The organism is Romboutsia hominis (assembly GCF_900002575.1).
GTDB lineage: Bacteria > Bacillota > Clostridia > Peptostreptococcales > Peptostreptococcaceae > Romboutsia_C > Romboutsia_C hominis.
Map to the genome: position 1 here is coordinate 2,479,873 of NZ_LN650648.1, position 115,343 is coordinate 2,595,215.

At 29.3% G+C, this 115,343-nt stretch carries 109 protein-coding genes, 1 tRNA gene, 3 riboswitches and 2 other annotated features (2 of these 115 only partly in view); of the genes, 15 read left to right on the plus strand and 95 right to left on the minus strand.

Annotation, left to right across the window (positions count from 1 at the left end; translation table 11 throughout):
• The 11 genes from scfB to FRIFI_RS12095 all read right to left on the minus strand — a co-directional run.
• Positions 1–352, minus strand: partial view of a thioether cross-link-forming SCIFF peptide maturase gene (scfB, locus tag FRIFI_RS12045; protein WP_166505987.1) — the 5' portion only. Its footprint begins 1,022 nt before the window's first position; only the first 352 of its 1,374 coding nucleotides appear in the window; the start codon lies at positions 350–352; its stop codon lies beyond the left edge, outside the window.
• Between the two features lie 244 nt (positions 353–596).
• Complete coding sequence (gene scfA / locus FRIFI_RS12050; RefSeq protein WP_092923767.1) at positions 597–740, minus strand: six-cysteine ranthipeptide SCIFF; 144 nt, start codon at positions 738–740, stop codon at positions 597–599.
• Between the two features lie 64 nt (positions 741–804).
• Positions 805–1,167: a TIGR04086 family membrane protein gene (locus FRIFI_RS12055; protein ID WP_092923764.1), complete on the minus strand. Its 363-nt coding sequence runs from the start codon at positions 1,165–1,167 to the stop codon at positions 805–807.
• 66 nt (positions 1,168–1,233) lie between these two features.
• Positions 1,234–1,512, minus strand: a complete 279-nt coding sequence (gene yajC, locus FRIFI_RS12060; RefSeq protein ID WP_092923761.1) for a preprotein translocase subunit YajC — start codon at positions 1,510–1,512, stop codon at positions 1,234–1,236.
• 183 nt (positions 1,513–1,695) lie between these two features.
• Positions 1,696–2,817 (minus strand): tRNA guanosine(34) transglycosylase Tgt, encoded by a 1,122-nt coding sequence (gene tgt / locus FRIFI_RS12065; protein ID WP_092923758.1) that lies wholly within the window; start codon positions 2,815–2,817, stop codon positions 1,696–1,698.
• Between the two features lie 28 nt (positions 2,818–2,845).
• A complete protein-coding gene (locus tag FRIFI_RS12070) occupies positions 2,846–3,343 on the minus strand; it encodes a phosphate-starvation-inducible PsiE family protein (RefSeq protein ID WP_092923755.1) in 498 nt (165 codons plus the stop codon).
• Between the two features lie 10 nt (positions 3,344–3,353).
• A complete protein-coding gene (gene queA / locus FRIFI_RS12075) occupies positions 3,354–4,379 on the minus strand; it encodes a tRNA preQ1(34) S-adenosylmethionine ribosyltransferase-isomerase QueA (protein ID WP_166505988.1) in 1,026 nt (341 codons plus the stop codon).
• A gap of 192 nt (positions 4,380–4,571) precedes the next feature.
• Positions 4,572–5,588: a Holliday junction branch migration DNA helicase RuvB gene (gene ruvB, locus FRIFI_RS12080; RefSeq protein ID WP_092923749.1), complete on the minus strand. Its 1,017-nt coding sequence runs from the start codon at positions 5,586–5,588 to the stop codon at positions 4,572–4,574.
• 160 nt (positions 5,589–5,748) lie between these two features.
• Positions 5,749–6,351, minus strand: a complete 603-nt coding sequence (gene ruvA / locus FRIFI_RS12085) for a Holliday junction branch migration protein RuvA (protein ID WP_092923746.1) — start codon at positions 6,349–6,351, stop codon at positions 5,749–5,751.
• The gene (gene ruvC, locus FRIFI_RS12090) at positions 6,344–6,853 is read right to left on the minus strand and encodes a crossover junction endodeoxyribonuclease RuvC (RefSeq protein WP_092923743.1); all 510 of its coding nucleotides are present in this window, start codon (positions 6,851–6,853) and stop codon (positions 6,344–6,346) included. The genes ruvA and ruvC overlap by 8 nt, the downstream gene beginning before the upstream one ends.
• Positions 6,854–6,977: 124 nt before the next feature.
• On the minus strand, positions 6,978–7,577 hold the full coding sequence (locus FRIFI_RS12095; protein WP_092923740.1) for a hypothetical protein: 600 nt from the start codon (positions 7,575–7,577) through the stop codon (positions 6,978–6,980).
• A 161-nt stretch (positions 7,578–7,738) separates the two neighbouring features.
• Between FRIFI_RS12095 and FRIFI_RS12100 the strand changes: the two genes are divergently transcribed.
• Together FRIFI_RS12100 and FRIFI_RS12105 are read left to right on the plus strand one after the other, a co-directional pair.
• Positions 7,739–8,059, plus strand: coding sequence for a hypothetical protein (locus FRIFI_RS12100; RefSeq protein WP_092923737.1), 321 nt, complete (start codon positions 7,739–7,741; stop codon positions 8,057–8,059).
• Between the two features lie 92 nt (positions 8,060–8,151).
• Positions 8,152–8,466, plus strand: a complete 315-nt coding sequence (locus FRIFI_RS12105) for a DUF1540 domain-containing protein (RefSeq protein ID WP_092923734.1) — start codon at positions 8,152–8,154, stop codon at positions 8,464–8,466.
• Positions 8,467–8,519: 53 nt separating this feature from the next.
• Here FRIFI_RS12105 and FRIFI_RS12110 read toward each other — a convergent pair whose 3' ends face one another.
• The 3 genes from FRIFI_RS12110 to FRIFI_RS12120 form a co-directional block, all read right to left on the minus strand.
• Entirely contained in the window at positions 8,520–9,242 is a 723-nt protein-coding gene (locus tag FRIFI_RS12110) for a YebC/PmpR family DNA-binding transcriptional regulator (protein ID WP_092923731.1), read from the minus strand.
• Between the two features lie 131 nt (positions 9,243–9,373).
• Positions 9,374–10,129, minus strand: coding sequence for an NAD(+) synthase (gene nadE, locus FRIFI_RS12115; protein ID WP_166505989.1), 756 nt, complete (start codon positions 10,127–10,129; stop codon positions 9,374–9,376).
• Positions 10,130–10,268: 139 nt separating this feature from the next.
• Entirely contained in the window at positions 10,269–10,457 is a 189-nt protein-coding gene (locus FRIFI_RS12120) for a ferredoxin (RefSeq protein ID WP_166505990.1), read from the minus strand.
• A 198-nt stretch (positions 10,458–10,655) separates the two neighbouring features.
• On the opposite strand from FRIFI_RS12120, the gene FRIFI_RS12125 reads away from it, so the two are divergent.
• Both FRIFI_RS12125 and FRIFI_RS12130 read left to right on the plus strand, forming a co-directional pair.
• Positions 10,656–11,024: a sulfite exporter TauE/SafE family protein gene (locus FRIFI_RS12125; protein WP_092923722.1), complete on the plus strand. Its 369-nt coding sequence runs from the start codon at positions 10,656–10,658 to the stop codon at positions 11,022–11,024.
• A 1-nt stretch (position 11,025) separates the two neighbouring features.
• The gene (locus tag FRIFI_RS12130) at positions 11,026–11,418 is read left to right on the plus strand and encodes a sulfite exporter TauE/SafE family protein (RefSeq protein ID WP_166505991.1); all 393 of its coding nucleotides are present in this window, start codon (positions 11,026–11,028) and stop codon (positions 11,416–11,418) included.
• Between the two features lie 29 nt (positions 11,419–11,447).
• Here FRIFI_RS12130 and FRIFI_RS12135 read toward each other — a convergent pair whose 3' ends face one another.
• The 5 genes from FRIFI_RS12135 to hflX form a co-directional block, all read right to left on the minus strand.
• Positions 11,448–12,362 carry a DUF2935 domain-containing protein gene (locus tag FRIFI_RS12135; protein ID WP_092923716.1) on the minus strand — a complete coding sequence of 305 codons (915 nt, stop codon included), beginning with the start codon at positions 12,360–12,362 and terminating at the stop codon, positions 11,448–11,450.
• Between the two features lie 426 nt (positions 12,363–12,788).
• Positions 12,789–13,433: a YigZ family protein gene (locus FRIFI_RS12140; RefSeq protein ID WP_166505992.1), complete on the minus strand. Its 645-nt coding sequence runs from the start codon at positions 13,431–13,433 to the stop codon at positions 12,789–12,791.
• Positions 13,434–13,574: 141 nt separating this feature from the next.
• Positions 13,575–14,012 carry an NUDIX domain-containing protein gene (locus FRIFI_RS12145; protein WP_092923710.1) on the minus strand — a complete coding sequence of 146 codons (438 nt, stop codon included), beginning with the start codon at positions 14,010–14,012 and terminating at the stop codon, positions 13,575–13,577.
• Between the two features lie 173 nt (positions 14,013–14,185).
• The gene (locus FRIFI_RS12150; RefSeq protein WP_166505993.1) at positions 14,186–14,851 is read right to left on the minus strand and encodes a HEAT repeat domain-containing protein; all 666 of its coding nucleotides are present in this window, start codon (positions 14,849–14,851) and stop codon (positions 14,186–14,188) included.
• 8 nt (positions 14,852–14,859) lie between these two features.
• Entirely contained in the window at positions 14,860–16,155 is a 1,296-nt protein-coding gene (hflX, locus tag FRIFI_RS12155) for a GTPase HflX (RefSeq protein WP_092923704.1), read from the minus strand.
• A 113-nt stretch (positions 16,156–16,268) separates the two neighbouring features.
• Here hflX and FRIFI_RS12160 point away from each other — a divergent pair, with 113 nt between their 5' ends.
• Entirely contained in the window at positions 16,269–16,532 is a 264-nt protein-coding gene (locus FRIFI_RS12160) for a cysteine-rich small domain-containing protein (RefSeq protein ID WP_092923702.1), read from the plus strand.
• 23 nt (positions 16,533–16,555) lie between these two features.
• On the opposite strand, the gene FRIFI_RS12165 is transcribed toward FRIFI_RS12160, so the two are convergent.
• The 4 genes from FRIFI_RS12165 to FRIFI_RS12180 all read right to left on the minus strand — a co-directional run bounded on the left by FRIFI_RS12165 (position 16,556) and on the right by FRIFI_RS12180 (position 20,503).
• The gene (locus FRIFI_RS12165) at positions 16,556–17,191 is read right to left on the minus strand and encodes a TIGR01906 family membrane protein (RefSeq protein WP_166505994.1); all 636 of its coding nucleotides are present in this window, start codon (positions 17,189–17,191) and stop codon (positions 16,556–16,558) included.
• Positions 17,192–17,241: 50 nt separating this feature from the next.
• A complete protein-coding gene (locus FRIFI_RS12170) occupies positions 17,242–18,792 on the minus strand; it encodes an ABC-F family ATP-binding cassette domain-containing protein (RefSeq protein ID WP_166505995.1) in 1,551 nt (516 codons plus the stop codon).
• A 149-nt stretch (positions 18,793–18,941) separates the two neighbouring features.
• Positions 18,942–19,652, minus strand: a complete 711-nt coding sequence (locus FRIFI_RS12175; RefSeq protein ID WP_166505996.1) for a zinc dependent phospholipase C family protein — start codon at positions 19,650–19,652, stop codon at positions 18,942–18,944.
• Between the two features lie 14 nt (positions 19,653–19,666).
• The gene (locus FRIFI_RS12180; protein WP_092923690.1) at positions 19,667–20,503 is read right to left on the minus strand and encodes an N-acetylmuramoyl-L-alanine amidase; all 837 of its coding nucleotides are present in this window, start codon (positions 20,501–20,503) and stop codon (positions 19,667–19,669) included.
• Positions 20,504–20,706: 203 nt separating this feature from the next.
• Here FRIFI_RS12180 and FRIFI_RS12185 point away from each other — a divergent pair, with 203 nt between their 5' ends.
• Together FRIFI_RS12185 and FRIFI_RS12190 are read left to right on the plus strand one after the other, a co-directional pair.
• Positions 20,707–21,033 carry a hypothetical protein gene (locus FRIFI_RS12185; RefSeq protein WP_092923687.1) on the plus strand — a complete coding sequence of 109 codons (327 nt, stop codon included), beginning with the start codon at positions 20,707–20,709 and terminating at the stop codon, positions 21,031–21,033.
• 314 nt (positions 21,034–21,347) lie between these two features.
• Complete coding sequence (locus FRIFI_RS12190; RefSeq protein WP_166505997.1) at positions 21,348–22,331, plus strand: SpoIVB peptidase S55 domain-containing protein; 984 nt, start codon at positions 21,348–21,350, stop codon at positions 22,329–22,331.
• 40 nt (positions 22,332–22,371) lie between these two features.
• Here FRIFI_RS12190 and yunB read toward each other — a convergent pair whose 3' ends face one another.
• Positions 22,372–23,046 (minus strand): sporulation protein YunB, encoded by a 675-nt coding sequence (yunB, locus tag FRIFI_RS12195; RefSeq protein WP_207733579.1) that lies wholly within the window; start codon positions 23,044–23,046, stop codon positions 22,372–22,374.
• A 238-nt stretch (positions 23,047–23,284) separates the two neighbouring features.
• Here yunB and FRIFI_RS12200 point away from each other — a divergent pair, with 238 nt between their 5' ends.
• Positions 23,285–26,065 carry a transglycosylase domain-containing protein gene (locus tag FRIFI_RS12200; protein WP_166505998.1) on the plus strand — a complete coding sequence of 927 codons (2,781 nt, stop codon included), beginning with the start codon at positions 23,285–23,287 and terminating at the stop codon, positions 26,063–26,065.
• 115 nt (positions 26,066–26,180) lie between these two features.
• Here FRIFI_RS12200 and spoVAE read toward each other — a convergent pair whose 3' ends face one another.
• The 10 genes from spoVAE to FRIFI_RS12250 all read right to left on the minus strand — a co-directional run bounded on the left by spoVAE (position 26,181) and on the right by FRIFI_RS12250 (position 33,774).
• Positions 26,181–26,543 carry a stage V sporulation protein AE gene (gene spoVAE / locus FRIFI_RS12205; RefSeq protein ID WP_166505999.1) on the minus strand — a complete coding sequence of 121 codons (363 nt, stop codon included), beginning with the start codon at positions 26,541–26,543 and terminating at the stop codon, positions 26,181–26,183.
• A gap of 6 nt (positions 26,544–26,549) precedes the next feature.
• A complete protein-coding gene (spoVAD, locus tag FRIFI_RS12210; RefSeq protein WP_092923672.1) occupies positions 26,550–27,566 on the minus strand; it encodes a stage V sporulation protein AD in 1,017 nt (338 codons plus the stop codon).
• Between the two features lie 12 nt (positions 27,567–27,578).
• Positions 27,579–28,019, minus strand: a complete 441-nt coding sequence (gene spoVAC / locus FRIFI_RS12215; protein ID WP_092923668.1) for a stage V sporulation protein AC — start codon at positions 28,017–28,019, stop codon at positions 27,579–27,581.
• 3 nt (positions 28,020–28,022) lie between these two features.
• Positions 28,023–28,439 carry a stage V sporulation protein AB gene (locus tag FRIFI_RS12220; protein WP_092923665.1) on the minus strand — a complete coding sequence of 139 codons (417 nt, stop codon included), beginning with the start codon at positions 28,437–28,439 and terminating at the stop codon, positions 28,023–28,025.
• 8 nt (positions 28,440–28,447) lie between these two features.
• Positions 28,448–29,035: a stage V sporulation protein AA gene (locus tag FRIFI_RS12225; RefSeq protein ID WP_092923662.1), complete on the minus strand. Its 588-nt coding sequence runs from the start codon at positions 29,033–29,035 to the stop codon at positions 28,448–28,450.
• A 176-nt stretch (positions 29,036–29,211) separates the two neighbouring features.
• Positions 29,212–29,976, minus strand: coding sequence for an RNA polymerase sporulation sigma factor SigF (sigF, locus tag FRIFI_RS12230; protein WP_092923659.1), 765 nt, complete (start codon positions 29,974–29,976; stop codon positions 29,212–29,214).
• A gap of 25 nt (positions 29,977–30,001) precedes the next feature.
• On the minus strand, positions 30,002–30,430 hold the full coding sequence (spoIIAB, locus tag FRIFI_RS12235) for an anti-sigma F factor (RefSeq protein ID WP_092923656.1): 429 nt from the start codon (positions 30,428–30,430) through the stop codon (positions 30,002–30,004).
• A 13-nt stretch (positions 30,431–30,443) separates the two neighbouring features.
• Positions 30,444–30,776: an anti-sigma F factor antagonist gene (spoIIAA, locus tag FRIFI_RS12240; RefSeq protein WP_092923653.1), complete on the minus strand. Its 333-nt coding sequence runs from the start codon at positions 30,774–30,776 to the stop codon at positions 30,444–30,446.
• A 288-nt stretch (positions 30,777–31,064) separates the two neighbouring features.
• Positions 31,065–32,684 (minus strand): DEAD/DEAH box helicase, encoded by a 1,620-nt coding sequence (locus FRIFI_RS12245; protein WP_166506000.1) that lies wholly within the window; start codon positions 32,682–32,684, stop codon positions 31,065–31,067.
• Between the two features lie 130 nt (positions 32,685–32,814).
• Positions 32,815–33,774 carry a calcium/sodium antiporter gene (locus FRIFI_RS12250; RefSeq protein ID WP_092923647.1) on the minus strand — a complete coding sequence of 320 codons (960 nt, stop codon included), beginning with the start codon at positions 33,772–33,774 and terminating at the stop codon, positions 32,815–32,817.
• Positions 33,775–34,116: 342 nt separating this feature from the next.
• Between FRIFI_RS12250 and pflB the strand changes: the two genes are divergently transcribed.
• Together pflB and pflA are read left to right on the plus strand one after the other, a co-directional pair.
• Entirely contained in the window at positions 34,117–36,348 is a 2,232-nt protein-coding gene (gene pflB / locus FRIFI_RS12255; protein WP_092923644.1) for a formate C-acetyltransferase, read from the plus strand.
• Between the two features lie 326 nt (positions 36,349–36,674).
• Positions 36,675–37,409 carry a pyruvate formate-lyase-activating protein gene (gene pflA / locus FRIFI_RS12260; RefSeq protein WP_166506001.1) on the plus strand — a complete coding sequence of 245 codons (735 nt, stop codon included), beginning with the start codon at positions 36,675–36,677 and terminating at the stop codon, positions 37,407–37,409.
• An 80-nt stretch (positions 37,410–37,489) separates the two neighbouring features.
• Here pflA and thiI read toward each other — a convergent pair whose 3' ends face one another.
• The 3 genes from thiI to FRIFI_RS12275 form a co-directional block, all read right to left on the minus strand.
• Entirely contained in the window at positions 37,490–38,662 is a 1,173-nt protein-coding gene (gene thiI / locus FRIFI_RS12265; RefSeq protein ID WP_092923638.1) for a tRNA uracil 4-sulfurtransferase ThiI, read from the minus strand.
• A 52-nt stretch (positions 38,663–38,714) separates the two neighbouring features.
• Complete coding sequence (locus tag FRIFI_RS12270) at positions 38,715–39,866, minus strand: cysteine desulfurase family protein (protein ID WP_092923635.1); 1,152 nt, start codon at positions 39,864–39,866, stop codon at positions 38,715–38,717.
• A gap of 516 nt (positions 39,867–40,382) precedes the next feature.
• The gene (locus FRIFI_RS12275; RefSeq protein ID WP_092923632.1) at positions 40,383–40,664 is read right to left on the minus strand and encodes a hypothetical protein; all 282 of its coding nucleotides are present in this window, start codon (positions 40,662–40,664) and stop codon (positions 40,383–40,385) included.
• Positions 40,665–40,838: 174 nt separating this feature from the next.
• Here FRIFI_RS12275 and FRIFI_RS12280 point away from each other — a divergent pair, with 174 nt between their 5' ends.
• Positions 40,839–41,834 (plus strand): asparaginase, encoded by a 996-nt coding sequence (locus tag FRIFI_RS12280; protein ID WP_092923629.1) that lies wholly within the window; start codon positions 40,839–40,841, stop codon positions 41,832–41,834.
• On the opposite strand, the gene FRIFI_RS12285 is transcribed toward FRIFI_RS12280, so the two are convergent.
• Positions 41,761–42,306, minus strand: a complete 546-nt coding sequence (locus FRIFI_RS12285; RefSeq protein ID WP_166506002.1) for a hypothetical protein — start codon at positions 42,304–42,306, stop codon at positions 41,761–41,763. The genes FRIFI_RS12280 and FRIFI_RS12285 overlap by 74 nt on opposite strands.
• Before the next feature lie 99 nt (positions 42,307–42,405).
• Positions 42,406–44,448, minus strand: a complete 2,043-nt coding sequence (locus FRIFI_RS12290; protein WP_176579620.1) for an ATP-dependent helicase — start codon at positions 44,446–44,448, stop codon at positions 42,406–42,408.
• 113 nt (positions 44,449–44,561) lie between these two features.
• Here FRIFI_RS12290 and FRIFI_RS12295 point away from each other — a divergent pair, with 113 nt between their 5' ends.
• Complete coding sequence (locus FRIFI_RS12295; RefSeq protein ID WP_166506003.1) at positions 44,562–45,476, plus strand: ribonuclease H-like domain-containing protein; 915 nt, start codon at positions 44,562–44,564, stop codon at positions 45,474–45,476.
• Positions 45,477–45,551: 75 nt separating this feature from the next.
• On the opposite strand, the gene FRIFI_RS12300 is transcribed toward FRIFI_RS12295, so the two are convergent.
• The 24 genes from FRIFI_RS12300 to FRIFI_RS12415 form a co-directional block, all read right to left on the minus strand.
• On the minus strand, positions 45,552–47,117 hold the full coding sequence (locus FRIFI_RS12300; protein ID WP_092923618.1) for a ClC family H(+)/Cl(-) exchange transporter: 1,566 nt from the start codon (positions 47,115–47,117) through the stop codon (positions 45,552–45,554).
• Between the two features lie 78 nt (positions 47,118–47,195).
• Positions 47,196–47,286 (minus strand) — tRNA-Ser (locus FRIFI_RS12305).
• Positions 47,287–47,550: 264 nt separating this feature from the next.
• Positions 47,551–47,856 carry a DUF8180 domain-containing protein gene (locus FRIFI_RS12310; protein WP_092923615.1) on the minus strand — a complete coding sequence of 102 codons (306 nt, stop codon included), beginning with the start codon at positions 47,854–47,856 and terminating at the stop codon, positions 47,551–47,553.
• 12 nt (positions 47,857–47,868) lie between these two features.
• Positions 47,869–48,288 carry a DUF3842 family protein gene (locus tag FRIFI_RS12315; RefSeq protein WP_092923612.1) on the minus strand — a complete coding sequence of 140 codons (420 nt, stop codon included), beginning with the start codon at positions 48,286–48,288 and terminating at the stop codon, positions 47,869–47,871.
• Between the two features lie 33 nt (positions 48,289–48,321).
• Positions 48,322–48,507: a CooT family nickel-binding protein gene (locus FRIFI_RS12320; protein ID WP_092923609.1), complete on the minus strand. Its 186-nt coding sequence runs from the start codon at positions 48,505–48,507 to the stop codon at positions 48,322–48,324.
• Positions 48,508–48,729: 222 nt separating this feature from the next.
• A complete protein-coding gene (gene acsV, locus FRIFI_RS12325; RefSeq protein WP_166506004.1) occupies positions 48,730–50,670 on the minus strand; it encodes a corrinoid activation/regeneration protein AcsV in 1,941 nt (646 codons plus the stop codon).
• Between the two features lie 225 nt (positions 50,671–50,895).
• Positions 50,896–51,270: a glycine cleavage system protein GcvH gene (gene gcvH, locus FRIFI_RS12330; protein ID WP_092923603.1), complete on the minus strand. Its 375-nt coding sequence runs from the start codon at positions 51,268–51,270 to the stop codon at positions 50,896–50,898.
• Positions 51,271–51,294: 24 nt separating this feature from the next.
• Positions 51,295–53,421, minus strand: a complete 2,127-nt coding sequence (gene acsB, locus FRIFI_RS12335) for an acetyl-CoA decarbonylase/synthase complex subunit alpha/beta (protein ID WP_166506005.1) — start codon at positions 53,419–53,421, stop codon at positions 51,295–51,297.
• 41 nt (positions 53,422–53,462) lie between these two features.
• The gene (gene acsE / locus FRIFI_RS12340; protein ID WP_166506006.1) at positions 53,463–54,275 is read right to left on the minus strand and encodes a carbon monoxide dehydrogenase/acetyl-CoA synthase methytransferase subunit; all 813 of its coding nucleotides are present in this window, start codon (positions 54,273–54,275) and stop codon (positions 53,463–53,465) included.
• Between the two features lie 126 nt (positions 54,276–54,401).
• Positions 54,402–55,778, minus strand: coding sequence for an acetyl-CoA decarbonylase/synthase complex subunit gamma (acsC, locus tag FRIFI_RS12345; protein ID WP_166506007.1), 1,377 nt, complete (start codon positions 55,776–55,778; stop codon positions 54,402–54,404).
• A gap of 28 nt (positions 55,779–55,806) precedes the next feature.
• The gene (acsD, locus tag FRIFI_RS12350; RefSeq protein ID WP_092923591.1) at positions 55,807–56,751 is read right to left on the minus strand and encodes an acetyl-CoA decarbonylase/synthase complex subunit delta; all 945 of its coding nucleotides are present in this window, start codon (positions 56,749–56,751) and stop codon (positions 55,807–55,809) included.
• Between the two features lie 19 nt (positions 56,752–56,770).
• Entirely contained in the window at positions 56,771–57,541 is a 771-nt protein-coding gene (locus tag FRIFI_RS12355) for an ATP-binding protein (protein WP_092923588.1), read from the minus strand.
• A gap of 60 nt (positions 57,542–57,601) precedes the next feature.
• Positions 57,602–58,993, minus strand: coding sequence for a dihydrolipoyl dehydrogenase (gene lpdA / locus FRIFI_RS12360; RefSeq protein ID WP_166506008.1), 1,392 nt, complete (start codon positions 58,991–58,993; stop codon positions 57,602–57,604).
• 93 nt (positions 58,994–59,086) lie between these two features.
• A complete protein-coding gene (locus tag FRIFI_RS12365; protein WP_166506009.1) occupies positions 59,087–59,968 on the minus strand; it encodes a methylenetetrahydrofolate reductase in 882 nt (293 codons plus the stop codon).
• A gap of 32 nt (positions 59,969–60,000) precedes the next feature.
• Positions 60,001–60,678, minus strand: a complete 678-nt coding sequence (locus tag FRIFI_RS12370; RefSeq protein ID WP_166506010.1) for a methylenetetrahydrofolate reductase C-terminal domain-containing protein — start codon at positions 60,676–60,678, stop codon at positions 60,001–60,003.
• A gap of 24 nt (positions 60,679–60,702) precedes the next feature.
• Complete coding sequence (locus tag FRIFI_RS12375) at positions 60,703–61,575, minus strand: bifunctional 5,10-methylenetetrahydrofolate dehydrogenase/5,10-methenyltetrahydrofolate cyclohydrolase (RefSeq protein WP_092923577.1); 873 nt, start codon at positions 61,573–61,575, stop codon at positions 60,703–60,705.
• Between the two features lie 67 nt (positions 61,576–61,642).
• Positions 61,643–62,275 carry a cyclodeaminase/cyclohydrolase family protein gene (locus FRIFI_RS12380; protein WP_092923574.1) on the minus strand — a complete coding sequence of 211 codons (633 nt, stop codon included), beginning with the start codon at positions 62,273–62,275 and terminating at the stop codon, positions 61,643–61,645.
• An 87-nt stretch (positions 62,276–62,362) separates the two neighbouring features.
• Positions 62,363–64,039 (minus strand): formate--tetrahydrofolate ligase, encoded by a 1,677-nt coding sequence (locus FRIFI_RS12385; RefSeq protein ID WP_092923570.1) that lies wholly within the window; start codon positions 64,037–64,039, stop codon positions 62,363–62,365.
• A gap of 136 nt (positions 64,040–64,175) precedes the next feature.
• A complete protein-coding gene (locus FRIFI_RS12390; RefSeq protein ID WP_092923567.1) occupies positions 64,176–64,955 on the minus strand; it encodes an ATP-binding protein in 780 nt (259 codons plus the stop codon).
• 215 nt (positions 64,956–65,170) lie between these two features.
• On the minus strand, positions 65,171–67,093 hold the full coding sequence (gene cooS, locus FRIFI_RS12395) for an anaerobic carbon-monoxide dehydrogenase catalytic subunit (RefSeq protein ID WP_092923564.1): 1,923 nt from the start codon (positions 67,091–67,093) through the stop codon (positions 65,171–65,173).
• A 364-nt stretch (positions 67,094–67,457) separates the two neighbouring features.
• Positions 67,458–68,369, minus strand: a complete 912-nt coding sequence (locus tag FRIFI_RS12400) for a bifunctional enoyl-CoA hydratase/phosphate acetyltransferase (protein WP_166506011.1) — start codon at positions 68,367–68,369, stop codon at positions 67,458–67,460.
• A 136-nt stretch (positions 68,370–68,505) separates the two neighbouring features.
• On the minus strand, positions 68,506–71,673 hold the full coding sequence (locus FRIFI_RS12405) for a SpaA isopeptide-forming pilin-related protein (protein ID WP_166506012.1): 3,168 nt from the start codon (positions 71,671–71,673) through the stop codon (positions 68,506–68,508).
• 72 nt (positions 71,674–71,745) lie between these two features.
• A riboswitch (cyclic di-GMP riboswitch) is annotated at positions 71,746–71,829 on the minus strand.
• 149 nt (positions 71,830–71,978) lie between these two features.
• Positions 71,979–72,062, minus strand: a riboswitch (cyclic di-GMP riboswitch).
• A 149-nt stretch (positions 72,063–72,211) separates the two neighbouring features.
• Positions 72,212–72,294: riboswitch (cyclic di-GMP riboswitch) on the minus strand.
• A gap of 97 nt (positions 72,295–72,391) precedes the next feature.
• Entirely contained in the window at positions 72,392–73,534 is a 1,143-nt protein-coding gene (locus FRIFI_RS12410) for a tetratricopeptide repeat protein (protein ID WP_092923555.1), read from the minus strand.
• Between the two features lie 122 nt (positions 73,535–73,656).
• Positions 73,657–75,414 carry a B12-binding domain-containing radical SAM protein gene (locus FRIFI_RS12415; protein WP_166506013.1) on the minus strand — a complete coding sequence of 586 codons (1,758 nt, stop codon included), beginning with the start codon at positions 75,412–75,414 and terminating at the stop codon, positions 73,657–73,659.
• 163 nt (positions 75,415–75,577) lie between these two features.
• On the opposite strand from FRIFI_RS12415, the gene FRIFI_RS12420 reads away from it, so the two are divergent.
• A complete protein-coding gene (locus FRIFI_RS12420) occupies positions 75,578–75,778 on the plus strand; it encodes a hypothetical protein (protein ID WP_166506014.1) in 201 nt (66 codons plus the stop codon).
• Here the strand turns inward: FRIFI_RS12420 and FRIFI_RS12425 are convergent.
• The 4 genes from FRIFI_RS12425 to FRIFI_RS12440 all read right to left on the minus strand — a co-directional run bounded on the left by FRIFI_RS12425 (position 75,775) and on the right by FRIFI_RS12440 (position 81,786).
• Positions 75,775–76,731 carry a hypothetical protein gene (locus tag FRIFI_RS12425; protein WP_240294285.1) on the minus strand — a complete coding sequence of 319 codons (957 nt, stop codon included), beginning with the start codon at positions 76,729–76,731 and terminating at the stop codon, positions 75,775–75,777. The two genes, FRIFI_RS12420 and FRIFI_RS12425, sit on opposite strands and share 4 nt — an antisense overlap.
• A 267-nt stretch (positions 76,732–76,998) precedes the next feature.
• Positions 76,999–78,699 (minus strand): arginine--tRNA ligase, encoded by a 1,701-nt coding sequence (gene argS, locus FRIFI_RS12430; RefSeq protein WP_092923546.1) that lies wholly within the window; start codon positions 78,697–78,699, stop codon positions 76,999–77,001.
• Positions 78,700–78,866: 167 nt separating this feature from the next.
• Entirely contained in the window at positions 78,867–79,310 is a 444-nt protein-coding gene (locus FRIFI_RS12435; RefSeq protein WP_092923543.1) for a 2-thiouracil desulfurase family protein, read from the minus strand.
• Positions 79,311–79,407: 97 nt separating this feature from the next.
• Positions 79,408–81,786 carry an endonuclease MutS2 gene (locus tag FRIFI_RS12440; RefSeq protein WP_166506015.1) on the minus strand — a complete coding sequence of 793 codons (2,379 nt, stop codon included), beginning with the start codon at positions 81,784–81,786 and terminating at the stop codon, positions 79,408–79,410.
• Between the two features lie 282 nt (positions 81,787–82,068).
• On the opposite strand from FRIFI_RS12440, the gene FRIFI_RS12445 reads away from it, so the two are divergent.
• Entirely contained in the window at positions 82,069–83,523 is a 1,455-nt protein-coding gene (locus FRIFI_RS12445) for an aminoacyl-histidine dipeptidase (protein ID WP_166506016.1), read from the plus strand.
• Between the two features lie 57 nt (positions 83,524–83,580).
• Here the strand turns inward: FRIFI_RS12445 and FRIFI_RS12450 are convergent, their stop codons facing one another.
• The 19 genes from FRIFI_RS12450 to infC all read right to left on the minus strand — a co-directional run bounded on the left by FRIFI_RS12450 (position 83,581) and on the right by infC (position 103,119).
• Positions 83,581–84,783, minus strand: coding sequence for a DUF4179 domain-containing protein (locus FRIFI_RS12450; RefSeq protein WP_166506017.1), 1,203 nt, complete (start codon positions 84,781–84,783; stop codon positions 83,581–83,583).
• Between the two features lie 11 nt (positions 84,784–84,794).
• The gene (locus FRIFI_RS12455; protein ID WP_092923530.1) at positions 84,795–85,316 is read right to left on the minus strand and encodes a sigma-70 family RNA polymerase sigma factor; all 522 of its coding nucleotides are present in this window, start codon (positions 85,314–85,316) and stop codon (positions 84,795–84,797) included.
• A gap of 177 nt (positions 85,317–85,493) precedes the next feature.
• On the minus strand, positions 85,494–86,408 hold the full coding sequence (locus FRIFI_RS12460; protein ID WP_092923527.1) for a GNAT family N-acetyltransferase: 915 nt from the start codon (positions 86,406–86,408) through the stop codon (positions 85,494–85,496).
• Between the two features lie 7 nt (positions 86,409–86,415).
• Positions 86,416–86,919: a hypothetical protein gene (locus tag FRIFI_RS15080; protein ID WP_202819462.1), complete on the minus strand. Its 504-nt coding sequence runs from the start codon at positions 86,917–86,919 to the stop codon at positions 86,416–86,418.
• 115 nt (positions 86,920–87,034) lie between these two features.
• On the minus strand, positions 87,035–87,193 hold the full coding sequence (locus FRIFI_RS12470; RefSeq protein ID WP_166506018.1) for a hypothetical protein: 159 nt from the start codon (positions 87,191–87,193) through the stop codon (positions 87,035–87,037).
• Between the two features lie 73 nt (positions 87,194–87,266).
• Complete coding sequence (locus FRIFI_RS12475) at positions 87,267–87,659, minus strand: DUF3887 domain-containing protein (protein WP_092923524.1); 393 nt, start codon at positions 87,657–87,659, stop codon at positions 87,267–87,269.
• Positions 87,660–87,986: 327 nt separating this feature from the next.
• Complete coding sequence (locus tag FRIFI_RS12480; RefSeq protein WP_092923521.1) at positions 87,987–89,420, minus strand: potassium/proton antiporter; 1,434 nt, start codon at positions 89,418–89,420, stop codon at positions 87,987–87,989.
• Positions 89,421–89,787: 367 nt separating this feature from the next.
• Positions 89,788–90,915, minus strand: a complete 1,128-nt coding sequence (locus FRIFI_RS12485; RefSeq protein WP_166506019.1) for an XRE family transcriptional regulator — start codon at positions 90,913–90,915, stop codon at positions 89,788–89,790.
• 266 nt (positions 90,916–91,181) lie between these two features.
• The gene (locus FRIFI_RS12490; protein WP_092923509.1) at positions 91,182–91,751 is read right to left on the minus strand and encodes an HD domain-containing protein; all 570 of its coding nucleotides are present in this window, start codon (positions 91,749–91,751) and stop codon (positions 91,182–91,184) included.
• A 100-nt stretch (positions 91,752–91,851) separates the two neighbouring features.
• Positions 91,852–94,263, minus strand: coding sequence for a U32 family peptidase (locus FRIFI_RS12495; protein WP_166506020.1), 2,412 nt, complete (start codon positions 94,261–94,263; stop codon positions 91,852–91,854).
• 107 nt (positions 94,264–94,370) lie between these two features.
• Positions 94,371–94,970 carry a cell division protein ZapA gene (locus FRIFI_RS12500; protein ID WP_092923503.1) on the minus strand — a complete coding sequence of 200 codons (600 nt, stop codon included), beginning with the start codon at positions 94,968–94,970 and terminating at the stop codon, positions 94,371–94,373.
• Positions 94,971–94,988: 18 nt separating this feature from the next.
• Positions 94,989–97,379 carry a phenylalanine--tRNA ligase subunit beta gene (gene pheT / locus FRIFI_RS12505; RefSeq protein ID WP_166506021.1) on the minus strand — a complete coding sequence of 797 codons (2,391 nt, stop codon included), beginning with the start codon at positions 97,377–97,379 and terminating at the stop codon, positions 94,989–94,991.
• Between the two features lie 15 nt (positions 97,380–97,394).
• Positions 97,395–98,414 carry a phenylalanine--tRNA ligase subunit alpha gene (gene pheS / locus FRIFI_RS12510; protein WP_092923498.1) on the minus strand — a complete coding sequence of 340 codons (1,020 nt, stop codon included), beginning with the start codon at positions 98,412–98,414 and terminating at the stop codon, positions 97,395–97,397.
• A gap of 54 nt (positions 98,415–98,468) precedes the next feature.
• Positions 98,469–98,700 (minus strand) — a binding site (T-box leader).
• Positions 98,701–98,754: 54 nt separating this feature from the next.
• Positions 98,755–99,552 carry a TrmH family RNA methyltransferase gene (locus tag FRIFI_RS12515; protein ID WP_166506022.1) on the minus strand — a complete coding sequence of 266 codons (798 nt, stop codon included), beginning with the start codon at positions 99,550–99,552 and terminating at the stop codon, positions 98,755–98,757.
• A gap of 2 nt (positions 99,553–99,554) precedes the next feature.
• A complete protein-coding gene (locus FRIFI_RS12520) occupies positions 99,555–100,226 on the minus strand; it encodes a potassium channel family protein (RefSeq protein ID WP_166506023.1) in 672 nt (223 codons plus the stop codon).
• A 53-nt stretch (positions 100,227–100,279) separates the two neighbouring features.
• Positions 100,280–101,656: a TrkH family potassium uptake protein gene (locus tag FRIFI_RS12525; RefSeq protein ID WP_166506024.1), complete on the minus strand. Its 1,377-nt coding sequence runs from the start codon at positions 101,654–101,656 to the stop codon at positions 100,280–100,282.
• Between the two features lie 298 nt (positions 101,657–101,954).
• On the minus strand, positions 101,955–102,311 hold the full coding sequence (gene rplT / locus FRIFI_RS12530; protein WP_092923489.1) for a 50S ribosomal protein L20: 357 nt from the start codon (positions 102,309–102,311) through the stop codon (positions 101,955–101,957).
• Positions 102,312–102,369: 58 nt separating this feature from the next.
• Positions 102,370–102,564, minus strand: coding sequence for a 50S ribosomal protein L35 (gene rpmI / locus FRIFI_RS12535; RefSeq protein ID WP_092923487.1), 195 nt, complete (start codon positions 102,562–102,564; stop codon positions 102,370–102,372).
• A gap of 27 nt (positions 102,565–102,591) precedes the next feature.
• Positions 102,592–103,119 (minus strand): translation initiation factor IF-3, encoded by a 528-nt coding sequence (gene infC, locus FRIFI_RS12540; RefSeq protein ID WP_442971103.1) that lies wholly within the window; start codon positions 103,117–103,119, stop codon positions 102,592–102,594.
• Positions 103,120–103,518: 399 nt separating this feature from the next.
• Here infC and FRIFI_RS12545 point away from each other — a divergent pair, with 399 nt between their 5' ends.
• Positions 103,519–104,922, plus strand: a complete 1,404-nt coding sequence (locus FRIFI_RS12545) for an ATP-dependent metallopeptidase FtsH/Yme1/Tma family protein (protein ID WP_166506025.1) — start codon at positions 103,519–103,521, stop codon at positions 104,920–104,922.
• Positions 104,923–104,968: 46 nt separating this feature from the next.
• Here the strand turns inward: FRIFI_RS12545 and thrS are convergent, their stop codons facing one another.
• The 9 genes from thrS to trmL form a co-directional block, all read right to left on the minus strand.
• Entirely contained in the window at positions 104,969–106,888 is a 1,920-nt protein-coding gene (thrS, locus tag FRIFI_RS12550; RefSeq protein WP_092923477.1) for a threonine--tRNA ligase, read from the minus strand.
• A 128-nt stretch (positions 106,889–107,016) separates the two neighbouring features.
• Positions 107,017–107,235: a binding site (T-box leader), on the minus strand.
• A gap of 52 nt (positions 107,236–107,287) precedes the next feature.
• Positions 107,288–107,890, minus strand: coding sequence for a DUF445 domain-containing protein (locus FRIFI_RS12555; protein WP_092923474.1), 603 nt, complete (start codon positions 107,888–107,890; stop codon positions 107,288–107,290).
• Positions 107,891–108,028: 138 nt separating this feature from the next.
• Positions 108,029–108,802, minus strand: coding sequence for a putative sporulation protein YtxC (locus FRIFI_RS12560; RefSeq protein ID WP_092923471.1), 774 nt, complete (start codon positions 108,800–108,802; stop codon positions 108,029–108,031).
• A 169-nt stretch (positions 108,803–108,971) separates the two neighbouring features.
• On the minus strand, positions 108,972–109,907 hold the full coding sequence (locus tag FRIFI_RS12565; protein WP_092923468.1) for an ABC transporter permease: 936 nt from the start codon (positions 109,905–109,907) through the stop codon (positions 108,972–108,974).
• The gene (locus tag FRIFI_RS12570; protein WP_092923465.1) at positions 109,907–110,998 is read right to left on the minus strand and encodes an ABC transporter permease; all 1,092 of its coding nucleotides are present in this window, start codon (positions 110,996–110,998) and stop codon (positions 109,907–109,909) included. Before FRIFI_RS12570 ends, FRIFI_RS12565 begins: the two co-directional genes overlap by 1 nt.
• The gene (locus FRIFI_RS12575; protein ID WP_092923462.1) at positions 110,991–112,559 is read right to left on the minus strand and encodes an ABC transporter ATP-binding protein; all 1,569 of its coding nucleotides are present in this window, start codon (positions 112,557–112,559) and stop codon (positions 110,991–110,993) included. Before FRIFI_RS12575 ends, FRIFI_RS12570 begins: the two co-directional genes overlap by 8 nt.
• Positions 112,560–112,835: 276 nt before the next feature.
• A complete protein-coding gene (locus FRIFI_RS12580) occupies positions 112,836–113,885 on the minus strand; it encodes a BMP family lipoprotein (protein WP_166506026.1) in 1,050 nt (349 codons plus the stop codon).
• 319 nt (positions 113,886–114,204) lie between these two features.
• Positions 114,205–115,053, minus strand: a complete 849-nt coding sequence (locus FRIFI_RS12585; RefSeq protein WP_092923456.1) for a DegV family protein — start codon at positions 115,051–115,053, stop codon at positions 114,205–114,207.
• Positions 115,054–115,091: 38 nt separating this feature from the next.
• Positions 115,092–115,343, minus strand: partial view of a tRNA (uridine(34)/cytosine(34)/5-carboxymethylaminomethyluridine(34)-2'-O)-methyltransferase TrmL gene (gene trmL / locus FRIFI_RS12590; RefSeq protein ID WP_092923453.1) — the 3' portion only. 219 nt of this gene lie beyond the right edge of the window; 252 of the gene's 471 nt are visible here — the last part of the coding sequence; its start codon lies beyond the right edge, outside the window; the stop codon is at positions 115,092–115,094.

Sequence of the window (115,343 nt, forward strand, 5' to 3'; positions counted from 1 at the left end):
AGTCACCTTGTGCTGCAAAGCAGTATTTACATTTTAAGTTACAATCATGTGCAACATGTAAGCATAATGCCTTAACAACTTTCTTTCTATCAACAAATGCTGGGTGTAATTCATAGCTATCTTCTGTATATAAAAGACCTTCTGATTCTAAAGTAGCTATTTCTTCATATGCTTCTTCTAATTGCTCTTTAGTGAATTCTTCACCTAGAATCTTAAATAATTCTTCCTTTGTATTTTCTTTGTAATGATCTAATAATCTATACGCTACATCATCAACAACATGAACAGCTCCACCATTTACATCTAAAACTATATTATATCCGTTCATTGAAAACTTATGTATCATACTCATTTTGCGTCCTCCCAAGTTTTATTATTTATTCATCTATATCAACAATTTTCCTCATTGTATTTAAACTCTATCCTTCATTATATAACTTAAATAAAATATAGGCAATACTTCAAAAAATTAGCTTAATTTATATCTAAAATAATATTTATGTATATAATCTATGCTAAATCACACTCATTAATTAAAATTAAAATAAGACGTCATAAGTTATGACGCCTTACTTTTTATGTTTATCCTAAACTTATTATCTTTCGCACTCTTGGTTTGCTACTGTACAAGAAGTTTTGCAAGCAGATTGACAAGAAGTTTGACATTCTCCACATCCACCTTTAGCAGCACTTTGCTTTAATGTAGCTTGAGATAAAGTTTTAACATGTTTCTTTTCCATTTTAAGTACCTCCTAGTTAAATTTCCCTATTGATTATATCACAAAATGTATTTATGTAAAACTTCTATTTGAAGTTTACACCCAAAACCCCTCCAATACCACCAGATAAGGATACTAAAAGTGCCTTATAAAGCATACCCATATCAAACATAAATTGATCTTTAGCTAAACAAACTAACAATATAAGAAACACTATATAAACTAAACCTACCAATAATCCATATATAAGACCCTTTTCTTTTATATGTTTAGTAGCATAAAAGCCCCCAAACGCTGAAGATGCTGTAGTTATAACTGAAGATGCCATAGCTATACTGCTTCCTGACATATCTGTAAATGTAAGTATTAAATTATATATAAGTAAAGTAGCTAATGTTAATATGTACGCATATCCAAGACCTTTTAAGATATGATTTGTTTTTTCCATAAAAAATACCTCCCCTCAGTAATATATATATATTCTAGGAAAGGTATTTAAATTACTATTATTTAATTATTTCTCATCTTGTGGCTGAACAGTTCCTATAGCCCATTTTTCAAATGGAACTTTACTTCTGTTTGGTCCAAGTTCTAATACTACATGATCTTCTTCAACCTTTGCAACATGAGCTATTATACCACCTATAGTAGTTACCTTATCTCCTGTTTTTAGGTTTTCTCTCATTTCTTTTAATTGCTTTTCTTTTTTCTTTTGAGGTCTTATTAATAGGAAGTAGAATACAGCAAATACTGCTACCCACATAACTACAGCCATTATCATTTGTTGTGGCATTACCTTCACTCCTTTTTATTATACTAAATTCTATAATACTATAAATATTATAGATTACCCTCCTTGGATAATCTATTTATTTTTAATTAGTATTTATATAAACTATACCCCTAAAATATAGGAAGAGTTTACCTTTTCATTAATAATTATATATTAAAAATACTTTATTTCATAGTACAATTTCTATAATTTGTATCCGTATTGCTTAAAGAACTCTTCTTTAAAGTCTAATAATCTATCTTCCATTATAGCTTGTCTTACTTGCTTCATTAAGTTTAATAGGAAGTGTAAGTTGTGAGTCGTTATTAGTCTTGCTGCTAATATTTCATTAGCCTTAACAAGATGTCTTATATATGCTCTAGTATAATTCTTACAGCAGTAACAATCACAATTTGGATCTAATGGAGTAAAGTCTTTTGCATATTTTGCGTTTCTAACTACTATTTTACCAACACTAGTCATAGCTGTACCGTTTCTAGCTATACGAGTAGGTAAAACACAGTCAAACATATCTATTCCTCTTATAACACCTTCTAATAAGTCGTCAGGACTTCCAACACCCATTAGATATCTTGGCTTATCTTCTGGCATTAGAGGTACTGTATAATCTAATACTTCATACATTAATTCTTTAGGCTCTCCAACACTTAGACCACCTACTGCATATCCTGGTAAATCTAATTCTAATATTTCTTTAGCAGATTGCTCTCTTAAATCTTTGTACATCCCACCTTGAATTATACCAAATAATGCTTGTTTTTCAGTGTTTTTATGAGCTTCTTTACATCTTTTTAACCATCTTGTAGTTCTTTCTAAAGAGTTTTTAACATACTCTCTATCCGCTGGATATGGAGCACATTCATCAAAGGCCATCATTATATCTGAACCTAGAGCATTTTGTATTTCCATAGCTTTTTCAGGACTTATAAAGTGTTTAGATCCATCTATATGAGATCTAAAATGTACACCTTCTTCTGTTATCTTTCTAAGTGGCCCTAAACTAAATACTTGGAATCCTCCACTATCTGTAAGTATTGGCTTATCCCAGTTCATAAACTTATGAAGCCCACCAGCTTCCTTAACTAACTCATGTCCTGGTCTCATATATAAGTGATATGTGTTACTTAATATTATTTGAGATCCTATTTCTTTTAACTCTTCTGGAGTCATTGATTTTACTGTTGCTTGAGTTCCAACAGGCATAAATATAGGTGTTTCTATAACCCCATGTGGAGTGTGAAGTCTTCCTAATCTAGCTCCACTTTGCTTACATGTTTTTATAAGCTCATATCTTATTGCACTCATAATTTTGTCTCCTTACTATCTATTCATTTTATACGTTGTGTTGCTTCATTCTTTCTCTACAAGCTTCGCATTCTTCACATTCTTGACCTTCTTCACAGTCTTCATAGTGAATACTGGTTATATTCATAGTACTGTTATCCTTAGCTATTAAGTATTTTCTAATAATAAACAATCCTGCTATTGCTATAACACCTAATAATACTTCTGTCATACCTTCACTCTTTGGAAGTAATAGCATTTTTCTAGCTATTGCATATAGTAATACCTCTAAAAGAGCACCTGGAATATGAAGTGATAACATTACTACAAGCTCTACCCCTATAACTAAAAGTAAAATCTGTCCTAATATATCATTTAGTTGACCATAATCAACCGGTGTATGAAAATCTACTATATAGGCTGTCCATATTACTCTTAAAACGTCTATAGTTCCTAAAAATACAGCAAGTAGAACCACCATTGCTAAAATTGATTCAAAAACATAGGCTATTCTTAAAGATAAATTATTTTTATCTATATTTTTCATCAAATTCCCCCTATTTTATAATCATGGCATCTCCGAAACTAAAGAATCTATATTTTTCTTCAACTGCAACATTATATGCATTTAATGTTTTGTCTTTTCCACATAAAGCACTTACTAACATTATTAAAGTTGACTCTGGTAAGTGGAAGTTAGTTATAAGTCTATCTACTACCTTAAACTTATATCCTGGGTATATAAATATATTAGTCCATCCACTAGACTCTTGTACAACTCCATCTTCACTACTTGCAGACTCTACAGTTCTACAGCTAGTAGTTCCAACACATATAACTTTCTTTCCATTAGCTTTTGCTTTATTTATTTTGTCAGCTGCCTCTTTATCTACCATATAAAACTCAGAGTGCATCTCATGATTTAATACATCTTCTACTTTTACTGGTCTAAAAGTTCCAAGGCCAACATGAAGAGTAACAAATGCTATATCTACACCTTTTGCTTTTATCTCACTAAGTAGCTCTTGTGTAAAGTGTAACCCTGCTGTTGGTGCTGCCGCTGAACCATTGTGTTTTGAATATACAGTTTGATATCTTTCTCTCTCTTCTAATCTTTCTGTTATATATGGAGGAAGTGGCATATTTCCTAGTTCATCTAAAACTTCTTCAAATATTCCTTCATAATAAAACTTTATTATTCTAGAACCCTCTTCAGCAAGTCCCACTACTTCTCCTATTAGCTTTCCATTTCCAAAAGAGAATTTAGCTCCTACCTTAGCTCTTTTACCTGGCTTAACTAGAGCTTGCCAAGTATCCTCTTCTGTTCTTTTAAGTAAAAGAAATTCTATTTTTCCTCCAGTATCAAGTTTTTCTCCTATCAATCTAGCTGGTATAACTCTAGTATTGTTAAGAACTAAGCAATCTCCTGGATTTAAATAATTTATTACATCTTTAAATATCTTATGCTCAATTTCTCCGCTTTCTCTATCTAAGACCATAAGCTTTGAGCTTGATCTATCCTTTATAGGTACTTGCGCTATTAATTCTTCTGGTAGGTCAAAGTAAAAATCACTTGTCTTCAATTTAAACGTCCTTTCCATAAAATTTATATAATTATCATAATAACAAAAATATCATATTTTTTCTATATTCATATTCCTAGCCATTATTATAACTCTATAAATTAATGATTTTTTATTTCGTCTTTATTTTACTTTTCTATTTTACCCTAGATTTCTTTTTAAAACAAAGCCTAGTTTTTATTTTTAATAGCTTTATTTAGTAGGGTAAGGAATTTTTAGGTGCTCATAGGCAAGTGGCATTGCCACCCTTCCCCTTGGCCCTCTATTTAAAAATCCTAATTGTAATAAATAAGGTTCATATACATCTTCTATAGTATTTCTATCTTCTCCTATTGATGCAGCTAATGTATCTAGCCCTACAGGTCCACCCTTAAACTTTTCAATTATTGTCATAAGTAACTTTTCGTCTACATAGTCAAGACCTAAACTATCTACGCCTAAAAGTTCTAGTGCCTTATCTGCAACTTCGTTAGTTATATCTCCATCTGCTCTTACTTGTGCATAGTCTCTTACTCTTTTTAAAAGTCTATTTGCTATTCTTGGTGTTCCTCTAGAACGTCTTGCTATTTCTATTGCACCACCTTCCTCTATAGTAGCTCCTAATATTTCAGCTGATCTTATGACTATTTTTGCTAATTCATCAACAGTGTAATAATCTAGTTTTGATATAACTCCAAATCTATCTCTTAGTGGATTTGTAAGCATACCAGCTCTAGTTGTAGCTCCTATTAGTGTAAATTTTGGAAGGTCTAGTCTTATACTTCTAGCTGATGGACCTTTTCCAATTATTATATCCAAACAAAAATCTTCCATTGCAGGATATAATACTTCTTCTACACTTCTATTTATACGATGTATTTCATCTATGAATAATACGTCATTTTCATTTAAGTTAGTTAGTATTGCAGCTAAATCCCCTGCTCTTTCTATTGCAGGACCTGATGTTATTCTTAGATTAACACCCATTTCATTAGCTATTATACTTGATAAAGTTGTCTTACCTAATCCTGGAGGTCCATATAATAGTACATGGTCTAATTGTTCATTTCTAGACTTTGCAGCCTCTATAAATATTTTTAACTGTTCTTTAGCTTTTTCTTGACCTAAATAATCATCTAGAGATTTTGGTCTTAAGCTATTTTCTATATCTACATCTTCATTTTTCATGGTAGATGTAATTATTCTGTTTTCATCTTCAAAATCGTACATAATCCTACCCCCTTACATTTTATTGTCTGTAAACAATTTATTTAAGTTAAATTCCTTCAATCAACTTAATTTTTAGTATTTAATATAAAGCCTTGTAAATATACAATATTAAATATCTTCATTGATTCAATTTTCAACTAATATATCATATTTTATAAATTTATCTTAATGCCTTACTCATTAGATATGTTAGTGATTTCTTTATTATGTCTTCTGTATTAAGTCCGTCTTTTTTACATTTATCTACTGCTTCCTTTGCCTCAGCACTTGAGTACCCAAGAGCAAGTAATGCATCTACTGCTTCGTCTTTTGATATAGCAACTGGAGCTTGCGTAAGTAGAGTTGGCTCAAATTCTATATTATTTTTATCTACTTTATCTTTTAACTCAAGTATTATTCTTTCAGCTGTCTTTTTACCTACACCTGGTGCTTTAGACATTTTTGCTATATCTTCACTTAATATATAGGCTCCTAATTGTCCTGGTGTTGCAAAAGATAATATACCAAGTCCAACTTTAGGACCTATTTTTGATACAGATGTTAATAATTCAAACATATGCATTTCTTCTTTTGTTGAAAATCCACAAAGACTCATATCATCTTCTCTTACTATAAGTTTTGTATATATCTTTGCCATACTTCCTATTTCTAAATCTTTTATAGTGTTTGATGATGCATTTATTTTATATCCTATATTATTATTATCTATTACTATATGGTCTAAATATATTTCTTCTATTGTTCCTTTTATATAACTATACATACTTACCCCCTATATTTTTTAATGTTTTTTCCAATCTATTGGCATGAGCATGACATATTGCAACTGCTAAAGCATCTGCTACGTCATCTGGCTTTGGTACTGCTTTTAGGTTTAAAAATGAAGTTACCATTTGCTGAACCTGTGCCTTTTGTGCCCTTCCATATCCTACTACACCTTGTTTAACCTGAAGAGGTGTGTATTCATATACAGGCTTATTATTGTGTGCACAAGCAAGCATGGTTACTCCTCTAGCTTGTGCTACACTTATAGCCGTCTTAACATTTTTATTAAAGAACAATTCCTCTATTCCAACTTCATCTACATTGTATTTTTTTATTATTAAATCAATTCCTTTATAAACAAGTTCTAATCTTTTTAATGTATCCATTCCTGCAGGAGTTGTAACTGCTCCATAATCTATTACTCTAAATTTCGAATTTTTATACTCTATTATTCCAAACCCAACTATTGCTATTCCTGGGTCTATGCCTAGTATTATCAAATAAAACTTCCTCCCATTAATCTTTGTAACTCAAATAAAACTTATGTTCTTATACATTATAGCATAAGTTTTATTTACGTTACAAAAATAACCACAACATATACACTACGTTGTGGTTATTTCATTAACTTCCGAAGTTTTCAAGTCTTGAGTAAGCTTCTTCCTGTGAATCTACGACCACTCCCTTTTGAATTTCTTCTTGTACTGATTTTGGAAGTGAATTTATATGTATTTGAGTATCCTCTACTAATTCTCGATTTCCATCATCATCATATTTATAAAGTCCTATAAGATCATCATCTGCTTCTAAAGCATACTTATTGCTTCTAGATGCATCTTTATGTGTTTGAATTTCTGATAAAACTATCTCATATTTACTTATTTTTTCTACTTCTCTTTCTGGATATTTATTTTTTAAATATTCCCTTATTTCTTTCTCATTCATTTCTACTAATGATTTATCTACTGTTCCTACCATCATAGGAGTCTTATCTGATTCGCTACCATCTTCATTTTTCGTATGAACCCATATTTCACAATCCTTACTCAAACCAAATACTTCTTTAACCTTTTGTTCTTTTTTTATTTCTTCTTTAGCATTCACTTTTTGAGCATCTGCACCATTAGTTTTTACTCCTATATAAATACCACCTGTTAAAGCAACCACTCCTGCTATTATCATAACTGGTATTTTCCAATTAAATGGGTCTCTTCTTTCAAACATTAAAATACCTCCTTCTACATAATTTATTGTTATAGATATAAAATCTTTTATATTTAGGTAATTTTTAGTAATTATTTATATTTGAATTTTTGTCCCATTAATTGTTTTTTATACATATTATATATATCATTATTAAATTTATTTATAAGGGGGGTATTTATGTGAGTTCATACGTTAAAGAAATTTCCGATAGACTTGATTTTATAGAATTTAAGCAAAACATTTTACTTTTAAAACAACCACAACATAAGGCATCTATATTTTATGACCTTACCTTAGATGATTTTTTAAAGATAAAAAGCTTAACTGCTAAAGTTTCTGATATCATGACACGTGGAGAAAAATATACTATATATGATTTTGAAAAAGAATTATTTGTTATATGGCCACCTATAAAAAGCTATCCATCATCATCAACATTGGTTGCAAAAGCGCTTATGGATACTCAATATTTTGATCAATTATTTATGCACGATAACTAATATATTTATTTTTATTGTTAAATAATGATATATTTTCCTTATTCTTGGAAATACTCCTAATAGATTTATTAATTTATTAGGAGGTTAATTTTATGTCTAGTGTAAACTGTAATGTAATAAATTGTTCACATAATGATAGCGGAATGTGTTATGCAAATAAAATTGCTGTTAATGGCAAAAAATCTCATACAAGCACTCATACTTGTTGTAGTTCCTTTGTAGAGTCTAGTGATAACTTATCTAGTTCTAATAATGATCATCCATGTTCATTTATAGGATGTAATGTTAAAACATGTACTCATAATGCAGGTGTCATATGTGCACTTAATAATATAGCTGTTACTTCTAAAACGCCTAGACCAAATGAGTTATCTGAAACATATTGTTCTAGTTTTAAATGCAAATAAATACATAAAAAACCTAGACCAAATATTTTGGCCTAGGCTCTTATCTTTATAGATTATTCTTCGATTTCCCAGTTATGAGCTATAGATTGAACATCATCATCTTCTTCTAACATATCAACTAATTTTTCCATGAACTTTAATTGTTCTTCATCAGTTAATACTGTTGTAGTTTGAGGTATTAATTTTACCTCAGCAGATATAAATTCATATCCCTTAGCTTGTAACTCATCTCTTACAGCTGTAAAGTCTTCTGGAGCTGTTATTACTTCAAATCCATCTTCTTCTGTTATGAAGTCTTCTGCACCAGCTTCTAGAGCAGCATCCATTAATTCTTCTTCTGAAACTTCATCAGTGGCTTCTATTAACATTTGTCCTTTTTTATCGAACATAAATGATACACATCCGCTAGTTCCTAAGTTTCCACCGTTTTTATCAAAATAATATCTTACGTTACCAGCAGTTCTGTTTTTGTTGTCTGTTAAAGCTTCAACTATAACAGCAACTCCACCTGGTCCGTATCCTTCATAAACTATAGTCTCATAGTTCTCGTTAGCTCCACCGCCTGCTCCTTTAGCTATAGCTCTATCTATGTTGTCGTTTGGCATATTATCAGCTTTAGCTTTTTCTATAGCAGTTTTTAAAGTAGCATTGTATTCTGGATCTCCTCCACCTTCTTTAGCTGCAACAGCTATTGCTCTAGCATGCTTAGTGAATATCTTTGCTCTTTTGGCATCTTGCTTACCTTTTCTATTTATTATGTTTCCTATACGTCCCATACTTTCACTCCTTACTACGTATGATTAATTTTATATTATTTAGAAATATATATATATTTCTAATCATTTAATAAATTCTCATAAATTTATTATTACTCGTAAATTTTAGCATATATATTTAAATTAGTAAATTAGAACTTAGGAGGACCTGCTGGCGTGTGTCTTTTATGCTCACTCACTCTGTGAAGTCTGTCGATTATTTCCTTATCTTTTTGTGGAACTTCATCTAACCTTCCTTCCACTACTGCATCTATCATATCATAAGTCGTACCCATTTCATTTTCATCAGTTTGTCCTTCCCAAAGACCTGCTGATGGTGCCTTATTTATTACATCTTTATGTACGCCTAATACTTTTGCCCACTCGTATACTTCTTTTTTAGTAAGGTTTGATAACGGCACTAAATCTACTCCTCCATCTCCATATTTTGTGAAGTAACCTGTATGTATTTCCGCCGCATTATCTGTTCCTACTACTAAGTATCCTAAATTGTTTGCCACTGTATATACAGTACTCATTCTAACTCTCGCTCTTAAATTTGCATCTGTCATTTTTAAATAATCTTCTTTATATAAATTCTTTTCTTTAAGAGAATTTATTACTGTACTTAATATTAAATCTTGCGGCTGTGTTAAATCTAAGTCAAGAAATTCTATACCACATCCATTTATAACTTTAAGGGCATCTTCTCTATCATTTGGATTGCTTTTTATGCTCATTATTACACCCATAGAATTTTCAGGAAATGCTTTTTTTATAAGGTAAGCTACTACAGCTGAATCTATCCCACCAGATACTCCAACAATTAAGCCTTTACTATTAGCTTCCTTAACTTTTTCCCTTAACCACTCTACAGTTTTGTCTATCTTTAACTTTATATCTTTCATATTTATCTCCTATCCACACTTTACATATTTTGTATATTTTCATTATATCATATGTTTATAAATAAAAAAAATCCATCTATTTAGAACTAATTAATTACTTAAATAGCTATCTAAAAATAGATGGATTTTTTATTTTAAATTAGTCTACGCTTATTGCATCAACTGGACAGCTTTCTTCAGCTTCTTTAGATGCATCTTGTTCACCTTCTGGAACTTCGCCACTTATTGCTACTGCTTTTCCATCATCGTCCATTGAAAATACTTCTGGACATATACTTGGACATAGGCCACATGATATACATGTATCTTTGTCTACTACTGCTTTCATAATTGAACTCTCCTACATAAATATATTTTCAGATGATTTTCTGAATTTCTCCTTCTAATTGAAGGTATTTGAACTCGCTTAATCATAGTATAACCATATATATAAATTAAAATTCAAAATTATTTTTTCTTAATTATTATATATTACATAAATATAATTTAGCATTTCTGTAAAAGCTATCTTTAAAAGGTGATTATAATGAAAAATAAACATTTTGATTTTAATATTAAAAATACATTAATAGGTCTTATAACAGGGTTTATAAATGGGGTATTTGGATCTGGAGGAGGTACTTTATTAGTTCCTATATTAAACAACATATTAAAGGTTGAAGAACACAAGTCCCATGCTACTGCATTGGCGATAATAGTTTTTCTTACAAGTGCAAGTTCTGTTGTATATATTTCTAATGGTACCTATGATCTTGAGCTTACATTTAAAGTGGCTGTAGGAAGTGTTATCGGTGGAATATTAGGAGCCAAGCTTTTGTGTAAAGTAACCGGGCGTTTTTTACGGATTTCATTTGGGCTTATTATGATTATTGCATCTTTAAGGATGGTGTTTTAGATTGCTGTATTTAATAGGATTTTTAGGTGGGATAATAGGTGGAATGGGTATGGGCGGCGGAACTATTTTAATACCAGCCCTAATCTTATTCCTAAATATTGATCCAAAGATAGCTCAAAGCATAAACTTACTTTCTTCAATTCCAATGACAATATTTGCATTAATGGTTCATATAAAAAATAAAAACACTATTTTAAAACTTATAATTCCAATTGCAACCTTCGGTGTTATTGGTGCTGTTATTGGTTCTCTAGTAGCTAACCACCTTTCATCAGAACTACTTAGAAAAATATTTGGAGTATTCCTTTTATCCATAGGATGTTTAGAGATTTACAAAGGTATAAAATGCCCTCCTAAATCTTGTAAATGTAGTTTTAAGAAAATAAAAAAATGAGTTCTAATAAATAGAACTCATTTTTTTATTTACATGTTTTGGTAAGATTGTAATAATCTTATATAATGATTAGCTTCTCTTAATACATGATCTCCAAGAAGTGGAAGTATTATAGATCTTATTTTACAACTTGCAATCCCCTCTGTTCCTGCTTGTTTGAAGTTTCTAAGTTGAATAGTTTGATTTAATGTTTTATTTGTAATACTATTTATCGTTGCATTCATCATATTTTTTGCATCTTCTATTAAATCCTCAAAATCATCTGCAAATTCATCTGCAGTTTCAATTAAGTTATTTTCAGAAGGATCAAGTAGTCCCCTTATAAATAGTGCATGTTCCATCATTATTTGATCCCAGAATAACTCTGTTTCTCTAGCATCTTTAGAATCAATATCAACTCTATTATCAAGATCTTCCACTAATGAAAGATATAATTTTGCCTCACGAAGTATATGTTCAATAAGTAATGGGTAGTTAACTGTAAACAAGTTACAAGATAATACTCCATCTAATAATCTTTCCTTAAAACCAATAAGTCCCTTAAGTAATCTCTTTGCATTGTCATTAAGTTGACCTACATAATTTACTAAATTAGCGCTAACATTAGGATTATTTCCACTACGTAGCCTTGATTCTGATCTAGTTATATTTTGGTCTATTTCTATTCCTGTTAAATTTTGTGTCTTTTCTTCTGTACCTAATGTATAGTTAGTAATAATTTCTCCAGATTGTAAGACATTAGGTCTAATTATTCCATTACTAGCACTCACTGCAAATGATAGTAATTTTTCAAATTCCCTTTTGTAATGTTCTGCCTCATTAGCAAGGTCTGAGTTTTTAGGTGTAAATCCGGCCGCTAAAAAAATAGAGTGCTCCTTCATTATTCTTGCAAAAAATAGATGTAATTCAAGCGATAAAATAGCATACTTTTGATCGTTTATCATATTTCCTCCTAAAAATCAATTTTATATATAATATGCATTTAAATATCACTTAGTGAATAGAAAATTTAATTCTCTTAAGTTACAAATCAAAAATTTTGGCTAATATTTTAAGTAAAGTAAAAATCCTATAATTAATGCATTACATCTTTCTTTATGCTCATAATAATTAAATATCAATAAAAAGTTTACATATTAATACTCTAGTATATAAAAATAGAGTAAGTCAAAATACTTACTCTATTTGTTTTATAAGAATATCACTAAAATTATTTATGGATTTATTTTAGATTCTCCAATTAAAAAAACAACCGATGTACAATAAGCTAAAGTTATAATAACCTCTTATATTATAAGATTTTTAAAATGTAGAATTAGTGAATAAACCTAGATTAAAACTAGTTTTTTTATATGGCAATTTAATATATACTAAATTATTATTTGACCATCTTTTTCTGATAAATAAAATTCCTCACCTAATGTTATATCTGCCGTAGCACTAGTTATATCTGTCATTCTTGATGTAAGTGCATCAACCTCATTAAGTCTTGAATAAACTATCATCTCAACACTATCTTCATAAATAGTATCTTTTACAAAATACCCCATGTTCATTATCTCATTTTGTATTTTTCCAAGTTGATTGTAATCTATCTTTATTCTAACCTCTTTATACATAACCTTATCTATAATTTTACCAGCTTCAAGGCCTATCTTAGCACCTTTAGTATATGCTCTAACAAGTCCTCCTGCACCTAGCTTAACTCCTCCAAAGTATCTAGTAACAACAACTACCACATCCCTTAAGTCTTCTTTTTTTATAACTTCTAAGCTTGGTATTCCTGCTGTTCCTTGCGGCTCTCCATCATCACTATATCTTTGTATGTTCATACTTTTTCCCACTGTATATGCCCACACATTGTGAGTTGCATCCTTATGCTTTTTCTTTATTTCGTTTATAAATTCTACTGCTTCTTCTTCTGTTTTTATAGGCTTTGCATACCCTATAAAAGTTGATTTTTCTATTATAACTTCATCCATTCCAAATTCATGCAATGTTTTGTATGTACTCATAAAAGCCTCCATCTATCTAAATATTAGTTCTTAATTTACTAACTTTATTTTATACTTTTTATAATATATTATATCGAATAAGCTATTATAAATCAAAAAAGAAAGGGCTAAACCCTTTCTCTTATTTATATTTAATATATATTATATACTTGCACTAGTTTCAACTACTTCTTTTTTTAATTCTTTGTACTTTTTATAAGATATTTCTACTAATGATTTTTCCTTTTTATGTGTTAGTTGTTCTATAGCATCCTTTACCTTAAAGAATCCACCATCTAATAATTCTTTATTTAATACACAACTAGTATCTGATGTTTCCATTATATACCAAGTAACTGAGTTGCATACTTGTTGTTGTCTGCTTCTAGAGAAAAATTCATACATACTATCTCCGGCTACCCCTAAAACTTTTCCTTCTACACCTGTTTCTTGCTTTACACTTAATATTGCACTTTCTGTTTTTAGTTCACCATTAAATATTTTACCTTTTGGAAGTGTCCATTCTCCTCTATCGTTTTTTATCAAAAGAACCTTATTTGCATAAAATACTACTCCACCAGCACAATGTCTTACTATCATTTAAAACCCCTCCTATTTAACTTTCTATAGCATGTAATAAATTTTTAGATATTTTGCTTAAAAAGTAATGTTTCAAAGTTTTTATTAGATTTTCTAATGTTAGGTTTTTAATGTCTTATAGATAAATAACTAATTTGTTAATTATATGTAAAATATTTTTCCTTTATGTTAAGTTATTTATCTATATTTTCTAAATTATAAATAGCGTCTTCATATGCTCTTAATACGTAGTCTTTCTCAAATTGTTTTTTGCTTTTTAGTTGTTTTAACATCTTTAAGCTATTTTCATTTCCAATTTTAGCAAGTGCTTTTGCACAGTATTGTCTAGTTTGAGGATTGGTATCATATAATCCCCTTTGTAAGTACTCTCTACTTTTAGGTGATTCTATCTTCCTAAGGGCTGAATATGTTATCCTTCTTACGTCCGAATGTCTATGACTTGTAAGAGGATGTAGTAATTTTAGGAACCTATCATCCTTTAGCTCTCCTGTTGTCCAAATCAATATCATTAAGTCTTCTGCATTTTTTTCTGTCAGTATTCTTTTGTATAGCTTTCTTTTAAAGTCTATTAAATTTTCTTCACTTAGGCTACTTATAAAATCTAATCTGTCATTTTTGTTTTTCCCTAAAAATTTGTCTATTATGTCTTTTGATAACTCAATTTTTTCTTTTAACATTGATTTTATTTCTAGCTTTGCCTTTATTAATTGGTCATTTACCTCTGTAACTGATATATTTCTTATTTTACTGATTTGAGAAACTGTTTTAGATTCTTTGTATAGAAGATAAGTTATATAATGGTCCTCTAAGTTGCCTATATTGTCCCAACTTATATTCATATTATTACCTACTTTTCTAATATATACTCCTTATATATATTATAATCCTCTTCTAACAAATTAACATCAACTGTTATTCCATTTTCTACATATTCAAAATTTTCTACATTGTATTTATTTTTAAGTTTACTAAATATATCTCCTCTTTCATAAGGTAATAAAAGCTTAACTTGATATGTAGCTTCACTTAGGGCATTTTCTATAAGTTCTAATAACTTATCCATGTTCACACCTTTTTTAGCAGATATATATACTACATCATCTCTGTTTTTAGGGTATATATCTAGGTCTAATCTGTCTATTTTGTTATATACAAGTATTGTATTTTTATTATCTGCTCCTAATTCCTTAAGAACTTTTTCAGTTGTTTTCATTTGTATTTCATAATTTGAGTTTGTAGCGTCTACTACATGAAGTATTAAATCAGCATATTGAACTTCTTCTAGAGTTGCTTTAAATGCCTCTACTAAATCATGTGGAAGTTTACTTACAAATCCAACTGTATCTACTGCTAAAAATTCTTTTTTGCTTGGAAGTACTGCTTTTCTTAAAGTTACATCTAAAGTAGCAAACAGCATATCTTTTGCAAATACTTCTTTTTCAGCTTCATAATCTTTATGTGTTTTTATTAATTCATTTAATAATGTTGATTTTCCTGCATTAGTGTAACCCACAAGTGCAACTATAGGTATATTTGATTTTATACGTTGTACTCTTTGAGTTTCTCTTATTTTTTTAACTTCTCTAAGTTCACGTCTTATGTCAGCTGCTTTGTTAAGTATATTTCTCTTATCTATTTCTAACTTTTGTTCACCTGGTCCTCTAGTACCTATACCTGCACCAGTTCTACTCATTTGGCCACCCATTCCATATAATCTTGGAAGTCTGTAGTTTAACTGAGCTAGTTCAACTTGAAGTTTACCTTCTTTACTTAATGCCCTTTGTGCAAATATATCAAGTATTAAAGTAGTTCTATCTATTATTTTTATGCCTACTATTTCTTCTATATTTCTTATATGAGCACCTGATAATTCATCATTAAATATTACCATTGTAGCATCTAAAGATTCACAGTATGCCTTTATTTCTTCTACTTTACCTTTTCCTACATAAAATGCAGAATCTCTTGATTGCCTATTTTGAATTAAACTTCCTACAACTTCCGCTCCTGCAGCTTTTGCAAGTTCTTTTAATTCCTCCATTGATTCATTTATATCTATATCATCTGTTCTTTTTGCTGTAGAAGTTATATTAAGTCCTACAAGCAAGGCTCTTTCTTGTTTTTTTTCTTCTATATGTTCCATTATAACACCTCATTATCTTACTGATTTTCCAAAGATTTTAATGTTTTTATTATACCACTAATAGAAATATTTAGTATAATTATCTTAGTTTAATTAATTAGGAGGTTCGTCTCATGAGTGAAAATTATAAGTTTTTTAACCATAAAAATTGCGAGTATTTTCCTTGTCATAAAACTAATAAACCCGAGGAATTTAATTGTTTATTTTGCTACTGTCCTTTATACGCTCTAGGAAAAAACTGTGGTGGAAATTTTAGATATACAGACAAAGGTATAAAAGATTGTTCTCAGTGTCTACTTCCTCATAATAAAAACAACTATGACTATATTATGAGTAAATTTCAAGATATTATTAAAGTAGCTAGTGAAAAAGAGTAATATACTAAAGAGAGAGCATAATACTATTGCTCTCTCTTTCTTTTTAAAAGTCTATATATACCCTGAATAATTATACTAGATGCTAATATCAAACCTAATATCATCAAACCTGAATTCATAAAAAATTCTGCTGGCAAAATTTTTATAACAGGATCTAATATTGGATCAAATATCCAATAGTCATTGTCAAATAATAGCTTATGAAATACAACAAAGCTGCTATCAAAATCTATGACTATAGGTATAACCAACGCAACTGGCATAATTATTAATAATATTGATGTTAAATTTAAAAATCTTATATTTTTATTTCTTATGTTATAAACAATTCCTAATACAGAAATTATAAGACATACATTAAATATTTTATTAACATTTTGATATATTTCTCTAACTTCTTCAAAATGTATTTTACCTTCTTTTGAAGAAGTTAGAGTAGGCATTTCAAAATCATTTTCTTTTTTACTTGTAATATACTCTATTAAATAGTCATAATTTAACTTTATGTCTTCCTTAGACATATTAGTTAATTCTACTATATTAAGCTTATCTACATCATAGTAGTATAAAGGCTTAAAACCTACTGTAAATTTTATTACACCAGTTATTATTAATATGCTAAAGCACAACGAAAATATTATATTTATAATCTTTTTCATTAATCATACCCCTTAGTCTTATAAAATACTCTATTCTCTTAAATACATAATTATACTATTTTAGTTGTAAAGTCCTCTATATTCCATACATCATCAACTATATCACTATAAAACTCTGGCTCATGGCATACTAATAATACAGTTCCTTTAAATTCTCTTATAGCTTTCTTTAATTCATCTTTAGCTTCTACGTCTAAGTGGTTTGTAGGTTCGTCAAGAACTAATAAGTTTATATCTTTTAACATTATTTTACATAATCTAACTTTAGCTGCTTCTCCTCCACTTAAAACTCTCATTTGGCTAGTTATATGTTCATTAGTAAGACCACATTTAGCAAGATTTTGTCTTACTTCAAAGTTTGTAAGGCCTGGGAATTCCGCCCATACTTCATCCATTGGAGTAGCTGTGTTTTCTCTTGAGCTTTCTTGTTCAAAATATCCAACTTCTAAGTAATCTCCTAACTTAACTTCACCATCAAATGGTTTTATTATACCAAGTAATGTTTTAAGAAGTGTAGACTTCCCTATACCATTCATACCTTTTAAAGCTATTTTTTGATTTCTCTCTAGTGTAAAGTTTAATGGCTTTGTTAATGGTTCATTATATCCTAATACTAAGTCCTTTGTTTCAAATATAAATCTACTTGGAGTTCTTGCTTCTTTAAATCCAAATGTAGGCTTTATCTTTTCCTTTGGTCTTTCTAATATTTCCATTTTATCTAATTGTTTTTGTCTACTATTAGCCATTCCACGAGTTGCAACTCTCGCCTTATTTCTAGCTATAAAGTCTTCTAATTTCTTTCTTTCCTCAACTTGTCTATCATAAGCTTGTTCTTCTTGACGCTTTTTAATTTCATGAAGTCTCATAAACTCATCATAGTTACCTTTGTATCTATTTAATTCTCCACTTTCCATATGATATATAACATTACATGTATTATTTATAAATGGTATGTCGTGAGAAACTAATACAAAACTATTTTCATATTCTTGTAGATATCTTGTTAACCATACTATATGTTCTTCATCTAGGTAGTTTGTAGGCTCGTCTAGTATTAATATAGTTGGATTTTCAAGTAATAATTTAGTTAAAAGTACTTTTGTTCTTTGCCCACCACTTAAATCAGTAACATCTCTATCTAACCCTATTTCTCCAAGACCTAAACCATTTGCTACCTCTTGAATTTTTGCATCTATCATATAGAATCCACTATTTTCTAATATTGTTTGAATCTCAGCTGTTTCTTCCATAAGCTTTGACATTTCATCGTCATTAGCTTCTCCCATTTTATCATACATAGCTAACATTTCTTGCTCTAAATCAAACATAGGCTTAAAGGCATCTCTTAATATATCTCTTATAGTTTTACCTTTTTCAAGTACTGTATGCTGGTCTAAGTAACCTACACTTACTCTAGATGACCACTTTATATTACCTGCGTCTGGCATAAGTTTTTTAGTTATTATATTTAAAAATGTTGATTTTCCTTCTCCATTGGCTCCTACTAAAGCTATATGTTCACCTTTTCTTAATCTGAATGAAACATTCTCTAGTATAGTCCTCGCTCCGAAACCATGACTTACATTTTCTACTACTAGCATTTTCACACCTCTTTTGTTATTTTATCTTTACATTCTATAATATAATATATTCTTTTTAAAGTTAAATCAAGTAAATAGCAAACCTTTAGCATCTATAAAAAAAGAATGCTCTTTTATGAAAATTCATACTAGAACATTCTCTTCTTTAATTAGTTTAAATGCATTACATCTTCAAAAAACATTACCATACATCCTGCAGTAGTTCGTTGAGCTATATTTATACTTTTTACTGCTATCAAATAAAATTTTGTATTTAAGTCAGTGACATTTTTATACATATAGTCAACATTTAAGGCATACATTGAATTATAATCAGCATATTCTTTTATACTATTTAATAAAATAGGCTCTTCATGTGCTTTAAATCGCTTTATTTTCTTATAGTTATTTTTTACATACACTTCAAACTGTCTATGATTATCTAAAAGCCTTCCTTTAGCATGTTGTGGTATTGTCAAATCTTGTATTATATGACACGCTGCTCCAAAGAAAAACATACTTCTTGTGTAATTACCTGCCTTAAAATATTTCTTTGCTTTATCGTAATATCCTATAGCTACTGTTAGAGCATTATCTTCATACCCATACTTACCTTTACCTTCTTTTGGATTATAAAAATGGTGGTATGATTTAAAGTCTTGATCTGCCCATACAAGACCTCTTTCTATATCATTTACATATTCCTTAAAAAAATTATATATTTCATAACTTCCTTCTTTTTTTAATATTTCTAGTGAATTTTCATTTATAAATAAATGTACTTCACAAGTTGTTTTTATTATACTTTTTTTTATTGGATTTACAAACTTAAAAGTATTTGTTAGTGCTTTGGCATAAACACCTTCTATTTTTTTTTTCATTGTCCTCACCTAATCTAATTAGTCAAAAAATACTCTTCCACCCCGTCAGCTACACTTTGCATAAGCTTTCTTTGATATTCTGGATTTGACATCATCTGATCTTCACTATGATTACTTAAGAATCCCATTTCTATTAAAATTACTGGTACCTTAGACCAATTAAATCCTGTCAAATCATTTCTTTCAAATATACCATTTATATTTATACCATCATTTTTCATCTTTTCCTGTACTAAATTTGCACACTTACTACTTTCTTCGTATATTGAAGTTGTATATTTACCATCCTTAGCTGGTATTAAAATCGACGCTCCTGTTTTTGATGGATTACTTATACTATCTGCATGAATTCTAATTACCATTTTGGCATTTTTATCATTTGCTAACTGAGCTCTTTCTGCATTGCTTATATTAACATTATGAGATTCTCTAGTCATCACTATATTGTATCCTTTACCCTCTAATATATGCTTTAAAACCATGGATGCTTCTAAATTTAATATGTATTCTGGTTTTTTTGTTGAAACACCCGTCGCACCAGATGACACTCTTGCCTTTGTTTGACCCGAACCAGGAGCTACCTGTTCTGGCCTTCTATCTCCTTTTTCTTGGTGTCCTGGATCTATGCATATTAATATTTCTTTTTGATCAGCTTTATTCTTTTCTTTTGTACTATTGTCATTAACTTTATTATCTTTTGCTTCTTTTTCATCATTAGATTGTTCATTTTGTTTTATGATGTTACCTATTAAACCTGTCCCTTTATTTAAATTGCTCATTGGGTTTGAAGTAAATATTATTATAATTGCTATGGTCATTATGGATAATACTAATATTCTATATTTTTTCAACTACATACACCTTCCTAAATTTCAATTTATATTAAAACTAATATCTTTATATATTTTTACATTAAATGTACTCTTATATTCATTTTTAGTTAAATATTACATATTTTACTTTTTGAAATTTTTTATACTTTTATATTATGGTTTTATTTTTTTATTGAACTCATATATATTTATATGACCTTTTATAGGAGGTGGTTATAAAAATGAATGATAAGTGTAATGATAAAAATAAGCCTAGACTATGTAAATTTGGTTATGTTGATTATATAGTGTTAGCTTCAACTATATCCATTGCCCTTGCAGAGGAGTTTGATACTCAAGATTTGAGTATCTTAGCTTCTTTTTTTGCAGTATTGTCTGATGAACTTGCTTTAATTTCATCAGTTGAAGCATGCTTTTCAGAAGATGACTCAGAACCAGTTCCATCTCCTATTCCAGATGTTGCTATAACTAATATACCTACTAAAAAAATTAGAAATAAATCTTATAAAAGGAAAGTTTATAAAAAAGTAAAAAGAAAAAACACTTAACAATTTTTGTATAAGTGTTTTTATTTTTTTGTGAATATTTTTTATGTAAATACTTTAACTGTAATTATTTTTTATTTTATTTTTAAAATACCCTATATTATGAACTATAAATGAATACTTTTTATTTTTATTTTGATATTTGATTATGTATTTATATTTTAAAAAGTATTTTTTTCTAGGTTATTGATTAATTATTTATTTATGTAATCTAAAACTATATTGCTTCTATTTTACAAGGATTAAAAGAAAATTAGTGTGCAATATATTATTAAGGCACCAAAATCAATCAAGTATAGACAGAAAGAAGGTGTTTTATGTATAAATTTTTAGATTTAAAAAATAAAAGTTTATTAAAGTTAAAATTTATCTTATTTGTATCATTTTTATTATATTTTCTCTCAACTAATTTAATTTATTCACATTCTATCCCAAAAGATGAAGATTACCTAATTCCTATGGGAAATCTAATCCAGATAGATGCTGAATTAGAAAATTTAGTTGTTAAAAATTTTATTGAAGGTTCTTCATTTTGTGTGGGAGATTCAATTTTAAAAGTTAATGGAACTCAGGTTAATAGTTACAAAGATTTTACAGATTTATTATCTAATTTATCTACTAAAGATGATGTAGTTGTTCTTGTAAAAAGAGGCGAAAATACTTTTTCATTTAAAACTACTAAAAATGAATTAGAAAAGGTAAATTGTAACAACTATATAAGTGGATTTGCTACACTAACTTATATAAATCCTAAAACAAATAGATTTGGAGCTGTCGGCCATCCTATAAGTATTGGTTTAGCAAGAAAAGTTCCTATCAAAAATGGTAATATATATACTACAAAAGATTTAACTATCGACAAGTCATGTAGAGGTCATGTTGGTTGCATTAATGCTGTAAGAAAAGATGTTATTGGTGAGTTTACCCATAACTCAGATTTTGGTATAAAAGGTGAAATAGCTACATTTAAAGATTCTTTGTTAAAACCTTATAAAGTTGCTTCTTTGGATGATGTTAAACTAGGAAAAGCTCAAATAATCTTACAAACTGGTTCTTATACAAAAGATGCATTTGATATACAAATAGTTGATATACAACTTCAACATTCTCCTAAAGCTAAAACTTTTAAAATAAAAGTAGTAGATAAAGATTTATTAGCTCTTACAGGTGGTATTGTTCAAGGTATGAGTGGAGCTCCTATTGTTCAGGGTGATAAAATTATCGGAGCTGTATCACATGCTATTGAAAACAATCCTGCTCTTGGATATGCAGTTTATATAAAGTGGATGAATGAAAATTAATGTAAAGATAAGTCAGGTTAATCCTGGCTTATCTTTATATTTAAGGAGATACATTTAGTAAACCTTTTTCTGGTAAATTAATAAAGCTATTTGGTACATCTCCTACTATTATAGTTTCACATATAGGTACTTTAGCTTTAACTTCTTTAGTTGATGTTGTAAGTGGTATTACTACTCTTACTTGTGTCTTAACTTGAAGATATATTGTATGTCTAGTTTGATTTATACCAGATGATTCAAACTTAGTTTCAAAATCTACTGATACTGTTCCTATTGGTTCAATAGATACCTTAATTTGAGGACCGTATTTAGCAAGTATGGGACTTTTAAGAGCTGTTCCTATAGGTATGTATGCAGTTGTTGATTTTACCTTTTTTAATTCTTCTTGAATTTCTAAAGCAACATCTGAAGCTATTTGATTCATCATTATAGTGTTGGCTTGAATCATAGTTATTTTTCCCTGAGAATCCATATTTGTATTCATTAAATCTGAATAATTAATCTTATCTTTTACAATGTCTCCAACAGCTTTATTTATAGATCTGTTTGCCAGTTCTATTGCTTTTGTTTCTGCAAGAACTGTTATTGTTGGTCTTAAATTTTTATCTACATATATAAAGCTTCCTATTAATATAGATAATATAGATATAATTAAAAATATTATTAGTGGTTTTTTAATAAAGCTATTTTTAAAATCATATCTATTTTTATTCAAAATATCACCCCCATAATATTTTATGCAAACAAAGTATCACATATTTTTTATATTATTAGATAAAAATAATTATTATTAAAGTTATAATAATTTTTTAAATTATATAATTAATAACATGTTTGTTTTGGAAGTATTTTGCAGATTTTTAGTATATATAAATTATGACTATTTTATTCTGTAATTAGAAAATTTCATATATATATGGTATAATATTGCATTAAGTAAGGAGGTTAACTTAATGAATAATGATAATAATGAAAATAGAAATAAAATAAGAAGAAAGAAAGCAAGTTCTTCTTCTTCAACAGCTACTCGTAATTCATCTACCACTCGTAGTTCATCTACTTCTCGTGGTTCATCTACTAGTAGCTCAAATAAAAAAACTAAACCAAAAAAGAAAAAAGATAAGTTTAAGACTCTCAGGTCTATTTTGGTAGTTTGTTTAGTTTTATTAGTTGCTGGAGTAGCCGTTGGAACTGGTGTAGTCTTTGCTTCATTAAGAAACGCTGAGCCAATATCAAAAGCTCTTTTAGAAGAAAAGACTTATCAAACAACGCGTATATACTATGCTAATAATGATCTACTTTCTAATGCCCCTAGTGTAAATAAAAAGCAACCTGTACCTCTAAAAGATATGGGTAAATATCTTCCTAAGGCAATAGTAGCTATAGAAGATGAGCGTTTTTATGAACATGGTGGAGTAGATATAAGAGGATTGCTAAGATCTGTAGTAAAAACTCTTACTGGAGATAAGCAAGGTGGTAGTACAATACCTATGCAGGTATCAAAAATGTTACTAACATCTACTGAACAAAGCCTTCCTCGTAAAATAAAGGATATATACTATGCTCATGAAATGAGTAAAGTCTTAAGTAAAGATGAGATATTAGAACTTTACTTAAATAACTTCTTCGTTGGTAAGGGTCTAGCTGGTGCTGAGGCTGGTGCTAGAGGATATTTTGATAAAAAAGCATCGCAACTTACTCTTGGTGAGTCAGCATTACTTGCAGGTTCTACTCAAAACCCGTCAAGATATTCAGCTTATATTACTGCTAAGTTAGAAGGTAATGAAACTAAGGATGATGTTGCAAATAGATTACTATTTTTCATAAATACTCCTGATGATACTCTTGATGATCCTACTCCAATGGAATTAGATATGGTTGAAAAGTTAAATTCTTGGGGACTTATTCCTAACGATGATACTTACAAGCAATTAAAAGCTGGTACTATGGTTGTTAGAAAAGCTGTACCTAATCCTAAGGCTAAAGAAAGACGTAATATTGTTTTAGGTAAAATGCTACAAACTGGAGCTATAACACAATCAGAATACAATGAGGCTGTGGCTGAGGAAATAAATATAAAACTACCTAAGCCTAAAGAAAGTGTTTCTTCTTCAGTTGAGGATTTAATAGAATATAAAGTTATAGATGCTTTAGTAGCACAAGGTAATACTAAAGACGAAGCATATAATATGTTCTATAATGGTGGTTTAAAGATACACACTACTATAGACCCTAAAATGCAAAAAATATTAGAAAAAGAATATGATAATGATAATAACTTCCCTGGTAGCCGTCATAGCAATGGAATGACTCAACCTCAATCATCTATGGTTATATTAGATTATAAAACTGGTGAAATAAAAGCTTTAGTTGGTGGTAGACATATAACAGGAAGAAAAACTCTAAATAGAGCTACTACTCCTCAACAACCAGGTTCAACTATAAAGCCATTATCAGTTTATACACCTGCTATAGATACACTTAAATTAACTCAAGCTACTGCATTAAGTGATACTACTGCAAATCTTACACCTTATAAGTTTAAGGAAAATAATAAGTGGAATCCAAATACGACTACTCCTGGTAAAGATATCATGAGTTTACGTAAAGCTTTAGCTTACTCATCAAATACTATAGCTATAAGAACTGCCGAACTTTTAGGTGATTCTTATAAAGATTGTGTTGATATAATGATGGATTACTTAAAGAATTTTGGTATAACAACTTTAGTTGATAGTAATACTGCAAATGCAGAAAGTAATGATAGAAGATTCCCAGCATTAACACTTGGAGGTATGACTCATGGTATATCACCTCTTGAAATGGCTTCTGCTTATGGAACTTTAGCTAATGGCGGTGTTTATATAGAGCCAACTATATTTACAACTATAACAAGTTATGATGGACAATTAATAGTTAAAAATACTCCTGAACAACACAAAGTTGTTGATCCTGATGTTGCTTACGTAATTACTGATATGCTAAAGGCAGTTATAACTGAAGGTATCGGTGGTAAAGCTGCTATACCTGGTGGAATGCCTGTTGCTGGTAAAACAGGAACAACTAATAAAGCCTTAGATGCTTGGTTTGTTGGTTACACTCCATACTACGTTGGTGCAACTTATATAGGTGATGATGCAGGTAGAAAAAATCCTACTACAGGAGAATTTATACCTCGTGAAAGTGTTGAAGGTGGAAGTGGTTCGGCAGCAAAACTTTGGTCTATAGTTATGAGACAAATTCATGAAAACTTAAAGAAAGTTGATTTCAAAGTTCCTGATAAAGTATACTTTGCTAAAATTAACTTAATAGATGGTGGAAGATCTTCATCTGGTGTTAAAGCAGCATTTATAGATGGAACATCTCCAACTAAATATACTTCTAGAGCCAATGCTGTAAAGCCAAAACATGAAGAATCTACTACACCTCCTGAAAACCAAAATAATGAAGGTACTGTAGATAATAATACTACTCCTCCTGCTGATAATGGCGGTGGAAATACTACTCCTCCTACTGATAATGGCGGTGGAAATACTACTCCTCCTGCTGATAATGGTGGCGGAAATACTACTCCTCCTGCCGATAATGGTGGCGGAAATACTACAACTCCTCCTCCTAATAATGGCGGCGGAACTGCAACTCCTCCTCCTAGTAATGGTGGTGGAAATACTACTCCTCCTGCCGATAATAGCGGTGGAGCTACTAATCCAGCTAGTAATCCAACTGGACAATAGTTTAATATATATAAAAAAGACTATTCTCTATTTTGAGATAGTCTTTTTTTATTTATGCCTTATATTATAATATTTTATATAACTTAAATTATTAACTTATATACATTTATTAATTTTAAGGTTTAGCTTTTGGTGTAAAAATAAGTGCCATCATATATCCAAAAAATATAGCTCCTGCTATTCCTCCTGCAGTTGCAATTGTACCTCCTGTGAATATTCCCATAAACCCATCAGTCTCTATTGCTTTTTTTACGCCATTTGCTAATGAATATCCAAATCCTATTATAGGTACTGTCGCTCCTGATCCTCCAAACTTAACTATAGGTTCATATATCCCTAAAAATGTTAAAATTACTCCGCTAGTAACATAAGATACCATTATATAGGGCATTTGTACTTTAAAGTAATCAAGAAGAATCTGACCAATAAGACAAATTATTCCTCCTACTATAAATGCCCTTACATAATCCATAAGCATATTTAATCACTCCTTATTTTCAATAATTACTGCATGAGCTACACAGGGTATTGTTTGTTTTTGTAAAGTACTAGTTGGTGATAATAAAGCCCCTGTTGATACTAGCATTACTTTATTGAATTCTTTATTTTTAAGTTTTTTGTAAATATATCCACAGAAAACAGTAGCTGAACATCCACATCCACTACCTCCACAGTGTACATCTTGTTTTTCCATATTAAACATTTCTATTCCACAATCCATATATACTTTTGATATATCAAGTCCCCTTTGAGCTAATAATTCTTCTGTTATTTCTTTACCTAGTTTTCCCAAATCTCCTGTAGCTATTACATCAAAGCTATTTGGGTCATCTTTTGTATCATTAAAATATGAGTATATAGTATCTACTGCTGCAGGAGCCATAGCTGCTCCCATATTATTACCATCATCTATACCCTTATCTATTACTTTTCCAATAGTTACATGGGTAACCTTAGGCCCTTGCCCTTTTGGAGATATTAATACACTACCTGCACCAGTAACGGTCCATTGAGCTGTCATAGGTTTTTGATTACCAAATTCTAGAGGAAACCTAAATTGTCTCTCTGCTGCACAAAAATGACTAGATGTTCCAGATAGTATCAAGTCTGCAAATCCTCCGTCTATAAGCATAGAGCTTATACACATACCTTCTGCCATAGTAGAACATGCTCCATATATTCCTATAAATGGTATAGATAAGTCCCTAGCAGCAAAAGATGCAGGAAATATTTGATTGAGCAAATCTCCACCTATCATATAATTTATATCTTCTAATTTTTTATTAGCTTTTTCACATGTTTTTTTCATAGCAGTTTTTACCATATCACTTTCTGCTAATTCCCATGATTTTTGACCACATAAGTCATCCTCAAGTATAATATCAAAATATTCTCTTAATGGTCCTTCTCCTTCTTTGGGACCAACAACTGAACTAGCTGATATAATAGTTGGCTTATTTTCTAGTTTTACTGTTCTATTTCCAATTCTTTTACTTTTCATATTTTAGTCTCCTTATTTTATAAGATTGAAAATATAGTATATAAATCCACATAGAATAGATGAGCCTATTCCATATACTAATACTGGACCTGCAATTTTAAATAAGTTTGCTCCTACTCCAAGTACATAACCTTCTCTTTTAAACTCCATAGCAGGTGATACTATAGAATTTGCAAATCCTGTTATAGGTATAGCTGAACCTGCACCTGCCCTTTTTCCTATAAGGTCATACACACCAAGACCTGTTAATAAAGCTCCTATAAATATCAAAGTTATTGATGTAGCGCCTGCTGCATCTAGTTTACCAAGCCCTACAAAATTCATATAAAAATCATTTATACCTTGTCCTATTACGCATATTATTCCACCAACTATAAATGCTAATATATAGTTTTTCGCGTATGTTGGTTTTGGGCTTTTTTCTTCAACATACTTTTTGTAATTTTTATCCATAAATTAACCTCCTTGAATTATAGACCATCCTATTAAAGATCCAATTACTTTTCCCACAAGCATTGCTATAATTATATATTTTAAATACAAAGCAGGTATTTTTAATCTTCTTGCAACTACAGGTATATAATCTAATATCTCTGTTAGGCCTGAACTTAAAAAACCTACGAATACTCCATAAGCAAGCCCTGCTACTAAAGCACCCATTTTACCTATGCGTATATTCATGCCTTGAATTGAAATTAAGCTTCCAAATAAAGTTCCTATAACCAGTAGACTTTCATATGCCCCTATAAATTCTTTTGTCTTACTTATTTGTGCCATTCTAGGTATTATACCTACAAGTATTAGTAAAGAAACTACTCCTGACCCAACAACTACTCCTGATGATATTCCAAATATTATTAAAAATAATTTCACAAAATACCTCACTGTTTTTTTCTTAGTTGATTTTCTATTTCTTTATTTAATGAAACCATCTTTAAATCTAAAGGACTAGGCTCTCCTCTAGAATAATTTGGTATGAATTTATTAAAAAATAATGCTACGCCAATTCCTATACCAATTGAGTATGGTATTTGAAAATATGGCATATAAGACTTTGCATCTTTTGTGATTGCATTTACCATCATAAATTGCGAATGAGCCATATTTACATCTGCATGAAAGTTCATTATTCCCATTATAGAACCCATAAGTACTACTACTGCTACTATGAAAACTCTTATGTATTTAGTTCTATCTTTTTTGTAGCTGTCAAAGAAGATTATTATATCTTCAGGTTTCAAAAAATTTAACCTTAATTTTGGAAACCTATTATTTACTTCTTCTATAACTTCACCTAAATGTATTACATCATATTTAGATGTATTATTGTCGTAGCTTCTTAAGCATATATCTTTTATTTTCGCTTCATAAGCCTCTGGATAGATAGTATATATTTCACCTAAATAAATCTCTTTTTTTGATATGTTAAAAGGTTTTATACTCTTAGGTATTAAGTAAATATCATCCATATATAATACCTCCTTCTTACTTTATTATTTGTTTAAGCTAATAAAATATTCTAATATATTAAAACTTAAGCAACATTTATATAAATTTTAACCTAGGTTGTTTTTACCTATAATTTATTTCAAATAAAAAGCACCCACTAAACAAATATTTGTCTATTGGGTGCTTTTTATTTTTATTAACTAATATATGATTTTAATTTAGCTAATACTTTTTTCTCTATTCTAGAAACTTGTACTTGAGATATATTTAACATATCCCCAATTTCACTTTGAGTTTTATCTTCAAAATATCTAAGCATTATTATCTGTCTTTCTCTTTTTTCTAATTTGCCTAAAACTTCTTTTAAAAGAAGATTATCTATTACTTTCTCTTCTTCACACTCTCCCTTTAAGCTAATCTTATCTATTAAGCAAATTGGATTTCCTTCTTCTTCATGTATAACTCCATGTAAATACTCTACAGAAAAATTAGATTCCATTGCCATAACTAAGTCTTCTTTTTCCACTTCTAATACATTAGCTATTTCTTCTATACTTGGTTCTCTTCCTAGTTTCTTACTAAGTATTTCGCTTTGTGTTTTAGCTTTTATAGCTATTTGCTTTAAAGACCTAGATACTTTTACCATTCCGTCATCTCTTAGATATCTTTTTATTTCTCCTAATATCATTGGTACAGCATATGTAGAAAACTTTACATTAAACTTAGGATCAAACTTATATATAGCCTTTATTAAACCTATTGATCCTAATTGAAATAAATCATCTCTATCATAACCTATATTTAAAAATTTAGTTACAACACTTCTAACTAATCCTAGATTGTTAGTTATTAGTATTTCCTTAGCTTCCTCATCTCCATTTTGTGCTTTATCTATTAATTTTAATGTTTCTTCATGACTAAGCAATACTCTCTTTTCTTCTTTTATTGCAATTATCCCCATAATAAAACCTCTATTCTTTTGGACTTTATTGTGGTAAGTTTATCTTTTTAGTCATTACAATTTTAGTCCCTTCACCCTTTATTGAACTTACCCATACATCATCCATAAAGCTCTCCATTACAGTAAATCCCATTCCTGATCTTTCAAGCTCTGGCTTTGATGTGTAAAGTGGTTGCATAGCCATTTGAACATCTTCTATACCATTACCTCTATCTTCTACTACTATTTTTATAGTATTTCCTTCTATTTCACATCTTAAATATACGAATTCTTCTTCATTTTCATCATATCCATGAATTATTGAATTGGTTACAGCTTCTGATACTGCAGTTTTTATATCTGCTAGTTCATCTATAGTCGGATCTAATTTCGCAGCAAATGAAGCTACTATAACTCTAGCAAAACTTTCATTCTCAGATTTAGCAGAAAATTTAACTTCCATAATGTTCTTCATTTTGTATTCCCCCTTATATAGAACTTACTACTTCATCTGTATTGTTTATGTCTATAATTTTATTCATTCCAGATAAATTAAATACTTTCTCAACTCTTTCATTTGCATTTATTATAGATACTTTTCCACCTTCAGCTGATATTTTTTTGTATCTACCTATAATTACACCTATCCCTGATGAATCCATAAATTTAATATTTCTAAAATCAAATATTATGTTTTTTATAGGCTTAGATAGTAATATATTATCTATTTCATCTCTAACCTCATTTGTTATATGGTGGTCTAGTTCTGTAAATACAAACTCTATTGTTAGAGTTTTTTGTTCTAAGTAGTAGTTTATCATTTGTATCCCCCCTGATTATTGAGTATATTAACTCTTAATCAATTCTATTATATTTACTTTTTATCCTTCAACAAAATTTAACTACTTTTGTTTTATTATGTCTTAATCAACATCAGACATAAATTATATAATTAATGATGTTAAATGTTGGCAATCCACATATTTATTATTTACATATTTTTTATTAATATACATTTTTTTCTATTAATTTATTTATCTTTATATAAAGTAATAATTAATAGAAAATTTTTGCATATAAAAAAGCATAGCTTTTGCTATGCTTTTTATCTATCTTCTTTTGTTGTTTGCTTTTTCTATGTTTATCTTGTTACCTTTTATTTTTATATCTTTCATCTTTTCTAATACTTTTTTAGCATTTTGCTTAGGTACTTCAACGAAAGTATATTTGTCATATATATCTATAGTTCCTATAAGTTTTCCTGGTATCCCAACTTCTCCAGCTATTGCACCTAATATATCTTTAGCTTGAACTCTTTGGTTTCTACCTACATTTATAAATAATCTAGCCATACCTTCTTGAGCCCCAGTTGATCCATCTTTAGAACGCGCTTCTCTACGTTGTCTTGGTTTTTCTTCTACTATTTCTTCTTTAAGTTCTTCACCTAAAGCTAATTTTAAAAGTGCAGCAGCTACATCAACTGTAGAGTAATCTTCTTCTTGACAGAATGTTTCTAACCATTGCATTTGTTTAGTTAATTTACCTTGTTCCATAGTTGATTTAACTTCTTTGAAGAATGCACTTACTTTCTTTTCTTCAACATCAGCTATTGAAGGTATACCATGCTTAATTAACTTAGTCTTAGTATATCTTTCTATATCTTTCATCTTTCTCATTTCTTTTCCAAATACAAAACTGAAAGATATACCTTCTCTACCAGCTCTACCAGTTCTACCTATTCTATGAACATAGTATTCTTCATCTTGAGGAAGATCATAGTTAAATACCGCTTCAACATCATCAACGTCTATTCCTCTAGCTGCAACATCTGTCGCTACTAGTATGTCTATAGTTCCCCCTCTAAACTTATCCATAACTATATCTCTTTGAGTTTGCTTTAAATCCCCGTGTAATGCATCTGCAAAATATCCTCTAGCTTGTAATTCACTAACTAATTCATCTGAACCTCTCTTAGTATTACAGAATACTACTGATAATTTTGGATTATAAACATCTATTAATCTACATAATACTTCTAATTTATTTGCAGATCTTGTTTCTATATAATATTGCTTTATATTAGGCACTGTAAGTTCTTTTCTAACAACTTTTATGTGCTCTGGATTTTTTTGGTATGCCTTTGTTAACTCTAATATCCCTTTTGGCATAGTAGCTGAGAAGAATACTGTTTGTCTATCTTCTGGAGTTCTACTTATTATAGTTTCTATATCTTCTCTGAACCCCATATCTAACATCTCATCCGCTTCATCTAATACAACCATCTTAACATTATCCATTTTTAATGTTTTACGGTTTATATGGTCTATAACACGACCTGGAGTTCCTATTACTATTTGAACTCCCCCTTTTAAAGACTTTATTTGTCTATCTATTGGTTGCCCACCATATATAGGTAAAGTTTTTATTCCGTGCATGTATTTAGATATTTTTCTTATTTCTTTAGAAACTTGTATTGCAAGTTCTCTAGTAGGACAAAGTACCACCGCTTGTAAACTTTTGTCCTCTGGATTTATAGTTTCTAGTATTGGTATACTGAATGCTGCTGTTTTTCCCGTACCTGTTTGTGCTTGACCTATAACATCTTTACCTGATAATACAACAGGTATAGATTGAGCTTGTATTGGAGATGGCTCTTCAAACCCCATGTCCGATATAGCTTTTTTTATATCATCACTTATTGGTAAGTCTTCGAATTTTATTGTGTTCATATATTATTTCCTTTCCGTTATCTAATTATATTAACTTATCTATTATATATTTAATTCGAATAATATGCAATTAGTATTTTATCCCTTACTCATCTATAATATTCAAGATAATACAACTTGTTTTATACCATTAAGCAACGATATATATATAATATAATGTAGCCATATATAAAAGATATGTTGAAAGCATTAGCATTCCCTGCCATCTATGTAATTTATGTTTTTTAATAGTTGGTATTATTAAAATCAAAAGTAGAGCTATCATAAAAGGAAAATCTATTTTTGCTGTTTGTGCCAAAATTGGTATATCATTTGGTATTGCTGATATTCCTATTACAGATACTATATTTAATATGTTAGCACCTAATACATTTCCCACTGATATAGCATGATGCTTTTTCCTTATAGCAGTTATTGATGATACTAATTCAGGCAGTGACGTACCTAGTGCTATTACAGTAAGACTTATTATTCCTTGTGGTATGCCTATAATTTCTGCTATTTTTATCCCATTATCTACTAATAATTTTGAGCCTAAAACCATCATTACTAATCCAAGTATAAAAAAGACAGCTATTTTCAATGTTTCCTTTATATTTATACTTCCTCTATTATAATTTTTACTTAAGTCTGTTTTACTATCTTTTTCTACACTTTTATAATTTGTATACATATATACTAAAAGCATTAAAAGAAGCAATAATGCATCTATTCTATTAATATTTCCATCTATACTAAGCAATATTGTTAAAAATACTGATATTAAAAGAATTATTGATTTTGAAAAAAACATATTTTTATCTACTTTAAATGGACTTATAAATGCTACTAACCCAAGTACTAAGCCTGTATTACAAATAATAGAACCTACTGCATTCCCTAGGCTCATTGTTGTATGCCCTTGTAAAGATGCTACTGTTGACACTGTTAACTCTGGAAGAGTTGTTGCAAAACTTACTATCGTAGCACCAAGTACCAATTCCGATATATTAGTCTTCTTCCCTATTATTACTGTATAGTTTATAAATATATCTGCTCCTTTTGTTATTAATATAAAACCTAAAATAAATAGTATAATAATAAATAACATAATATCCCTCCCCTATATAAGATAGATATTCATTATTTGGACATATATACTATTTTTTTATTTTTAAATTTTTTTGTTTTAGCATAAAAACACTTGGGTATTATATGATTATAAGGAAAACAAATTCAGATTAAATTTAAAAATTATCGACAATATTTATGCGAAAGGTTGTATACAAAATACCTTTTATATGTTATTATTATATTGTCTAAAAATTATCTAGCTAGATTAATAATATAAATTTTTTAAATATTTAAATTTAAATAATAATATTAAATATTTAAATTTAAATAACAATAAATAACTTTACAAATTTTAAACCCTAACAAGGAGGCTATTCACATGAATGCATGGCAAGGATTTAAAGAAGGTAGATGGACTAAAGAAATAGATGTTAGAGGGTTCATCCAAGAAAACTACACTCCATATGAAGGAAATGATTCTTTCTTAGCTGGAGCTACTGAAAACACTAAAAAATTATGGGAAGAAGCTATGGCTCTTTTCAAAAAAGAAAGAGAAAATGGCGGAACTTTAGACGTTGATACTAAAACAGTATCTATGATAGATGCTTATGCACCAGGATACTTAGATAAAGAATTAGAAACAATAGTTGGTTTCCAAACTGACGCACCATTAAAAAGAGCTGTTATGCCTTTCGGTGGTATAAAAATGGTTGAAAATTCTTGTAAGGCTTACGGATACGAATGTGATCCTGAAATAAGCGAAATATTTACTAAATATAGAAAAACTCATAACCAAGGGGTATTCGATGCTTACACTCCTGAAATGAGAGCTGCTAGAAGATCTGGTATAATAACTGGTTTACCAGATGCTTACGGAAGAGGTAGAATAATAGGTGACTACAGAAGAGTTGCTTTATACGGTATAGATAGATTAATAGAAGATAAATTAGCTCAAAAAGCTGAATACGAAGTAAGATGCATAGACGAAGAAGTTATAAGAGCTAGAGAAGAAATATCTGATCAAATAAAAGCTTTAGAAGCATTAAAGAGAATGGCTTTATCTTACGGATTCGATATATCTAAGCCAGCTACTAACTCAAGAGAAGCTGTTCAATGGTTATACTTCGGATACTTAGGAGCTATAAAAGATCAAAACGGAGCTGCAATGTCATTAGGTAGAACTTCTACATTCTTAGACATATACTTCGAAAGAGATTTAGCTAACGGAACAATAACTGAAGAAGAAGTTCAAGAAATAATGGACCACTTCGTTATGAAGTTAAGAATGGTTAAATTCTTAAGAACTCCAGAATACAACGATTTATTCTCAGGAGACCCAACTTGGGTAACTGAATCAATCGGTGGTATGGGTATAGATGGTAGAACATTAGTAACTAAAAACTCATTCAGAATGTTAAATACTCTTTACACTCTTGGACCATCTCCAGAGCCAAACTTAACAGTATTATGGTCTACTAGATTACCTCAAGGATTCAAAGACTTCTGTTCAAAAGTTTCAATAGATACAAGTTCTGTTCAATACGAGAACGATGATTTAATGAGACCATACTGGGGAGATGACTACGGTATAGCTTGTTGTGTATCTGCAATGAGAATAGGTAAACAAATGCAATTCTTCGGAGCTAGAGTAAACTTAGCTAAGACTTTATTATACGCTATAAACGGTGGTGTTGATGAGAAGTCAGGAGTACAAGTTGGACCTAAATTCGAAGCAATAACTTCAGAATACTTAGATTACGATGAGGTTATGGCTAAGTTCGAACCATTCACTGATTGGTTAGCTAACTTATACGTAAATACATTAAACATAATCCACTACATGCATGATAAGTACTCTTATGAAGCATTAGAAATGGCTTTACATGATAGAGAAATATTCAGAACTATGGCTTGTGGTATAGCTGGTTTATCAGTTTGCGCTGACTCATTATCTGCTATAAAACATGCTAAAGTTAAAACTATAAGAAACGAAGCTGGTATAGCTGTTGACTTCGAAATAGAAGGAGATTATCCAAAATTCGGAAACAACGATGACAGAGTTGACCAAATAGCTTGTGACTTAGTAGAAAACTTCATGAATAAAATAAGAAAGAACAAAACTTACAGAGATTCTTACCATACTCAATCTATATTAACAATAACTTCAAACGTTGTTTACGGTAAGAAGACTGGTAACACTCCTGACGGAAGAAGAGCTGGTGAGCCATTCGCTCCAGGAGCTAACCCAATGCACGGAAGAGATAACAGCGGAGCTTTAGCTTCATTATCTTCAGTTGCTAAATTACCATACGAGCATGCTCAAGATGGTATATCTAATACTTTCTCTATAGTACCAGGTGCTTTAGGAAAAGATATGACTGAAAGAGTAAACAACTTATCTTCAATGATGGACGGATACTTCTCTCAAGGAGCTCATCACTTAAACGTTAACGTATTTGATAGAGCTACATTAGAAGATGCTATGGAGCATCCAGAAAAATACCCTCAATTAACTATAAGAGTTTCAGGATACGCTGTAAACTTCATCAAGTTAACTAGAGAGCAACAATTAGACGTTATAAACAGAACATTCCACGGAAAAATGGCTTAATTTATAACATCTATAATCTTACATCAGATAGTTTAACAATTATCAAAAGTCAAAGTATATAATTTTTCAGAGTGTAAGTCTCATCAACTTACACTCTTTTTTTATTTATTTTAAAATCAATTATATATAATAACATTATAATCTAAAATTTTTTTACATTTATAGTTTGTATAGGTACTTACTGGGTATAATTAAAATATAAGGAATTATACATTACTTAAACAATATAGACTTTAAAGATATAATAATTTATAATATATTTAGATGATATTATGTATACAGTATATTTAAAACGCAATTTATAAAACGACTTAGAGGTGGATATTATGATAAAAGGAAGAGTTCATTCAATAGAAACATTTGGTACAGTAGATGGTCCAGGAATAAGATTTATAGTATTTATGCAAGGATGCCCATTAAAATGTAAGTATTGCCACAATAGAGATACATGGGATGCAAAAGGTGGAAAAGAATATACAACTGACGAATTAATCACTGAGGTGCTTAAGTACTCATCTTATATGAAATTCTCTGGTGGTGGTTTAACTGTTTCAGGTGGTGAAGCTACACTTCAACCAGAATTTGTAGCAGAATTATTTGCTAAAGCTAAGAAAAATGGTATACACACTTGCTTAGATACTTCTGGATTTGTAGATATAGATAAAATAGATCCAATACTTGATAATACTGATTTAGTTTTACTTGACTTAAAACATATGATAGATGATAAAGCTAAAGACTTAACAGGTGTAACAATACAAAAAACATTAAAGTTAGCTAAACACTTAGATGAAAGAAATATACCTGTTTGGATAAGACACGTTTTAGTTCCTGGTATAACAGATGATAGAGAAAACTTAGAGGCATTAGGTAAATTTGTATCTACTCTTAACAATGTAGATAGACTTGAATTATTACCATATCATACAATAGGTGTTCACAAATGGGAAAGTATGGGAATTGAATATGAGTTAAAAGGTGTTCCTGATGCTACTCCAGAAGATATTAAAAAAGCTAGCCAAGTTTTAAAAGAATTTGGTGTTGAGGTATTTAATAAATAAGCCCTTAAATTTCTTTGAATAATTTATATATAACAAAAAAGAAGTCCTAGGACTTCTTTTTTTTGTTATATATTTTAGAATTAGAATTCTAAATCTTCTACTTCTATGTTATCTATAGCATCTTGTATTAATTTTTCTACATCTAATGCATTTTCTGACTTTTCTATTCTCTCTAATCTAGGCTTAGTCACAGGTTTTTTAGGAGCAAATACTGTACAACAATCTTCTTCTGGAAGTATTGATGTTTCAAATGTTCCTATTTTTTGAGCTATATCAACTATTTCAGTTTTATCCATAGCTATAAGAGGTCTAAATACAGGTATACTAACTGATGCATTTGTGCAAGTTAGTCCTTGTATAGTTTGAGATGCAACTTGTCCTATACTCTCTCCTGTAACTAAAGCATCACAGTGTCTTTTTTCTGCTACTGCTTGAGCTATTCTCATCATAAATCTTCTTGATATTATAGTCATTTCTTCATCTTTACAATTTAGACCTATAGCTTTTTGTATTTCTAACATATTAACTTTATGAAGTCTTACTCTTCCACAATACTTAGCTAATATTTTTCCTAAATCTCTTACTTTCTCTTGAGATTTTTCACTAGTAAATGGATAACTGTGGAAATGTATACATTCTAGTTCCATACCTCTTTTTGCTACCATCCAAGATGCAACTGGTGAATCTATACCTCCAGATAATAAAGACATAGCTCTACCGTTTGTTCCAAGAGGTAATCCTCCATAACCTGGTATAGTATCGCTGTATACCATTACATGATTTTCTCTATATTCACAACGTATTCTAACTTCTGGATTTCTTATATCTACTGCTATTTTGTCTTTAACTTGAGATACTAAGTAACCTGCTATATCTCTACTCATTTCTTGAGAAGTAAATTTAAAGCTCTTATCTCCTCTTTTACTTTCTACTTTAAAGCTCTTTGCTCCTGCGTCTATTTTTTCTTCTAATACTTCTAACGCCAATTCCTTTAATTTAGTATAATCTTTTTCAGCTCTTATTGCTGGACATACTCCTACTATACCAAATACTTTTCTTACTTCTTCTGCAACTTCTTCATAATCATAGTCTTCTAAGTCTACATATATTCTTCCAAATTCTTTATAAACTTTAAATTCACCTAATGGCTTAAGCATATTTTTTACATTTTTTATTAACTTATTTTCAAATAAGTATCTATTTTTTCCTTTTACACCTATTTCCCCGTACTTAACTATTAATATATTATACAAATGTATCACCTCATATTTTGATTATCGTCTTCTTGTTGTTTTTCTTAAAAATTCAACTTCTTCTTATTATTTTTCTTAAAGATTCAACTTCCTCTTTAAGTATTTTTACAGCTTCTAAAATCTCTTCTTCTGTATTTAAATCTGATAAGCTAAATCTTATAGCTCCTTCTATTTCTTCATTAGTTAATTTCATTTGAGTTAGTACATGACTTCCTTTTTTCTTAGAAGAACATGCAGAACCTGTAGATACATACATACCTTTTTGCTCTAAGCAATGAAGTAACACTTCTCCTTTTATATCTTTAAATGAGATATTAAGTATATGACACACTCCATCTTCTGGAGAATTTATTTTTATATCTTCTATATTTTTAGATATTTCTTCTTTAAGTAAATTCTTTAAAGAAGATATTTTTTCTATTTTAGAATTTAAATCATCATTTATAATTTTTATAGCCTCGCCTAATCCATATATACCAGGTGCATTTTCTGTCCCTGCTCTTACACCGATTTCTTGTCCCCCACCAGTTAACATAGGTTTTATCCTGTTAGTTTCCTTTATATACATAAATCCTATACCTTTAGGCCCGTGGAATTTATGCCCACTAACACTCATAAAATCTATATTATATCTTGATGGTCTAAAGTTTATCTTAGAATATGATTGAACTGCATCTACATGTAAATAAACTTTGTCTTTTAATGACTTAAGGTACTTACCTATTTCTTGGATAGGTTGTATGGATCCTACTTCATTATTTACGTGCATTATAGTTACTAAGCATGTAGTAGGCTTTATAGCTTTTTTAAGTTCCTCTAAATCTATTTTACCTTCTCTATCAACATCTAAATATGTTACCTCACATCCATCGTTTTCTAAATCCTTTAATGTATTTAAAACTGATGGATGCTCTATACTCGTAGATATTATATGGTTTTTTCTTTTTTTATGTAGATTGACTACACCTCTAATTATAGTATTATTAGATTCTGTTCCTCCTGATGTAAAGTAAATTTCTTTATCCTTAGCACCTAAAGTTTTAGCAATCTCACTTCTTATGGCTTTTATATTCTTTTCTACCTCAACACCCTTTCTATGTAAAGATGATGGGTTTGCGTAATCATGGCTAAGTGCATAAACAACTTTTTCAATAACCTCACTATATGGTTTAGTTGTTGCACTATTATCTAAATATATTTCCATATTTTTCACCAGCTTCCTGTATTAAGTATTTATATAAATTCAAAATTATTCAAATATGTTTTATTTATTCTTTCCAATTTATAAATTATTTTATCAAATTGAAATAAAAATTTTATCTATTATATATTAACCTAAATAGACTTATTTATTATATCATATTTACGTTATTTTTTAAGGTTTAATAATAATATTACTAAATATATATTAAATATAATTGTTGTTTTATTTTATATATTCACTTATAATTTTAACTTAATAATTATAAATTATCACTATTTTGTAGAATTGTAATTTTTTTCAATATTTTTCTTTAAAGTATTGATTTTCATGTCGAAATTTGATAATATATAAACATGGTTATCCCCCTGATAACCTTAGTAAAATCTCTATTCCCAATACCCCTTTTAAATGAATATTTAATTCATTTAAGGCCTACTTCAGATCGGAAAAGAAGTAGGTTTTATTTTTATAATTTTCGTTTGACAATAAATTAACTTTCTTGAAAAGTATTGATTTTTATGTCGAAATTTGATAGTATATAGACATGGTTATCCCCCTGATAACCTTAATTAAAATCTCTATTCCCAATACCCCTTTTGAACGGATAAACTTTATATCCATTTTATCAAGTTGATAACGGAAATCAACTTGATAGCAAAAAAGAGCTTCCCCGAGCTCTTTTTTTTTATATAATAAAATATAAATTATTTTAATGAGTATATATTTTACTAAAATTTTTGACTTTGAATATTTTCTTATAAATTTTAAAAGTTCTTTATATACTAAGTATAATTTCATTTTTATTTTACATTTATCGTCTTTTTTTGCAATCCTCTAACTTTTTATCTATATTTCTATGAGTTTTACTTTCTTTTTAATAAATAATTAACTTTATTTAACATGCTTATATAGTTTTTTTTTGATATAATTTACTTATGATATATATGTATATATTTTTAAGGAGGGACATTCATGACTAAAAAGAAAAAAGTTGCTATAGTTTTCACAGGTGGAACTATATCAATGACTGTAGATAAAGAAATTGGAGCTGCTATTCCTACTTTATCTGGTGAGCAAATAATGTCTATGGTAACTAATATAGATAAAGTTGCTGAAATAGAAGTTTTAAACTTTGATGAAATACCTGGTCCTCATATGACTCCTGAAAGAATGATGGAGTTAAAGGATTATGTTAATGATTTACTTATTAGAGAAGATATATGCGGTGTTGTTATAACTCATGGTACTGATAGTTTAGAAGAAACTGCTTATTTCTTAGACTTAACTATAACTAGTATAAAACCTGTTATAGTCACAGGAGCTATGAGAAGTAGTTCAGAGCTTGGATATGATGGTCCAAGTAACTTATCTGCTGCTGTTTGTACTGCTATATCTGATGATGCTATAGGAAAAGGTGTTCTTATAGTTTTAAACAATGAAGTACTTTTAGCTTCTGAAGCTACTAAAACTAATACATTATCATTAAATACTTTTAAATCTTTAACATCTGGACCTCTTGGTATAATAGATTGTAACGAATTAGTTTTATATAAGGATGTTGTCAATAGATCTATAATAGATACAGATAAAGTTGAGTCTAAAGTTGCTCTATTTAAATCTGGAGTTGGTATGGATGATGAACTTATAAAATTCGCTACTGATAATGGATACAAGGGTATTGTCATAGAAGCTATGGGTAGAGGTAATATACCTCCTAAGATGTATGAAGGTGTAAAATATGCTAGGGAGAAAGATATACCTGTTGTAATAGTTTCTAGATGTCATTCTGGAAGGGTATTTGATAGTTATGGATACTTAGGTTCTGGAAGAGACTTAAAGAACTTAGGATGTATTTTTGGAGGAGAGTTACCTGGTCAAAAGGCTAGAATAAAGCTTATGCTAGCTTTAGGAAAAACAAATGATTTAGATGAGATAAAAGATTTCTTTGAAAAAGGTATATATTATTAAAACAAAAAAATAGGACTTTATAAAGTCCTATTTTTTGTTTATTATCTATATAAAATGTTATACCTACAACCAACATCTGTATAAGTAATACTAAAATAAATGTTATTATGAAATAATGATAAGCTAACATACCTATAAAGTAATTACTACTTATAACCATACTAACTATTATACTCATTATCATAGATATAGTAATTTGATATCTAATAAATGTATTTTTCTTATTCTTAATACAGTGCATAAATATCGTTCCAAATATTATAAATAGTATTATCGATATTATTTTTATCACTTGTAGGTTATTTGTATTTAAAATTCCATGTTCAAATATAAACTTATTATATCGCACATATTGCATAATTCCAGCATTTTTGTTAGTTAAATACTCTATTATAAAGATAGATACGGCTAATGCTATCTGAATAAATAATGTTAGACTATATGCTAATTTTCTTAATACTTTCTTACTCATACTCTCTCCTAATATATATTTCTAGTTACTTACCTCCAATCAAGTAATTTTGCTTATTGACAAGATATTTAAGTTATCTTATTTTATATTTGACTAAAGCTATATTTTATAAATTACATTTTTTATTGAACACACTTTATAATCTAAGGTTCTTTCTCCATCACTAAACTTAACTTTAACTAAGTTATTATTTTTTTGTACTATTGTACCTTCCTTAAATCTTTTATGATAAATTTTGTCTCCTATTGTTAAGCTTTCTATTTCTTTTTTAGTCGCTCCTTTAATATCATCTATAAATCTAGATTTAGATACTTTTTTTCCATATTTATTAGATGGAGAGCTTATATATATATTCTCCTCAGCTCTTGTTATAGCCACATACATAAGCCTTCTCTCTTCCTCAATCTGATTAACTTTTTTTTCTTCATCATTTATATCATAAGACTTTTCATGAGGAATAGTTCCTTCTGTAGCTCCTATTATATATACATTTTTAAATTCTAATCCTTTAGCACTATGCATAGTAGTAAATATTACTCCATCAGAATTTTGATTATTTTTATTTTCTATCAATTCTGACTTTACTCTTTCTATATGATCTAAATATTCTTGTATTGTATTGAAATTTGTAGCAGAACTTTCTAGTTCATTTAATATTTCTATTAAACCATTTGTCTTTATTTTTCTATTTGTACAATAATCTAGTATATATCTATCATAATCTAAACTTGTTCTTATATAAGAAATTGCATTTTTAGGATTTAATGTTTTTAAATAACTTAAATCTATATCCAAATCATTTATAGTCTTAACTTGTTTTGGATGAAGGTTACATTTATTTATTAAAGCATTTATAAAGTTTTTTTCATCCTTAACCATATTTACATGTTCTTTTGATATATATCTAAATGGTTTATTTATTATCCTAACCCAATCTTTATTTGAATCTGGATTTACGCCTATTCTTAAATAAGCTAATATATCCTGAGCTGCCCAATGATCATATATAGTAATTATCGAATCTTTCACTATAAAAGGTATTCTCATATCCATAAATACATCTACTAGCGCTCTTGATTGTATATTAGTTCTATATATTACAGCAAAATCAGTATACTCAACATAATCTTTTTTCATTTCTTCTAATATATCTTTAGCTATAAATACTGCCTCTTCTTCTGAATCATTAGGAGATATATATTTAACATTTCCACCTTCTCCTTGATGACATTTTATAACTTTTTCATATCTATTCTCATTTTTTTCTATCAATCTATTAGCTATATTTATTATTTCATCTTTTGACCTATAATTTATATCTAATAATACTTTTTTAGTTCCTTTAAAATATTGCTCAAACTCTAATAAAAAGTCTGGCCTAGCACCTCTAAATCCATATATACTTTGATCTTCATCTCCCACTACAAATATATTATTGTTAGGATTAGCTATTAGTTTTAGTACCTCAAACTGAACCTTGTTTATATCCTGGAACTCATCTACTAATATATATCTATATATTCCACGAACCATATCTAGTGCCGATTTATTGTGCTTTAATAAATGGTATGTCTTTATTAACATATCATCAAAGTCTATCTTATTATGTTGGTTTTTATGCTCTTCATATAGATTATAAGCTTTTAAAAATTCATCACTAGTTAATAGCTCTGATGTAAAGTCTCTAATATCCATCAATTCATTTTTTACATAGGATATTTCATTTATTACCTGTCCTATAGTTTCATCATCATCTGCATTTTCTATATTTAAGCTTTTCAATATGCCTTTTAGTAGTAGCCTCTTTGATTTTTCATCAAATATATTGTCTAAGCTATATTTCTCAAAGTACCTAAGTATTCTAAAAAATACAGAATGGAATGTTCCATACGTAACCTTATTCATTCTATGATCATTACTTAAACTTAACGCTCTATTTTTCATTTCTACTGAGGATGCTTTTGTAAAACTTATAGCAAGTATACTACGAGGGCTTATACCTTTATTTACTACCATATTTGCTATCCTATATGTTATAACCCTCGTTTTACCTGATCCAGGACCTGCTAATACCATACAAGGTCCATCTACATGTTCTACTGCAACCTTTTGATTTTCATTTAATTTATCTATACTTATCATAACTTACCACCTTGAAGTATTCTTTCATTAATCTATAATATAAATATAACTTTTTATATTAGTTATATAGCTAAACTATATTATAATATATAATTTCAAAAAGGAGAAATTTTATGGAAATCATAACTAATACATTAGATAATTTCGTAAATATTCCTTCAGATTCCTTCGTATTTGATATAGAAACTACAGGTCTTAGCCCTAAGTTTTGTAAAGTTATACTTATAGGAATTTTATTTAATAAAGATAATAAAACCATAATTAAACAATATTTTGCTCAAACTGAAGATGATGAAAAAGATTTATTATTAGCATTTATAAATGATATCAGTACCTTTGATACTCATATAACCTTTAATGGATTAGCCTTTGATATTCCATTTTTAAATTCTCGTTTTAATAAATATAATATTGATTTTGAGTTAAATAAAAATGATGATATTGATATTTTAAATATTGTAAGGCCATTTAAAGGCTTACTATCTCTTTCTGATTGTAAACTAAAAACTATAGAAAAATACATTGGTATATCTAGAGAAGATACTATTTCAGGAAAAGAAAGCGTAAAACTATACAAGGAATTTGTGTCTTCTAAGTCTGATGATTTAAAAAGCAAAATATTACTTCACAACTATGAAGATATATACTATTTAGGGTACCTTTATAAAATAAAAGATATATTAGAAGAGAAACTAAAGCCCATTGTAATTAACAATAAAGATTTATTCTTAAAACTTATACCATTATCCTTTAAGATAAATAATTCTAAATTAACACTTAAATATAATATATTTGATGGTAACAAAGTACCTATAAATATTTATAGCGATAATTACTCTATATTATCAGATGATAAGCACATTTTACTTAGTATAAGTTTGAATAAAGGTATAGATAAAGACAATAATATAGTTTTATTTTATCAATTAAATAAAATAATTCCCTTAAAAGTTAACGATAATTTTTTAGACTTAAATATTTATAACCTATGTGAGTATATAATAAAAAAAGAACTAAAATCTTTATAAGATTTTAGTTCTTTTTTTATTATAACTTAGTTATTACAATAATTTATAATTTGAACTATAACATATTATACAATTTTAATTTTGCGCTAAATTGACTACATCATCTAATACATTCGAGCATTCACATTGGTTTGCCATTATAGTTAAATAATCACCTGCCATTATCTTTGTTGAACCTTTAGGAATTATCTCAACATCTCCTCGAGTTATCCCTACTATTAAACAATTTTTAGGCCAAATTATATCTTTTACACATTTTCCATCTAAATCACTATTAATATGGACCACTGTTTCAAATAATGTCTTTTTGTTTACACCAGTCTCACATTCATATTCCCCACCTTCAAGAAGTCTTTCTAAAAGACTTTCATATATAGGATGAGAATTAAGTAAATCTGATGTCAATTGAGCTATTATTACAACTATCGAAAGTGGTAACAAATGATCAAGAGATCCCGTCATTTCTAGTATTAATATAATTGCTGTTATAGGTGCCTTTACTATTGCTGCAAAGTGACCTGCCATTGCTAGAACTACAAAGTTAATTATATAAGTTGATGGTATTCCCATATACATAGCACTTATAATTCCTACTATATTACCTACTATTGACCCTAATGCTAACAATGGGAAAAATATCCCTCCTGGAGCCCCTGATCCAAAACATATAAATGTAAATATAAATTTTGCTATAAGTAATATCATTAGTAAATTTAATGTAAAGTTCTGTTCTTGCAATGTCATAATAAGTTCATGACCTCCACCTAATAAAACTGGTGATATAAGACCAATAATTCCTGTTAATATGAATGGAATCATTATCTTTACTTCTTTGCTTAATTTACTATTTTTAAATATAGTTTGAGTTTTTAATATACCACTATTAAATAATACACCACTTATTCCTACTACAATTCCTAATATTATTAAGACCCAGTAGTATTTTAAAGGCATTGCATTTAATTTTGCGGTATGTAATGATGGCATTAATCCAAAAAATTGCTTTGACACAAAATCCGCTGTTATAGATGCTGTCATTGCAGATGCTAAAACTAATGGAGAAAAGTTCTTATGTGCTTCTTCTAATGCAAACATAACTCCCGCTAAAGGTGCATTAAAAGCTGCTGATAAACCTGCACTAGCTCCACATGTTACAAAATACTTTTCCTCATTATCTAATTTATCTAATCCTTTAGATATACCTTCTCCTACACATGCACCCATTTGCACTGATGGACCTTCTCTACCTACTGAAAAACCTACTCCTAAACAAAGTAAGCCTCCTATAAATTTATTTACTAAAACCCTAAACCAGTTAATTTTAATTCTTCTGGTAAGAATTCCCTCAACTTGAGGTATTCCACTTCCCGATATCATCGGCTCTCTTTTTACCTGTTGAGCTACAATATATCCTAAAGCTATTAATATCATAAATATAACTGGTATAAATAGTATATCTTCTCTACCCTTAGAATATAGACCCTTGAATAATTCCATTAGTTTTGAACCCAGTATTCTGTATACAACAATTATTAGACCTACAGCTATCCCTACAAGTAAAGAATCTCTTATTAACCTATACTTAGAATTTTGACTTCTCTTTAATATATTATAAGCTCTTTCCTTATTAGTACTTATCATAAAATTACTCCTTTCATTTATATTATATTCACTGAAAAGGAAAAAAGACTATCGCTTAAAAAAATCGATAGTCTTTACTGGCGGAGAAGGAGGGATTCGAACCCTCGCACCGGTTACCCAGCCTAAACCCTTAGCAGGGGTTCCTCTTGAGCCACTTGAGTACTTCTCCATATTTGTTACGTATTTGTTTACATATTTATTATATATTTTTATATAATTTTAGTCAATACGTTTTCTTTAATTTTTATGATTTTTTTACAATATACTAAATAATATGTATTTAAAATTATCAACAGACACAGATTACATAATTTAAACTAAAATATACATTATCATGCATAAAAATTTACTATAAACTTTATTGTCATATCAAGTATATAGCATACTTTTAAATTTAATTATTCTAAGTATGCTATATATCTATTATATTTAATTACATATGCTTTTTAGCTTCTATAAGCATTTCATTAGCTTTTTGCATATATTCTATAGCTTTCTCTATACTATTAGCTGTTTCTTCTTTTCCTATAGCCCTAGCCTTGTCTACCCACTCTCTAAATCCTTCCTCATGGCTTTCATTATGATTTACCCAATGAAGTAGTAATATTTTTAAAGTTTTTTCGTCTTTACTTTCTCCATCTTCACCATGTGTATGTGGGTGTGAATGATCATGACAATGCCCATGTGGGTGATCATGATCATCTGCATGATGTAATTTTATTCTATCATTAGTTAACATATATACTCCCCCTTATTTTTTTATGTTAAATTCTTTCTTTATTAAATCTATACTATCCTTTATTAACAGCGCTAATGGCTTGTTTTCCACTCCTACTACCTCTATATTTTCAGGCAATATAGGTAAAAATATCTTTAGAGCTTCACTATCTACTATAGCTTCACTCATTTTGCAAGTTACTTCACCCATCATAGAATTTGGCATTGAAACAGATACTGGTGCTACTATTATATTTGCCTTCTTTACAGAAGTTACTATTGCATTTTCCCCTGTAGCTCCCTTATTTGCATGAGATTTCATCATAGAGCTTGTTGCTATTGAATTAGTACCTAGTGCATATATGTCTATGTATGATGGTAATTCTTCTCTCAGATTTGATACTATCTGGGCCCCTATACCGCCACCCATTCCATCTATAACTGCTATTATCATACTATCTTCCCCTGTTTTTCTTATGTTTATTTTTTACTCTGATATTATTATTTTATGTTCCATTAGCCTTATCTCTTTTATACTTCCATCTACTATTTTCTGTTCTCCCAATAAATCAGTTAAGTACACTTTCCCTTCAAATGGATCTACACTTACTACATTTTCCATTATTCTTTCTAATTTATCCCCTTTTTGTACATAAGCTGCTGATTCACACATAATAACCCCTCCATGTTTTAACTTAATATTAAATTATTATTGTTTACTTTATAACTACCCTCTTGAAAACGTTTGTGATTTTCTCCAAAAAAAGGTCTCTTTTAGTATTTAATATTTCAATACTATAAAGAAACCTTCATGATTTCAAATCACTATACATTATATACTTTGAGTATATCACCTTGTACTATATAACGCAATTGATTTTAATTAATTATATACTTATATTTTCACTTTATCTCCTAACAGTTCTTTAACTGTTGGGAACTGTTCTATGTTAGTGTGTGGTAAGAAACATGCAGATATAAATTCATCCATATATGTTGGATAGACACTTAATTCTACATAAGTCATTTCATTACCTATATCTTGTAGTTTCATTTTAGCATCTTTGCTTACAAGAGCAAGATAAGAACCAACTAATGAACTATTTCCTATATATGCAAACTTTTCTCTTTCTATATCTGGAAGTAATCCTATTAAAATAGAATTTTCTATATTTAAATTATTTCCTATTCCACCAGCTATATATACCTTATCTATAGCACTAAAGTCCATCCCTAAGCTTTCTATTAGTGTTGCAGCTCCAGAATATATTGCACCCTTAGCTCTTATAAAATTATCTATATCCACTTCTGTTACTGTTATATCATTTTCAATACCATACTCTTCTTTAAATGCTAATACGTATTCCCCTATTTCATGTTCATTAAATCTTATTCTGTCATTGTTTAAATCTTTATTTATCTTACCTCTTCTATCTACTACCCCACTAAGTAACATTTGGCATATTAAATCTATTATTCCTGAACCACATATACCAATAGGTTTATCATCTCCAATAATAGATAACTTTGGATATAAAGTTTCTTTATCTATACTAACTTTTTCTATAGCACCATTTGATGCTCTCATTCCACAACTTATACCTCCACCTTCAAATGCAGGACCTGCAGAACAAGCACAGCTCATCATATAATCTTTATTTCCAAATACAATTTCTCCATTAGTTCCTAAATCTATAAATAATATATTTTCTTCACTTGTCCATATTCCAGCTGATAATACCCCTGCTGTAATATCTCCTCCTACATAACTAGCTACTGATGGTGCTAAGAATATATAAGCACTGTCATTTACATTTAAGCCTATATCCTTGCCTATTAATTTTGGTGATTTTAAAAATGGAGGTATAAATGGTTCTTGTCTTAAATAATCTGTGTGAACTCCTAAAAATAAACTAGACATAGTTGTATTTCCTGCTATTACAAGGCTTACTACATTATCTTTATCTATATTATTTTTAATATAGATAGATTCTAATAATGGGTTTATAGTTTCGTCTATAACAGCATCTCTTAAATGCTTAAGTCCATTTTTCTTTGTTGAGTATATAATTCTATGTATAACATCTGCACCATACTTTATTTGTGCATTACCTGATGATGCCTTATCTACAATCTCTTTTGAATATAAATCTACTAAACATACTACGACTGATGTAGTTCCTATATCTATGGCTACTCCATATAATTGATTTTCATTGTTCCCTGGTTCTATATTTAATATAGTTATTTTATTCTTCTTCTTAACATAAGTTATAGTTACATTAAAATCACTTTCTCTTATAACCTCTGGAACTTTTCTAAGTAACTCTACTGTATAATCTATTTCATCATATCCTAAATTATTTCTAACATATCTCTCTATTCTATCAATATCACATATATTATCATCTATAGTTGGTTTATCTAATTCTATATATGTTTTTTCTATATTAGTTTTAAAATCAAAATTATTATCTTCTATTATTTTTTTTGCTCTATCAAATATTTCCTGGTCTTTTTTCTTATCGCTACCTTCTATTTTCATACCATGCATAGATGAAGATAATTTTGATGGAACTTCTATTTCTATATCTTCTATTACTTTAGTATTACATGCGAGTATATATCCTTGTTCCCATTCTTCATCTTTTATATGTAGTGTTTTTTCTGTATCTACTTTTCCTTTTAATAGCTTAACCTTACATTTCCCACAAGACACGTTTCCGTTACATGGAGCATCTATAAATATTTTATTATTTCTTGCTATTTCTAATAAATTTTCTCCTTTACTGCATATAACTTCTTTATTGTGCGACTTAAAATTTACTCTAATCATATACCTATCCCCCAATATGTTATATAGTATAATTTTACCCTAATCCAACTTATAAGTACTCAAATTCATAATATTATAAGTATCTTTTGTGTGTAAAATTATAGTACTATCAATTTAAAAACCTATGCCTTAAATTTAATAAAATTTACTACATTTATTTTGTATAAAATCAAAGGAGTACAGATGTTTTAGATTTACTAAATCTTCTGTACTCCTTATTTATAACTACTCAGCTATAGCTTCGTATTTCTCAGCAGTTAATAAGTTTTCTAATTCATCTGCATCAGATATTTTAACTTTTACTATCCATGCATCATATGCATCTTCATTTACATACTCTGGCTCATCATCTAATTTTTCATTTATTTCAACAACTTCACCAGATATAGGAGCTATTAAGTCAGATGCTACTTTTGAAGATTCAACAACACCAAATTCTTCACCTTGAGTTAATTCATCTTCAAGTTCTGGCATTTCAACAAATAATATTTCTCCTAATTGATCTTGAGCGAAATCAGTTATTCCTATATAAGCAAATTCTCCTTCCACTCTAACCCATGTATGTTTATCTGAATATCTTAAACTTGGTATAACTTTCATTTGATTATCCCCCTTATTAGTTGATTACATTACACATTCCATTGCTAAAGCTGGATGACCTTTTTCCTCTAAGAATGCTAATACTCCTTCAGAATCACTAGCTATAGTTTCATCACATATCATATCTGTAAAGTTTTCTATACCTGTTAATTCTTGAACACTAGCATTTAACTTATCTGCTACATATTCTTTTAACTCTTTTGGCATCCAAACTATTCTAGTTGGTCCACCCTCAGCATAAGCAAACTTCTTAGAAGATATAAAGTGTCTTCCGTGACCCATGAATCCTGGAGTTTGAACTCCTCCACCTGTCATAGAAGCTAATTCTCCAAATGTCATACCAACAGGAGTTTCACCAGAGAACTCTCTATTAACTATAACAAATCCATTTGCTTCTGGCATTATACCGCATATACACTCGAAGCATCCGCAAGAAGTCATTGGATCTTCTAATATAGAATATAATGTAACATTTTCAACAGCACCTTGAGATATTTCACATACTGTTTCATTAACTGCTTGCCATATTCCTGTTCTTTCATCTAAGCATTCACCCTTAACTATTGGTTGGCATGGTCCTGTTGGATCTAGTTCTTTAGTAGCTTTAGCATCTAACCAGCTAACTGCTCCACATAATCCAAGTCTTTCAGGAGTAACAACACAAACGTGTGCAGGTGCAAATGATTGACAAAGGTTACAAGAATAGAATTCCTCAACGCTTTCATCAACTAATGAAGCTAATCTTTCATCTCTAGAATTATATCTATCTATAGCTTCACCCTTCATTTCTGATACTTTTTGTGCATCAGTTACTATAGTTACTTCGCATTTATCAACAACTGATTCAAATTCATCTAGCATCTTAGCATATAAAACTTCTCCTATATGCTCTAATCTGAATCCTTTTTCAAAAGCATCTTTAGATATTCTTACCCAAGACATATCTCTTTGACCAACATGCATTACACCTTCTATATAGTTTAAGAAGTAGTGTAAACGTCTTTCTAAAACTGGTTCGAAATCTTCTTGCATTGCTTTACCAGCTATTTTAACTATAACAGCAAGTGGTAATCTTACAACACCGTCAGACTCTATTTCATCTATATTTGGACCTATAACCTCTATTTTATGGTCTTCAACTTCACTTAATTCTTTTTTAACAACAAGTTCCCAAGCTTCAGTTTTATTTCCACCAAATTCAGCAAACATGTCATTTTTTCTTATTCTTTCACCTTCAAATGCAGCAGCAAAAGATACTGGTATAGGTATTTCAGTTACCTTTATCTTTATTCCTCTAGCTTCTAATGAAGTAGCTACAAACTTATCATAATCTTTTTGAGTTAATAAATTCATTGGAACTTCTAATACTGTTTGATCAGTTATAACTGGGAATCCTAAAGCTATTGCTCCAGCTCCACAAGATACAACTAATTCACTTAATGGTCCAAATGCATTAACAAATGCTGGAACTCTCTTAGCAGTATAATCTAATAATCCTGCTAAATCTCCTGGATTTAATCCTCCAAATATCAATGCTGCTCTTACTGCTACAGATACAACATGGATAACAGAAGTTACATCATATCCTAGAGGGATAACTCTTAGTTCTAGACCCATCTTAACATCAGCTTCTATAGCTTGATCTATTACTTTTCCTACTAAGAAAGTAAGTAATCCTTTAGATTGGTAATTTTTTATAATCTCAGCTGCAGTTTCTGCATCTGGGCATTCTCCAAGTACAACAGCAACCCCTGGTATATCTCCTGTAACTAGAGGTACACCTAATGATCTTATTATAGGGTCAGTTATATGACCCGCACAAGGTTCACTATATGGTGCATCTATTGTAGCATATTTTACAGCTTCTATAACTTCAGCAGATAAAGCTGTAGCTAAACCAGCATTAAGTGCATGCTCTAATAAATGAGTTCTATTTACTAAACCTTCTACTATAGTTAAAGCACCTTCTAAATCACCTAACGTATTCATTTTTTGTCCTGTTGCTGCGTATATACAAGGTAATGAATATGCAGTATCAGGGAATGCTACATTATGTTCTCTTCCATGTTTTTCTATTGCTTCGCTTACAGCGCCTTTAGCAGCAGCCAAAGCTTGTTCTGAACCATTAAAAATAGTATTATATAAATTCACTCTATTTTCCCCCTTTTTAAGCTTCTTATCTCTTTTCTTTATTATGCATTAAATGCAAATCCACCTTCATTAAGCTCTAAATATGAGTCAGCATATAAAGAGGCATTTCTTATTATGTCACAAGATTTTACTGTTCTCATTATTTCTTCGTCACATGGGTTTACTATAGCTGAACTAAATCCATTTGCCATTGCCATTGCAAGCCAAGTACTATCAAGTATTGGTCTAACATGCTTTGGACAACCATTAGATACGTTAGATAATCCACCTGTAGTTAATAATCCCATTTCAGTCATCATTCTTATAGATTCTAAAACGTCCATTTGTTGATCTTGCATACCTTTTATAACTAAGCATAATGGGTCAAATAACATGTCTTCTGGCTCTAATCCAGCCATTAAACCTCTTTCTAACATTTCTTGACAGTAAGCCATACGCTCATCATTATCCTTTGGTATACCTTCTTTAGCACATAAAGCTATTACTTTAGCTTGGTATTCTCCTGCTAAGTCTATTAAATCTATTCTTCCACCTGCGTCTGCAGAGTTTATTATAGCTTTACCATTTATAGGATTGTAAACTTTAAGACCTGCTTCTATAGCTTTTCTATTAGCAGTATCTAATGCTAATGGAACATTGTTAAATTCTTTTTGAAGTAATTGAACTCCCCAAGTCATTAACTCTTCTCCATCTCTTTCAGCTGGCCCTATATTAAAATCTATATAGTGAGCTCCTGCTTCTAATTGCTCTTTAGCTCTTTTAAGTATTGGCTCTGGATTTCTTTCTTCTAATGCTTTTCTTATTACTGGTGATATACAGTGTATTCTTTCCCCTATTATCATGAACTTTTCCATAGTAATTATCCCCCTTAATTAGACTCTAAAAGTCTTTTTCGTTAAATTTTATACTAGCCAATTCACTATATACCTCTATTTGAGTATATGTAGTTCATTGACTAGCATATGTTATTGATTTTAATATTACGCGTTAGCTAAAGCTTCATCTTTCTTAGCTTTGTATTCTTTTAAGAACTTTGGTAATTCCATAGATTCTTCAGGTCCTATAACTACATTCCATCCTGGTAATGCCTCTTCTATATCTCCCTTAAGAACTGCAACCTTACCTGGTATTATTAAATCTCTATTATCAGTAATTTCTGCTACATTAGATTCTTTTATGAAGTTAGCTATAGAACTTCCACTAAACTTACCAGCAGACCAAGCTGTTAATACTGAGTACCCTCCAGCATCTGGGATAGCTAAATGTACAGGAACTTTAGATCTTTCTACATCTCCCGATACTATGAAATAAGTTAAAGCGAAGTCAACAGTAACTATTACTGGAGAATTCTTATCTGGATTATTTATTGGATAAACTTTTGTTTCAACTCTCATTGGTTTTTGTGGGTCAGTGAATATGTTTTGTCTTAGAGCAAATAATGGTAATGCTTTAGAATAGTCTATATCATCTATTACGATTATAGAACCGTATTTAACTGTGAATACAGATGATAAAGCAACTTCCATATTAGGATTTTCTTTAGCTAATTTATTTGCAAATACTATTGATGGGTATCCGAATGTTCTGTCTTGTTCTTTTAATGCTATTCTTCTAACTTGAACAGCATTTGTAAATGTATCTTTTATATTTTCTCCTGTTACATCTAATATTAATTCTCTATATCCTGCAGCTTGTATAGCTTCTACTGTAGAGTACAATTCCTCTAAACTAGATGCTTTAACACCTAAAGCTAACTTATCTCCTTTAACTACATCTATCATAGCTTGATAGTTGTCTTTAGTAGCTCCGTATACTACTGGTTTTTTATCTTTTAATATTTCAACAGCTTCTTTAGCAACTTCAGCATCTTCACATACTAATATGTAAGCTAAATCTAATCCGCTATCTTTAACTCTGTTAACTACCCTTAAGAATCCTTCTTTATTTTCAAAGTATTCTATTAGAGCCATTTCAACTCTCATTTCTTCACCTATTCTTACGTAGTCAACAGCTTTCATGTTAGCAAGTTTTGCATCTACTTGCTCATCAGTCATACATTCACAGAATGCTACTGCAAATCTATTTCTATTTACTAATGTTTTTTCATGTCTAAATAATACAGTTTCTGCTCCTAATTCATATTCAGAATTTCCAGCTCCAACTTTTACACCTCTCATTAATGGTGCAGTTGCTTCTGATAATTTTGCTAATGCCTCATCAGACATATGTGGACACTTTTCTACCTCTACTGCTCCTGATGCAACTTTCATACAGAAAGCCATACAAGTTGGAAATCCACAGTCCTTACAGTTTTTCTTTGGTGTTAATTTGAATATATCTAAAGCTTTTAATGCCATGATTTTTTCCCCCTAACCTTACAATTTATTAAGCTAATGCGCTAACTAATTCTTTTATAGTTTCTACTGACTCTGGATGGCGAAGTATAACTGCATTTGATCCACCAACTAATGCACTTGCAGCAGTTGATATTTCCATTGCTATACCTCTTTTTTCTACACATCCCCAAGCTGGTTCATCTTCAACACTTGCTATAGATTCTTTAACATTCCAAGTTTCTTTTGAAACTGGAGTTATTATTGGCATTTGTAATGTTTTATCATTTTGACCAAATGCAGCAAGTCTGATTCTGTCCATAGTTGATGCAACATACTCATATCCATATCCTACAGCTGATGAACCTATGTTCATAACTATATTTTCAGATTTAACGCCTAATTGTCCTAATAATACGTTTAATTGTTTAGCTAGGTTTATATCAACTGAAGACTCAGCAGACACTTTATGACTATAAGCCATACTAGCCGCAGCCCCTACTGCCTTGTAGTTGTCTTCTGTAGCTGATAAGAATAAACAATTATGCCCATCTACTGCTTGCGCTACTTTTTCAAATAACTTAGCATCCTTTTCATGGTTTCCACATCCAGCTATAATTACTGGTACACTAACAGCCTCAACAACTTTTTTAGCTACCTCAGCACACTCTTCTGGAGTTTTATCTAATCCATTTGGATCTGCACTTTCAAGCTTTAAGCATATAAAGTCTGCTTTTGTATTTTCTTCTACATGCTTAGCCCACTTAACTGGACAATCACAAACATCTTTATACATTTCTTTAAAAGCATCGCTCCATCCTTCTGGATATATGTCAGTTATTTCTATTCCTATTTTTTGAGTATTTCCACCATTCCCATCGAAGTTATAAAATGGTAGAATATTCTCTCCACCTATTTTTATCGCTTTTTCTCCTGTCCCTATTTCTACTTCTGATATTTTACCAGAATACTTTTGAACAGACATCTTGAATGCCATAGTTTACTCCCCCTTAAGCCTATTTTAATTCTAATTTAGTTACTATATCATTTATAGCAACTTTAGCTTTTGATTCTTTTGGTAATTCTACTAAAGGTATACCATTAGAATCATATTCATATATCATTTCATCCATAGGTACTACACCTATAAGACTTAGATTATGCTTTTCAATTTCCTCTTTTATCCCATCATTTAATATTCCATTTGGAACTTTATTTACAATTAAATATATATCTGAAACACTTAGCTTTAATTCCCTAGCTAAATCTCTTATTCTAGCAACAGCTTGAACACTACGTCTAGAACAATCACTAACTAATAGCAATTTGTCTATGTGCTTAGTAGTTTTTCTACTTAAATGTTCCATTCCAGCTTCGTTATCTATAACTAAATATTCGTAAGAATCTGCTAGTTTGTCTGTTTGCTCTCTTAATATCCCATTAACATAACAATAACAACCTTCACCCTCAGATCTTCCCATTACTATTAAGTCATATCCTTCGCCTTCTGACATACAAGTATTTAATCTATATTGTAAATATTGAGCCTTAGTCATTCCTCCTGGAAAAGCATTACCTTGTTTTTCCCTTTGATTTACTTCTTCTCTTATAGACCCTATCGTATCTTCAACATCTATACCTAATACTTCATTTATGTTAGCATTAGCATCTGCATCTACAACTAATACTGGTCCTTTTTTATTACTTACTAAATTATTAATTAAAAGCCCTGTAAGACTAGTCTTACCAGTTCCACCTTTTCCTGCTACTGCTATGTTATATCCCATACCAAGATTTCCCCCTTTATTTGTCAAAACAGAGCTTTTCCCCTTTACTCTGTTTTTATCTTATGCTTTTGCTAATTTAGGAGCTGCATGAACACATTCTCCATGTACATCATGAAGAGCTTCCATTAACCCTTCTGATAATGTTGGATGTGCATGTATAACATCTCCTACTTGCTCTACTGTTAATCCTAAGTGTACTGCAAGAGATAATTCTGTTAATAGGTCTGTAGCATGAGGACCTACTATAGATGCTCCAACTATTTTGTCTTCTTTATCTGCAAGAACCTTTATAAATCCTTGGAAGTGACCCATAGCTTGAGCTTTACCTAATCCTCTAAATTCAAACTTACCAACATGATATTCTATACCTTGTTCTTCTAATTGTCTTTCTGTTTTCCCAACAGCAGCTAGCTCTGGCTCTGTATATACACATCTTGGAACTGCTGTATAATCAACAGTTTTAGATTTGCCTAAAGCGTTTTCCACAGCTACTATACCCTCTTTAGAAGCAACATGTGCTAAGAATGGTGTATCTATTAAATCACCTATTGCATATATACCTTCTATATTAGTTTGTAAGTTTTCATCTACTACAATCTTACCTCTATTAAGCTCTATACCTATTTCCTCTATTCCAGAACCTTCAAGATTTGGTTTTCTACCTATTGCCATTAAAACATATTGTGTTTTTATCTCTTTTCCATTTGAAAGTGTAGATATAACCCCATCTTCTACAACTTCACATTTCTCTACTCCACTATCTGTTAACACTTTAATTTTATCCTTTTTAAACTGTCTCTGCAACTGTTTTGCTACATCTTTATCCTCAAAAGGTAATATTTGATCTCCTCTTTGAACTATAGTTACTTCAGTTCCTAAAGCTCTTAAGAATTGACCTATTTCACAACCTATAACTCCACCACCAACGATTAACATAGACTCTGGTAATTCTTCAAGTCCTAGTACTTCGTCACTAGTTATAACTCTCTTTTTATCATATGGGAACATTGGTAAAACTACTGGAACAGAACCGTTAGCTAATATTATTTTATCAGCCTTAACTATTTCTGAGCTTCCATCTTCTTTAGTAACTTCTATAGTATTTTTATCTACTAATTTTCCGAATCCATTAACTAAGTTAACTCCTCTTTTTTCAAATAAAAATTCTATACCACCTATTAATTGGTTTACTATTTTATCTTTTCTTCCCATTATAGCTTTGAAATCTGCATTGATTTCACCATCTATATTTATTCCATAATCTTTAGCTTCTTTTATATTCATTAACATAGAAGAAGATGCTAATAATGCTTTAGTTGGTATACACCCTACATTTAAGCAAGTTCCTCCAACTCTCTTTTTCTCTATTACTGTTACTTCAGCACCAAGCATAGCTGCCTTTATTGCAGCAACGTATCCTCCTGGTCCACCACCTACAACTGCTATTTTCATATTTTTTCCCCCATTTATATCCGTTAATAAAATCTATTTATACTATGTTACTTAAGTTAGAAAACTTAAGCAACATAGCTATTTATCTATATATTATAAACCTGCAGCATCTAATATAGCTGGAACATTTTCTTCTGCTCCTATAGCCATTATGTGAACACCATCACATAAATCTTCTTCTTTTAATTGTCTTATGAACTCTCCAGCCATCTTTATACCTTCTGATACCCAATTTTCTTTTCCTGCAGCTCTTAATCTTTCTATTTGATCATCTGGAACAAATATACCAGGAACATTAGCAGTCATAAACTTAGCCATTCCTGGAGATTTTAAAGGTACTATACCAGCTAATACCTTACAATCCATATCTCTAGTTAACTTTCTAAACTCTCTCATATGTTCTATATCATATACAGCTTGAGTTTGGAAGAACTTAGCTCCAGCATTTATTTTCTTTTGCATTTTTAATAATTGTACTTCTATTGGAGCATATTCTGGAGTAACAGAAGCTCCTAAGAAAAATTCTGGTGATCCTTTTAATGCGTTACCAACTAAGTCAGTACCCTTCATTAAAGTTTCAGCAGTTTGAAGTATACCAACAGCATCTAAATCAAATACTCCTTTAGCTTGTGGATGATCTCCAACTACTGTATGGTCTCCTGTTAAAGCTAACATATTGTTTATTCCAAATACACCAGCAGATAACATTTCTCCTTGTATTGCTATTCTATTTCTATCTCTACCAGTCATTTGTATTACTGGTTCTAATCCTACATCTTTTAATAATTTACATGTAGCAAGCGAAGTAGTTCTCATAACTGCAGATTGGAAGTCTGTTACATTTGCAGCGTGAACTCTTCCTACTAATGGTTTTGCACACTCTATTAAGTGAGAAAGATCTGTACCTTTTGGTGGTGCCATTTCAGTTGTTACTGCAAACTTCCCACTTTCTAATGTTTCTCTTAATAAGCTCATGAAAAAATCCCCCTTTTAACCTTTTAAACGATCTAAGCCTCAGCTGAAGCTTCTTCTTCTTTTTTCTTTAAGTTTAAGTGTCTTGGATTGTTTTGCTTTGAATAATCCTTCATTGGTCTCATCTCAACCATATTTTCTAATTGATCTAATTCCTTTAACTTTTCATATATCATTATCCAAGCACAATCATTTTCTGGGCTAACTTCGCATTTTCCATTTTTAGCTCCACCACATGCACCATTTATTAATCCCTTAGCACATACAGTTACTGGACATATTCCTCCAGTCCATCCAAGTTCACATTCTCCACAAGCCTTACAAGACTCTTCGAATTCTCCAACTCTCTTTGTTTCCCCGATAAACATAGTGTTATTTGCTGGATATACTGGTAATTTATTTATATTTTTAACTATGGTTTGAGTTCCATCTCCACAAGCCATAGATAAAACAGCATCAGCTTCTTTTAATTCTTCTTTTAATACTTTTAAATCCTTTTTAGATTTTAAAAGATTACATGCAGGTTCTAGTAAAGTGTATCCTAAAACAGTTTTTCCTTCTGACTCTAAAGCTTCTTTCATTTTTAAAACTTCTTCTTCTCCACCACTTTTACAAGTAGCTGCACATTCATTACATCCAACTATAACAACTTTTTGAGCTTTCTTTAAGAATCCTAAAATTTCTTGCATTGATTTATTTTCAGAAACTATCATCTCTATTCCCCCTAAAAACTTATCTTATTTGTTGTTTTGTAACTTACAAGCTTTAACTACATGCTTAGCAAGTATAGATGTAGTTACAGAACCTACTCCTGCTGGAACTGGAGTTATCATAGATACTTTATCAAGTACTGCGTTAGTATCAACATCTCCACATAAGTTTCCTTCTGCATCTACGTTTATACCAACATCTATAACAACTGCTCCTTCTTTAACGAAATCTTCTTTAACCATTCTCGCTCTACCAACAGCAGCAACTAATACATCAGCTTCAGAAGTTACTTTAGCTAAATCTTTAGTTCTTGAATGGCATATAGTAACTGTTGCATTTTCATTTAATAAAAGCATTGCAGCAGGCTTTCCAACAACCATTGATCTACCTAATACAGCTACCTTAGATCCACTTAATTCAACACCATAGTGCTTTAATATTTCAACTACTGCAGTTGGTGTACATGGAGGGAATCCAGTTTTATCTCCTTCCATAACTTTAGCAGAGTTTATTGGGCTGAAACTATCTACGTCTTTTTCTGGAGATATTATGTACTTTATAGCTTCTTCATCTAATTGCTTTGGAAGAGGTCTAAAGCATAATATACCATTAACATTTTTATCTTCATTTAATCCCTTTAATGTTTTTATGTATTCTTCTTGAGTTACATCTTCTGGTAATTCAACAACTTGAGTTTGTATTCCTATGCTTTCACATCTTTTTAATGCTCCTCTTTCGTAAGCTAAGTCACTTCCATTTGCACCTACCCTTAATATAGCTAACTTAGGATTTATACCCTCTTTAACTAATTCATTAACTTCTTTTATTAAGTTTTCACTTATTTGGTCAGCAACTGGCTTTCCTTTTATTATTTGTCCTTTTGTTATAGTTGTTTCCATGGATCCAATTCCCCCTATTAATTTATATTTATATACTTTATGTAATTCTTGATTTCTATTTAAATAATTACTTACCTAATGCTTTTTCAACTTTAGCGTAAACTTCATCACATATCTTTACGCCTTCTTCAACTAAAGTATCAACTTCATTTTTAACTTTAGCTACATATTCTTCGTCTTTTATTGAATTAATATTTATTACTACATTTAATTGGCCACTAAGTATAGCAGCTCTTAAACATTGTACTCCAACACCTACATCACTTATTGCAAGTCTTGAACCTTTATCTACTAAATCTTCATGTAATTTTATTGCATCAAAGCATACTCTTACTATATTTATTGGAACTTCGCAAGCTACCTTTAAAGCTTTCTCCATTGTTTCTTCTTTTATCTTCTTTTCTTCCTCAGTTGATGTAGGAAGACCGTAAGCTTTTGAAAGAGGTAAGAAGTTTTCTGCATCTTCATCTATCATGCTTAATAATTTCTTTTCTATATCTCCTGCTTTAGCTAAGATTTCTTTTATGCTTTCTTCATATTCAGCATATTTTTTCTTACCTATTGTTAAGTTACAAACCATGCTACCTAAAGCCATTCCTATAGCTCCAACTAGACTAGCTGCTCCTCCTCCTCCAGGTACTGCTGATTTAGAAGCTAAAACTTCTACAAATTCAACACAAGTTTTTTCTGATATTTTCATTTTCTTCCCCCTTGAATCATCTAAGGTTTTTATATGTAATCAGTAGGGTATGACTATAGTCATACTCTACTGTTTCATTCTCCTTTATTAGAATAATCCTGAGATTACTCCATTTTCATCAACATCTATTCTTTCAGCTGCTGGAACTTTTGGAAGTCCTGGCATCTTCATTATCTGCCCAGTTAAAGCAACTATAAATCCAGCACCTGCTGATACTGTTAATTGTCTAACTGTTATTCTAAATCCTGTTGGTCTTCCTAACTTAGTCTGATCATCAGTTAAAGAATATTGAGTTTTAGCCATACATATTGGCATTTTTCCGCATCCTATTTTTTCTAATTTTGCTAATTCTTTTTGAGCTTGTGGAGTAAAATCTACACCATCAGCTCCATATATCTTAGTAGCTATAGCATTTATTTTTTCTTCTATTGATAAATCATCTTCATAGCAGAATTCAAATTCATTTGGCTCGCTAGTTAATCTTATAACTTCTTTAGCTAGCTCAATTCCACCTTCTCCACCTTTTGCCCATACTTGAGATAATGCAACGTTAACACCTAGTTCTTGGCATTTAGCTCTTACTAAGTTAACTTCTGCTTCTGTATCAGTTGGGAATTCATTTATAGCCACTACTGCTGGTAATTTAAATACTTGAGTTATATTTTCAACATGCTTTAATAAGTTTGGAATTCCTCTTTCTAAAGCTTCTAAGTTTTCATTATTTAATTGATCTTTTGGTACTCCACCGTTATATTTTAATGCTCTTACTGTAGCAACTATTATAACAGCATCTGGCTTTAAGTTAGCCATTCTACATTTTATATCTAAGAATTTTTCAGCACCTAAGTCAGCACCAAATCCTCCCTCTGTTACTACATAGTCAGCAAAGTGCATAGCCATTCTTGTAGCTATAACAGAGTTACAACCATGAGCTATATTAGCAAATGGTCCACCATGTACAAATGCAGGTGTTCCTTCTAATGTTTGAACTAAATTTGGCTTTAATGCATCTTTTAATAATGCAGCCATAGCTCCATTAGCTTTTAATTGCTCAGCAGTTACAGGATCTCCATTAAAGTTGTATCCAACTATTATTCTTCCTAATCTAGCTTTTAAATCAACTATATCACTTGCTAAACAGAAAGCAGCCATTACTTCTGAAGCAACTGTTATATCAAATCCATCTTCTCTAGCTACACCATCACCTCTTGATCCTAAACCGTCAACAACATTTCTTAGTTGTCTATCGTTCATATCAACACATCTTCTCCAAGTTATGCTTCTAGAGTCTATTCCTAATTCATTTCCTTGGTGGATGTGATTATCAAGCATAGCAGCTAATAAGTTATTCGCAGCTCCTATTGCATGGAAATCTCCTGTAAAGTGTAAGTTTATATCTTCCATAGGAACAACTTGCGCATATCCTCCACCAGCTGCTCCACCTTTAACACCAAATACAGGTCCTAAAGAAGGCTCTCTTAATGCAACTAATACATTTTCTCCTAATTTAGCTAATCCATCAGCTACACCTATAGTTGTAGTAGTTTTTCCTTCTCCTGCTGGAGTTGGGTTTATAGCTGTAGTTAATATTAATTTAGCTTTTTTCCCACCATTGTCTCTTTTTAATAAGTTGTAATCTACTTTAGCTTTGTATTTACCATATAGTTCTATATCATCTTCTGATAAATTTAATTTTTTAGCTATCTCTCTTATATCTTGTGGCTTAGCTTCTTGTGCTATTTCTATATCTGATTTAAATCCCATTACTCAATCTCCTCCTACAAATTTAATAATTTTATATTTCACTATGTATGTATACCACAAAGTTAATGGTTTTAAATACATATAGTGTTTAACATAATTATTATGACACTTAAAAGTTAGATTTTTGACATTTCAGTTATATATTTTGCAATTTAACTAGATGGTTTTTAATTGCTTTTATCTGATTTTTAGTCTCTTCACTTGTGTCATATGGAGATTTGTTTGATCTATCTGCGTCTATAACATCTTGGTTATAGTATATAAATCCTAATGGTTCCCCATCCTCTAGGTTAGAGATTATGAATTCCTCGTCTTCTTTATTTCTAATTTTATTTCCTACGACAAATACTTTTTTAACTCCTATATCTTGTCCTAGCTTTTTTACTTTTCTATAGGTCTGAAGACTTCTTTCTCCAGGCTCAACAACTACTATAAATGCATCTACACTTTCAGCTGTTCCTCTCCCTAAATGTTCAATACCTGCTTCCATATCCATAACAACTACATCTTTATTTTGTAATATTAAGTGTGAACATAGCCTTTTTAGTAGTACATGTTCTGGACAAACACATCCACTACCACCAGAATCTACTGTTCCTAATGTAAGTAGCCTTACTCCATTATGTTCTTTACATAAATTTTCTGGTATGTCATCTACCTTAGGATTCATTTTAAACATTTTTCCAAATGATCCTACTGATGCAGCAGTCCTATCTGAAACAAGTTTTTTCATTTCTGAGATTGGAACTATTGACTCATAGACTTCTCTTGGAAATCCTAGTGCTAAAGCTAAGTTTGCATCTGGATCAGCATCAACTGCTAGTACTCTATATCCATCTTCTGCAAACATTCTAGATAGCATTGAAGAAAAAGTTGTTTTACCTACTCCGCCCTTACCTGTTATTGCTATTTTCATATTATACCACCTTTTGTCATTAGTTACTTTATTTTTTAATGTTTATTTCTGTTTTTCTTTATTTAAATCTGGTCAATCCCTTTGTATGTCTACATTTATTTAAATTTAATTATTTTTAGTCTTTTATTTATATTAAACGATAAGTAGATATTTGTTATATTTATATCCACTTATCGTTTTTAGACTAATAAATAATTATTACTTATTTTGCATTATTAAGCTTCAACAGTAGCTTCTTCATTCATTTTTTCTTCTACTAATTTTTCAAAATGAACACGTTTCTTTTCTATATCTTGTATTATCATTTGAGCTAATTCTTCAGGATTTTCATTTACCTTGAATGTAGCTCCTACTGAATCTTGTAATGTTTGAGTCAATATCTCAACAGTTTTGTCAGAACCAGCAACTGGAGGCATAATTCCTAAGTATGTATCTATCCCTGATGCTACAACATAAGTACCTATAGCAACAGCTTTTTCTGACATCCATTCTGGTGCTACACCTGCTACTGGAATATCACACATATCCATATCTAAGAACTTAGCAACTTCTGACACTACAGATAATATACGACTACAGTCAACACAAGAACCTAAGTGTATTACTGGAGGTATATCAACTAACTCACAAACTGTTGCAAGCCCCTTACTAGCCATACTTCTAGCTTCTTTAGTTAATAGTCCAAATTTACCAGCAGCTGAAGCACCACAACCTGTAGTAACTACAAGTATATCGTTTTTAATTAATTCTTTCATTATAGTAACATGAGCTTTATTTGAAGTACTTCTTGCATTGTTACATCCAACAACACCAACTACCCCTCTTAATACTCCTGATTTTAAGCAGTCTACTAATGGTTTAACAGTTCCCGCTTGATCTATTTGAGAGTTTACAACTCTATCTAATTGACCTATTATTGCTTGTTCACTGAATCCTACAGTTGTTGAAGATTTTAACTGTGGTATTTCAACTTTTTCTTTATCTCTATTTTTGAAGTTTAGTATAGCTTCTCTTACTATTCTCTTGGCATCATCAAGAGCTGTTTCTTCTGTGAATTCTATATAAGTTGATCCTGCTATTTTTGCCTTTGGAGATGTTGTTATGAATTTAGTGTGATAACATTCTGCGACTTTTGCTAATGCAGGGAATATACATTGAACGTCAACTATCATTGCTTCTACAGCACCTGTTACGATAGCTAACTCTTGTTGGTGGAAGTCTCCTGCAGTTCTTACACCATGTCTCATTGTAACCTCATTACCAGTACAACACATACCAGCTAAGTTTATTCCATCTGCTCCCATTTCTTTAGCTAATGCTACTAATTCTGGATCTTCAGATGCTAAAACTATCATCTCTGATAATGATGGTTCATGTCCATGTAATATTATGTTTACTTTATTATCTTCTAATACTCCTAGATTTGCTTCTGATTGTCTAACTGTTGGTGTTCCGAATAGTATATCACTGAATATAGTTCCTATCATTGATCCACCCCATCCATCTGATAATGAAGTTCTCATTGATAAGTTTATTAAACTATCTATATCAGCTGTACATCCCATATGAGTTGAGTGCATTATTGTGGCTATTTCTCTATCTATAGCTCTTGGTTCTATTGCGTATCTTTTCCATATTTCTTGTCTTTGCTTTGGAGCACGACTTAAGAAGTTTAATACTCCATGTGGTTTACCAAACTCCATTAAAGCTATATCTGCAACTTCATGAGCTATATCATATATATCTCGATCTTCAGTCTCTACTCCCCATTCTTTAGCTAAATTAACTAATTTAACTTCATCTTTTATAGTGTAGTTTCCATCTCTGCTAGATAAAGATAATGTATGAGCTATACCCCTTGCATGATCAGAGTGAGCTGCAGTCCCCGCTGCAACCATTCTAGCAAAGTTTCTACCTACTATTACATGCTCATCAGCTCCACATAATCCAAGTGGAGTTTTAGGAGTTATTCTACAAGGTCCAGCTGCACATATTCTACAACAAGTTCCTTGAAGACCAAATCCACATTGAGCCTTCATAGAAAGCTTTCTATCATACATAGTTTCTACACCATCTTTTGCAGCCTTATCTAACATAGCTTGACTGTTCAAATCGATAGTCATCATTTTTTTATCCATATTCCTATCCCCTTTTTCCTTGATTTTTAATCCTAGAGGTGATAAAAAATTATGTCCATTGTAAGACTAAAGTTATTGATTCCCTAATTTGATTATATACTAAATTTTGTTAATTTGGTATTCTTTTAAATATTTTTTTAACAAAATTAGTTTGCTCAATATAAGTTATTTTTTTATATAAAATATACTTCTTATATAAAACTTTATATAAGAAGTATATTTTATATTTTCCAAATATTATTTCTTGAAAACTATATATTAATTTAAAATTTTTATTAATTTAAATCATTTTTATTAATTTAAATCATTTTTGTAAAACGTTTACCTATTTATATTATAGTATTGTTTGCATTATTTGTATATATTATTTCATGCTCTTGGCAATAAGCGCTCCATATGCTATAGAATATAACTTAGATTCATGACTATCTGCTCTTGATACCAATACTACTGGGGCTTTTGCTCCCATTATAATTCCTGCTGATTTCGCATTTGCCATATATGTAAATGATTTTCCTATTCCATTTCCAACTTCAATATTTGGAACTAGTAATATATCTGTATCTCCACTTACTTCACTTTTAAATCCTTTTATTTCACTTGATTCTTTTGATATAGCTAAATCAAACGCAAGTGGACCTTCAACTATAACACCTTCTCCAAATTTACCTTCTTTACAAGCTTCTTGTAATAGTCTAGCATCTACTGTAGCTTGCATTTTTGGATTTACTTTTTCTTTTGCTGCTAAACATGCTACCTTTATCTCATCCACACCTAAACATTTTGCCGCTTGTATTGCATTTTTTAGTATTTTTTCTTTTTGTTCATAATCTGGAGATATGTTCATTCCGCCATCTGTTAATATTAAAAGCTTATGGTAGTTTTCAAGTTGATATATCATTACATGACTAAGTAAACTCTCTGTTCTAAGTCCATACTCTTTATTGAGCACTGACTTTAATAGTATTGATGTATCAAGTAATCCCTTCATAACAAAATCAGCTTCTTGTTTAGACACTAACTCTACGGCAATCTTTGCACTTTCTTCTATACTTGGCGAGTCTATTATAGTTATACCTTCTAACTCAAAGTTTATGTCATTTGATATAGACTTTATTTTATCTGCTTGTCCTACTAATATAGGTTGTATAACTTCTTTATTAACTGCATCCTTTATAGCTAATAAAACTTCTCTATCTTCTGCTGCTGCAACTGAAAGTATTACTTTTTCTTCTTGCTTTAGTTTGTCTAACATATCGTGTAAATCTTTTATCATCTCATACTCCCCCTTGTTATATATATTTAAATAATATCACATTTAGTACTAAAATAGTTTTCTAGTAGTATAGTCTAAATATTCTATAAAATTAAAAAAATAGTATTAGCATAATACACTAATACTATTTTTTTATTTACTTTCTCTTGTTTATAAATACAATCCCCACTAAAGCTAATATAACTAATGCAATATATCCTATTATAGATTCTTCTCCTGTTTTAGGAGTATTAGTAGTTTTATCTAATACTTTATTATCATTATTATATTTATGCTCTAATTCCTTTGTCTTGCTATTAGTATTTTTTTCAGACACTTCATCTTTCTCATTTTCAAAAACTAATTTTACATTTTCTTTTTGATTAGGCTTTATCTCAAAATTTTGTACTTCATTTGTTAATGGGTACCCTTCTGATGATTTTGTTTCTACTGCTTTATACTTGCCTGGTTCTAGACTTACTGTAGCTGTTCCGTCTTTTCCAGTTGTTGTTGTTGTCACATTTTTTCCATCTTGTGTTTGGATTTCAAACTCTGTTCCTGGCAACATTTTACTTGGATTGTCTTTATCAACTTCCTTTATTTCTACTTCTCCATTTGTTTTTTCATCTACTACTTTATTATCATTATTATATTTATCTTCTGATTCACTTTGCTTATTATTAGTATCTTTTACAGGCAATTCTTCCCTCTTATTTTCAAAAACTAATTTTATATTTTCTTTTTGATTAGGCTTTATCTCAAAATTTTGTACTTCATTTGTTAATACATATCCTTCTGATGCTTTTGTTTCTACTGCTCTATATTCTCCCGGCTTTAAAGTTGCTCTTGCTATACCGTCTTCTCCAGTTATTATCGTTGTCACCTTTTTCCCATCTTGTGTTTGGATTTCGAACTCTGTCCCTGGTAACACCTTACTTGTATCATCTTTATCTACTTTCTTTATTTCTACTTCTCCACTTGATTTATTCTCTGATTCATTTAACTTATTGTTAATTTTTTCAGTAGGAATTTCTTGCTTCTCATTTTCAAATACTAATTTTGCATCTTCCTTTTGATTAAACTTTATTTCGAAGTTTTGTACTTCATTTGTTAATATATATCCTTTGGATGCTTTTGTTTCTACTGCTTTATACTTTCCTGGCTTTAGACTTGCTCTTGCTATTCCGTCCTTTCCAGTTATTATCGTTGTTACCTTTTGCCCATCTTGTGTTTGTATTTCAAACTCTGTTCCTGGTAACACTTTACTTGTATTATCTTTATCTACTTTCTTTATTTCTACTTCTCCATTTGTTTTCTCATTTGTTATAGTTCCTATATTTTTAACAGTTCCTATATCACTTTTTTCTATAGTAAACTTTATGTCTTTTCCATCTACTGAATATCCCTCTGGAGCTTTTACTTCTTGTAAATAATATGTTCCTACATTATCTACATCTGATTTAATTAATCCATTCTCATCACTAGTTAATTTTCCTATAACTTTCTTATTAGAATCTTTTAGATTAAATATAGCTCCACTAAGCTTACTTTCCTTATTTTCACTATCAACTTTAATAGCTTCAAAAGCATATCCCTTTTTAGTTTCAACTTTATTACTTGGATTACCATTTATTTTAGCTATATTTGATACAGTTGTTCCATCTTTTACATTGCTAAAATCAGTATATATTTTTACTTCTAAATTTTCTTTGTAATTTATTTGTCCCTTATCATTGATAATATTGACTGTATTATTTGCTTTATCTATTTTACTAGAAAAAGCATCTGGAACTTCAACTTTTACGATCTTTACGTTCGGATCTAATTTATCTACTAAATCTATATATCCCTTTTGGAATACACCAAAACTCTCAAAGTTTATAGAATATACAACACTTTGGTCATCATCTTTTTCTAATTTAGTCTTATCAACAGATTTGTGAGCATTTATAGCTCCTGCATTGTATTCATATTTAACCGTATCATCAACACTATTTCTAGTTCCATTGTATGATAACTTTGCAGTATTTGAGTATGAATCTTCAACATTTGTAATCTTCATGTCGTAACAAACAATATAGTAATCATCTACGTTTCCAAAATTTATAGTTAAATTTCCATTATTAGTGTTTATTTTATCTTTAAATTGATCTGTTACCCACTCAAAGCTTTCATCTTTATTGTATTTACCTATACTTATACTGTCCTTTAAAAGTTCCATTCCTTTAGGTGTAAAGTCATTTAAAGTTACATTTTTAAGATTTGACCTATTTTCATTAATATCTATTCTATATCTTACATTTTCGTTCATAGATGCTACATTTTTACCTTCTGAATTTTTAGCAGAGGTATAACTATACTTACTTATAACATCTTTTGCTTCATTTTTTTGTTTTAATATAACAGTACTATTTAACTTACCATCGCTTTTATTAAATACTGCTGTATTCTTATAAGAACTCAAATTTTGAGTAATCTTTGTCTTATAAGTTACAATATATTTATCTTTAATATTTCCAAAGTTTATACTAAGCCTATTAGATGATTTGCTTATATTTAAGCTATCTGTGACATCTGTTTCTGCGCTATCTCTTTCTATTTTAATTACATTTACAGAACTTGGTATAAGCTCCATTCCTTCAGGCATATTATCTGTTAATACTGCATTTGATATATTTGAAAATTTCTCATTAACATATACTCTATATTGTTGAGTTTTTCCTAGTACTGGATAATATATATTTCCTACCGTATTTCCATCTGAATCTACATGGTCATAATTATTTATAGTTTTAAGAATCTGTCTATCTATTATAGGCTCTGTTTCATTAGATGGTTTTATAGCTATTTCTATGCTAGTAACTGGTTTTCCATCAATCCATACCTCTATCTTCTGATTATCTACTTCTTCCGTTTTATCTGCATATGCTGATACATTAACATATCCTCCTATTGCATCATAAACATCATCCCCAAAAGTTGCTACTACTTTATTACCTTCCATTTGTACACTTTTAAAATGCTCTGGGGGGAATTTAAAGCTAAATCTTTCAAGCCAACTAGGCATTTCAAATTCTATAGTATCACCTGGTTTTATACTCCCTGGACCATATTTAGCCTTATACTCTAGTTTAAAATTCAATTTTTCTCCAGGCTCAATCTCTTTTTTATCACATGTTATAGATACTTCTATTGTATCCCCTTGATTATCTGTCTTAACTTCTTCAGCATACGCAAAATGTGTATTAATTAACACATTTATAACCATTAGTACTGACGTAAGTATCGATATTATTTTTTTTCCTAACTTGTATTTATTTTTCAATAAATTTCACCACCCTTTTTAAATCTTTTTATTTTAAAATAAAAAAGACTATTCAAGATAATGATGATTTATTATCTGAATAGTCGGTTGCACTATTAACTCCATATACCTCAAGTGCCCATATACAAGGTATACTTCTTCATTCCTATTTTTAGCTTATATGTATTTATGCCCTTTTAATAATTTTGCTTTGTGTGCATTTATGCTATATAAAATTGTTAGCTTTCATTTAATTTTCATTAATGTCTTATCAATAAACTTTTATTTTAAAATAAAAAAGACTATTCAAGATAATAATGATTTATTATCTGAATAGTCGGTTGCACTATTAACTCCATATACCTCAAGTGCCCATATACAAGGTATACTTCTTCATTCCTATTTTTAGCTTATATGTATTTATGTCCTTTTAATTATTTTAATTTGTTCGCATTTATGCTATATAAAATTGTTAGCTTTCATTTAATTTTCATTAATATCTTATCAATAAACTTGTATCTTAAAATAAAAAAGACTATTCGAATAATATTTAAATATTATCTGAATAGTCGGTTGCACTATTAACTCCATATACCTCAAGTGCCCATATACAAGGTATACTTCTTCGCTCCTAATTTTAACTTTTGAATATAATTATATAATCTCAGTGATTTATTATACCCTTTAATTTAGTTAAAGTCAATTTTAGATTTTTTTATAGTAAATTTTAACTTATTTTTTATCTATATTTATCAAGTTCTCTTAAACATGCCACTGTAATTTCATCTTGTGGATCTAATTCATAAGCTCTTTCTATATAATATATAGCATCATCTATATCACCTTTGTTTAGATATGCCATCCCTAAATTGCATAATATTTCTGGATCTTCTTTTATTTTAGCTGCTTGTTCAAAGTGTTCTATAGCTTTATCTATATTGAACATACTAGCTTCACAAAGGCCTAGTTCAACCATTGTATCTACTTGATGTGGTTTAGTTATAAGTATTTTTTCAAAATATTTCTTAGCTTCTTCAAATTCACCCATATTTTTATAAGCTAATCCTATCATAAATAATAAGTTCCACCAATCAGGATGATCTTGTTCAAGAGGTAATAATTTTTCTAGTCCTTCTTCACATTTTCCTTGGAATACTAAATTATAACCTTCTTCATATTGAACTTTAAAGTCCATCTTTCCTATATTTTCTTGAACCTCTGCCATTAAGTCTGCATCTAACCCTAATTTTTGTGCTTCTTCCCATATAACTCTAGCCTTTAAATATTGACCTTGATTGTAGTAATGGTATCCTAAATGATAGTAAGCTAAAGCAAAGTTTTCATCTAATTGTATAACCATTTCCAACTTTTCTAAGGCTTCTAATAAAAACTTATTCATAGCTTCTTTGTCCATATCTTTTTGATACTGCTTTGCTAGTTCCTGGCAAACTATTGAATAATGATATAATCCATCTATGTCATTTGGATACATACTTATCATAGCTTTTAAGTATATTAACGAATCAGTTATCTCACCAATATCAAAGTATTTTTTAGACATATAGCCCATATATTCTTTTATATTTATATTTACTTTTTTGCTAAAAGCATCTAAAAATTTTCTGTATTCTTCATTATACTTAAATTGGCTATCAATACCCATTATATATATCATAGCATCTGCTATAGACATTGTATTTATCTTATCTTGTGCTGTCTTTTCTTTTATTCCTTTAACTAATACCTCATTTTTTATAGGTACATCTAATCCACCCTTAGGTATAGTGTAACCTTCTAAGTTAAATTCTCCACCATGTTTTATAGTTATAAAAGATAATTCTTCTGTTTTCTTTAATAAATACTTTTCTATTTTAAACTTCATTTTTTCCTCCTTTGTAACTTCACATAATAATTTTTAATCTATTAATGTTTATACCCATTAAAAATTTATGTGATATGTTTTCATAATATATAATACCAATATGTAATAATTAGCATTTAATATTATATGTTAACACTATATGACTTTGACTTTTCAAAAACTTTGTTATCATCATCATAGACAAATAAAATTATATTTTTTATCTCTTTTATATCAGCATGTATATCTTCTTTTAACTTTAATATATCGAATCTAAATGGTTCAAAATGAACATATTTTATTATATGCTTAGCTGGTTTATTTTCAAACTGTGGTATATATTTTAATATGTTATCTTCATTTTGTAAGAACATATGACATCTATTTTTAAAATCTTCTACATCTTCTTTATTGAATATTTGAGGTAAATTTGAAGTTTTACCTAATGATATATAATCATACTTTAATATATCATTAAATAATTCATTTTTATCATTTATCTTATCGTTGTAGAAATCTAATAATATTTTATATAATTGATTCTTACCTTGTGCTACATCAAAATACCCATTTTCATCAAAGTAAGTTGCAAATTCTTCAAAGAATTTAAATGGACTTTGCTCATAATAATTATGTATTATGTATCTCATTGACAATACAAAGTTTTTAGAGTTATAGTATCTTTCTAGTATTTCTTCTATATCTTTTAACTTTATCATTTCGCTATAACTTATATAATCATTATATAATACTTCATATGGTGTATAATCTTTGTATCTATATCCATGTTCTTTTGCAGTATTTCTTATACCAGTTCCTTTTATCATCTTTAAGAACCCTAATTGTATATGCTCTATACCTAAATTAAATACATCATTAAATGAATTTTCAAAGCTTGCATAATCTTCATATGGAAGTCCCGCTATTAAATCTAAATGTTGATGTATATTTCTATACGATGCTACTTTTTTAACTGCATAAGATAATTTTTCAAAATCATCTCTTCTTCCAACTGCATCAAGAGTTTTCTGGTTTGTACTTTGTACTCCTATTTCAAATTGGAATAACCCTTCTTTGCAATCTTTTAAGAAGTTTAATGTTTCCTCATCTAATAAGTGTGCTGTGACTTCAAAATGATATGTTGTATAACCATTGTCATTTTCCATAAGGAAATTCATTATTTCTTGTGCAAACTTCTTGTTAGCATTGAAAGTTCTGTCTATAAACTTTATTTGAGATACCCTTGCATCTATTAATGCCTTTAAATCTTTTTTTACTCTATCTATACTAAAATATCTTAATCCTTCAAGTGTTGAAGATAAGCAGTATTGGCAATTAAAAGGACACCCTCTAGATGTTTCATAGTAAACAATTCTATTTTCATATTCTGCTGGATTTAAATGATCATAAGGACTAGGTATTTCATCTAGATTTTGTAATAATTCCTTAGGTTTAGTTACAACTATCTCATCGTTATTTCTATAAACTATACCTTCTACATCTTCTAAAGATTTTTGTCCTTTTAGATACATTACCAAATCTCTAAAAACTAATTCTCCCTCTCCATAAAGTATATAGTCTACAAATGAGTGCTTTTCCATAAAGCTTTCGCTATCATAAGTTACCTCTGGCCCACCTAGAGCTATCTTTATACTTGGCTTTACTTTCTTTATATTATGGCATAATCTAACTATATCGTTTACGTTCCATATATAAGTTGAAAATAGTATTACATCATAATCATGTTTGTGTATATCTTTTAATATATAATCTAAATCATTATTTATTGTATATTCTTTTAAATCTACTTCTACTAAGTCTTTTACAAACTCTTTTAAATATCTTATTGCTAAATTTGTATGTATAAATTTTGAATTTAACGTTGTTAATAAAATTTTCAATTATTTCACCTCTTTTTTCATTTATGCTATGATTTTCTGTACATTTTAGGTTAAAATACTATATGTAGTATATTATCATTTTTTTCTTTAATAGAAGGTTTTTTAAACCTTTTTGTAGAATAATAGTATCATAATTATATCTAATTTAGAAAGGAAGTTTTTTATGGAATTAATCGATCAAGTATCTATCAATGCCTTATCAAAAAGGGACTTATTGCTTATTATAAAAGCCTTAGAGTATACAAATGAAAATACTGGACTTAATGAATTTATAGATTTAAGAAACAGTATAATAAAAGAACTATGCTTTTTAACTAACACTAGCGAAGAAGATTTTGTTAATTACCTAGAAAATACTAACTAAGATTTTTTAAATTTAAGATTATATATTCCTGATTTAGCTTTGACTCCTATCTCAAGAATATCATTTTTAAAATCTTTTTTTATAATTTCAATTTGATTAAATATCGGATCTATAGTAATTTCCCCTACTTCTAATTTAATTAGGGATCTTGGATCTACACGATTATTATAAATCTTTTTGTTAATTATATATTTTCTTAGTTTAATTACATATTCAGCCATTGATAAGGTGAAGTCTATATTGTTTATATTTAAATTCTCTTCGAAGTTTAGTATAGATAGTATAGATTTTTTTATACTTAATATTCCATTATCACTTATTTCCCTATCTTCAATATATATATCATACAATACATTTAACATATTTATTAATACTTTATCTTCTTCGTATTCATATACTTTTAAATCTATATACTTGTCTATTATTTGTATTGCTTTAATTCGTTCCATTTGAAACTTAACTACTTGAGATTTATCTAATTCCATTGTAAATCCTATAATTTTTTCTTTTGCACTTTGCAATAATTCTTCATATTCTACATTTTTATTTTCTATTAATTTATGGATTATAATATTATAGCAAATAGCACTTAATATATACTCATATGTATTTTCTTCTATTTTAAGAAACCTTATATACTTACTCACTAAATCAATAACAACTTCTTCACTTTTATCTGCGTTTGTGTTTGAAAGTATTACTGGAAGTAATATATTTATTATATTTTTACTACTTAACTTCTCTCCATAAAATTTATAGTATATTAATTCATCTCTTAGTCTATTGCTATCTATATATACATATCTCTGTATTTTATCATCAATAAGACATTTTGTATTTATTATTATTAAATCTTTTAATGATTTGTCATTCATTTCAAATGCTGATATATATGCATTTTTTATATTATTTTCTATTGTAGTATTAGCTATCATACTCTTAACCTTTCTCATATGAAACTCTATATTACTTTATTGTTATCATCTATTATACTTAATATACTTTGCTTTGACTAACCAAAAAAAAGAGACAGTTTTTCACTGCCATTTTAAAACTTAATTATATTTAATAAACTATATAAATTATTACTAATTATATTTTTACATAAATTTAAAATAAATATATTAGAAAATATTATAGTGGTAACTAGAACCAATAGTTTTAGCTACCACTGTATATTATATCTAAATTATAATATTAATTTTTAATCAATATTATAATTACATTCTTTCTGGTGCATGCATACCTAATAACTTAAGAGCATTCTCTATTGTTTGTCTAGTAGCAGCAACTAAAGCAAGTCTTGCTTTTCTTAATTCAACATCTTCAACTAATATGGCATTGTCATGGTAAAATTTATTGAATGCTTGTGCTAAATCTAATACAAATCTAGTTATTATGTGTGGTTCATTCTTTCTTAAAGCATTAAGTATAGACTTGTTGAAAGATGCTATAACCTTTAATACTTCTGAACTATCTTCATCATTTAATAATTCATAATTTATATCTGTAGTTATTTCTTCATTAGCTTTTCTTAAAACTGCACAACATCTTGCATGAGTATATTGAACGTATGGTCCAGTTTCTCCATCAAAGCTTAAAGTTCTTTCCCATGAGAATGTATAATCTTTTATTCTGCTGTTAGATAGCTCTTGGAACACAACAGCTCCAACACCTACTTGCTTAGCTATTTCATCAACATTTAATGCATTAGGATTTTTAGCTAACATTGTTTCTTTTGTTTTTTCTATAGCTTGCTTTAATACGTCTTCTAAGAATACTACTCTACCTTTTCTTGTAGACATTGTTCCATTTTCTAAAGCAACCATACCAAATGGTACATGTACCATATCTTTAGCCCATTCAAATCCAACTAATTCTAGAACTTTGAATAATTGTTGGAAATGTAAGCTTTGTTGAGAACCAACTACATATATACACTTGTCGAAATCATAATTATTCTTTCTATAAACTGCAGCTGCTAAGTCTCTAGTCATGTATAATGTTGAACCATCATTTTTAGTTATAAGAGCTGGTGGCATATTGAATTCTTCTAACTCAACAACATTTGTTCCTTGAGATTCTTTTAATAATCCTTTTTCTTTTATAGTTTCTATTACTGAGTCCATTTTGTCAGAGTAGAAACTTTCTCCATTATATGAATCAAACTCTATATCTAATAAGTCATAAACTCTAGCAAATTCTTTTAAACTTTCATCTCTGAACCATTGCCATAATGCTTTAGCTTCAGCATCTCCATTTTCTAATTTAGTGAACCAAGCTCTTGCCTCATCTTCCATCTCTGGGTGCTTTTCAGCTTCATCATGGAATTGTATGTATAATTTTAATAATTCTGGTATTGGGTTGGCTTCTACAGCTTCTTTACTACCCCATAATTTGAAAGCCACTATTAACTTACCAAATTGAGTTCCGTAGTCTCCTAAGTGATTTATTCTTACTGTATTGTATCCTTGAGAATCATATATTTTGTATAAAGAATTTCCTATAACAGTAGTTCTTATATGCCCTATATGGAATGGCTTAGCGATATTTGGAGATGAGAAGTCTATTACAACTGTCTTATCCTTTCCTAAATCACTGTGTCCGTACTTTTCTTTTTGAGTTAAAACATCATTTATAACATTTTTAGCTAATTGAGATTTGTCAACGAAGAAGTTAACATATCCTCCTAAAGGTAATACCTTAGATATTGCTCCTTTAGCTTCTATTTTTTCTGCTAATTCTGCCGCTATCATATTTGGAGCTTTTCTAAATACTTTTGCTAATTTAAAGCAAGGAAATGCATAATCTCCCATTTCTTTGTTTGGTGGTACTTCTATAAGACCAACTATTTCTTCTAATGTTAAATCTTCTATGTTTTCTTTTAAGCAGTTTGCTATTTCTATCTTAAAATCTTGCATTATATTTCTCCTCTCATATTCTTATTATTTTATGGTAAATCAATTTATGAGTTTTTTCAAGTTATTTGGTTTATTTATTAACTATATTTTAGCAATATTCTTATTTATAATACAATTTTGTATAAGTTAATTATTCCATTTAAATTTAAAATAAAAATTTACTTTACTTATAGTTCTTTTTCACTTATTACTTTTATTCCATTTTCTATTAATAATGCAGCAGTAACTCCTAAGCCGTCCTTCTTTTTACCTGCAAAACTTCCATCATATATATAACTTGAACCACAAGATGGACTTCCATCTTTTAATATAGCCTCTTTGCAGTTATATAATTTAGCTATTTTTAAAGCTTCATCTGCTCCATTTCTAAACTTTTTAGTTACATCCAATCTTTGCTTATTAATTACACTTGCTTTTCCTTTTATAACATCATATCCATCTAGTTTAACTATTTCTGAAGGTTCTCTTGGTGTGCTCATTCCTCCTAATTGTTCTGGACACACTATTATAAACTCTTTACCTTCTAAGAACTTTTTTACATTTTCATTTTTATTATTTTCTCCATTGTACTTACAATTTATTCCAAGTAAGCATGCTGATACTAAAATCATATTGTACCACCTTATATATATTACTTTTATAAAAAATTTGCTATATCGCAAAATTATATATTTTAAACATCTAACGATATAGTGAACAAATCATTTTTTATTTTAGATTTACGATAGTAACTCCAGCTCCACCTTCTCCATATTGTCCAGCTCTTTGAGACTTAACATGTCTATTTCTCTTTAATACATCTTGTAGTCCAGATTTTAATACTCCAGTTCCTACGCCATGTATAACAGTTACCATTTCAAGGCCAGCTACATAAGCATCATCTAAATATTTTTCAACTTCCATTATAGCCTCTTCTAAATTCATACCTCTTAAATCTACTTCGCTTTTTACTCTTCCTGATTTAGCTTTTATTATACTTCTTGTTGATTTAGTGATTGTTGTTTTAGGGTCTTTTTTAACTTTTTGAAGAGACTTAAACGGTAGATTCATCTTCATTATTCCTATTTGAACAACAGCTTCTTTTTTATTGTTATCAACTGAAACAACGCTACCTTGTTGATTTAAAGTTATAACTTTTACTTCTTCCCCAACTTTTAAGTCTTTTACTTCTTTACTTGATACTTTAGGAACAATCATGCTCTTAACAGTTGGTTGAAGACTTCCCATTGAACTAGATATTTCTTTTCTAAGCGCCTCTATCCTTTGATTCTTTTCTTTAGATGCTCTTTCTTTTTCTAGTTCTCTAAGTTCTTTTACTATTAAATCTACTTCTTCTTTTGCTTGTCTTGTTATTCTAAAGGCTTCTTGTCTTGCTCTTTCCATTATCTTTTCTTTTTGTTCACTCATTTTCGCAAGCTTTTCATCGTACTCAGCCTTTAGCTTTTCTATTTCTGACTTTAATTTTTCGGCTTCTTCTCTATCTTCTTCAGCTTTAACTCTATTTTTCTCTACATTTTGAAGCACATCTTCTATTGCTATATTATCACTATCTATAAACTCTCTAGCTCTACTTATTACATAATCACTTAGCCCTAACTTTCTAGAAATCTCAAAGGCATTTGATTTCCCTGGAACACCTATAAGTAATCTATACGTAGGACTTAAAGTTTCTAAGTCAAAATCAACAGCTGCATTTTCAACACCTTCTTTAGTAAGTGCATAGTTCTTTAATTCACTATAGTGTGTTGTAGCTATACATTTAGCTCCAATGCTTTTTACATCTTCAAGTATAGCTATTGCAAGAGCCGCTCCTTCTATTGGGTCAGTTCCAGCTCCAAGCTCGTCAAATATTACTAAAGAGTCTTCTGTTACTTCTTTTAATATAGATACTATATTTGTCATATGAGATGAAAATGTAGATAAGCTTTGCTCTATACTTTGCTCATCACCAATATCTGCAAATACATTATCATATACACACATACTACTTCCAAAATCAGCAGGTATGTGAAGTCCACTTTGATTCATAAGTGCAAATAAACCAACAGTTTTGATAGTTACAGTTTTACCACCTGTATTAGGTCCTGTTATAAGTAATGTATGGAATTCTCTCCCTAAATAAATTGAGTTTGGAACAACAGTATCTTTATCTAGTAATGGATGTCTTCCCTTTTTTATATTTATAAATTTATCTTCATTTAAAGTAGGTTCTATACCTCTCATTTGTATAGATAATTTTCCCTTAGCAAAAGCAAAGTCTAATCTTCCTAATATCTCTTGGTTAGCTAATAGTTCATTACTTATTTCTCCTACCTTAGAAGATAATTCTGCTAATATTTTTTCTATCTCTTCTTTTTCTTGAAGTCTTAATTGCCTTAATTCATTATTCATATCAACTATACTCATAGGCTCTATAAATAATGTTGCTCCAGATGATGATTGATCATGGACAATACCAGCTACTTGTGATCTATATTCAGCTTTTACTGGCACAACAAATCTATCTCCTCTTACAGATATAATTGCATCTTGTAAGTACTTTTGATATGTAGTTGAAGATATTATTGAGTTTAACTTAGATCTTATAGATTGATTCTTTTGCACTATTCTTCTTCTTATATTTCTAAGCTCACTAGATGCATTATCAGATATTTCTACCTCACTTATTATTGCATTGAAAATTTCTTCTTCTAAATCTCTATATGTGTATAAAGAATTTGATAGGGATTGTATTATTGGGTAGTTAAAATCTTCTTCTTCACTAGATGCTAAATTATTACTAAGCATTCTGGCTACTCTTAAAGTATTTCCTATCATTAGTAAGCTACCTGGGTCTAATGCTGCCCCTACACTTGCTCTCTTTACCTTATCTTCTATATCGTATATTCCCTGTAATCCAACAAAACCTCTTTTTATAAGTATGGCTTGTGCCTCACTTGTTTCCTCTAATCTTGACTTAACTTCATTAAAGTCAGAACTTGGTGTTAGTTTTTCTATGTATCTCATACCTAATGAAGATGATGCTTTGCTTTTCAATAGGTCTATTATTTTATCAAATTCTAAAACCTTTAGTGCTTTTGAATTCATTATTTCCTCCTTGAATCTATATCTATATAATTACGTTTATTTTATGTATATTTGTATTATACTATTTGTATAGCTAACTAATATTATACATAAATATAGTTGTTTATAATAGGATAAAAACTGTATTTTGCTATATATATAAACTTATTAGTTTCAAAACTAACTATTTATTTTGGAATATATTAGATTTAGTGTTATAATATAATTATATTATTTAAGTTTCATGCTTTTTACTTAGCATATACTTAAATATTTAATTTCATCTAAAAGGAGTGAATACTTATGGAAAACGTATTAAAAGGTTTAAATCCAGAGCTTGTTTTTAATTATTTTGAAGAGATATCTCAGATACCTCGTGGTTCTGGAAATGAAAAAGCTATAAGTGATTATCTAAAAAAATTTGGTGAAGACTTAGGCTTAGAAACTATCCAAGATGATGCGTTAAATATCATAATAAGAAAACCTGCTACAAAAGGATATGAAAACTGTCCAGGTGTTATACTTCAAGGTCATATGGATATGGTTTGTGAAAAAAATAAAAACACAGAACATGACTTTACTAAAGACCCAATAAAATTAAGAATAGAAGATGACATGATATATGCTACAGGAACTACTCTTGGTGCTGATAACGGTATAGCTGTTGCTATGGGTATGGCTGTACTTGCATCTAATGATTTAGCACATCCTCAAATAGAAGTTTTAATAACTTCAGATGAAGAGGCTGGAATGAGTGGAGCTATGGCTCTTGACGGTTCTAATCTTAAAGGACAATACATAATAAACCTTGATTCAGAAGAAGAAGGTTTCTTACTTGTAAGTTGTGCTGGTGGGGTTACTGCTCACTCTAAATTAAATGCTGAGTTTACCAATGTAGATGCTAACAAACAAGCTCTACTAGTTGATATAAAAGGACTTCTTGGTGGACACTCAGGAATGGATATAATAAAACAAAGAGCTAACTCTAATATATTAATGGGAAGACTTTTAAACTCATTATGTGTTGACTTTGACTTAGCAAAAGTTGAAGGTGGTTCTAAAAACAATGCTATACCTCGTGAGTGCGAAGCTGTTATAGTAGTTGATAAGAATGATGTAGAAAAAGCTATGGCATGTATAAAAGAAATGGAAAACACTTTCATACATGAATTTGCTTCTTCTGATCCTGACATAGTTGTAGAATGTAAAGAAACTACTGTTGAAAAGGTTCTTACTAATGATTGTAAAAATAATGTAATAAGAACTTTAAACTTAATACCTAATGGAATCCAAACTATGAGTATGGATATAGAAGGACTTGTTGAAAGTTCTACTAACTTAGGTGTTGTTAGAACTCTTGAAAATGAAGTAACTTTTGAATGTGCTGTTAGAAGTTCAGTTACTTCTTTAAAAGAAAATATAACTAATAAAATGAACTTATTATCTCAAACTTTAGGTGGAGAATTTACTTTAGAAAGTGATTACCCAGCATGGGAATATGCTAAAGGTTCTAAATTAGAAGATATATGTGTCCATACTTATGAAAAATTAAATGGTAAAAAGCCTATTATAAAAGCTTTACATGCTGGTCTTGAATGTGGATTATTATTAGACAAAATGCCTCATGCACAAGCTATATCTTTTGGACCTAACATGTTTGAAGTTCATACACCAAATGAGCATTTAAGTATATCTTCAACTACTCGTACTTGGGAATACTTAGTTGCTATATTAAAATCAATGAATGAACATAACTAAGATTAGTTTCTTGTTAAACATAAAATAAGTAGGGAATTTGCCCTACTTATTTTATGTTTAATCTAATTTTACCTTTATAGCTTTATCTTCAAGAACTTCCTTAACATTATATTTATCATCTACAATAGTTGGTACGATTTTTAATTCGCTATAATTATTAGATGTATTTTTATATTTCTCAACTACTTCATGCGTTCCATTATTTACATTCATCCCATCTGGAATTATTTCCTTATTATTTTCATCTTTTACTTTTAATCTTATACGATCAAAATCAACATTATTTATTCCTAGAAACTTATACTTTATTTCTACAGATAGAGGCGAAGCTATTACTTCACTAAATTCTATGCTAGCTACTTTATTATTTAATGAAAATTCTATAACTTCATCTATTGAATATGATTTAGATTTATCTATTAAATCCTCTCCCTTTATGTCTATATTAAACTCCCAGTTTCCTCTTATAATCCCAGAATGTGGACCACCAGCTTTTTTAACCTCATCATAAAATTTATATTGAGATTCCCAATCTTGTTCAAGATGAAGTTTTTTAATTTGAATTTTGAAATTATATATTTTATCTTTGTTTATAACATAAGGAAATTCATCTTTTTTAACTCGTTCAGAATTAATGTCGTTGCCTTCTTTAATAGTCATATCTATTCCTTGTTCCATAACAACATCTACTGATTTTTCTTTTTTTTGATAATGATCTCCTATTGCCCAAGATTGACCTTCATACTTAACTCCATCTATATATATATTGTTTATTTCTCCTACCGTTAATAGTGTTTCCTCTCTTCCCCATTTATCAAATGACCACTCTTTCTGTTGCTTCTCTGTGAAATCTTTGAATGGATTAAATTTGCTGTAATCAACATTTAAGTTTAGTATCAAGCTTCCATTATCTAAAATTACATCTTTAAGTGAAATCTTTACATTTTTATCTATCGCTACCTTATTTATATTGTACTTATAATCTTCAAGTTCTTCTTTTTTCATATTTACAATATCACCTAATGAATACCAAAATCTTTCTATGTCTGCCCATATATTATTATCTAGAATAATACCACTACTTAAAATTGCTAATAATGAAGCTGCTACTATACCTCTTTTAAATCTTTTATTCTTATTTCTATTTCTAATTTTTATTTTCATTTTATTTTTAAGCTCATCATTATTATCAAACTTTACTTCTTCATAATCATCTACATTCATTTTTACATCATTTAATATTTCAAAATCGTCCTTCATACTTAACCTCCCTATTTAGATATACTTTCCCTAATTCTTTTTCGCCCTCTGGATAAACGATTATATAAATTAGACACCTTTGCGTTATTTTTCACTGCTATACTCTCCAAACTTTCACCTTCTAAATAGTGTTTTATAAAAAGTTCCCTATCTTTATCATTTAAATGACTTAGTATCTCTTTTATTTCTTCCTCAATTTCAGCTTTCATTAAATCAGTATCTATGTAATATAATTCTTGACTTATATCAGTAGTTTCAATTTTTGATATATACTTTCTTTTATAATCTATCGCTTTATATTTTGATATTGCACATACCCAGTTTTTAAAATCATTCTTGCTTTTATCAAAACTTTTTATACTATCCCATATAGATAAAAGTACATCACTTACACACTCTTCCTCATAATTTATAAGTACACCTAAATGTCTTCTAATTACTGATGTTATTAGACCCCTATAACTATCTATTAACATCTCCATTCCTTCTTCTTTCCTTTTCCTTATATACTTAATAATCAATTCATCTTGCAAAATAATTCCTCCTTACCCTCTTTTATAAAAGCTTTTATACTAACTAATACGTAATCTATATAAAAATCCTATCAACTTAGTTCAAAATTTTTTATTATTTACACGAAATTAAAGCAGAGTTTCACATTAACAAAACTCTGCTTTATAAAAATTTTATAAATTTATTAATAAAATTAATTACAATATAACCCATCCGCCCATTATCTGGCTTACTTCAAATCCTCTTTTTTTGTACATTTCATAGGCTATTTTATTTTGTTCTATGACTATAAGCGCAATTTCTTTAACTTGTCTCTCTGCTAAAAACTGTATTGCTGTTTCTATTATTCTCTTTCCATACCCCTTGCCTCTATATTTTTTACATAATCCAATATCAAATAATCCCTTGTCACTTTCAATAATAATTTCTATAAATCCGATTTCATTATCTTCTTCATCTAATACTATAAAATATCTATTATTATCATTTTTACTTTTTTCTATATTTTTGTTTACAGTGTCAATATTTGTTACTGTACCATGTGGCATATCACTAAATGAATCATTATAAATATCTATATACCTTAACTTATTTTCTTCATTTAAACTTTTTAGCTTCAATAATTTATTCCTCTTACACCTATCCTTTAATACCATTTCAAAAGAATTGTATTCTATTTTAAAGTTTAGTTTATTTATCTCTTCATTAGATATTTCTTGTTTATTTATTCCTAATCTTATATCCGTCGCTCCTTTTGCTTTAGATATGTTAACAGATTCTTCTACTAGTTTTCTTATTATTTCAACTTTATCTGTTATATCCTTAGCACATTTTATTTGGTGAATATATGCACTTTTTAATATTTTTGCTACTTCTAAAACTACGCATATACTCGCCACTACTTTATTTTCCTCAAAATAAAATAATGCACCTTCACCATATTCATATATTTTTATATTAAATTTATCATCCAATTCTTCTAATAAATTAACTGAATTTTCCTTAACTTTTATGAATTTATAAACTTCATTCTTTTCTATATTACTTAAATTAGTGTATGATTTTATATATCCCATAAATTTACCCTTTTGTTTCAATTCCTCATCTTTCATTTTTAATCTATTTAACCTTATATTTATTATAAATACATTTATAACAAAGTACCATTCCTACTATCATAAATGAAGATAGTATAGCAATAACTATACCTCCTACCATAGAACCAAGTAGTGGTATCAATAAAAATGATAACCCATACGCAATCCACATAATTCCATTTGCTCTATTATATGCTTTTATATTACTTATTTCTTCTGATTTAACTATAGTCCCTGCCCAAAAGTGCATAGGAGTTTTTCTTTTAAATGAATATATTCCTATTCCTACAAAAAACAAAACTGCAGGCATCATTGATATAGCTATTACTATATCATCTTTTTGAGTATAGCTTGTTTGGCTAGACTTGAAATTATTATATTTAACCGAATTTGTGCTACTTTTTAAATTATACTTTTTTATTAATTGATTATATGTTTCTATTGTTTTATTACTATCTTTATCATTGTATATTAGAGTTTTATCGCTTGTTGTGATTTTTATATATGGTTTGCTATTACGATACACATATAACTTCCCCTTTTCATCTCTGTCTATTTGGAAAGTTCCCCTTAAATATGTTGCTGTGCTAGTACCATTTACTTTATTTCCTATAGGAATGTCATCTAATAGCTCTGCACTTTTAATATCCTTTATATATGCTATCTATTTTTATCCTTATTTTATCTTCTTCGAAGTGCATTTTATGAAGACTATGGTCCATATTTAGAAATATAATTAACCCCATAGCCATCGCTATCATTATCCCAAAGACTATCTTTTCATATTTATTAGAAATCATAATATCATCCCCTATACAAATAAAGATATATAAATCAATATATTAAAATTGACTTACATATCTTTTCTCTACATTACTTCATATATAACCCCTCTAGCTTCATATCTTCATTATAAGTGATTGTAAACTGTGCTTTACCATTATCAAATTCCACAACTTCTACTACAGTAGCTAAATCTTCATTACCTATTAATTCTTCTTTGTTAATAGACTTAAATTTACCTAGTTTATCTTTCATAGGTTGCCACGCTTCTTTTAATTGTTCTGCATTTATTTGAGTTTTTAAATTTTCACTCATTTTATCTATAACTTTACTATACTCGTCATTACAAATCATATTAACTATTCCTTGAGCATCTTCTTTTAACAATTCTTCATCATAAGATTCACTTAATTTTGAAGTAGTACATCCCCCTAGTACAACTCCTGTTAAAAATACTAATAATAGCATTTTCATTTTTTTCATAACACATCCCCCTTATTTTATTAGTATTGCAATATTTTCGTTTGGTAGTTTATTTAATTTTATTATAATTCCTAATACATTTGATAATCAAATAAATATACATAGGACACAGTAAATTGTACTTATATTACATTTTAAATCTCTTTACTATTAATAAAATTTATTACAAGCAAAAAAATAGGGGCATATACCCCTATCAAATTATTTATTATTGAATAAAGAATTTAAATATAATCCTAAAATTCTTTCCCTATATTAACAAAAAACTATTTTTCGAGCGATATTTAAATATATCCTGTAGCATAAATTTACTTATATACATAAATATTAATTGCTTTTACATAATAAGTCATTCAATACCTCAAAATCATTTCCAGCTATAACTAACACATCTTGAGGAAGAATTTGAGTAGATCCATTTGGAATCAATACTTCCTTGTTACGCTTTATCATTACGATAAGTATATCCTCAGGTATATTTGAATCCATTATAGCTTTATTTGCAATGCCACTATTATTTTGAACCGTTATTTCTAATAAATTTGTACCTATCTCTTCCCTGTAATCATTGAATGTCTTTAATACTGGAGACTTATCATCAATTAAGTCGAGCTTTTTAGCTACTGTAGGTAAAAGTGTACCTTGTATCGCAACAGAGAACAAAGCAACAAAAAATACTATATGGAAAATATCACTTTCAACAGGAACTCCATAAGTTACTGCATATATTGCAAAAACTATTGAAGCAGCACCTCTAAGACCTACCCAAGATACAAAAGCTTGTTGCTTTAAAGGAATTTTAAACCAACTTAGTATGCTAAAAATTGCTATTGGTCTTGCTATACAAATCATAAATATAGATATGGAAATACCTTTTATCATTACAGAAGGTATTTGCGATGGGAATGATAGCAGTCCTAATATGAAAAATAACATTATTTGCATAATCCATGAAATTCCATCAAAAAATTGGAACATACTTTTTTTATGTGGTATCTTACTGTTACCTATCATAATACCAGTCATATATACAGATAAATATCCATTTCCACCAAAATGCTCACTTAAAGCATAAGATAGTACTGCTATTCCCATAACAAATATAGGATAAAATCCATCTATTTCAAACTTGGTATTTCTTAATAAATAAATTGTAAGCTTACCTAATAAAACAGCCGATAAAATTCCAACTACAACTTGATTTAAAAGCATTGGTATTATGGTATCATATCCTTTATCTGCCATTAATCCTAAAATAATTATAGTCAACATATATGCTAAAGGGTCATTGCTTCCACTTTCAATCTCTAATATTGAAGCAATAGATCCCTTTAAGTTTAACTTTTGAGAACGTAATATTGCGAAAACTGATGCCGCATCTGTAGATGCAACTATCGATCCTATAAGTAATCCTTCTAATAAAGAAGTATCAAATACCTTAAAGCAAAATATTCCTGTTAAACCAGCAGTTATAACAACACCTACTGTTGATAGAAGTATTGATGGAACAGCAACTGGTTTTGCCATATCCCAACTAGTACCAAATCCTCCATAGAACATTATAAAAACTAATCCTATAGAACATATCTGTCTTGTTAATTCATAGTTATCAAAATATATTCCAACAATACCATCAGATCCAGTCAACATTCCTAATCCTATAAAAATTAGAAGAATTGGGACTCCAAATTTATATAAAATTTTACTTGATGTTATACATATTAATAGAACTAATGAACACATAATCATTAAGTTTATCAAATAATTATTACCTCCTTTATTATAATTAATTAAGTTTAGTGAATTTAAATTTAAGGTTTTAGAATTTTTATAGGCAGGATTTTAAATAATACTGGAATTATATTTAAAAACTTTATTTTTTATCTTACTGTTGTTATATAATTATTTTATGTTAAATTTATTCTTTTATGTTAGGTTCGATTTCTTATCCTTAAGTTTAAAATAACATAAAATTCTATACTTTGTATATGTTTTTTGTGTTAAATATTTGTTAAAAAAATATTCTAATTTTCTACTATTATTTTAAGATATTTTATTTAATAAATTATTACAATTTAAAAGAGTAACAAATGCTTATTATAACTTAGGCTTTGTTACTCTTTTGGTATTATTTTTTATTTTTAAAATTAACCTTTGTTACATTATCTCTCTTAACTTTAGGTGCTAATTTTCCTTCTTTTAGTCCTAATAATGACTCTATTTCATCAGGATAAAGGCTTAATCCACAACTTGCTAAGTTATCCACTAAAGTAGCTCCACTCATAATACCACTTTCAAGTATCATATCCACAGATTTTCTAAGTAAAACTGGACTTGTTGCTTTTATATTAGCATCTAATGGTTCCTTCTTGCTCCAACCTTTCTTATCCATTTGGTTCATTAAGTACATATATTTCTTGTAATTAATAACACCTAGCTGGTATCCTCTTAATATCATAGCCCATATTGGAACTATCCATTTTGCTTTTAATTCTACAAAATCCTCTATCTCATTAACATCTTTTAAATCTGGTAAGAATGTTTCTTCTGGCAATAAAAATACACACGCAAATTCATCTTTTGAGAATTTTTTAGCTTGTATCCCCGCTTCAACACTAACCATGTATGCTAATTCATAAGCTAAGTCATAGTTTCTTGTAGTCGCTGATTTTTTATCATTTCCTAAAGATACTATATATCTAGTATTTTTATCAGTTGTTTGTTTTTGCGTAAACGCTAGTGCTCCTTTTGTATTTACATTAGTGTCTGTTACTATTATCCCATTATACTCTAACACGCTTAACACATTTCCTATAGGTCCATCACCTAATTCAAAATGTCTTCTTACTTTTGTTGCTAATGTCTCTATATCATCGTTTCTATTTAAGTTAGTTGGTATGTTCATTTCTGGGAATTGTATATATCCTTCTATAAAAGATAATATTTTATGTGCCATTACTAACTTTTCTTTGTATGAAATTTCTTCTACTCTAGGTATTCTCGATTCTGGCTTTATATGAGTACTATCAACTACAACTTTAATGTTATCCATTTGGAAGAAGTATTCTTTTGGAAACCTTAAAGCATTTGCTAATTTCATTTCATTTTCTGGAGTTGGCTTGTACTTTTCCTCTTCAAAAGCAATTATATCTTTTTTATTTATATTTATTTCTTTAGCTAGCATATCTACAGTTTTTCCTCTATACATTCTAGCTATTTTTAATCTTTTACCATTAAAAACTTTTTTTCTGCTCATAATATCCGTCTCTCTTTCAAGTTTATTTTATATATACAAAAGTTAAATTAATAAATTTTATGCAAATCTATATTAGCCATACATAATAAAAATATTTTATATTGGCTAAGTTATACGAATTTACTAAATTTAATTTATACTAAACTTTATATTATATATATTTAAAAATGCTCTGGATACTAATACCCAGAGCATTATTCAACTTTTATACTGTTGATAATATTATCATATTTATTAATTATAGTCAATTTATGTATATTATATCTCTATAGTCCTAGCTCATCACTTATTCCTTGCATTGCCTCTAGTGATAGTTGTGCAAATTCAGCAAATGGAATGCCTAATTCTTCTATGCTTCTCATTGCATCCCTGTTTGCTCCTGCTGCAAATTTAAGTTCTTTCATACGCTTAGTTATAGACTTTACTTTTACACTAGATAATTTCTTATCTGGATAAACTAAAGCTATGGCTGTTATAAATCCAGTTATTGGATCTGCTGCATATATAGCTTTATCAATTGTGCTTATTCTTTTTGTTCCATTATCTTCATTATGAGCTTTTATTGCTTGATATATGTAATCATTTCCAAAACCTTCATTTTTAAGTAATTCGATAGTTTTGATCCCATGCAATTTAGATTCTTCTGGATTATTTTTATAATCTAACATATCTGAATCTAAATCATGTAGTAATCCTGCTAATGCCCAATCATCAGATTTTTCTGGTTCTAGTTTATTTCCTAAAGCTTTCATTACAGCTTCTACTGCATATGAGTGCTTTATTAGATGTTCAGATTTTAAATATTTATTTACTAATCCTACTGCTTGTTCTCTCATTTCCCAATACCTCCTATATAAATATTAAATCTATTATAATTTTTTAAGTAAATATATTTGATATTGTTGATAATACATATACTTACTATACAAATTTAATTTATTCTACTCCCTTGTAATAATGACCTGCACTTACACCTTTAGCATCTAATTCATTATAAAGTTTTGTAGCTTTACTTCCTAATTTGTAGTTGTTGCTTAATACTTCTTGATATGCCTCTATTACCTTCTTAACAGTTTGACTATCTTCTAATGTAAAATCTAATCTAAATGTATTTATACCTATTTCATTTAGTTCGTATAAGTTATCTAACATACAAGTAACATTTGTATTATATATAGTTGTTCTACAGAATAGATCTTGTGATAATCTAAACTCTTCCCCTTTAGAGTTTCTTAGTGCATATGTGCTTTGGCTACATTTAGCAACTCTTTTATCTTTTTTGCAATCTCGAACTACTACTCCCATTGGACAGTATTCTGTTATCATAAGTGGAGTATATCCATAAACCACAGATTCTATATTAATATCTGTATATTTTATTGTTTCTCTTATTTCATTTATGTTTAATTCCTGAGATATACAAAGATTAGTTGCACCTATTTCTTTAAAGTAATTTATAGTTTCACTATTGAATGCATTTAAGTAGTAATCTATATTTAGCTCTTTACCTTTAAAATAATCTATAGCTCCCCATATACCTACTTGTATAGAATTTACTCCTATATTTTTAGCTTTTTCTAATTGCTTGTATTCCTTGCCTCTTATTATTCTAGGAGCTGAATATATAACTTTTATATTATATTTTAGTCCAGCTTTTATAGCTTCTTCTAATGTTTTAGTATCTTCATAATATATTTTATCTATACCGCACTCAAGTGCACTTTGTAATTGTTCTAAATTTTTAACTTTAACAGATAAATTACTTACCGTATCTCGATTAAATTTAATTGGATTATATGATAATCTTCTATTTTTAAAATCTCTATTTTTTATTTTAACTCTTTCTTTATCTAAAAGCTCTATACAATCTCTTCTCATTTGATTTAGTATACTTATTGGTAAACTTACATTTTCATCTAATTCTATATTTACACTATCCATTTCATAAGGAGTATTACCTAATTTTCTAAGCTGAGTTTCTATTTTTTCCTCACTTAAAGCTACCTTCATAGCCTCTTCAACTATTTTGTCTCCTTCTATTGTGGCAGTATTTCCTTTTTTATCAGCTAATGTAAGTATTGGTTTTTTATCTAGCTTAACACTTATATATGAATCTATCATGTTTTTAACAAATTCTTTATCTTGAGTAAATGTAGCTTGTACTCTATCCATAAGTTCACTATCTGATGTTTTAAATACTATTTGATTTCTTTTAGCTTCACCTATAAAATCTAGTTCTATTATCTCGCCCTTATATCCTATAGTATCTATCTCACCATTTTTGATGATTCTTCCTATAGTTCCACCACCAAGATTTATTCCATCGCCTTTTTTAAGTGTATTTTCAAGTCTTATCTTTAGTCTTTTAGCTTTTTTATTGTAATCTAATACCTTACCTAAATATAATCCTTGATTATTTGGAAGTTGTGAATTCATTACATCTGCGCCAACTTCTCCTAAAATAAGTCCTTTTGTAAATTTTCTATTAAATATAGTGTATAAATCACTTATTGTTTCATCTGAAACATTCACTTTTTTAGTTTGTAAGTATTCATCTATAGTTTTTCTATAACTCTCTATAACAGTAGCTACATACTCAGGTCTTTTCATACGACCTTCTATCTTAAGAGAATGAACTCCTGCATCTATTATTTTATCTATTTCTTCTATTGTGCTTAAATCTCTTGGACTTAATAAATAGTCTCCATTGCTATTTACTACTTCTCCAGTATAAACATCTAAAAGTTCATATCTTTGTCTACATGGTTGAGCACATCTTCCTCTATTTCCTGATCTGTTACCTATCATAGAACTCATTAAACATTGTCCAGAATAGCATACACACAGTGCTCCATGAACAAATACTTCTATATCTGCTTTACAGTTATCACATATATATTTTATTTCATCTACTTTAACTTCTCTTGCTAGTACTACTCTATCAAATCCAGCATTTTCTAGATATCTAACATCTTCTAAAGAATGTGCTACCATTTGTGTACTTGCATGTATTTCAAAATCAGGTAACTCATTTTTAATAATTCTAGCTATACCTATGTCTTGAAGTATAACTGCATCTACATCTATGTCGTATAGATATTTAGCATACTTAAAAAAATCTTCTATTTCATTTTGTTTTATTAATGTATTAGCCGTTACAAAAACTTGTACTCCTCTTATGTGAGCATATTTTACTGCTTCTCTTAATTCTTCTCTATCAAAATTATTTGCTGATGCTCTAGCACTAAATTCTTTTCCTCCTAAGTAAACTGCATTTGCACCATTTTGAACAGCTGCTTTTAACGCTTCAAAGGAACCAACGGGTGCTAATAATTCTATGTCTTTCATACTTCTCCTCCTATACGTAATATTTTTTCTATATTTATAATGTCCCTAAGTTTTAAAATTAAAACCTTCAGGTCCCCCTGAAGGTTTAATTTTAAATATAAGTAAACTTATTTCATTGCTCTAAGATATTTTAATTCATTTTCTATTTCAATTTTTTCTAATTGTAATTTATATGCATCATTTTGGAATTTAGAAGAAAGTTGTTCTGCAACATTAGCTTTTTCTTCTGCCATTTCAACAGATGATTTAAGCTCTTTTATTTCATTTTTTAAATCTTCAACTTCTTGTTTAGATAAATTAGTGCCATTTTTTAGTTGCTCTATTTCTTTCTTTTGTTCCTCTATTAACTTATTAAGTTCTTCTATCTTAGATATATGGTTCTTATTTTCTTTATCTTTGTTTTCTAAGTGGTATTCAAGCTCTTTTATTTCAAGCTTATATTCTTCCCCACTATTTCCAACTTTTTTCTTTAATTCTTCATTTTCTTTTTCTACTTTTTCTAGTGTATCTGCACAATCAAACAATTCATCTGTTATATTTATAGCTGCTAATATAGCTACTTGAGATGAGCTTAATCTTTTATTAGCCTCACCTATTTTATTCATTTCTGTATCTACAAATGCTGCTACACTTATCATATGTTTTTCAGATTTTTCTCCAACCATAGGATACTCTGCACCATGTATCTTAACGGTAACTTTGTTCATACTAATATCCCCCTTGTATTAGTTAGATCTTAGTGTTGCACCTAATTTTTCACTTAACTCATTTAATATTTTATCGTGTACTTTTGCCACATCTTCATCAGTTAAAGTTTTCTCTATACTTCTATATGTTATAGAGTATGCTATAGACTTGTATCCTTCTTCTATTTGAGCACCTTTATATACGTCAAATAATTTGTAGCTTTCAACTAATCCACCTGCATTAGCTTTTATTATATCTTCTATTTCTTTAACATATACTTCATCCTTAACTAATAAAGCTATATCTCTTGATGTAGATGGATACTTAGGTAATGGAGTATAAGTTTTTTCTGTTGATGTATTTTCAAATACAGATTCTACATTCATTTCACAAACATAAACTCTTTGTCCTAAGTTATAATTTTCTATTACGTCTGGATGTAATTCTCCAAATGTACCTATGCATTCTCCATTAAACATAACTTTAGCACATCTTCCTGGATGGAATGTTGGGTTAGTTTTTTCTGGTTCTATTTCATATCCTTTGAACCCTACATTATTTAGTACACTTTCTACAACACCTTTTATAGAGAAGAAATCTACATCTTTTCCATACATTCCTATACAATATTTCTTCGTTTCTACTGGTAATCCTTCTTGTGGTGTAAATGTATTTCCACATTCAAATGCTGATACTTCTTCAACTTTATGAGCTACATTTGTAGATAATACTTCTAACATATTAGGTATTAGTGTAGTTCTCATAACTGAAGTTTCCTCACCTAATGGATTCATTAGTTTTACAAAGTTTCTTCTAGAGTCTTCAGATGATAAATTTATTCTATCAACACCTCTTGGGCTTACAAATGAATATGTTAATATTTCATTTAAGCCTGCTGCTATTGAACTAGATACTATCTTATCTGTGAACTTTTGTTTATCAGTTTTTACACCTGCTGTAGCATTTCCTTCTAAAGTAGCTGTTGGTATATTTTCATATCCGTATATTCTAGCTATTTCTTCTAATATATCTGCATCTTCAGCTATATCTAGTCTAAAGCTTGGAACTTCTAATTCTAATTTTTCAGAAGATATTAGGTTACATTTAAACTCTAATCTTTCTAATATGCTTATAAATTGGTCCATTGGTACGTTAACACCTAATAATTTGTTTATTCTCACAGGGTTAACAGTTATCTTTTGAACTCCTTCTTTTACTGGATAGTAGTCAAGCATTCCGTTAAGAACTCTACCACATCCTAATTCTTCTATTAATTGACAAGCTCTATTTACAGCAGTCTCTGCTAAATTAACATCTATACCTTTTTCGAATCTTGATGAAGCTTCTGTTCTAAGTCCTAATTTTTTAGATGTAGCTCTTATACTTTCTTTTGCAAAGCTTGCACCTTCAAGGAATATTGATGTAGTTGTATCTTTAACCTCAGAATTTTCTCCACCCATTATTCCCGCTAAGTCTAAAGTTTTTTCTTCATTTCCTATAACTAACATATCTGATGTTAATTCTCTTTCAACACCATCTAATGTAGTAAACTTTTCACCTTGCTCAGCTAATTTAACTGTCATTTTATTGTATTTTATATCTTCTAAGTCAAATGCGTGAAGTGGTTGACCTAGCTCTAACATAACATAGTTAGTTATATCTACTATGTTGTTTATTGGTCTCATTCCAGCTTCTATAAGTCTTCTTTGCATCCAGTATGGAGATGGTCCAACTTTAACGTCTTTTACAACTTTTCCACAATATCTCTTACATAAATCTGTTTGAATATCTATTTCAAATTGCATTTCTTCATCAGAACCATTTACTTTTATTTCTGGGAATTTTAATTCTTTTCCTACGGTAACAGCAGCCTCTCTTGCAAGCCCTATTATAGATCTACAATCTGGTCTATTAGAAGTTATTTCAAATTCTATTAATGCATCGTTTATTCCTAAAACTTCTCTAACATCTTTTCCTAATTCAAAAGATTCTTCATGGTCTAATATATATATCCCATCTTTTTTATGTTCTTCAACGTATTGAGAAGGTATAGTTAATTCCTCTGCACCACAGAACATCCCTTCTGATAATACTCCTCTTAACTTACCTTTCTTTATTTTGAAATCTCCAGGTAATACTGCACCTATTCTAGCAACTGGTACATAGTCTCCTACTTTTATGTTAGTTGCATTAGTTACTATTTGAAGTATTTGTCCATCAGCTACTTCAACTTTTGTTACTTTTAATCTATCTGCATCTGGATGTTGTTCTATTTCAAGTATTTTACATACTTCAACTCCATTTGTTTCTTTTCCAAAGAACTCTACTTTCTCAACTTTTGATCCTGTCATAGTCATCATATCAGCGAATTCTTGTGTATCTAAATCTATATCAACGTAATCTCTTAACCATTTTAAAGGTACTAACATCTTAAATCCTCCTAATTAAAATTGATTTAAAAATCTCATATCATTTTCAAATAATAGTCTTATATCATCTATTTCATACTTAAGCATTGTTATTCTATCAAGTCCCATACCAAACGCAAATCCACTATAAATTTCTGGATCTATTCCACAGTTTCTAAGTACATTTGGATGAACCATACCTGCTCCTAGTATTTCTATCCAACCTTCACCTTTACACATTGGACATCCTGCTCCTTCACATTTAAAGCAAGTAACGTCTACTTCTGCACTTGGCTCTGTGAATGGGAAGTTGTGTGGTCTAAACTTAGTTTTTGTATGCTCACCAAATAACTTCTTAACGAACATATCTAAAGTTCCTTTTAATTGTGCCATTGTTACATCTTTACCAACTACAAGCCCTTCAACTTGATGGAACATTGGTGAATGTGTAGCATCTGGAGCATCAAATCTGAAACATCTTCCTGGAGATATTATTTTTATTGGTAACTCTTGACTCTTCATTGTTCTAACTTGAACTGGTGAAGTTTGAGTTCTAAGTAATAACTCTTCATTTATATAGAAAGTATCACTCATATCTCTAGATGGATGATCTTTTGGTGCATTTAATGCATCAAAGTTATTTTCTATAGTTTCAACTTCTGGACCTTCTGCTATAGAGAATCCCATTCCTATAAATATTTCATTTACTTCATCTATTATTTGAGATATTGGATGCTTTTTACCAACTTTAACTGGTCTTGATGGCATAGTTACATCTATAACTTCTTCTGCTAATTTTCTTTGTTTTTCTGCTAACTTTAACTCTTCTTTCTTTGAAGATATAGCACCTTCTATAGCCGCTCTAACTTCATTAGCAACTTTACCTATTACAGGTCTTTCTTCTGCTGATAATTTACCCATTTCTTTTAGGATTGATGTTATCTCACCTTTTTTACCCATGTACTTTACTCTTAAACTTTCAACAGCTTCTATACTAGAAGTATCTTTAATTTCATTTAATGCAGCTTCTTGTAAATTAAGTAATTTTTCTTGCATTATATTAATTCACCCTTTCGCAGTTTTTTGTATAAAAAAAGTCCTTCATCCCTATCTAGGGACGAAAGACTATTATTCGCGGTACCACCCTAGTAGCTTAATAATTAATAAATTATTAAACCACCTCTAATAAACTTAACGCGTTTTAACGTTAAAGCCTACTGTAATTTCAGCTTTAATACTCCAGAGGGAACTTCTTTTGGATACTTAGAAAGTACTCTCAGCCTACGGTACTTATCTCTGTACTAAGTTAATTCAAAATACTTTTCTCTTTCATAGTATTTGATAATATTGTTTTTGCGTTTAATTATATCATACTATGTATAATGTTTACAAGGTGTTACACTAAGTATTTCTTTATTTCGTACATTAATATTGCAGAGCTTATAGCTGCATTTAATGATTCTGCATTACCATATATAGGTATTTTGACCAACATATCAGATTTTGATACTAGTTCATCATTTATTCCATTGGCCTCATTCCCTATTACTAAAGCTGTCTTGTAATTATATTCAACTGTGTTGTAGTAATTATTTGTATTTAAATAGCTTGATACTATATCAAAATTCTTTAATTTTAAAATTCTTAGAGCTTCTTCTTGAGTAGCATGTATTATATTCATATCAAATATAGAACCCATAGTAGACCTTATAACCTTTGGATTGTATATATCTACACATCCTTTTAATGCAATTATTGCATCTACCCCTGCAGCATCTGCTGTTCTTATTATCGTACCCATATTACCTGGGTCTTGTATTCTATCTAATATTAAAACAAATTTATGCTCATCTTTTAAATACTCTTCTATATTTCTTTGTTTAAAGTTTACTACTCCTAAAATACCTTGAGTGTTTTCCGTATCTATTAATTCATTGAATATTTTATTAGTCGTTTTATAAATTTTTATATTATTAGTTTTTAGGGTATCTAAAAATTTAAGATGTTCTTCTTTATTTTCAAAATCTTCATTTATAAATACATAATCTAGACTAGCCTTACATTCTACTGCAAGAGTTAGTATTCTATATCCTTCAATTATAAATTTAGATTCTTTATTTCTATTTTTAGTCTTAAGTAGTGATTTCGTATATTTTACTTTATTATTATCTTTAGCTGTTATTATTGTAGGCATTATTACTTTCTCCTAATAAATTCTTCATTTTCTGATGCGATAGTACTTATATGGCTATTTTGACCTATTACAACCAAAATACTACCTGCTTTTAACTCTTCATCTGGAGCTGGAGTAACATTTATGCTCTTACCTGTTTTTATAGCTAATACAGTTATTTCAAACTTAGCTCTTAAGTTTAATTCAACTAAAGTCTTTCCTACCCAACTATTTGGTGTTACTATCTCTACAATTGAATAATCTGGATCTAATTCTATATGATCTAGTATATTATCAGAAACTAAGTTATGTGCAACTCTAACACCCATATCTCTTTCTGGGAATACTACCCTATCCGCTCCTATTTTATATTGAACTTTAGCTTGTAGTTCATCTTTTGCCTTACATACTATATGAGGTACACCCATTTCTTTTGCTATAAGTGTAGCCATTATAGATGCTCTTATATCTGAACCGATGGCAACTATTGCAACATCAAAGTTACCTAGTCCTAAAGATCTTAATGACTGCTCATCTGTTACATCTACTATAGCAGCATGAGTTACTTTATCTGCTATATTTTGTATAATTTCTTCACTTTTATCTATAGCCATCACTTGATGACCTAAAAGATGCATAGTTGTAGCAACTGATGCTCCAAATCTTCCACAACCTATAACTATATATTGCTTCATTTCCTTCGTCCTCTCCACACTTAAATTATTCTTTACTATAAGTAAAGGCTATATTATCCAACTATTATCTTCCCTTCAGGGTATCTTATAGGAGGATTATTCTTTGTTTTTCTAGACATTATCGCCATAAATATTGTAAGAGATCCAACTCTTCCCATAAACATAAATAACATTATAAATATTTTTCCTAATGTACTTAAATTAGGACTTCCACCTAGACTTAATCCAACTGTAGCAAATGCTGATACTACTTCAAACCCTGCTTCTATTAAACTAAAACTTGGGTCAGTTATAGTTATAATTATAGTTCCAGATAAAACAACAATTATACCTATAAGAAATATTCCTAATGATTTTCTAACTATTGATGTTCCAATTCTTCTTGATCCTACTTCTATATCTTCTTTTCCAAGTATAAATGATTTAACAGTTAGAACTAAAGTAGCTATAGTCGTAACCTTTACACCACCACCTGTAGATGCAGGAGATGCACCAATAAACATTAGTATTATCATTATAAATAAACTATTCTCATGCATTGCCGTTAAATTGACTGTATTGAATCCTGCTGTTCTAGTTGTTACTGATTGGAAGAACGATGCAAGCATTTTTCCACCAAATCCTAACTTTCCTATTGTTTTAGGATTGTTGTATTCTAATACTAAAATAAGTAACATACCTACTAATATTAATGACACTGTTGTAATTAATACTATTTTAGAATGTAAATTTAATTTAGATAATTTTCTATTTTTTATTATATCTAAAATTACAGGGAATCCTAATCCCCCAAATATTATAAGTAATGAAATTGTAACACTTACTGTAAAGTTATTTACATAGTATGTTAATGATGTAAACTTACCTGAAACTGGCCCCATTAAATCAAATCCTGCATTACAAAAAGCTGAAATAGCATGAAATATACTATACCAAGTTCCTTTTAATAGCCCAAATTGAGGTATAAATACTGTTGATAATATTAATGCTCCTATACCTTCTATGGTAAATGTCATTAATAATACATACCTTGTTAACTTAACTAAGCCTGACAAATCAAATTGATTTAAAGATTCTTGGATTAATAGTCTTTCTTTCAGATTTATTCTTTTCTTAGTTATAAGTGCAAATAGCGTGGTTATTGTCATAAATCCTAAACCACCAATTTGAATAAGTAGTATTATTACTACGTGTCCAAATCCATTCCAATAAGTTGCCGTATCTGCCATTATTAATCCTGTTACACATACAGCTGATGTTGAAGTAAATAAGGCATCTATAAATCCGATGCTTTCTCCGCTTTGAGTTGCTATAGGAAGATTTAATAGAAGCGCTCCAATTAATATAACGCTAGCAAACCCTAAAACCATTACTTGAGTTGGTTGCATTTTATTTATAAGAGCAATAAATCGCTTAAATATGGTCTTCATCTGTATTTATGCCTCCTTCTCACTTTATAGCTAATAAGTTTTTTCTCATTAGATACATCCTTCTTTTCAATTATTACTATATTATATTCCAAAACCTATATAAAAACAATAAAGGATATGTAAATTGGCCTATTTAAAATATTCACAATTTATAAACTTCCTTTACATATTTTTAACAAAACGTATTCATATTATATAATTTTTTATTTTTTTATAGAGTATAAAATCTATAATTTTATGGATATAAAAAAAGCCTTTGAATTTTATTCAAAGGCTTTTTATGAACTTAACTATTTAATTAAGCTAATTTTGACTTAGCAACTTCTACTAATTTAGCAAATCCTTGAGGATCGTTTATAGCCATTTCAGATAACATCTTTCTGTTAACTTCAACACCTGCTAATTTTAATCCGTTCATGAATCTTGAGTATGATAATCCATGAGCTCTAGTTCCAGCGTTTATTCTTTGTATCCAAAGTTTTCTGAAGTCTCTCTTCTTTAACTTTCTTCCTATATATGCGTTCTTTAACGCCTTCATTACGAATGTATTAGCTGGTCTGTATAACTTGCTTCTAGATCCTCTGAATCCTTTTGCAAGCTTTAATATTTTCTTATGCTTTTTACGAGCGTTCATTGCTTTTTTAACTCTTGCCATCTCTGTGACCTCCTTTGTTTTTCTCTTTTAAAATTTCTATTTTAATTTAATCCGATTTTTAGTATGGTAATAATTGTGCTATTCTTCTAGCATCACCTTCACTAACTATTCCTGCTTTTCTTAATTGCATCTTAGTTTTAGCAGCTTTCTTAGTTAATATATGTCTTCTGAAAGCTTTAGCTCTCTTTAATTTTCCACTTCCAGTTTTTTTGAATCTTTTAGCAGCTCCTCTATGAGTTTTCATTTTAGGCATTTTTATTTCCTCCTCTCAGTTTATCATCTATTTTTTTGGATCTATGATTACAACCATGTTATTGCCCTCAAATTTTGGTGGCTTTGCTGGTTCTCCAAACTCTTTTACTATATCTATAAACTTAAGCATTACTTCTTTTCCAAGATCTTTATGTCCTAATTCTCTACCTCTAAATCTTAGCTCAACCTTAACTTTATCTCCTTTTTTAAGGAACTTTATAGCGTTGTTAGCCTTAGTATTTAAATCATTTGATTCTATACCTGGTCTAAGTCTTACTTCTTTAACAGTTACAACTTTCTGCTTTTTCTTAGACTCTTTTTCTTTTCTAGCTTGTTCGTACTTATACTTACCATAATCCATTATTCTGCATACCGGTGGTTGTGCATTAGGTGATATCATAACTAAGTCTAAGTTTCTTTCGTTAGCTATTAATTGAGCTTCTCTAGCTGACATTATTCCTAATTGTTCTCCATCATGTGAAAGAACTCTTATTTCTTTTTCTCTTATTTGTTCGTTGATTGCTAATTCCTTGCTAATGGTAGGACACCTCCAAATTTTTTATATAAAATAAAAGGCGAATGATATAATCACCCGCCATATAAGTCAACAAATTTATATAAACCTAAACATATTGAAATAATATATTTAAAGTTTTGAACTTATATTTACCAGACAACCTAAGTCGAAAGGTGAGAAGCGGACTTCTACTTGCTTTTGTTATTAATTACTCTATATAATATATCACTTCTAAATATTATTTGCAACTATTTTTTTATTATTTTTTAAATTTTTTAATTCTCATAATATGTATAACTAACCTAAAATTTATATTCTTAGTAATGATTAAACAAAGTTTTGGTTATACTTAAATATAAACAAATGATTTTTCGATGGTTTTTGGTTTGTTAGAAATTATAAAACCAATAAACAATTTTTTATCTGAGGTGTATGACTATGAAAATGTTAGACAATTTCTTTAAAAAGATTAACAAACCAGTACCTGTATTTGCTCAAACTAAACTTGAGAAAGAATCTCCTAAGGAAGACTCGGCTTCTACTAAACCTAAAACTACATTTTGTGATGTAGCTGGTTTAGATGAAGTAAAAGAAGAGTTGTTTGAAATAGTAGATTTTATGAAGTCTCCTGATAAGTACAAAAAAATGGGTGCTAAAATACCAAAAGGAGTATTATTTTATGGACCTCCTGGTACAGGTAAAACATTACTTGCATCCGCTGTAGCTGGTGAGACAAATTCATCTTTTTTCAATGTTACTGGTTCTGAGTTTGTTGAAAAATACGTTGGTGTAGGTGCTAAGCGTGTAAGAACACTTTTTGAAAAAGCTAGAAAAGAATCTCCTAGCATCATTTTTATAGATGAAATAGATGCTATTGGAGCAAAAAGACATCTTGAAAGTAATAACGAAAAAGATCAAACACTAAATCAATTATTAGTTGAAATGGATGGATTCACTAAAGACTCAAATGTCATAATAATAGGAGCTACTAATAGACTTGATCTTTTAGATGAAGCTCTCCTTAGACCCGGAAGATTTGACAGACATATACACATAGGTTCTCCTAACTATCATACTAGATGTGAAATTTTAAAAGTTCATACAAACAATAAACCTCTTGATCCATCTGTAGATTTGGAATTACTTGCTAAGAAAACTCATGGATTTAACGGTGCTCATCTTTCAAATATAGCTAATGAAGCTGCTATATTTGCAGTTAGAGATAATAGTGATGTTATAACAACTGATCACTTTGATAAAGCACTTGAGAGAGTTATTGCAGGACTTGAATCTAAAAACTCTAAGTTAATAGAAAAAGAAAAACAAATAGTATCTTATCATGAGGCAGGACATGCTATTGTTAGCAATATACTTGGAATTTGTCCTATACAAAAAATATCAATAATACCTAGAGGACAAGCATTAGGGTATGTTCTCCAATTACCTGATGAAGATAGATATATCTACACAAAAGAAGAATTAATTGGTAAAATGAAAATTTTATTAGCAGGTAAAGCATCTGAAGAAATAATTTTTAATCATAAATCAACAGGCGCAAAAGATGACTTAAAAAAGGTAACAGATATAGCAAATCAAATGGTTTGTGAGTATGGTATGAGTAACTTAGGATTTATGACTATAGATGGAAATGTAAAAACATTTATGTCTGAACAAGTTCAAAAAGAAGCCAATGATATTGTCCAAAATTGTTACAATGAAACTTTAAGTCTTTTAAAGGATAATATAAATGATCTACATGTAGTTTCTAAACATTTATTTGATAATGAAACTATGACTCATGAAGAATTAAAGTCTTTGATAACTAAACAATTTATAAATTAATCAAAAAAGGGTATTAATAAAATTTTATTAATACCCTTTTTCTTTATTAGGCTAACTCTATATTAGTTCTTTCTTCTATTTCTTTTAATATAGTTTCTAAGAATTCATTTAAGTCTAAGCTTCCTATTTCTCCATTATCTCTTGATCTAACAGATACTTTCTTATCAGCTTCTTCTTTTTCTCCTACTATTAACATGTAAGGTACTTTTTGAAGCTGAGCTTCTCTTATCTTGAATCCTGTTTTTTCTGCTCTATCATCTATTTCAACTCTTATACCTTTGTCAAATAAAGCTTTTTTAACTTCCTTAGCATAATCATTGTATTTATCTGATATAGGTAATATCTTAACTTGAGTTGGAGCTAACCAAACTGGGAATTTACCAGCATAGTGCTCTATTAATATACCTATAAATCTTTCTATACTTCCGAATGCAACTCTGTGTATCATTACTGGTCTATGCTTTTCACCATCTTGACCTATATAAGTTATATCAAATCTTTGAGGTAATTGCATATCTAATTGTATTGTTCCACATTGCCAAGTTCTTCCTAAACAATCTCTTAAGTGGAAGTCTATCTTAGGTCCGTAGAATGCTCCATCTCCTGGATTTAACTTATATGGTAAATTTAACTCTTCTAAAGCTTCTCTTAATCCATTTTCAGCTACTTCCCACTCTTCATCAGTTCCTATAGAAGATTCTGGTCTAGTAGATAACTCCATATGATATTCGAATCCAAATACCTTATAAACACTATCTATTAATGAAACTACACCTTTTATTTCATCTTTTATTTGTTCTGGTAACATGAATATATGTGCATCATCTTGAGTAAATGCTCTAACTCTCATAAGTCCATGTAATGCTCCAGATAATTCATGTCTATGAACTCTACCTAATTCAGCAACTCTCATAGGGAAATCTCTGTATGAATGTGGCTTGAAGTTGTAGAATAACATTCCTCCCGGACAGTTCATTGGTTTTATAGCGAAATCTTGCTCATCTATACCCACAGTATACATATTTTCTTTGTAGTGGAACCAGTGACCTGAAGTTTCCCATAATTGTCTGTTTAATATTATTGGAGTTTCTATTTCTACATAGTTATCTTTTCTATGAACTTCTCTCCAGAAGTTTAATAATGCATTTTTAAGTTCCATACCTTTTGGTAGGAATAATGGGAATCCTGGACCTTCTTCTGGTATGAAGAATAACTCTAATTCTTTACCTAATTTTCTATGGTCTCTCTTTTTAGCTTCTTCTAACATGTGTAGGTATTCTTCTAAATCTTTATTCTTTTCGAAAGATATTCCGTATACTCTTTGAAGCATTTTGTTCTTTTCATCTCCACGCCAGTAAGCTCCTGTTACATTTAATAACTTAACTGATTTTACCTTCTTAGTTGATGGTAAATGTGGCCCTCTACATAAATCAGTAAAGTCCCCTTGCTTATAGAAAGATATTACTTCCCCTTCTGGTAACTCTGATATAAGCTCTACTTTATAATCTTCACCATTTTCTTTAGCCCAAGCTAAAGCTTCTTCTCTTGGTAATTCAAATCTTTCTATAGCTAAATCTTCTTTAGCTATTTTCTTCATTTCTTTCTCTATTTTTTCTAAATCTTCAGCTGATAATCTGTGCTCTAAGTCTATATCATAGTAGAATCCATTTTCTATACTTGGTCCTATTGCAAGCTTAGCTTCTGGATATAATCTCTTTATAGCTTGAGCTAACATATGAGCTGATGTATGTCTAAATACATCTTTTCCTTCTACATCATCAAATTTAAATAAGTTTAATTCACAATCTTCATTTATTTTATAGTCTAAACCTACTACTTCTCCATTTACAGATGCTGCTACTATAGCTCTAGCTAAGCCTTCACTTATAGATTTTGCTACATCCATGATAGAGATACCTTGTTCAAATTCTTTTACTGAACCATCTTTTAAAGTTACTTTAACCATTTTTGTTACCTCCTCTATTATTTTTTAATTTATTTCCTATTTATTTAGATATACTGATATCTAAATATAATTACCTAAATCATTTTTATTATTTCATGAAATTAAAAAAACTCGACCCAAATATATATATTTGGGACGAGTATAAATTCGCGGTTCCACCCAAGTTGATGTATATAATACACCCTCTTAAGACGACTATAAGGTAGTCAACCGAATACTTTCACATATGCTACTAAATTCTGCTCCAAGGTAGTTTTCAAATAGACATATTTAGACGAGCTTTCAGCCGGTGACTCATCTTCTCTGGAAATTGTTTCTATTTTACTTGTCCTTTTCATCGCAATTTCTATTAAGTTAGTATCATTATATCAGATAGTAATAGTTCTATCAACCATAATATTATAGAATTACTATTATTATTCCTTGCACTATTCCTATTGCAAAACCTAATACAAATCCTAAGATCTCTATATGCTTTAATTCATTTTTAGCAACTTTAAGAATTATTTCTTCTAATTCATATAAGTCAAGTTCATTAATCTTATCTTCTATCATTTGCTGGATATTTATTCTTTTACTAGCCTTATTTATCATTTCACTACTTAAATCATCTATACTATTTTTTATTTCTTCTTCTATCATATCTGATACATAAGATTGTATAAGATTTTTTATTGAACTTGGTGCAAATGACATTTTTTCATTTAATATACTTTTTATTTTAATTTGTATATACTCTGCTATTTTATCCTTATCTTCATCTGTAATAACTTGATTAAGTATTTCATCAATAGATAAAAATTCATCTTGTATAATCTCACCTATATTAGTTGCTATTTCACTTCTTCTTTTTGGTATTATACCGATTATTTCTGTATTAATTATAGGTATTTTTATTGGATTAATAGGCCTAAATATTAACTTTATTGCTATTATATTAGTAATATATCCTATTACGCCCCCTATAATCGCAAGTATTAAAACTTTTAATAAATTATCCATTTTGCAATCTCCTTACTAATATTAATTCTGTCCATATCTTACATAATTATAAGCTTTTTCATTTAATAAATAAAGCTATCTAATTATTGTATAATATTAACATAACTTACATTAGTTAAGAAGAATTATCTATATTCTTTAATTTTGATATACTATACTAACCTTATCTCCAAATATAGATTTTATGGTATTTATCATTTCTTTAGATATATTATTTTTTAATGTATCTAGTATTTCTATTTTCTTAGGGCATAAACTTAGTAAAGTGCTTATTAAAAAATCTTCTGAATTTAAGTTTTCTTCTATAACCATATTTACAATATCTTCATTATTCATTTCATTTATTCTATTGCCATTTTTATCATATATAAGAAAAGTATCTTCGTCTTTTATATGCACTTTCACTAAGTCAATTTTATCATCTTGAATTTCTATAAAATATTTAAGAACCTTTATAAATTCATCTTGGTCCTTTTTAATTATGTATTCTTCTACTGCCCTATCTGTTACAGCTAATATGTATTTTTTAAAATTTTTCATCCTAAAATTAACAAATCCATCTAAATTTATGTAGTCATTTGTCCTTATATAATCTAGCAGCTTTTGCCGTATGGATTCTTCTATAAATGGTTCCTTATTTTTTAATATTTCTAAAGAATATATATATATTTCATCTTTTTCATCTGGATAAATATTACTATATTCCTTATCTATATGGTCTTTTAATATTTTATCTCTTATAATTTTCATTACTATACTAGATATCCCATTTATAGTAGATTTGTTATTCTCATTAATATCAAGTTCAATTTCTACAATTTCATTATCCTCTGATATATTCTTGCTTTTAGAAAAAATATTTTTAGCATAAAGTTTTTCTTCTGATAATAAACTCACTTTTATTGTCTTCATACCTAACTTGTGATCCTTTCTTGATTTAAGAGGAACCTAGATAATTATTTCAAGATAGTTGTTTATATCAATATATCTTATAGATTTTATTATATGTGTTTTTATATTTTTAATTCATATTATATTAATTTTTAAAAAAAATGATAGCTTTAAGCTATCATTTTTTTGATTATCTTTCACCTTTTTTATAAGGGTTACCAAGTGCTGCTGGTGCTTTAGAACTCTTAACGAAGATAACTAAAACTATTAATGTTACAACATATGGTATCATAGATAATAAGTTTTCATTTATGCTAAATGGCAATGACGGATTACCAAAGAATACTGATAATGCTGTAGAGAATCCAAATAATAGACAAGCTACCATTGCCCATTGAGGTCTCCACTTACCAAATATAACTGCTGCTAATGCTATATATCCTTGACCTGATATTAATGTAGGTCTGAATGAAGAAACAACAGCTAAACTCATTGATGCTCCCCCTAAACCTGCTAATATACCAGATATTATAACTGCTGCATATCTTGTTTTAGCAACACTTATACCTAATGTATCTGCTGCACCTGGATGTTCTCCAACTGCTCTAACTCTTAAACCAAATTTAGTTTTATATAGTACATAATAAACTACTGCAACTAATATAAATGCTAAAAATACTGTTGCATATGAATTAAATATTGTATCTAATATACTTCCTGTTTCAAATAAACCATGTAAAGGTCTTGGTATTTTATTTTCCATTGGTATTGTTGGTGTCATTGTTGCACCATCAAACATTATCTTAGATGTAAATAATGCTACCCCAGGAGCTAATAAGTTTATTGCAACCCCTGATATTGTGTGGTCTGCATTACAAGTTATTGTTGCAAATGCATGTATTAAAGCAAATAGTCCACCTGCTAATCCACCAATTAAAAATGCTATCCAAGGATTTCCTATAAGAACACCTGCTGCTGCTGCTGAGAATGCTCCTATTGTCATCATTCCTTCTAGTCCTATATTAACTATACCTGAATTCTCTGAAAATACTCCACCTAATGCTGCAAATATAAGGGGCGTAGAGTACATTAAAGTGGTACTAATGATTAAAGCTAAATCTTCCATTATGCAATTCCCCCTTTATTTTTTTTATCTCTCATTTTTATATATAAATTTCTTAATACACTACTTAATGCTATAAAGAATACTATAGATCCTATAACTATATTTACTACTTCTGAAGGAGCCCCTATAGCTTGCATCTTAGTTGATCCATACTTAAGCCCTCCGAATAATAATCCTGAGAATATAACTCCAATTGGATTACTATTTGCAATTAAAGCAACTGCTATACCATCAAATCCATAACCTTCTTGAGCTGCTAATATTGTTATGTTATTTGATACACCCATAACTTGTATAGCTCCAGCTATACCAGCAAGTAAACCTGCTATTGCCATTGATTTTAATATTGCTGAGTTAACATTTATACCTGCATATTCAGCACCAAATTTGTTGTATCCAACTCCTCTTAATTCAAAACCTAAAGTAGTTTTAAATAATATGAATGCTATTATTAAAACAAGTATTATTGATATAACTATACCCCAGTTAACTTTAGTAGCTGGTCCTACTAATCCATTTAACCAACTTATACCTATGCTAGCCGAGTCATGTATACTAATTGATGCTTCACTGTTTGGTCTAGCTAACCAAGTATTTTTTATCATATAGTTACTTAAGTAAAATGCTATCCAGTTAAGCATTATAGTTGATATAACTTCATTTATTCCAAACTTAGATTTTAACCAACCAGCAAATCCCCCCCAAACAGCTCCAGCCAATGCTGCTGCTAAAAGAGTAAGTGGTACGTGTATTATTGCTGGTAATTGTACCCCAGCTCCTACGATAGTTGCTACTAAAGAACCTACTATAAATTGCCCTTCAGCTCCTATGTTGAATAGTCCTGTTCTAAATGCAAATGCAATAGATAGACCTGTTAATATAAGTGGCGTTGATCTTATTATAGCCCAAGCTATAAACTTTGGTTTTCCAAATACACCATCTATCATAGCTGAATAAGCTTCTATTGGATTAAACCCTGCTATTATTAATGCTATTGCTCCTACTAATAGTCCTAAAACTATCGAGATAATAGAAAATAAAATAGTATTATCAGCTAAAGATAGTTTTTTCTTATTTACCTTACTACTCATTATCTTCACCTCCAGCCATCATTAATCCTAATGTATTTTCATCTGCATCTTTTGCATCGACGATTCCAACTATTTTTCCTTCATATATTACAGCTATTCTGTCTGATACATTCATAACTTCATCTAGTTCTAATGATACTAATAGTACTGCATTTCCTTCATCTCTTTGTTTAACTAATGCTTGATGAACGAACTCTATAGCTCCAACATCTAATCCTCTTGTTGGTTGAGTTGCTATTAATAATTGTGCCTCTTTAGTAGTGGCTCTTGCTACCTCTATATTGTCAACCTCTCTACCTATTATAACCTTTTGTTGGTTACCTCCAGATAAAGCTCTTGATTTAACAGTATGATCTGTAGGTCTTACGTCAAATCTTTCTATTATTTCATCTGCATATTTTTCTATTGCAGCTTTATTTAATATTCCATTTTTAGAGAATCTCTTATCTTTATAGTTTTGTAAAACTGTATTTTCTGCTACTGTGAAGTCTAGTATTAATCCTCTCTTATGTCTATCTTCTGGTATATTTTTAATACCATTGTTAAACATTTCTTTTGGATTTTTATTTAATAATTCTTTTCCATTTATTTTTATACTTCCAGATTCAGCTTTTCTAAGGCCTGTTAAAGCCTCAACTAATTCTGATTGCCCATTTCCATCTATACCAGCTATCCCTAATATTTCACCAGCTTTTACTTCTAACGATAATTCATCTACTACTGATATTTTTCTATTGTCTTTAACAGTTAAATTATTTATCTCTAAAACAACATTACTTGGCTTAGCTTCCTTTTTGTCTACTTTAAAGTTAACTTCTCTACCAACCATCATAGCTGCTAAATCATCTTCTGTAACATCTGATACTTTTACTGTATCTATATATTTACCTCTTCTAATTATTGTACAGTGGTCTGCAGCTGCTTTTATCTCTTTTAATTTATGAGTTATTATTATTACTGACTTACCTTCTTTTGTTAAGTTTCTTATTATTTGTATAAGTTCTTGTATTTCTTGTGGCGTTAAAACTGCTGTTGGTTCATCTAGTATTAATATTTCTGCCCCTCTATATAATGCTTTTAGTATTTCTACTCTTTGTTGCATACCAACTGATATATCTTCTATCTTTGCATTTGGATCAACATATAGACCATATTTTTCAGATATAGCTTTTACATCATCAATAGCCTTGTTTATATCTACAGCTCCAAGTCCTTTTGTAGGCTCAGTACCTAATATTATGTTCTGAGCTACTGTAAATGGTTGTACTAACATGAAATGTTGATGAACCATCCCTATACCATTTGCTATAGCAACATTTGGATTATCCATTTCAACTAATTTACCATTTATGTATATTTCTCCTGATGTTGGTTGGTATAATCCATATAATATGTTCATTAAAGTAGATTTACCCGCTCCATTTTCACCTAAAAGAGCATGTACTTCCCCTTTATGTACAGTCAAATTTATATTATCATTTGCGACAAAGTTTCCGAATTTTTTTGTTACATTTTTCATTTCTACAACTTTTTGACTGTAGTTAACATTACTATTATTCATCGCTCTTTCTTACCCTCCTTAATTTAAATTTCTAGTATTTTTATTATACTAAAATATCGTATATATAACAAACTATTTTAACTATTTTTGATAAAAAAGTCATTTTTTATCGCTTTTTGTTGTACATTATATATAAATTAAAACTTATTTATACATCATATTTATCTAATTGTATGGAAAATACGATTTATTACATAGTTTTATTCTTTCCAATTTATATATAATTTATTTTTAAATATTAAAGGCTATCCTATTCTTACAGGATAGCCTTTAATGTTATTTATTTAATTCTTTATATTCTTTTTCATTTTGTGGAACTTTTATTTCACCAGATTTTATTTTTTCTGCTTCTTTTTGAACATATTCTAAAACATCTGGTGGAACATTCTTATCACTAGTTGGAGCTATTCCAACTCCATCCATGTCTAGTGTGTTTACTATAACTTGTCCACCTTTATAAGTTCCATCCATCATAGACTTAACTAAGTTAAATACTGCAACATCTATATTCTTCATAGCTGAAGTTATTACATTGTTTGGAGCTAACTTGTTTTGGTCTTGGTCAACACCTATAGCTTTTTTATTATTTTCTTTAGCTGCTTCTATAGCTCCTATACCTGCAGCACCTGCAGCAGAGAATATGATATCTACATTATCTTTGTGCATTTGATTAGCTATAGACTTTCCTAATGCTGAATCAGTAAAGCTGTTTGCATATTGAACTACTACTTTTGCATCTGGGTTAGCAGCTTTAACACCTGCTCTATATCCGTAATCAAATCTATCTATAACTTCTCCTTCTACACCACCTATGAAACCAACTTTATTAGTTTCAGTCATTTTACCAGCTATTAATCCTGTTAAATAAGCTGATACGTTATCTTCAAATAATAATGATGTAACATTTTTTGGTTGTTTTGGATAAGCAGCATCTATAAGAGCAAATTGATTTTCTGGATAATGCTCAGCTGCTTCTTTTATAGCATCTGCTAATTTAAATCCTACACCTATTATTAAATCCATATCTTGATCTACAAATGTTTCTATATTTGGAACATAGTCAGCATCTTGCTTAGATTCTAAGTACTTAACTTCTATTTTATCTCCGTACTCTTTCTTAGCTTTCTCAAGGCCTGCCCATGCAGATTGGTTGAATGATTCATCGTTTACTCCACCAACATCAGTAACCATACCTACTCTAATTACTTTTTCATTCCCCTCAGCAGCCTCTGAAGAGTCTGCATTCTTGCTAGATGAGCATCCAACTAACATACTAGCACTCATAACTACAGTTAACCCTAAAGTTAATAACTTTTTAAGTTTCATGTATTTCCTCCCAATTTTAAATATAGTGTACTATTTATTTATATTGTACACTATTTTAAAAACTTTTTCTACATAAAAATTTATTTTTATGGCAAATTATATTATTTTTCTTAAAAATTTGTGTTTAAGACTTATTTTAAACATAATAATTCATTTATTAATTAAATATATATGTAAAATATAATTTATATATCACTTTACAGAAAATATTATTATTTAATTTCAAACTATTAGTTTTAAGCCATTTTATTTTATTAAGTCATTATAAGTAGAAAAATAAAAAAAGAGTCTTAAGCTTAAGACTCTTTTTTATGTTACACTATTTATTTTTAATGCATACTATTCCAGTTAATCCTGGACCTGCATGAGAACCAACACAAGATCCTATTTGGAAATATAGTATATCTTTTGGATTAAATTCAGCTTTAACAGCTTCAGTTAATCTTTCTCTTTCTTTAAAATCATCACTGTATCCAATACATATTGTTTGGTCTTGTAGATTTTCTCCACAATTATCTTTTACTAATTCTATCATCTTAGATATGACATTCTTTTTGCCTCTAACTTGGCAAACTGGAGCAACTAAACCATTTTTTATATCTAATATCGGCTTAATATTTAATATACTTCCTATAGCCGCTTTAGTTGAAGATATTCTTCCACCTTTTTGTAGATATTCTAACGTATCTACTGAGAATAAAACATAAGTCTTATCTCTTAACTCTTCTATGGCTTTCATTATCTCATCTATATCATATCCTTCTGATGCCATTCTTGCAGCTTCAACTACTAATATTCCTATAACATAAGAAAATGCTTGAGAATCATATGTATATATTTCTCCATCTGTATCATTTTTAGCCATAACAGCACTTTGATAAGTTCCTGTTGCAACTGATGAACCTGCTATATATAGTACTCTTTTTCCTTGATTAACGTATTTTTCAAATACTTCTTTAAATTGAGCATATGTAGCTTGAGATGTTTTTGGATATACATTCTCTTCCCTAAGAGTTTTATAAAATTCATCATTTGATATATCTACACCATCTTTATATTCTTTTTCATTTAAGATTACAGTTAATGGTACTACTTCTATATCATATTTTTCTATTAATTCATTAGGTATATCTGATAAACTATCACATATTATTTTTATATCTTTCATGTACTTCCCCCTTATTACTTTATAGTAAGGTTAGTTTATTATCTCATTTTTGGATAATCTAATTGTCTTAATGCTTCATAAACAACTATAGCAACTGAGTTAGATAAATTTAACGACCTTGCTTTCTCAATGTCTAACATTGGTATTCTTATACATGTTTCTAAGTTAGCTTCTATTAATTCTTTTGGTAATCCTTTTGTTTCTTTTCCAAAAACTATAAATGAATTATCTACATAATCAACATCTGAGTGAGCTTGATTGACTTTAGTAGTTGCGAAGAAAAACTTACC

Excerpts from the sequence above, each read along its gene's own strand:
- scfA (WP_092923767.1), bottom strand. The coding sequence starts at position 740 with ATGGAAAAGAAACATGTTAAAACTTTATCTCAAGCTACATTAAAGCAA.
- FRIFI_RS12055 (WP_092923764.1), bottom strand. The coding sequence starts at position 1,167 with ATGGAAAAAACAAATCATATCTTAAAAGGTCTTGGATATGCGTACATA.
- yajC (WP_092923761.1), bottom strand. The coding sequence starts at position 1,512 with ATGCCACAACAAATGATAATGGCTGTAGTTATGTGGGTAGCAGTATTT.
- tgt (WP_092923758.1), bottom strand. The coding sequence starts at position 2,817 with ATGAGTGCAATAAGATATGAGCTTATAAAAACATGTAAGCAAAGTGGA.
- FRIFI_RS12070 (WP_092923755.1), bottom strand. The coding sequence starts at position 3,343 with ATGAAAAATATAGATAAAAATAATTTATCTTTAAGAATAGCCTATGTT.
- ruvB (WP_092923749.1), bottom strand. The coding sequence starts at position 5,588 with ATGTACGATTTTGAAGATGAAAACAGAATAATTACATCTACCATGAAA.
- ruvA (WP_092923746.1), bottom strand. The coding sequence starts at position 6,351 with ATGTATAGTTATATAAAAGGAACAATAGAAGAAATATATTTAGACCAT.
- FRIFI_RS12095 (WP_092923740.1), bottom strand. The coding sequence starts at position 7,577 with ATGTTTGAAAGAAGAGACCCATTTAATTGGAAAATACCAGTTATGATA.
- FRIFI_RS12105 (WP_092923734.1), top strand. The coding sequence starts at position 8,152 with ATGTCTAGTGTAAACTGTAATGTAATAAATTGTTCACATAATGATAGC.
- FRIFI_RS12110 (WP_092923731.1), bottom strand. The coding sequence starts at position 9,242 with ATGGGACGTATAGGAAACATAATAAATAGAAAAGGTAAGCAAGATGCC.
- nadE (WP_166505989.1), bottom strand. The coding sequence starts at position 10,129 with ATGAAAGATATAAAGTTAAAGATAGACAAAACTGTAGAGTGGTTAAGG.
- FRIFI_RS12120 (WP_166505990.1), bottom strand. The coding sequence starts at position 10,457 with ATGAAAGCAGTAGTAGACAAAGATACATGTATATCATGTGGCCTATGT.
- FRIFI_RS12125 (WP_092923722.1), top strand. The coding sequence starts at position 10,656 with ATGAAAAATAAACATTTTGATTTTAATATTAAAAATACATTAATAGGT.
- FRIFI_RS12135 (WP_092923716.1), bottom strand. The coding sequence starts at position 12,362 with ATGATAAACGATCAAAAGTATGCTATTTTATCGCTTGAATTACATCTA.
- FRIFI_RS12140 (WP_166505992.1), bottom strand. The coding sequence starts at position 13,433 with ATGAGTACATACAAAACATTGCATGAATTTGGAATGGATGAAGTTATA.
- FRIFI_RS12145 (WP_092923710.1), bottom strand. The coding sequence starts at position 14,012 with ATGATAGTAAGACATTGTGCTGGTGGAGTAGTATTTTATGCAAATAAG.
- FRIFI_RS12150 (WP_166505993.1), bottom strand. The coding sequence starts at position 14,851 with ATGAATATAAGTTGGGACAATATAGGCAACTTAGAGGACCATTATATA.
- hflX (WP_092923704.1), bottom strand. The coding sequence starts at position 16,155 with ATGGAACATATAGAAGAAAAAAAACAAGAAAGAGCCTTGCTTGTAGGA.
- FRIFI_RS12160 (WP_092923702.1), top strand. The coding sequence starts at position 16,269 with ATGAGTGAAAATTATAAGTTTTTTAACCATAAAAATTGCGAGTATTTT.
- FRIFI_RS12165 (WP_166505994.1), bottom strand. The coding sequence starts at position 17,191 with ATGAAAAAGATTATAAATATAATATTTTCGTTGTGCTTTAGCATATTA.
- FRIFI_RS12170 (WP_166505995.1), bottom strand. The coding sequence starts at position 18,792 with ATGCTAGTAGTAGAAAATGTAAGTCATGGTTTCGGAGCGAGGACTATA.
- FRIFI_RS12175 (WP_166505996.1), bottom strand. The coding sequence starts at position 19,652 with ATGAAAAAAAAAATAGAAGGTGTTTATGCCAAAGCACTAACAAATACT.
- FRIFI_RS12185 (WP_092923687.1), top strand. The coding sequence starts at position 20,707 with ATGAATGATAAGTGTAATGATAAAAATAAGCCTAGACTATGTAAATTT.
- FRIFI_RS12190 (WP_166505997.1), top strand. The coding sequence starts at position 21,348 with ATGTATAAATTTTTAGATTTAAAAAATAAAAGTTTATTAAAGTTAAAA.
- FRIFI_RS12200 (WP_166505998.1), top strand. The coding sequence starts at position 23,285 with ATGAATAATGATAATAATGAAAATAGAAATAAAATAAGAAGAAAGAAA.
- spoVAE (WP_166505999.1), bottom strand. The coding sequence starts at position 26,543 with ATGCTTATGGATTATGTAAGGGCATTTATAGTAGGAGGAATAATTTGT.
- spoVAD (WP_092923672.1), bottom strand. The coding sequence starts at position 27,566 with ATGAAAAGTAAAAGAATTGGAAATAGAACAGTAAAACTAGAAAATAAG.
- spoVAC (WP_092923668.1), bottom strand. The coding sequence starts at position 28,019 with ATGGATAAAAATTACAAAAAGTATGTTGAAGAAAAAAGCCCAAAACCA.
- FRIFI_RS12225 (WP_092923662.1), bottom strand. The coding sequence starts at position 29,035 with ATGGATGATATTTACTTAATACCTAAGAGTATAAAACCTTTTAACATA.
- sigF (WP_092923659.1), bottom strand. The coding sequence starts at position 29,976 with ATGGGGATAATTGCAATAAAAGAAGAAAAGAGAGTATTGCTTAGTCAT.
- spoIIAB (WP_092923656.1), bottom strand. The coding sequence starts at position 30,430 with ATGAAGAACATTATGGAAGTTAAATTTTCTGCTAAATCTGAGAATGAA.
- spoIIAA (WP_092923653.1), bottom strand. The coding sequence starts at position 30,776 with ATGATAAACTACTACTTAGAACAAAAAACTCTAACAATAGAGTTTGTA.
- FRIFI_RS12245 (WP_166506000.1), bottom strand. The coding sequence starts at position 32,684 with ATGAACACAATAAAATTCGAAGACTTACCAATAAGTGATGATATAAAA.
- FRIFI_RS12250 (WP_092923647.1), bottom strand. The coding sequence starts at position 33,774 with ATGTTATTTATTATTATACTATTTATTTTAGGTTTTATATTAATAACA.
- pflB (WP_092923644.1), top strand. The coding sequence starts at position 34,117 with ATGAATGCATGGCAAGGATTTAAAGAAGGTAGATGGACTAAAGAAATA.
- pflA (WP_166506001.1), top strand. The coding sequence starts at position 36,675 with ATGATAAAAGGAAGAGTTCATTCAATAGAAACATTTGGTACAGTAGAT.
- FRIFI_RS12270 (WP_092923635.1), bottom strand. The coding sequence starts at position 39,866 with ATGGAAATATATTTAGATAATAGTGCAACAACTAAACCATATAGTGAG.
- FRIFI_RS12275 (WP_092923632.1), bottom strand. The coding sequence starts at position 40,664 with ATGAAATTATACTTAGTATATAAAGAACTTTTAAAATTTATAAGAAAA.
- FRIFI_RS12280 (WP_092923629.1), top strand. The coding sequence starts at position 40,839 with ATGACTAAAAAGAAAAAAGTTGCTATAGTTTTCACAGGTGGAACTATA.
- FRIFI_RS12285 (WP_166506002.1), bottom strand. The coding sequence starts at position 42,306 with ATGAGTAAGAAAGTATTAAGAAAATTAGCATATAGTCTAACATTATTT.
- FRIFI_RS12290 (WP_176579620.1), bottom strand. The coding sequence starts at position 44,448 with ATGATAAGTATAGATAAATTAAATGAAAATCAAAAGGTTGCAGTAGAA.
- FRIFI_RS12295 (WP_166506003.1), top strand. The coding sequence starts at position 44,562 with ATGGAAATCATAACTAATACATTAGATAATTTCGTAAATATTCCTTCA.
- FRIFI_RS12300 (WP_092923618.1), bottom strand. The coding sequence starts at position 47,117 with ATGATAAGTACTAATAAGGAAAGAGCTTATAATATATTAAAGAGAAGT.
- FRIFI_RS12310 (WP_092923615.1), bottom strand. The coding sequence starts at position 47,856 with ATGTTAACTAATGATAGAATAAAATTACATCATGCAGATGATCATGAT.
- FRIFI_RS12315 (WP_092923612.1), bottom strand. The coding sequence starts at position 48,288 with ATGATAATAGCAGTTATAGATGGAATGGGTGGCGGTATAGGGGCCCAG.
- FRIFI_RS12320 (WP_092923609.1), bottom strand. The coding sequence starts at position 48,507 with ATGTGTGAATCAGCAGCTTATGTACAAAAAGGGGATAAATTAGAAAGA.
- acsV (WP_166506004.1), bottom strand. The coding sequence starts at position 50,670 with ATGATTAGAGTAAATTTTAAGTCGCACAATAAAGAAGTTATATGCAGT.
- gcvH (WP_092923603.1), bottom strand. The coding sequence starts at position 51,270 with ATGAAAGTTATACCAAGTTTAAGATATTCAGATAAACATACATGGGTT.
- acsE (WP_166506006.1), bottom strand. The coding sequence starts at position 54,275 with ATGGAAAAGTTCATGATAATAGGGGAAAGAATACACTGTATATCACCA.
- acsC (WP_166506007.1), bottom strand. The coding sequence starts at position 55,778 with ATGGCATTAAAAGCTTTAGATATATTCAAATTAACACCAAAGAAAAAC.
- acsD (WP_092923591.1), bottom strand. The coding sequence starts at position 56,751 with ATGGCATTCAAGATGTCTGTTCAAAAGTATTCTGGTAAAATATCAGAA.
- FRIFI_RS12355 (WP_092923588.1), bottom strand. The coding sequence starts at position 57,541 with ATGGGATATAACATAGCAGTAGCAGGAAAAGGTGGAACTGGTAAGACT.
- lpdA (WP_166506008.1), bottom strand. The coding sequence starts at position 58,993 with ATGAAAATAGCAGTTGTAGGTGGTGGACCAGGAGGATACGTTGCTGCA.
- FRIFI_RS12365 (WP_166506009.1), bottom strand. The coding sequence starts at position 59,968 with ATGAGCTTATTAAGAGAAACATTAGAAAGTGGGAAGTTTGCAGTAACA.
- FRIFI_RS12370 (WP_166506010.1), bottom strand. The coding sequence starts at position 60,678 with ATGATAGTTTCTGAAAATAAATCAATGCAAGAAATTTTAGGATTCTTA.
- FRIFI_RS12375 (WP_092923577.1), bottom strand. The coding sequence starts at position 61,575 with ATGGAAACAACTATAACAAAAGGACAAATAATAAAAGGAAAGCCAGTT.
- FRIFI_RS12380 (WP_092923574.1), bottom strand. The coding sequence starts at position 62,275 with ATGAAAATATCAGAAAAAACTTGTGTTGAATTTGTAGAAGTTTTAGCT.
- FRIFI_RS12385 (WP_092923570.1), bottom strand. The coding sequence starts at position 64,039 with ATGGGATTTAAATCAGATATAGAAATAGCACAAGAAGCTAAGCCACAA.
- FRIFI_RS12390 (WP_092923567.1), bottom strand. The coding sequence starts at position 64,955 with ATGAAAATAGCAATAACAGGTAAGGGCGGAGTAGGTAAAACAACTTTT.
- cooS (WP_092923564.1), bottom strand. The coding sequence starts at position 67,093 with ATGGATAAAAAAATGATGACTATCGATTTGAACAGTCAAGCTATGTTA.
- FRIFI_RS12400 (WP_166506011.1), bottom strand. The coding sequence starts at position 68,369 with ATGATAAAAGATTTACACGATATGTTAGACAAACTAAAGCAAGAAGAA.
- FRIFI_RS12410 (WP_092923555.1), bottom strand. The coding sequence starts at position 73,534 with ATGAAGTTTAAAATAGAAAAGTATTTATTAAAGAAAACAGAAGAATTA.
- FRIFI_RS12420 (WP_166506014.1), top strand. The coding sequence starts at position 75,578 with ATGGAATTAATCGATCAAGTATCTATCAATGCCTTATCAAAAAGGGAC.
- FRIFI_RS12425 (WP_240294285.1), bottom strand. The coding sequence starts at position 76,731 with ATGAGAAAGGTTAAGAGTATGATAGCTAATACTACAATAGAAAATAAT.
- argS (WP_092923546.1), bottom strand. The coding sequence starts at position 78,699 with ATGCAAGATTTTAAGATAGAAATAGCAAACTGCTTAAAAGAAAACATA.
- FRIFI_RS12435 (WP_092923543.1), bottom strand. The coding sequence starts at position 79,310 with ATGATTTTAGTATCAGCATGCTTACTTGGAATAAATTGTAAGTACAAT.
- FRIFI_RS12440 (WP_166506015.1), bottom strand. The coding sequence starts at position 81,786 with ATGAATTCAAAAGCACTAAAGGTTTTAGAATTTGATAAAATAATAGAC.
- FRIFI_RS12445 (WP_166506016.1), top strand. The coding sequence starts at position 82,069 with ATGGAAAACGTATTAAAAGGTTTAAATCCAGAGCTTGTTTTTAATTAT.
- FRIFI_RS12450 (WP_166506017.1), bottom strand. The coding sequence starts at position 84,783 with ATGAAGGACGATTTTGAAATATTAAATGATGTAAAAATGAATGTAGAT.
- FRIFI_RS12460 (WP_092923527.1), bottom strand. The coding sequence starts at position 86,408 with ATGAAAGATGAGGAATTGAAACAAAAGGGTAAATTTATGGGATATATA.
- FRIFI_RS12470 (WP_166506018.1), bottom strand. The coding sequence starts at position 87,193 with ATGATTTCTAATAAATATGAAAAGATAGTCTTTGGGATAATGATAGCG.
- FRIFI_RS12475 (WP_092923524.1), bottom strand. The coding sequence starts at position 87,659 with ATGAAAAAAATGAAAATGCTATTATTAGTATTTTTAACAGGAGTTGTA.
- FRIFI_RS12485 (WP_166506019.1), bottom strand. The coding sequence starts at position 90,915 with ATGAGCAGAAAAAAAGTTTTTAATGGTAAAAGATTAAAAATAGCTAGA.
- FRIFI_RS12490 (WP_092923509.1), bottom strand. The coding sequence starts at position 91,751 with ATGAGAGAACAAGCAGTAGGATTAGTAAATAAATATTTAAAATCTGAA.
- FRIFI_RS12495 (WP_166506020.1), bottom strand. The coding sequence starts at position 94,263 with ATGAAAGACATAGAATTATTAGCACCCGTTGGTTCCTTTGAAGCGTTA.
- FRIFI_RS12500 (WP_092923503.1), bottom strand. The coding sequence starts at position 94,970 with ATGAACAAAGTTACCGTTAAGATACATGGTGCAGAGTATCCTATGGTT.
- pheT (WP_166506021.1), bottom strand. The coding sequence starts at position 97,379 with ATGTTAGTACCTTTAAAATGGTTAAGAGATTACGTTGATATAGATTTA.
- pheS (WP_092923498.1), bottom strand. The coding sequence starts at position 98,414 with ATGCAAGAAAAATTACTTAATTTACAAGAAGCTGCATTAAATGAAATT.
- FRIFI_RS12515 (WP_166506022.1), bottom strand. The coding sequence starts at position 99,552 with ATGCCTACAATAATAACAGCTAAAGATAATAATAAAGTAAAATATACG.
- FRIFI_RS12520 (WP_166506023.1), bottom strand. The coding sequence starts at position 100,226 with ATGAAGCAATATATAGTTATAGGTTGTGGAAGATTTGGAGCATCAGTT.
- FRIFI_RS12525 (WP_166506024.1), bottom strand. The coding sequence starts at position 101,656 with ATGAAGACCATATTTAAGCGATTTATTGCTCTTATAAATAAAATGCAA.
- rplT (WP_092923489.1), bottom strand. The coding sequence starts at position 102,311 with ATGGCAAGAGTTAAAAAAGCAATGAACGCTCGTAAAAAGCATAAGAAA.
- rpmI (WP_092923487.1), bottom strand. The coding sequence starts at position 102,564 with ATGCCTAAAATGAAAACTCATAGAGGAGCTGCTAAAAGATTCAAAAAA.
- FRIFI_RS12545 (WP_166506025.1), top strand. The coding sequence starts at position 103,519 with ATGAAAATGTTAGACAATTTCTTTAAAAAGATTAACAAACCAGTACCT.
- thrS (WP_092923477.1), bottom strand. The coding sequence starts at position 106,888 with ATGGTTAAAGTAACTTTAAAAGATGGTTCAGTAAAAGAATTTGAACAA.
- FRIFI_RS12555 (WP_092923474.1), bottom strand. The coding sequence starts at position 107,890 with ATGGATAATTTATTAAAAGTTTTAATACTTGCGATTATAGGGGGCGTA.
- FRIFI_RS12560 (WP_092923471.1), bottom strand. The coding sequence starts at position 108,802 with ATGAAGACAATAAAAGTGAGTTTATTATCAGAAGAAAAACTTTATGCT.
- FRIFI_RS12565 (WP_092923468.1), bottom strand. The coding sequence starts at position 109,907 with ATGGAAGATTTAGCTTTAATCATTAGTACCACTTTAATGTACTCTACG.
- FRIFI_RS12570 (WP_092923465.1), bottom strand. The coding sequence starts at position 110,998 with ATGAGTAGTAAGGTAAATAAGAAAAAACTATCTTTAGCTGATAATACT.
- FRIFI_RS12575 (WP_092923462.1), bottom strand. The coding sequence starts at position 112,559 with ATGAATAATAGTAATGTTAACTACAGTCAAAAAGTTGTAGAAATGAAA.
- FRIFI_RS12580 (WP_166506026.1), bottom strand. The coding sequence starts at position 113,885 with ATGAAACTTAAAAAGTTATTAACTTTAGGGTTAACTGTAGTTATGAGT.
- FRIFI_RS12585 (WP_092923456.1), bottom strand. The coding sequence starts at position 115,053 with ATGAAAGATATAAAAATAATATGTGATAGTTTATCAGATATACCTAAT.